We start from the raw sequence: 115,343 nt of genomic DNA on the forward strand, positions 1-115,343 counted from the left end.
AAACAAGGGGGCGTCCCAAATCTTTTTAGACTTTTGGGACACCCCCTTTTACTGCAAGAAAGGGGGAACTTATAAAAAACAGAACGAAAATCGAGCTATATGGTGTATGACACTAATAATCAAAGTTTCCCGTCTAATACTCTTTTTTCTCAATAGATTAGCAACATAATGAATACACTGTTACATACGAATCAAATTATATTTGACAATATTAGTAGATCAATTTGGAATGAAGTGGGATATGGATTTATAATTATGAAGGGGCAATCATGAACAGGATACTGATCTGACGCGGTTGTCACTAATATCTGCCCTGTAGAGTGTGATCTTTCAGGAAGCTGGTTCGAAAAAATGCTTTTGAAGTTTTGACAGGATGAGGTGCGAATATGGAACAGGTCATTATTGATTCATATAACCCTGAATGGATAAGAAGGTATGAAGAAGAACGAGACAAGATTATGGAAGCCGTCGCGGACATAGGTTTGGCGGTTGAGCATATCGGCAGCACGTCGGTGCCAGGGCTCAGTGCCAAGCCAGTCATTGATATGATGCTTGGTGTACGGGAATTAGAAGATATGAAGGCGAAGCACATCGAACGATTGCTGGAGATTGGTTATGAATATGTGAATAAGCCAGATTTCCCTGAACGATTGTTTTTTCGCAGGGGACAGTGGAGAGCGGGCACAGAACATCTGCATGTCTATCTGTATAATGGGGATAATTGGAAGGACAATATTCGATTCCGCAATTATTTACGGATGCACCGGAGCAGTATATGCAGCTTAAGCATGCTTTAGCTGCACAATTTCCGCATGATCGCGTTCAATACACAGCGGGGAAGGCTGATTTCATACAAGGCATCATCAACATGGCGCGTAGGGAAAATGTGAATCTGGATTAAGGTTGGGTAAAGTTTTATTTATATTGTTCTTTCACAAGCAATCTTCCACTTTAAGCGGTATATTGAAGGTATATCGATGGACGGTAAATGGATGTGATTCTATTTGGCTTAACGAAGGAAGAATTTGTGCAGAATGAGCGGGAGTGTAATAGAAAGGAAAAATCAAAAAACAGGAATTGTTGCGTAGGGAAGAAAAGGTTATTCCTTTGTAAAATATCGTATAAAACCAATAGGGAGTAGGATATGTAGTGACCATTCGTTTAGCTGAAAAGTTGGAGTTACCACACATCATGAAGCTCTTCTCACAGTGCACAGCACATATGATTGCTCAAGGAATCGATCAATGGGATGAACATTATCCCAACGTGGAAGTGGTAGAACAAAGTATAGCCAGTGGGTCAATGTATGCCTATTTTAAGGATGATTTGATTTGTGGAGTCATTACCTTGCACAGCAGTCAGCCTACCGAGTATGAGACGATTCAATGGCAGTCTGGTCAGGATGCGGAGTGTCTTGTTGTTTATCGCCTTGGGGTTGATCCGGAATTGCAGGGACTAGGGATAGCAACGAAATTAATGGGCTTTGCAGAGTGGTATGCAGGCAACCATTCTCTATCTAGCATTCGATTAGATTGCTATTCCAAAAATGAAAGGGCTTTATCATTCTATCAACATTTACACTATGAAATAAGAGGCAAGGTTATTTTCCCACATTCGGATGTTCCGTTTTATTGCTTAGAGAAAAGAATTCGTTAACACACCTATCAACTAAAACGAAAAGAGCGAGATACATATGATAGTTGAGCTTGAGCGCGATCAATTTTATACATGTACGGATCTTGTGAATTGCACCACGATGCTGGAGCCGAAGGCAATCGTTGCAGGCAACAACCCCGGCAGAATATTTGTCGATCACCCGGAATCGCCGCGATCCGCTATGGTGTGGCAGGGCAATTTAGACGGTTTTTTATTTGTTGGTGACGCTAGTAATGAGTCCTTCAATAGGGACATAAGAGTCTATATGGATGAAGTGTTACGTGAAGAAGCCTTGGAATTAGGGTTGGAGTGGGCAGAATGCATCGGCACTCATCCAAGTTGGAAGCCAGCGATTGAGCACATATTTGCCGATCGAGAGTTGTCCTCATGGACATCATATGTATATTCGCTAATGTTGCCGGATTACAAGCAAGATGCAATCCAATTGCCTGACGGTGATTATAGGGTGGTTCAAGTTACCGACGAACTGCTGCAAAATAAAAGTATTTGGAATCATTCTTTTCTCGAATCAAGGGTTCAGGACTTCTGGGAATCTACGGAGCAGTTTCTACAAGAAGGCGGTGGTTTTTGTGTGATGCACAATGAGACCGTCGCAAGCTTGTGCATGACCGGCTTCCGATACCGTCATATTCATGCGCTAGGAATTGACACGATAGAACAATATCGTGGACGCAAGCTTGCGCAGATTGCAGTTCGTGCGTATGCGGAGCATTTGTTTTCCCAAGGACAATCGATGTGCTGGGACTGTACAGCATCGAATAAGCCGTCGAGTGCAATTGCAGAGCGAATAGGGTTCCAGAGAGAAATGAGCTACAAGGGATATCAATATAAGCTGTAGTAGGGAACGTACTTTCTATTATGTAAACCAGGAGGCTGATTGATGAATGACGCAATTATCATATCAATTGCAACGTGAGATTACGAAGCAGGTACATATCAATTATCTATTATTTGTGCCTGACCAGTATGGAGAGGATCCTACGGTGAAATGGCCATTGCTGCTCTTTTTGCACGGGGCTGGAGAAAGAGGAAACGACATCGAATTAGTGAAACGGCATGGTCCGCCGAAGTTGGCTGAGAAGGGAGAGAAACTCCCTTTTGTTATCGTCTCTCCACAATGCCCGGAAGAATCATTATGGGAAATCGAACGCGATGCGATTATCGCTTTGCTGGATGACGTATGCGAAACCTATCGTATTGATGAAAGCAAGATCTATGCAACTGGTCTAAGTATGGGAGGCTATGGAACATGGAACTTGGCTGCGGATTACCCAAATAAGTTTGCAGCGATTGCGCCGATCTGTGGCGGGGGGAACCCACAAAAGGCGGCACAGCTCAAACATACAGCCATCTGGGCATTCCATGGCGAGAAAGACGATGTAATACCTGTTAAAAAATCGAACGAAATGGTGGATGCGGCGAACGCAGCAGGCGGCAATGCCAAGCTAACCATCTATCCGAATGCCAATCATGATGCATGGACGGAGACCTATCAAAATCCAGAGCTATATCAATGGCTTCTAAGCCATTCCAAGCCGGCTTCATCAAGCGAAGCGAATGAGTAATAAGTTAAGTCGTTGAACGAGCATCCATGATCTTTACCAGCTGCCTATCCGGTTTATTCCAATAGATTATCTTCATTAGGAGGAACGAAGACATGTCAAAGGAAGTAAATCTGCAAGACCTTGAACAGCGCCTAACGGAGGTAGAGAAGCAGCTTGAGAGAAATCAGAGGTTTATTCGAGGGTTCAAGTATGTAATCATTGCAGTCATCGTTATTTTCCTTGTTACATTCGGAATCGGAGTCATTCAGTTTATTGGTGCAGGCTCTGCATAGAAGAATGAATCATTTATTCACACAGTAGATCGTTAGAACAAGAATGATAGATATAGAAAATTACACGACAGAGAAGGTTGTTGAATCGAACATGGAATCATTATCTACATGGATTATCGAAGCAGATATATCAAGTATGCAGGCGGCAATGAATGCGGGAGAACTGACCGCGGAAGAGCTGGTTAACGTCTATTTGGAACGTATCCGTAAGGTTGATTCGGAGCTTCGTTCCATTTTAGAAGTAAATCCGGATGCGGTTGCAATTGCACGTGAACTTGATAAGGAACGGCAAGAACGGGGATGTCGTGGGATGCTTCATGGCATCCCCATTGTATTGAAGGATAATATCGATACACAGGACAAGCTGCACACAAGTGCAGGTTCGATCGCACTGGCGGAATGGACCGCACCAGAAGATTCTTACGTAGCAGCACGTCTGCGTGAGGCGGGCGCGATCATTCTTGGGAAGGCAAATATGACCGAATGGGCAAATTTTATGTCAAGCACAATGTGGGCGGGCTACAGTTCACGAGGTGGGCTAACGCTTAATCCATACGGGCCAGGCGAATTATTTGTTGGCGGGTCGAGCTCCGGTTCGGCTGTTGCGGTAGCGGCGAATTTAACAGCTGCTGCAATTGGAACGGAGACGTCAGGTTCGATTATTTCTCCATCCAGTCAAAATGGTATCGTGGGAATTAAGCCGACATTAGGGCTCGTCAGCCGCAGCGGAATTATTCCGATTACGATGAGTCAGGATACGGCTGGGCCGATGGGGCGAACCGTAAGAGATGCAGCCATAGTGCTGGGTGCGATAACGGGGGTCGACGAGACAGATGCATGTACGCAGACGAGTAAGTCTCGATCATATCGCGACTATACACCATTTTTAGATGAGAGCTTCATCGGGCAGGCGCGAATAGGGATTCCAAGATTTTATTATCAGGACTTGGATGAAGCGAGGCTTGCGATTATGGAGTCTGCCATCGAGGTGCTGAGAAGCAAGGGTGCAACCATCATTGATCCGGTAGAGCTGTCTTGTGAGCATGTGAAATGGGATTCCAATGTACTTCGATATGAATTCAAAAAAGCGCTGAATGACTATCTAGGTAGATTGGACATTACGATGCCCGTTCATTCTCTAAAAGACGTTATTGCGTACAACGAAGCGCATGCTGACATTGCCTTGAAATACGGTCAAAATGTGCTCCTATGGGCAGAAGAGACAAGTGGAACGCTAACGGAGCCAGAATACCATGCTAGCCTCAATCGCAATCAGGAGATGGCTCGCAAAGGCATCGACGAAGTCTTGAGTAAGCATGAATTGGATGCACTGTTCTTCCTAGGCAATGAGCATGGCGCTGATCTGGCTGCTCGAGCCGGGTATCCATCCATCACCATCCCGGCGGGATATGCCGAGTCTGGGATTATAGCACCTGGGGGCTATACGACGAAAGGGCCGCAAGGAGTTACCTTTGTCGGAAGGGCTTATGCGGAACCGACTTTGCTGAGACTGGCCTATGGTTATGAGCAGGCGACGAAGCATCGGGTTGCTCCTCAGTTAGAAAAATAATGGGGATATCCCTTCTGTAGAGGACAAGGAGCTGTATATTTATTCATCGCGAGTGATACATATTGTATCTACACCATCTATTATGAGCAAAATAGCTGGAATATTGATCCTGCTCTACAGTCTCGAAACTGTATGAATAGTATTACGATACCTACTAGAGTTAGAGGTGGATTGGAAATGGAAAGCGGCATCGCATCCGAAGAGCTAATCAATGAGATCGAACAATCCGAAATCAATTACATGTGGGATCGCATGCTTGCGATTCAGCAGAAACCGGGCAATCCCGAGGCTGTAGAACTGGAGCGAATTGGGGAAGTTGCGTGCTACTTTAGTGCTGGAATGCCTTGGCCGTCCTTCAACACGATAAAAGGATGCAGAGGAGCGGATATAGACCGAATCGAAGATATGATGAAGTTCTTCACGGATCGTGGAGGGAAGCCGCAGTTCGAAATTGTGCCCGGGATGGTGGACGCTCCATTTCTGAAGCGGTTGTCGGAGCGCGGCATGTATCCCTCTGGTCATCATACATCCATGTATTACGGGATAGAGCCGAAGGCGTTTGAAGAAAAGTGGGTGGATGATCAGCGCATTCGCGTAGCTGAGCTGCAAGAAGACGATTTCGAAATGTATGCCACGATTCATTGCAAGGGAACTGGATTACCGGACAGCGGAATCCCGCATGTCGCGATGAATAATCGAATTTTATATCATCGTCCGGGCTGGAAGTTCTATGTCGCTTATGTTGATCAGCAGCCTGCCGCTGCAGGGGTCATGCATATGCACAACAGTATTGCCTCCTTGACATTTGCGGCGACCTTACCGGAATATCGTAGGCTCGGATTGCAGAGCTGGCTGTTGAAACATAGAATCGCAGAAGCAGCAAAGCTTGGCTGCCGGTTGGCCGTTAGCCAGTGCGCATTTCTATCACCAAGCCATCGTAATATGGAGCGGGTAGGAATGAAGATGGGTTACGTACGAACAACATGGACGAGCAGATAGAGAGTAACTCAAATAAGGTGGGATTTGAAATGGAAGTCATGAGCGGGGAACTATTTACGGTTGACACATTAACGAAAGATTTTGAGGCTCTGGGCGTGCAGCCGGGGATGAACCTTATTCTGCACTCCTCTATGAAATCATTAGGAAGCTGGGTAGCGGGCGGCGCATCAGCTGTCATACTGGCGCTCGAAGAACAGCTAAGTGAGCAGGGAACTCTGGTCATGCCAACGCACACAGTGGATTTATCAGATCCATCGACATGGCAATGCCCTCCTTTGCTTCGTGGGGAGCGAACAAGGATTGGATCATTGCGAATCACAGTCTCGATTACAGTCTGGGTGAACAGTCTCCGATAGCGAAACTGTACGAGCTAAACGGTTGGGTCTTGCTGCTGGGCGTTGGGCATGGCAATAATACGTCTATCCATTTGGCTGAGTATCGTGCTGAATACGCGAGCAAGCAGATGATGGTGTTGAAGTCTCCTATGATTGTAGACGGTGTGAAATCATGGGTAGCCTATCAAGATGTGGACTTCGATACCGATGACTTTGAGAAGCTGGGGCTGACTTTGCCCGTGGTACTGGTTATGTGCGCAGCGGGAAAATAGCAAATGCAGACGCATTGCTAATGCCTGTCCGAGAGCTTGTTGATTATGCTGTTCAGTGGATGGAGAGAAATCGACGCTGAACGCACGCAGCACCTCTTTGTACCTATCGATGTTGGTAATGACGCAAGATGAATCTAGCTATAGAACGATATAGAACATTTGCAATTGCGATACCGCAAGCAATACCCGCTGCTCCGAATACAACTTGCACAATTCCGGAGCCTGAGAAGGAGTCGCTGCCGGCAATTAGTCCTCGAAGCGCCTCATAGAATGTAATGCCGGGCACGATCGGCACTATTCCAGGTACGATATATACCGTAACTGGCAAGCGGAACTTGCTGGCTGCAGCCCACGCAGCAAAAGCCAGTAAAAACGCAGACGTGAAGCTGGATAGAAAAACACCGAATCCTCGGGAAATGAGCTGGATATAAGTGATCCAGCCGATCGTGCCTATCAGTCCTCCCGCAATAACCGAACGCTTCGGCACATTGCATAGAACCCCGAACGATACAGCAGCGAGGAAGCTGAATATCATGTGAATGGCGATATCTCTCATCGTCAAGCCCCTTCTTTCTTTGTCTATTTACCGAAGAATAGATAATATGCACTTGCAATGCCGGCGCCGAGCGCGCTAGCGGTAAACAACGCTTCGATTGCCACGATCATGCCAGAAATATAATGTCTGGCCATCATATCGCGAATCGCGTTCGTGATAGCGATGCCCGGTACGAGCGGAGCAACCGCCCCCATCATGATGAGATCAAGATGCACCCCTCTATAAGTAAAAGCTATATAGCCTGCCACACCGCCAAGCAAGGCGGCACCGTATTCAGGCAGGAAGGGCGCATGCAATGCTCGTGTCAGCCATGAATGCATGAAATAGGCAACGAGACCTGCGAATATGGCTGCTGGCACATCCACGAATGATCCTCCAAATAGGAGAATGATGCTTCCACTCAAGCAGGCTGTGCATATGAACTTGTGCCACAGCTTCAGCTTGCACACATCCCTTTCAATTGCGAATAGACGATGCCGCATGTCTTGAAGACTAATGCGGCCAGCAGCAAAATCCCGAGATATCTGATTGATGCCGCATATTTTATTCAAGTCATACTGCCGCTTATCGATTCTCTGAAATTGAGAACCGCCCGAATTCAGCTTCACGAAAATGCCATTGACGGTTACGTAGGTGTAATCGCTAGTTGGACGGGAATCTCCGATGGCGTGGCGAATCATCCGCTCCATCGTATCCTCAACCCGGCTTGTTTCCGCTCCGTTCTCCAGAAGCAACTTTCCTGCAAAGAGCACTGTCTCCAAGAGGTAATCCTTATCACGCGCCAACGAGCCGATATTCATGAATGGGGAGCCACCTTTCTTTATAGACCGCTACTGAATGAAAAGAGCAGTTGCAAAACTATTTGTGGATAATTATAATCTATAATAGATAAAAAAAGTAGATGAATAAATCGAAATTTTTATTACATCATGCGGAAGGGTGGTATCAGGATGTTGAAGCAGGAGTTGGAAACGCGTATTGCCAAATTGAAAGCAAAGATGGAAGTGAAGGGCTATGATGCATATGTCGTATCGTCACAGGAGGATATTTGGTACTACACGAATATTACGTACAGTCCCGAAGAACGGCCATTTTTTATCGTCATTTCACTTGATAGCAAGCCAACCTTGGTCGTGCCTAAATTGGAAGAGGCACATGTCCAAAAAGGGATATTGGACACAGATACTGTGTCTTATTGGGATTATCCATCACCTGCCGGTGAGAATTGGTTTGAACGGCTAAGCAGTGTATTACATAAATTCCAGCACATTGGTGTAGAGGCGAACATTCTGGCTGAGCATTATATCCGCATTCAAGGGGGCCATGTAGAGCTATGTCACTTCGTCGCAGCCGACCGGCAGATCAAGAGCGATTACGAAATGGAGCGCATTCGCTTTTGTGCAAATATAGCGGATCGTACGATGCTCGACATTTTCAAGAAGGCGTCGAGAGAAACGATGGTACTGGAAATGTCCGCCCTGGCACAAATTCCGCAGGTAGAGTTGATTAAAACAAAACAATTGGATCCGCTTAACACGAACCTTTTAGCCGTCGTGTGGCCTGCTCCTGAAAGTGCCATGCCGCATGGGGTGCCGGATATATACAAAAAGGTTGGGGATGGCCCGAATGTGGCGATGACCTATTACCGAATTAATGGGTATGCCTCGGAATGCGAGCGCACCTTCTTCTTAGGAAATCCGACGAAAGAAGAAACCGAGTTGTTCCAACATATGATGAATGCCCGCAAAGCGGCGCTGAGTGTATTGAAGCCGGGCGTAAACGCGAAGGAAGTTGATTTGGCGGCGCGGAATTACTTGGCGCAATATGGACTTATCGGCAATTTGCTGCATCGGACGGGACATGGAATTGGGTTAAGCAATCATGAGGCGCCATTTGTGGCGGAAGGCAGCGATGAGGTGCTTACAGAAAATATGGTGATTTCGATTGAACCGGGGATCTATGTGGAAGGCGTTGGAGGCTTCCGGCATTCTGATACGGTTCTCATAACGAAGGATGGTTATGAATTGCTGACGCGGGCTCCGATCGAATTGGGTGAACTTATATTCTAACATTGATAATTTCGGATAGAGGAATGCGAAGCATGGGTACTTAGCAGGTATCCATGCTCTTTTTTATTTGTGTCGGATTCGAAAATACCTATAATGGAAGTAGGGACGCACATGCTAGTGCAATTATATTGCGGGAACAGCAAGTAGAAGGAGATAAGGATGCAAATTAAGAGTGGGGTAGAGCAGGCGATTTGCATTTTGGTGATGCTGGCTACTCAGCATCATGGAGATGCAGTCACGAGCGATACGATCAGCGATCGATTGGATGTGTCGCCGTCTTTTTTGAAAAAGATTATGAGAATGCTGGTCGTACAAAAATTGATTACATCGACCTCAGGGAAGAACGGTGGCTTTCAACTCGCGAAGGATGCGGACGACATTCGGCTGCTCGATGTGTTTGAGGCGATAGAGGGCACCAAGCCATTTTTAAAAACGACGGATTTGGTTCATCAGATCTTTTCGGATCAGCGTGCTGTCGCGGTCGGTGAGACAATAATGACCCAAGCCTTCACCAATGCGGAACGTCGTTATCGAGAGGAATTAAGCCATTATTCGCTGGGCGTACTGCTTAGAGAAACGTTCCAAGTAGAAGACTTGCAGCAATTCGATTGGAATGCATATCGCAGGGCATAGCGTGGTTATCGGATAATACTCGATTTTGTAACTTCTAATATCGAAATTCGTATGTATAATAATGGAACAGCATTTACTCGTGATAAGCCCGATCCAGGATCATCCGTATCTCAGATCGGGTTGTGTTGTATGTGCAGAAATGATTTCGAACGAGTAACGGCTCGCGAATAGGAGTGATAGTGATGAGCAAGAAGACGACATTATATATTGTCCGCCACGGCCAAACCGAATGGAATGTGGAGCGGCGCATGCAGGGGCATATGGACTCCCCGTTGACGGCGCTTGGGGTTAGGCAGGCACAATGGTTGGGTGAAGCGATGAAGGATACAGCGATTGATTGCATCTATGCCAGCAGCAGCGGCAGAACGGATATGACTGCACGGCTCATTCGCGGGGAGCGTGATATCCCGATTATTAGTACGGATGCGTTGAAGGAAATTCATATGGGAGACTGGGAAGGACAGCTTGCAGATGAATTGCAGCGAGCCTATCCAGATCAGTTCGAGGCATTTTGGTATGAGCCGACCGAATATAAGAGCGTGAACGGAGAGACATTCGAAGAGCTTCGTCATCGAGTGCTGCCGTATTTACAGTCCATGATTGCGGACAACGAAGGCAAGTCGATTCTGATCGTGACACATACGGTTGTCGTGAAGACGCTGATGGCTTACTTTGAGCACAGACTTCCAGATCAACTCTGGGAGCCACCACACATTCAGCCAACTAGTCTCAGTCAGATAGAGATTATTGCTGGTGAACCACAAGCTGTAATTGTTCAGCATGGAGATACAAGTCACTATCAGGCTTCTTTCCAAGAGTAAGGTCGAAATGAAGGCAAATAAGTGAAGCGGAGGACGTGCTGCTTATGACTGTTTTCCTCGCTGTTGTTATTATTATTGCAGGAGCTGTCAGCTTCTTCTTTCCTAAGTTCGGATGGGAGATGAAGCATGGGTGGACCGTAGATGGAGGAACTGGGCCCAGTGATGACTACATCATACTTACCAAGATAAGCGGGTTTATCATCATGGCCGTAGGCCTAGTATTATTTATCTACAGGATGATTGTCTGAGTGGCTTTTGAAGCTGGCAATGGGGGCGGAGATATGGTGGATGATAGACAGTTAGATGAGTTTCTGTTGATATCCAAACATCGACTGGTTTCCCACTATCAAGTAAAGCTGTTGTCATGTCTTCAATGCATTTCACCTGAAATGCTGTGGGATCAGGAGTCAGAGGGTGAAAATTGTATTGGCAGCATTGTGCTGCATATCATCGCGCACGTCGACCGCAATACGATGCGGCTCTCGAACCCTGATCGCCGCTTCGATCAGGGCATCGAAACGCATTTTCCGAATGAGCCTATGAGCAAGCTGGAGTTGATTGCCCGGGTAACCGAATCCTTTGAGGCTTTAGGTGCGGCGATCGATCAATCTCATTCCAAGAATCATTCTATGTATGACCTCTATCATCTCGTTGAACATACAGCCTATCATTCTGGGCAAGTCATAGACCGTGTACAGCGGAGAATAGGCACGCGGTTTCAATTTGTGCAGCAAGGGCTGAATGAAAAGGCGCTGCGGCAAAGGGTCGAAAATGAACTGGAAGTTCGAAAAGCAAAGAACGGCTACATAACTATTTTTCTTTTCCAAATATACTGAAGAGGGTGACGTAAAATGAGCAATTCACGCAAAGGGATAGCAGGAAAAAGAATATACTTACGTCCATTTACTGGTGACGACATAGATTGGTACTATGAGGCATTACTCCAACAGGAGTCTAACCGATTGACGGGTACGAAAAAGTTGTTTTCCAGAGAAGTACTGCGAAACTATTTGGATACAATTGCATCTGACCGTGAACGGGCACAGTTCGTTATCGCGCTGCAGGAGGATGAGCGGCCGATTGGAGAAATTGCGATTATGGATATGGATCCATCGAATCGGAGCGGTCATATTCGTATCGCGATATTCTCTGAAGAGGACTGCGGGCAAGGGTACGGTTCGGAAGCAATGATTCTTATGTTGGATTACGGCTTCGGTATGCTGAACCTCAATCGAATTGAATTGGTTGTATTTTCATACAATGCAAGGGCAGTCCGAGCCTACGAGAAGATTGGGTTTGTACAAGAGGGGATTCAGAGAGAAGCACTTTACTACAATCATGAATACCACGACTCTATTATGATGAGTATACTAGCGCGAGAATTTCGGGAGAGACATGGCGTTTCAGCAGGAGCGTCATCATCTGTCTGAAGTATCGTGATATAATTTACGAGAACAGTTATTTTGGCTATCTTGGGAGATGATAAGTTGGATACGAAGTGGGAATATCGTACGATCAAATATAAGACAGGAGGATTTCTGGGCGGCAAGGTCGATGAAGATGGCTTCGAGCAAATGCTGAATGAAGCCGGCTACGAAGGATGGGAGTTAGTGTCCTGTTTCGACACGAGCACCACCCATGGTCAGTCCAGAGATATCATTGCTGTATTCAAGCGCAAAGTCTATTTGTAAGGTACATATAAGGAATTTGATGAAAGTTGGCCCAGTCCTGGATTCTCATAAAACCGCGACTGGGCTTAGGGGTATCTCGCAACTATATTCTCATCGTACAGAACAATGCGCCTGCCTTGCATCTCTATCAGAAGCTTCAGTACAAAGAGGCATATCGCTATTGGTACCGTTTGCGTGGAACGCACTGATTGCAAGGGGGAGCTCTATGAAATGGTTAGCTAAACGAGAGTTCAACATTCCTCATACTGGCATCAATAAGATTGAGAAGGTTCAGATCGGTGGAATCGAACAATACATATTGGTTCAATCGATAAGAGAAGGTCTTCCTATCCTGCTTATGCTTCATGGTGGTCCTGGTCTGCCGTTGCCAGGTGTATCTTGTCGTGGCAGACATGATGTTCATGTGCATGGGCAGTTTGTAGAAACGTTTTGCGCGAAGTTGGAGGCTCCTGCTGGCAAACGGTTGATCTGGATGGATAAATCCGCTCATATGTTCCATCTTGATGATGCTCGTCGTATTGAACAGGAACTGATCGAAATCGCAATAAGGGCGTAGGTTCGTTATTGTATCCTAATGAAGCATTAAGGGGAGGCAGAGATGATACTAGAAACAGAGCGGCTGCAATTGCGGCAGATGAACCAGGCAGATTATCCAGATTTATGCGAGATTCTGCAGGATAAAGAGGTCATGTATGCCTATGATCGCAAGTTTGAGGATGCTGATGTACAAGCATGGTTGGATCGGCAGAACGCGCACTATCAAGAGTATGGCTTTGGATTATGGGATCTAGGGATGGCTGTTATAAAAGAATTCGTCAAGCCATATCAGATCGGAGATATGCTTCATTATCTGTATGCCGTGAAGAAATAGCGATCTTTATCATAATAAATCTCAGTTGAAGATGAGGTGTTTGGTTGAACAAGTTCTCTAACCGTATACAGTCTGAACGGCTTGTGATTAGACCGCTTGAGGGAGAAGACTACTTCGCATGGCTAGCTGGATATGAAAATAGGCTGCCTGCACAGCACAAATATGATGAAGGCACCGTTGAGATGAGCAGATACACCGAAGAATGGTTTCAACTCGAGATAGACAATCATCAAAAATTGGCTGTCGAAGATAAACTATATTTTTTCGGCATCTTTCGAAAAGAAGACAACGCCCATGTAGGGGCCATCGATTTTTCTACGCTATTGCGGGATGATTTTCAATGGGCCAGATTAGGTTATATGATTCATAATCAATATTGGAGAAGGGGTTATGGAAATGAGGCTGTAGCTGCAGCAATTACTTTTGCGTTTGAAAAACTTAATTATCATCGCATTGAGGCGCATATTAACCTTGATAATACTCCTTCAATCAAATGTGCAGAAGGGGTTGGAATGAAGTTTGAGTGTATTCGAAAAGGATTTATATATGAAAATGACGCGTGGACAGATCATCTCATCTACTACATAAATGCAAAGTAGACCAGAATAGCCAGCTTATCTTAACGAAGGAAGCATGGCTTTTTTTTGTATGTACATCGGTTCCTGTTTTTAGGATAATGATTATGCCTAATTTTGGGATTAATATTCATATTCAGCATTCTGCCTAACAACAAAGCGTTCATTAAGGAGATATGAAAGACATGGGATATATATCGGAATTGCGGAAAGTTGTAGGTACGAAGCCATTGCTTTTAGTAGGTGCCTGTGTACTCGTATTTAATGAAGCAGGCCACTTATTGCTTCAAAAGCGGGCGGATACTCTGGATTGGGGAACGATAGGCGGCGCAATGGAATTAGGGGAATCGATGGAGGAAGCGGCGCATCGCGAGCTTTATGAGGAAACGGGACTTCGTGCAGGAGGAATGAAATTTGTTACACTGTTGTCTGGATCGGATATGTACTTCCAATACCCGCACGGTGATGAAGTCTATAATGTAATGGCTGTGTATGAAGCTTTGGATGTAACGGGAACACCTGTCGTGAATGATCATGAGGGTTTGGAAGTGAAGTATTTCGCTCTTGATGAACCGATTCCAGAGTTGAATCCATTCAATGAGAAGTATTTGCGCAAGGCGGGATATATTCAGAAGTGGTAATTGAAGATGACAATCGGAAGCAAGGAGGTTGAGCATGATGCGTCATTCTAAAGTAGCATGGGGGATAGCGCTTATCTTGCTTATTACAAACTTGATCACGATAGGATGCCTTATGACAGAGAAAAAGAAAGAAAATGGGACAGTTGTGCAGCCTGCGTTGGATGTGTTCGAGTTAAGAGGGCAGTCAGAGCACTGGAAGCTTCGTCATTATCAGGTGATGCGAACATCGAATTCGATACGAAGAGGATCTGCATCATTGACTTACTTGGGTGACACCAAGGATATTAAGGATTCCTCATCGTTTTATATTGAATATTACGAAAAGCATGGGGAACGCGAAGAGGGAGTTCTTACGAGTGGAATGGTAGCTACGAACGGCAGTGTGCAACTATTATCGGAATTGGATCACTTGGGCTCCACTCAAAGCGAGCCTACGGAGTTCGAGCGGGCCATGACGAAGGATGACTTCGCTGGCAGTTATGTCAAATTGCGTTGGTCAGATAGTTATGGTGAGGAGCATGTTGAAATAATTGAGTTGGAAGTGAACAATCATACCACATTCTCATAAGTGAGTGATAGTTGTTGTTTACAATGAGCGGGTGTACGAGTCGGGAGGTGTCGGTGTGAAGGCTGTTATCTTCGATTTGGATGGTACGTTATTGGATCGAGAGAGCTCATTGCTATCTTTTCTTGAGGATCAATTGCATTGAAGCCTATTTTGACTGTATCTTGATTTCCGAGTGGGAAGGGCTACGCAAGCCAGATCCAGCTATCTTCCATCGTGCATTGTATAAACTGTCTGTTCGAGCAGAAGAAGCGATTTACGTCGGCGATCATCCGGACAATGACGTGAGGGCAAGCCGTGCAATTGGAATGACTGCAATCTGGAAGGAAGACAAGTATTATGAGATACCTGCAGAGGCGGATGCGATGATTCGAGATCTGTTGGATCTCAAATTATTTTTATAGAATTGTAGCTGGAAACTGATTTGGAGAAATCATATCATGGTAGACAGTAGATATGATTTGAATGATAGAGGAGACATGAGATTCAAGACAGTACGAAGACAACAAGAATATGTGAAGGAGATCCGCGATGCTATACCATTTTAGTGAAGATTCAACCATTTCCACATTTATACCGCGTCCAGCAAAACAATCGCATATTCCGCCGGCAGTATGGGCGATAAATGAGGAGAATGCGGTTCATTATTATTTGCCCCGAGATTGTCCAAGGGTCATTTATGCAAAATCGGATATGATGAGTACGGAAGATGAAGCGAGATTCTTTGGTCACACAGTGGCAAACAAAATAATAGTGGTTGAGAATGACTGGCTCGAGCAGATAAGCAATACAACGATCTATAAATATACGTTTGAAGATTCCACTTTTCAGTTACTAGATGCGAATGCTGGATACTATATTTCGCAACAAACGGTGAAGCCCATTCAGATCGAGCCGATGACCAATCTCATTAAGCACATCGTGCGAACTGGGGTAGAATTGCGGTTTACACCGAATTTGCATCCCATTTACAATGCAGTGCTTGCGTCTACGGTGGATGCTTTTTCGATTATTCGATTTCAACATGCGAAGCCATTAGCCGCTGAATAACGTACAGGATATGCTCCTGATACATAAGGCTATGTTATGATGGGGGGCGGTCAGATGAAATGGTTGTTGCGCACGCTGCCAGCCTTACTACATGTTGTCGCAAGTCTTCAATACATCAGATTTATGGTTGGAGCTGACGAGAATTCGCTCAGTTCCGTACTTATGTATGGATTTATTATATTAACGGCAATCACAGCGTCAGTTACCATGCTCGTGTCAAAGGGACAATGGAGGCAGTTTCTAATCTCATCAGTTGCTTATATCGTTTGGATTATCGTATGGATGGTTGGACTCCAACCGATTATCAATCTTAACGTTGTGAATGCCCCTGAAGATGATCCGGCAATAGGCATGCTGATACTTTTTGTCGGGTTGCCGCTGTCGCTTATCAGCCTTGTTTTTGGAACGATAACTGGAATCATGCTCGTGCAGCTTCGAACGCAAATCAGGTTGTTTCGACAGTAGATGACAGCCCAAACTATCTTTTCCACTATTACAAAACATCAGGAGAGACATCATATGCTAATCTACAATATCTGTTATATTCAACGCGGGAACGAGGTACTGCTGCTTAATCGGGAGAAACCGAGCTGGATGGGGTGCTGGAATGGCATCGGCGGCAAGCTGGAAGCAGGGGAGTCTCCTCGTGAATCGATGGAACGTGAATTGAAAGAAGAAACGGGAATAACGCCCACGGATTTGACATTCAAGGGCATCGTCAGTTGGAGGGTGGACGGGACGAGGTTTGGCGGCATGTATTTGTACGCAGCAAGTGTGGAGAAGAGCTTTACATACAATACGCCGATTAAGACAGACGAGGGCATCTTGGATTGGAAACGAGTAGATTGGATTATGGATGTTCATAATCAAGGAGTCGCCTCTAATATGTCCCAAGTTCTTCAAGGCATGAGAAGCGATATGTACTGCTACGATTATCACTGCATATTTGAAAAAGGGAAGCTGCTGGACATTACTGCAACACAGATAGATTCCACGTTGGAACGGGATGAGGTACAGCGGGAGGCGTATTTGCAGAAATATGCTGTTATGGTCCATTCCTCATAATCAATAATTGAAATGTGAAACGTTAATACCTAACTGCTAAACACGGGGGCGTTACGAGATTATAAAGCCAAAGGGCACTGCATTTAGGGTGTCATTGGCTATTTTTTTTATCTCAAGAATCGGTCTTACGAACTTGTTCCATGCAGTCGAGTTTTTTTAAAAGATGCCGTTCATGATGCTTGGTATGTGTATGACAGCAGTCGAGAATATTAGTAGAAGGGGATAAATGCTAAAAGGAGATGAACTTGCGTGAACGCATCAAATATCAATCCGTTTCTGATGTTTTTCGGCAATGCTGAAGAGGCAATCAAGCGCTATACTTCCGTATTTCAACCTTCTGAGGTGATAAGCATTGTGCGACATGGAGATGCAATGCCAAAACTGGACGAAGGAGATAAGGATAAGGTGCTGCACGCCGTGTTCTCGTTGAAAGGACAGGTGTTCATGTGCATTGATAACTTGGACAAGCAGCATCGCCATGAGTTTACGCCGGCTATATCCTTGTTCGTGACATGCGATTCGGAAGAAGAAATTGATCGAGTATTTCGGGAGCTGTCTGAGGAAGGACAAGTGCTGATGCCGCTTGAAGCCTCGTCTTGGAGCGCCAAATTTGCTTGGGTACAGGACAAGTTCGGTGTATCGTGGCAATTGAATCTGGCGAATACATAATTTGCATTTGCATGAGAAAGGAAGAGGAGCGGGATCTTTAATGGTCAGTAATTGACCTTAAGGAGAGCCGCTCCTTTTCGCTTCGTAGGGGATCTTGGTTCAGGCTATCCTTTGTTGAACTGAATAGTGCTCACTATCTCTATGAGCTGACGCAGCCCAAGCTCGATGCGATCCTCAGGCACATTCGTCACATTGATTTTCAACAAATTGCTAGCCGGGAACGAAGCTAAGTAATGCTTGTCGATCGATTCGAGATGAATCGATTTCTTTTGTGCATCAGAAATAAGCCGCTGCACAGGCAGTCTGTCATGCAGTTCCAGATGGGTATGCACCGTTAGATGGGATGAAGCGCTTGGGATTGCGAAATGTTCATGCTGCTGAAGGGAGATATCTCGCAATACTGCCTGCATGAGCTGCGACCTTCTGGCATACGAGGTGCGTATTTTCTCGCGATGATGCTCGAACATGCCGCTCTTCAAGTAGATTTCGAGCGCTCCCTGCGATAGCATGGAACTGTCAATATCCTGTGTTCGTTTATACCGATTGAACGTCTGGATTAGTGCATCTGGAATCACAGCCACCCCAATGCGGAGCCCTGGAAAAATAATCTTCGAGTAGCTCTTCAAGTAAATGACATGCCCAGATTGATCGTACGCATATAGTGGATCGGACTTCGGATTGTGTTCCAAATCGGCCAAATAATCATCCTCGACGATATAGACGTCGTATTTGTGTGCGAGGGCAGCGATTCGCTTCCTTTCTTCGGTACGGTAGGAAGAGCCAAGCGGATTATGGAATCTTGGTATCGTATAAAAAAACTTAATGTCCTCCGTACGGAATATTCGTTCTAGCTCGTCCATATCGATGCCTTGCTCCGTTCGGCGAATGCCCATTACAGGAAGTTGATGCGTTTGCAGATGTTCAACCAGCAGATGATAACAAGGCTGTTCAATAAGAATCATCCTATTTTGGTTCGGAAAAGGCATGGTACAAAGTATGGAGAGGGCTTGCTGCACCCCTGATACAATGAAGATGTTGGACAGCTGTGTAAACACCTGATAATTGGCGAGATGCCGCTGCATGAGTGCAAGCAGCGATGGCAGCCCTTGAGAGGTCCCATAGATGAATAGATCATTTTTGTAGGTATCGATCGCTTTGTTGATACAGTGCTGGAAATCCAAGTATGGGAACACGCCAGGGTCAGGCGCGGCGGAGACAAAATCGATAATTTCCTGCTTCTTGAAATCTGCTTGATTTCGTGCCCGAACAACGTAATAGCCGCTCTTCGCCACCGAATAGATGAGATGTCTTTCTTCCAAATCATGCAGTGCCCGAATGATCGTGCTCTTGTTGACCCCATATTGAATGGCAAGCTCGCGAATGGAAGGAAGTTTATCCCCGTCGTTCAAGGTGTGCTTCTCCAGATTGCGCTCTAAATTCTGAATGACCTGCTCGAATTTATACATCGATCTCCATTCACCTCGAATCTGTACCGGTACAGATGCTAATTTTCTTGATTGTAGCATAGTGCTGCAGCAATTAACATGGTTGTAGGGCCTTCAGTAATCAATTGCTTGCAAGCAAGGAAGAGAGGAATCGATCATGAATCATTCAGCTGTAAAAAAAGCGTATATCGCCGCCATCCTAAATACACTGATTATTGGATTTTCCTTTGTTTTTGTAAAAATAGCGCTGCAAAGCGTAAACTCGCTAGACATGCTTGCCTATCGATTTACGGCATCCTTTGCGGCTATCATGATCTTGATTCTGTTCGGAAGAGTAAAGCTGAACCTACGATGGAAGGATGTTGCGACGATTGTCCCGCTGGCGGTTCTCTACCCCGGATTGTTTTTTGCCTTTCAAACATTCGGTCTCGTCACCGTATCTGCTTCGGAGGCTGGGATTATTCAGGCGGCTGTACCGATATTCACGATGATATTCGCATCGTATTGGCTGAAGGAACATTCCACATGGCAGCAAAAAATTGCTCTGCTTCTGTCGGTCTCAGGACTTATTTATATCTTTGCGATGAAAGGCGTTAACGTTGGAAATACAAGTTTATTAGGCATCTTGCTCGTCTTCCTGTCTGTGCTCTCCTTAGCGGGATACAACGTTGCTGCACGCAAGAGAACACGCAAATATGGAGTGATGGATGTAACCTTTATTATGACCTGCTTCGGATTCGTGCTCTTTAATGCGATGGCGATCTTCCAGCATATTGCGGAAGGAACGACATGGAATGTGATGCAGCCGCTATTCGATCCGATGTTCGTAGTCTCCATTCTCTACTTGGGCGTGTTATCTTCTCTGATGACCGCATACTTGACGAACTATGCATTATCGAAGCTGGAGGCTGTGAAGGTAAGCGTATTTACGCAATTAGGGACGGTTGTGACGATGGGAGCAGGTGTCATGATCTTGAACGAAAGCTTGCAGTACTATCATATCGTTGGCGCTGGGCTCATCATAATCGGCGTGTTGGGCGTCAATATCCCGCTTCGTCAACGTCAACGTACAAGCAACATGAAGAAGCAGGCGTGAGATAGTGAATTTGTGAAGTGTGTAAGAAAAGCCAAAAGCACCGAACCTCGGTGCTTTTTTTTACCTGCTATAGATAGTGAAGTTGACTCCGTATATCGGCAAATTAGCTTTTGCGGCGACACGCTGTGAAGAGAAGTTGTCACAGAACGTGCTGTATAACGGGATGGCTCCGATCCTGCGGACCGCTTGAGCCCAGCTTGCAACTACGTGAGCTGCGTACCCTCTACCACGAAAGTCGTGAAGCGTTTCTAGCCCAGCCTCATGGGCATGACAAGAAATACGAACACTCCGGCATAGCGATACAATCTGCTCATGGTGAACGATTGCGACGCAAGGCTGTGCATACTCGATTTCTGAGGCCAGCCACTCGAATCCGCTGTAATCCCATTTTGTTATATTTTCTTGCGTGATCGTTACTGGCTTCTCCGAACTCGCATCCGCCAAGCTGGTATCAGGTACATAGTAACAAGGCCCCATTGTGAATTGTTCAGCATGCAGGAGGCTCATATAGGATTCATAGTGCTTCGGTGTTGCATGAATATCACGAATTGCGGGTTCAACCTTAATTAATGACTTCAGTTGTTCGACTACCGAGCTTGGAACATCATGGCGAAATCTACATATCGTCTTGCCATCCATGGTTCGTCCTAAGAAAAAGCGAGGAGCTGGACGCTCACCAGGCCACGGCTCGTTAATCGATCGAAGCCGCATCTTGTCATCATGCGTAAACAGGGCTTCAGCGTGCATGTTCATAAGCTTATTAGAAGATAGCAGACTTGCTTCTGGATTTTCTTTTTCCGTTTGAATGAGTAGCACCCCCAAGTTGTTTTAGGTTTGCACCGTACCCTAATTCTTCATTTACGTGTACCTCTGGTTCCTGTTGCAGTGATTCTAAGGAAAAGTCTTGCGTTATGCTAATGCAGTATGCAGCCATCGCAGTGTTGCACCCTAGTGTGATGTTTCCAAAGAGTGGATACGGCACTCTGTATACAGGTGGTCGAAGTAAAGAATACCTTGTAATGAAAATTACCTTGATGGATTAGGTCTTGATTGTTATGATAGCAAAAATAAATGGTAGGAAATAGCTAATAATTTTTTCAAGAGAGGACGGTGCAATTGATGCCATATTTACATGGAAACCGCATCACATTACGCGAATATCGCAGAGAAGATTTGGGATGGATTCGGAAATGGGCAAATGATGAGGAGATAACGAATACACTGAGTGATATTTTTTTGTATCCGCATGCGGAACAAGATACGGAAGCCTTTCTAGAAATGATGATTGACAGTTCGTCTAAATCGAAAGGCTTCGTCATCGCTGATCGGCAATCGTTGGATTATATCGGTCAAATTGATTTGCATCAGATTGACTGGAAAAATCGCTCCGCCGTACTTGGCATCGTGATCGGCCGCAAAGATATGCTTGGTGCCGGTTATGGCAGGGAAGCGATTAGACTGATGCAGAAGTTTGTATTCCACTCCTTGAATTTGAACCGGCTGGAGCTGGAGGTGTATGCATTCAATGAGCGGGCGCATCGTTGTTATATCAGCTGTGGCTTCAAGGAGGAAGGGAGACTCCGCCAGAAGATGTTTAAGGACGGAAAGTACTCGGATGTTATCGTGATGAGCGTGTTAAAGGACGAATATGAGCAGATGCAACTTGATGGGAAATGACCTAACAGCTGAAAGGTGATGCATAATGGCAATGATCCCGCGATGGGAGCCTGAACAGCAGCGCTATGCGTTATCGGAACAGGTATACCTGCTGAAGGCGGATAAGATCGAATGGGGAATATACTGCTCTGTGTATTATAGTGCAGAATATAACGGTTTTTTCAAGGATCAAGGATATGAATATGAAGGATGGCGAGATCCCTTCTGGATTTATGAAGGCGAAGCTCGCATCGGCGGGGTAGTGATAGCGCCCAATGTCATGTATACGCTGTTCTTCATCCCGCCATTCAGAGATGAACGGCGCATCGTGCTATTATTGAAGGAAGCGCTAATCAGCTGGTCTGATCTACGCAAGGATATTATTATATTCGAGGTACTGCCAGATCAGGTTGAGCTGCTAGGTAGAGCTGGCTTCTGGCCATCAGCATTCAGATGCCGCTGGATGCAGCGGCCAACCGAAGCTTTTGTAGTCAAGTGGGAAGATCACTTTGTTGTGGAGACGCCAGAAATGATCCAGCAGGATGGCATCAATCAACTGCGGAACGAGAATGACATTGCGAAGCTCTTATATCGAAGTTTTGCCGGTGCAGGTTCGATAGATGCCATTCGCAGACAGCAGACGGATATGCAATTCTATCAAGAGGATATCCGCGAATATGTGTCTTACACGAATGACTTGGTAAGGAACGCCTCGACGATCGTTGTCGATAGTCATACGAATGAAGTGGTAGGCGCATGTCTCGTGTCCATGCAAGGAAGTTACCCAGCTATTTATAATATTGCCGTGCATCCTTCCTATTCGGGGCAGGGGATTGCCACAAGAATGCTTCAAACGGCATTATCTAATTTGAAAGGGCACTATCCTGTTCTAAGACTGTATGTGATGCAGGGGAATACAGCGGAATCGGTATACTACAATCTTGGTTTTATGCCTGGGCCAATAGAGGTTCAGCGCATGTATATTCCAGCACAAACTGATCGATTAGATAGCAATCGTACATAACTGTCAGCAACTCCTAACAGGGTAGGAGAATCGCTAGATTCGCCTCCTGTGCATTTTGCATGATCACACATTTCCGGGATGAACGATGAATACTAACAAAGGTATACCCACATTGCTTTTACCGTAAACGAACATGATATTGATGAGATAAAGACGAAGCTTCAACAATACGGTGCCCGAATACTGCCTGGAAGAGAGCGTGATGAGCGGGACAAGCGGTCGATCTATTTCACAGACCCAGACGGACACCGATTTGAATTCCACTCCGGTCAATTGGCGGATCGCTTGGACTATTACAAGGATACGATGCCACATATGACTTTTTTGGAATGAATGAATCCATATTCAACTAATACTATTTAGAGATAATGTATAAATCATCTTTTTGAACAGCACTTTGCTAGCTTCTGGGGGTAAGTTTGTGTTGCAGGATTTCGACCCTGTTTCGACGAAGCTTATTACATCAGCAGGGACAACTGCAAACATTCGCAAGCGTAAGGTGACAGGAGATTATTTCGATTGCTCGCTAAAAGAGAAGGATGTCGCCATGTCATAAAGGAAATAAGCGCTGCATCAAGACTAGTCAGAAGAGGTAATGATCATTTATCTGATTAGATAGGGAGTGTTTTTCCGATGCGAACGTTGAAGAGCTTTACGAAGATGTTGTTCGAATTGATCTTAGGATTGTACTATGGTATGTTTCGCCGTGGAGAGCACTATGACAAAGAAACACAGCATTTACGTGGTGTCCGCTATGGAGCTTTCGTAGTTGGCCTAATGATTGCACTGGTTATCGTGGCCATGATTTTGTATCCGAGCAGTTTGTAACATACAAGGGAGCGTACAGCATTGGTGAATATACAACCGGAGATTGAGGCTATTCTGAATCGATATATCAAGCTAATTGATGAATATAAGCAGGATTGGCTGGAGGGATTGTATCTCTATGGCTCAATTGCGTTAGGGGATTATTCGTTATCATTAAGCGATATTGACTTCATTGCGATCACTCGTGAACGACTGAATGCAGATGAGATCAGACAAATGGCTATTATTCATGCGAAAGTAAGGCGGTTTGCTCCAAAGCCTAATATGAACGGGATCTACTTGACTTGGGAGGATATAGGCAAGTTGCCTCATGAAATTGCGTCGTTTCCCTATTATTGTGATGGGAAGATGAACCGAGCAGGTTATTTCGAGCTCAATCCTGTGACCTGGTATGAAATGAAGCATCACGGCCTAGCAATCGTTGGGCCGCCTGTGGCTGAATTGGATATTCCCTTAGATATGAACTTGTTCTTGTCTGATATGCATGAGAATTTGAACACCTATTGGGCGAATTGGATGCAGAGATCAACACCGTTCTTGTCTATTCATTCCTTCCTGCTGCTCAATCGTGCTCAAGTTGCATGGGGTGTACTTGGTGTAACCAGACAATGGTATACGTTCCGTGAAAGAGCGATTGTGAGTAAGGCTGGAGCGGGGGAATATGCATTGCGCATAGTTCCTGTGCGGTGGCATAAGATTCTGCAAGAATCGATCAACGAAAGACGAGGCATCGGGGAGTCACTCTATGCTTCGAAGTGGGAGAGGAAGCGGGATGCCTTGGCGTATATGACTTATTTGCTGAATGAGTGCAACCATTTGTTCGATAATGAGCCTAGCAGCGTAAATTGATTGGTAACGCAATTATAATATCGATGTATTTCTGAAGATTCGGGGTCACGGGGAAGTGAACTCGAGTCTTTTTTATTTTTCTCTATGATAATCATTATCAATACTATATAATGACATAGATTGTTGATTATGATTATACTGACATAGAGAAATGAGGGAATCGATTGCTGCGAAGGTTTTTCTCCTATTATCGTCCTTACATGGGGCTGTTCTTCTTAGACTTTACCTGTGCGGTATTCGTCGCATTACTTGAGCTCGGGTTCCCGCTGGCAGTGAACCAGGTTGTGGACAAGCTGCTGCCAACGGGGAACTGGACGTGGATCGTATGGGCTTGCATTGGCCTGCTCGTGATCTATTTGATTAATATGGTGCTGCATTTTGTCGTCACGTACTGGGGGCATATGCTCGGCATTAACATTGAGACAGATATGCGCAAGAAAATGTTCGAGCACCTGCAGAAGCTGTCATTTCGTTTCTTCGATAACAATAAGACAGGGCAGCTGATGTCCCGCATGTCAAATGACCTCCTTGAAATCGGAGAGGTAGCCCACCATGGGCCGGAAGATTTATTCATTGCGGTGATGACACTGCTCGGCGCATTTGGTCTTATGCTAGGGTTGAACTGGAAGCTGGCCGTGTTGACGTTCGTCGTTGTTCCGTTACTATGTTCCATCACGATCTATTTCAATAAGAAGATGATGGGGACATTTCGGAGAATGATGACAGACCTTGCTGATTTCAATGCTCGCGTAGAAGACAGCATTGGCGGCATCCGCGTTGTTCAAGCCTTTGCTAACGAGGCACATGAGAAGGAGTTGTTCGCAGAGAACAACGGCCGCTTCCGCAAGACGAAGCTGTTATCTTATCGCATCATGGCGTGGAATACGTCAATCAGTTATATTTTGATGCGTATTGTAACCGTATTTGTACTGCTGTGCGGTACATGGTTTGTCATTCAGAAGGAATTATCTTACGGAGAGTTTTTGGCGTTTATTTTGCTGACGAACGTATTCCTCGGCCCGATCCAGAAGATTAATACCGTGATCGAGAGTTATCCGAAAGGAATCGCTGGATTCAAGCGCTATGTAGAGATTATCGACACCGAGCCTGACGTGAAGGATAAGCCGGATGCAGTGGATGTGGGCATGCTGCGCGGCAATATTCGGTTCCAAGATGTTACGTTCGGTTACGAACAGGATCGTCCTGTTCTGCGCGGCATTAACGTTGCCATCAACGCCGGCGAGACGGTTGCCTTCGTAGGGCCGTCGGGCTCTGGCAAGACGACGCTCTGCAGTTTACTGCCGAGATTCTACGATGTGCTTGAAGGCAGTATTACGGTAGACGGCATTGATATTCGCGATTTGAAGCTGCAATCGCTGCGCAAGCAGATTGGCATCGTGCAGCAGGACGTCTTCTTGTTCGCTGGAACCATTCGTGAGAATATCTCATATGGGCGTCTTGGAGCCTCCGATAAGGATATTTGGGAAGCAGCACGGCGCGCGCGACTGGATGACTTCATTCGTGATCAGCCGGACGGCATGAACACAGTAATTGGCGAGCGTGGGGTGAAGCTGTCGGGAGGTCAGAAGCAGCGCCTTGCCATTGCGCGTATGTTCTTGAAGAATCCGCCAATCCTTATCTTGGACGAAGCAACATCTGCACTTGATACGGAGACGGAAGCAGCTATCCAGCAGTCTCTAGCGGAATTGTCGGAGGGACGGACAACGCTAGTTATCGCTCATCGCTTGGCAACGATTAAGAATGCCGATCGTATCGTAGTTGTAACCGATAAGGGAATTGTAGAACAGGGTGGTCATGACGAACTGCTTGCAGAAGGCGGCGTGTATAGCCGACTGCACAAGGCGCAATTCAGAGAATAGCATCTAATTTTATGTGCTGACCAGCATTGCTGATCATACTTGTATATTTGTATGATAAAATGAATTAGATTTTGAAGCCTGATTCACGCATGAATGCGTTTCGAATCAGGCTTTTTGTTTTGTTCGATTAGGGTACTTGGACCACTTCCAGCAGGTGGTTGTGTGAGGGTAATTTGCAATGATAATAATAGTACCTTGACTGTCACAGTACTTTGATCTATATTGTTATTGAGGAGGTGATCCTTGCATGAATGCGAAGCTGTCTTCCGATTTGCTGCGCGGCCATACGGATACAATTATTTTGAAGCTGCTGATGAGCGGAGATAAATACGGTTATGAAATATGCAAGCTGGTGCACAGTGGATCAGACGGGCAATACGAGCTGAAGGAAGCCACAATGTATTCCAGTCTGAAGCGGCTGGAGTCAGAAGGAAACATTACTTCCTATTGGGGCGACGAGACGCATGGCGGTAGACGGAAGTATTATCGCATTACGGACAAAGGGCGCGTCACGTATGCAGACAATAAGCAGAATTGGGAATATGCGAAGAAAATATTAGATATTTTGATATAAGAAAGGTGGAATATGCGATGAATGAGCGACTAAGACGATACTTGGACAGCGTCTTTTCCCCATATGAAGATTTGAAGCAGATCCAGGAACTGAAGGAAGAACTGCTGTATGATTTACAGGAGAAGCTGAGCGATTTGAAGAAGGAGGGTTATGATGATGAGGCAGCTTATCTTCTAACGATTGAATCGATTGGTGAGATTTCTGAACTCATTGAGAGTATTAATTCGCAAACGGTTCAGCTGCAGCAGAAGGTGGGGATGGACTTTTCGAAAAGCAATTTGGAAAACTCTGATTTCAAATCGACTTCTGTTCATGATGGACAGTTCAATTACAGCAATTTGAAAGGATCGGATTTCAGCTATTCTGATTTAACGAACAGTTCTTTCAAGTGCAGCAGCTTGGATCAGGTCAACTTTACAGGGGCAAATTTGTCAGGTGCGCAAATTGTGAAGTCAAGCGCGAGAAAAGCGATTTTCACAGATTGTATCTTCGAGAATACCACGTTCAAGTCCTCTGATTTCTCTGGCGTCAGCTTCGACAACTTAACATTCAATGGGGTTGTGTTTGATTATGCTGGATTGCGAAAGACAACATTCCGCAATGCGGTATTCAACAATGTGTCCTTTAAGACAGATGTGAAGAAGACGATTTTCGACGGGGCGACGATGGATAAGCTGACTTATGCGCTGCTGAAGAGCTATAAGGCTGATTTGTCCAATGTAACGGTGCGCTAAGAAGCTTGGTGCGTCTGCATAAAGGATGAAGTATTCATAATGTGAACTTACCTGCGGGCCATTAGGCAGCGGGTAAGTTTTTGTTATATTATGGAGGTTTTAGAGCCGTACACCTTATCGGTACGCTGCCCTCTCCTTCTTCAGCTTGAAGGCGATCCCTATGAACAATTACTTCGAATCGATTGTGATTAACTTCATAGACAATCATGCTGCTGATTGCTAGAAATGATACATATGTAACATTTGGCAAAGATAATAGGGGGGCAAGTCACAGCATGAGTGGAAAATCAGTTGCACCAGTCAGTCAAGATTATATCATCGAGCAGGTCAAAGAGAAGTATAGCTGTACCGTCTTGAAATGCGAAGGACGTCCTGTGCTTGAATTCAAATCCGAACAGGAACTTCATGAAATTACGGATTATGTGCAGCACAACTTCGAAATGGAATTAATGGATGTATTTTTTACGGCCATTGAGAGTTTGCAGCCAGAAGAGTAGGAAGCTCATATGGGGAGGATTATCTACCAACCCTCCCATGTTGTATAAGGCTAAGAAATGCGATTTTGCAGCATGTTACAGTGGAGTGGAAAGACCGCGAAAAGACACCAATTGATGCCAAAATGAATTTTTTTGTGATAAATGACCGGGTAGCAATGTGTTTTGGTGTACAATAAGATATATTACGTCATTACGCAGCTATTGAGGTGTAGAAATATGATTATTTTGAAAAGTCAGCAAGAAATCGATGCAATGCGCGAATCGGGGAGACTGCTTGCGCAGGTGCATCAAGAGCTCGCAGGTATGATTAAGCCTGGCGTGACCACACATGAGATCGATCAGTTCGTGGAGCGCTATTTGCATAAGCATGGTGCAACGCCTGAACAGAAGGGATATCACGGCTTTCCGTTTGCGACATGCGCATCTGTGAATGATGTGATCTGTCACGGGTTCCCGAACAAAGAGCCATTGAAGGATGGCGATATCGTAACCATTGATATGGTCGTAAATTTGAATGGCGCTCTGTCTGATTCAGCGTGGAGCTACCGTGTCGGTGAAGTATCGGAGCAGGCAGACAAATTGCTCACCGTTACGGAGAAATGCTTGTATCTCGGCATCGAGCAGGCGGTTTCAGGCAATCGACTCGGAGATGTCGGACATGCGATTCAATCCTATGCAGAAGCGAATGGATTCTCGGTAGTAAGAGACTTCATCGGCCATGGTATAGGCAAGGATATGCATGAGGAGCCGCAAGTACCGCACTATGGTTCTCCAAATCGCGGCATTCGCTTGAAGGAAGGCATGGTCATTACGATCGAACCGATGCTGAATACGGGCCGCTACCATGTGAAGCTCGACAGCGACGGTTGGACTGCACGTACAGCTGACGGCGGTTTGTCGGCGCAATATGAGCATACGATTGCGATTACGAAGGATGGTCCAGTTATTTTGACAACCTTATAAGTGGAAATAGCTGCGAGCAGTTGTTACACGCGTCATGTATGTGAGTATGTGCAAGCGCCCTCTGGTGGAGATCATCCCATTTAGAGGGCGCTTTCTCTTTTTGTATCCCGTTTAATTTATATGTTGAAGGATTTGTCAGAGTGATTATAGAATGGATATATCTGTCTATCGCGAAAAGGGGGATCAATCATGATACATATACAGACAGTTGCACGAACTCAACTTGATGAGTTGGCAGAGCTATATACGGAGCTCGATGACAGTGAGACGAACATTGAAAGGCTAAGAGAAAGATTTACTGCGCTGCAATCGAACCCAGACTATACATTCATAGGTGCAGTAGATGATTCCGGCAAGCTTGTCGGCTCCGTAATGGGGATTCGCTGCTATGACTTAACAGGTCAATGTCGCCCGTTCATGGTGCTGGAAAATATGATCGTAAGCAAGAGCTATCATCGAAAAGGCATTGGACAACTCCTCGTAGATGCGATTGAGAAAATTGCCATAGAAAGCGACTGTCAGAGTGTCGTTCTTTTATCAAGTGCGTGGAGAACGGATGCGCATCAATTTTATGAGAAGCTTGGATTTACGAAGGATGCGGCATATGGCTTTATTAAGCCATTGAATTAAGCAATGACGCAAGAGAAGGAAGAGATCTTGCAATGACTTCGCAATTAAAGGGGGATGTCGATGAAATCGTATCGGACGAACAGCAGCGATGGCGTAGGCATACATGTTCTGGATACGTTGGATGAAGCAGATCCATCTATTACCCCATTGCTTATTTGCCCGGGATTGTCCGAGACCGCGGAGGAATTTGAAGCACTTATGGAATTCTTGCTTCCGCGAAGATGTGTGGCATTGTCATTCCGTGGACGAGGACATAGTGACACACCGCTCACTGGATATGGCTTGGAGGAGCATGTGGCCGATATCGAGAAGGTTGTACAGACCGCTGGATTGATTCAATATCACATGTACAGCCACTCAAGAGGAGTATCCTATGCGTTGGGGTATGCGAGAGCAGCAAAGCCGTATATACGCAGTCTGCTGCTTGATGATTATCCGCCTGAGCATCGTGCCATGAGCGAAGCGTGGGCCGAAGAATACTTACATGAATACATCATTCCGCACGAACGCTTACCGCACATTCGGCAGGAAGCGATTATCGGAATTCATCGTGATTCTGAATATGCTGCTCTTGAAATCATGCTTCCACAGCCTGTTCTAGTTATGCATGGTATGCTGGATGATTCAATGATTACGGAAGAAGATCTGAATCGTTACAAGTTGATGTGCGCGGATCTGACGGTGCGGCCCTTCGCTCACTCCGGGCATGGAATTAGGATGACGGAAGAACAAGGATTGTATGAGACGATTCGAGACTTTTTGAATCAGTGTGACAAGTAAGCAAGGGCAGGGCTCGGGAACTTTTACAACTTTTATAATCGGATCTGAGGTCGAGCTAAAAAGGTGAAAATTAAAGATGATGCAGGGAGAAGGAGTGCACTGTTCCTTCTCTTTTTCATATTGGGAAGAAGTCTACAATTGTTGGGAAGGTGGCTAATAAAGTTCACCGATTAGGCATAATTGAGGTGTTGATCTGCATAACAAATAAATGGTACAATATGGCATATATTATAAATCTCTGGTGGTGTACGGATGTCAAACTTTTGGAATGCGGTCATCTCCGGCTCCAAGCAGCAGAAGCTTATGCTTGGTGTTTTTGTATGCCTATTCGTCGTCACGCTCCTCGAACTTGAACTCATTGATATGATGACCATTCATTATCATTCAACGGGCAGAACATCAGGCAATGGCAACATAGGATTGATTGCAATCCTCCTATTTCTTCCGTTCTACCTCTTGTTGCTGTCCCTCATTGGTACTGCATCAGGATTCGTTTATATGAATCGGTTGAGTAATAAGAAGTCCAACAGCGGGTTTCTCATTTTCCTCATTGGAATATCGATTGGATTAGGATTGGTACAGCGCTTTGTGTTTATGAGAGAGGGCGTACCTGATGATGTTTCGGACAATTCCTTATTGGATTATTTGCTCACTCCGTATATGAATTCTGCTTTCTTCAATCTATTCACGTATTTATTAGGGATTATTTTCACGATTGTGTTCAGTTACTTCATTGCACTTCTCACTCATTCCCTCCGTAACAAGCAGGAAGTAGCGGAACATGGTTCTCAATAGAAGAATAAACTTGTCTTTGTTGCCCTATGATGCGCTTTACAGGCAAGCAAAGGTGAAGAAGCACACCTCAGACTTCCACAACAAACAACTCGTTCTTTCTTTACACACGAAATGATATTTTGCCCACAACATGTGATTTTTCCATTTTTATATGTGCATGACAGTGCTCCAACTATTCTTGATCTTCCAAGTTCATCGGATGCTTCGATGGATTGATTCATCGTGCAGGTAATAGTTATTCCTCGTTTTGTGAGTTGGAGGTATGAATTTCAGGATGAGGATCATATGGATGACTGTATTGTGTTTCTGTGTCATGTTGTCCACAATCGGCTGCTCGTCAACAGAATGGCAGCAGTATACGAAGTTGGCCGAAGCATTTAAGCAAGCACAATACGATGTACCTGATTATACGCAAATTACAGGACATGTGGATCAGCTCCTCGGGAGATACGAGAGGATTAAGCCTTTCCTGACCCGAGAGACATATAACCAACTGTATCGAAACCGAACTCTGGCCATTGCGTTAGGTACAGCCAAGAAACAGCAATGCAATATCGAAGTGACTTCATTTCAGCTAGAAGAACAATCTGAGACTGAGGCTGAACCTAAGACGGTGAAGTCAATGTCATTTACGTATTCCATGACCATGCAGCTGCGTGATGCACAGGGACAGCTGATTGAAGTGATCGAAGTGCCGGCAGGTCAGATGGATTTTGCAATCCAGGATGGAGGATTGTTCATATTGAGTGATCGAGATGGGGAGCCATTAATGAGCAAGTACAACTAGGAGGTTGATTGTCATGATTATTAAAATGCAAACGGACGTATATCGTTCGATTGCACAAGACTCGCTGGGCTGGAAGATGATTGAGCCTATAATTGAGCGAATCAAGGGCAAGGACCCTATTGAGAAGTCACAGGTGTATGCTAAGTTGACCGAGGGTCAAAAGGCGCTGTTTATGTTTTTTGTGTTTCATAAGCATACTGAATCTATCGATGAGTTTTATTGGTTTTCCTCTTATTTTGTAGGTGATCTACGGGCGTGGCAGGCTTTGAAGAAGGGCATGCGGCAATTTGAGGATGAAGGCATGCTTCGCTTGTATGACCAAGTAGAAGCGTTAGTGGAGTCATACAATCGCAAGCCAGACCGATCTTGGCGCGAAGCGATCGTTGCTGATTTGGAACAAAATGAGGAACTCTACGGCAAGGTATCTCACCTTTATGAAGCGTACAAGAAGCAAGCACCAGCGACGCTTGAACACATCCATCATTATATTCAGCATAACGTAGAAGAATTTGTTGAGCTTGTAACGTAATTATCAAAAATTATTAGCGCATATGCACACTCTCTTACTTTTAAATAGTTATTTTTTACAACATTTCCGTTATAATAATCTATGGAGTATCTAATAGAGAGGGTGCATATGAGATGAAATTTAGTGATTACACATATGTTCGACCTGATGCGAAGTTAATTGAGCAGCAAATTAAACAATTGATTAGTTCCTTTGAAGCTGCGGAAAGCTTCGAACAGCAAGATCGCATCATGTCAGACATCAACAAGCTCCGCAGTGAATTCGATACGCAAGCGCAGTTGGTATCCATTCGCCATTCGATCGATACAAATGACGAATTCTACAAAGCAGAACAAGAGTATATGGATGAAGTAGGTCCCGTTATCCAAGAATACATAACTGACTATTATCGGGCGCTAGTGAATTCGAAGTATAGAGCGGAGCTCGAGGCGAAGTGGGGCGTTCAACTGTTCCAGTTGGCAGAGAAGATGCTCAAGACATTCAGCCCTGAGATCATTGAAGACTTGCAGCTGGAGAACAAGCTGTCGACAGAATATTCCCAATTGATTGCTTCTGCGAAAGTTCTATTCGAAGGGGAAGAGCGCACGCTGGCACAGCTGACACCGTTCGAGTTGTCCACAGATCGCGTTATGCGCAAGCGTGCTTCTGAAGCGAAGTTCGGCTTTATGTCCGAGAACGAAGCGAAGTTCGACCGCATTTATGATGATCTGGTTAAGGTGCGTACGAAGATTGCGAAGAAACTGGGCTACGAGAATTATGTTCAGCTTGGATACGACCGTATGTGCCGTACCGATTACAATGCGGAAATGGTAGCGAACTTCAGAGCGCAGGTGTTGGAACATATCGTGCCAGCAGCTACGAAGCTGAAGGAGCGTCAAGGCAACCGGATCGGCGTTGATCAAATGTACTACTATGATGAGTCGTTTAACTTCAAGACAGGGAATGCGACGCCGAAGGGTGATCCAGATTGGATTGTACAGAACGGTGCTAAAATGTATGAAGAATTGTCGCCAGAGATGAATGAGTTCTTTACGTTTATGCGTGAGAACGAGCTGATGGATCTTGTCAGTAAGAAAGGCAAGCAAAGCGGCGGGTACTGTACATTCTTGAGTGAATATGGCGCACCGTTTATTTTCTCCAACTTCAATGGTACATCCGGCGATATCGATGTTTTGACACATGAAGCGGGCCATGCGTTCCAAGTGTACGAGAGCCGTCACTTCGAAGTGCCAGAATACAACTGGCCAACGTATGAAGCTGCAGAAATTCACTCGATGAGCATGGAGTTCTTCACATGGCCATGGATGGAGCTGTTCTTCCAAGAAGACACGGAGAAGTATAAGTTTGCTCATTTGGCTGACGCGCTGTTGTTCATCCCATACGGAGTAACGGTGGATGAATTCCAGCACTTTGTATACAGCAATCCGGAAGCAACACCTGCGGAGCGCAAGGCTGCTTGGCGCGACATCGAGAAGAAGTACTTGCCACACAGAGACTATGAAGGCAATGATTACTTGGAGCGCGGCGGATTCTGGCAGAAGCAAGGCCATATCTATCAGTCGCCATTCTATTATATCGATTACACATTGGCACAATTGTGTGCATTCCAATTCTGGAAGCGCATGAATGAAGATTGGAAGTCCGCTTGGGCAGACTATCTGAAGCTGTGCCGTGCAGGAGGAAGTCAATCCTTCACAGGCTTGGTACAAGTAGCGGGACTGATCTCACCATTCGAAGATGGCTGTATTGCTTCGGTGATCGGGGACATTGAAAACTGGTTGAATGGTGTCGATGATTCGGCATTGTAAGCAATCAGTATTGAATAGCAACTGATATGAACATTTGGACCACAAGCACGAGTCGTGCTTGTGGTCTTTGCATAAGGTCAAATTTTTGCTGTTCTCCGTTTATTGCAAATTGATGTACTGTTAATATTAGGGGAGAGGAGAGGGGGTGGTAGATAGTTTTTTTACTTCTTCCATGTATGGCAATTAAAAGGCGGGTAGAATAAAGCTAAAGTGTTTCGGAACTTCATGTGGGTGCAGCCGGCTTCTATTTTCTAAAATATTTCCCACCAAAATAATCTATGGATCATCTAATAGAGAGGGTGCATAAGAAGATGAAGTTTAGTGAATACGCATATGTCCGACCGGATGCGAAACAAATTGAACAGCAAATGAAACGACTGATCCGTTCCTTTGAAGCTGCAGAAAGCTTCGAGCAGCAGGATGACATCATGTCCGACATTAACAAGCTTCACAGTGTATTCGATACACAGGCGATATTGGTATCCATTCGCCATTCGATCGACATGAATGATGAATTCTACAAAGCTGAGAAGGAATACATGAACGAGGTAGGTCCAGTGATCCAAGAATACACAACAGACTACTATCGGGCGCTTGTGAATTCGAAGTTCAGAGCGGAACTTGAACAGAAATGTGGCATTCAACTGTTCCAGGTGGCTGAGAAGATGCTCAAGACGTTCAGCCCAGAAATTATTGAAGACTTGCAGCTGGAGAACAAGCTCTCAACCGAATATGCTCAAATAATCGCTTCTGCTAAAATCTCATTTGAAGGGGAAGAGCGTACATTAGCCCAATTGGCACCGTTCCAGCAGTCAACGGATCGTGACATGCGCAAGCGTGCGTCTGACGCGTATTACGGTTTCATGGCAGTGAATGAAGAGAAGTTCGACCGTATTTACGATGATCTGGTCAAAGTACGTACGAAGATTGCGAAGAAGCTGGGCTACGAGAATTATGTTCAGCTTGGCTATGACCGCATGTACCGTACGGATTATGATGCGAACATGGTCGCGAATTTCAGAGCACAGGTGCTGGAACATATCGTGCCAGCCGCTGTGAAGTTGAAGGAGCGCCAGCGCAATCGGATCGGCATTGATCAAATGTACTACTATGACCAAGCATTCGACTTCAAGACAGGCAATGCAGCACCGAAGGGCGATCCAGAATGGATCGTTGAGAACGGGGCGAAGATGTATCAGGAACTGTCTCCGGAGATGAATGAGTTCTTCACTTTCATGCGTGAGAACGAGCTGATGGATCTTGTCAGCAAGAAGGGCAAGCGAAGCGGCGGTTACTGTGCGTACTTGAGTGAGTATGGCGCGCCGTTTATCTTCTCCAACTTCAATGGCACGTCCCATGATATCGACGTATTGACGCACGAAGCGGGCCATGCGTTCCAAAAGTACGAGAGCCGTCATTTGGAAGTACTTGAATATAACTGGCCAACTTATGAAGCAGCAGAAATTCATTCCATGAGCATGGAGTTCTTCACATGGCCTTGGATGGAGCTGTTCTTCAAGGAAGATACAGAGAAGTACAAGTTCGCTCACTTGTCTGGAGCGCTGTTGATCATGCCATACGGTGTATCCGTAGATGAATTCCAACACTTTGTATACAGCAATCCAGAAGCAACGCCTGCAGAGCGTAAGGCAGCATGGCGCGAGATCGAGAAGAAGTACTTGCCGTACTGGAATCATGAGGATAATGATTACTTGGAGCGTGGCGGTCTTTGGCAGAGGCAAGACCATATCTATCGAAGGCCATTCTACTATATCGACTACGCATTGGCACAGTTGTGTGCTCTCCAATTCTGGAAGCGCATGAATGAAGATTTTACATCCGCTTGGGCAGATTATTTGAAGTTGTGCCGTGCAGGCGGAAGTCAATCCTTCACAGGCTTGCTTCAAGTAGCCGGCTTAATTTCACCATTCGAGAATGGCTGTATTGCTTCAGTTATCGGTGATATCGAGAACTGGTTGAATAGTGTCGATGATGCGGCATTGTAAGCAAATCGTACTGATTTGCAATTTGGAACTTCATGTGGGTGCAGCCAGCTTCTATTTTCTACAATATTCCCCACCAAAATAATCTATGGATTATCTAATAGAGAGGATGCATAGGAAGATGAAGTTTAGTGAATACGCATATGTCCGACCGGATGCGAAACAAATTGAACAGCAAATGAAACGACTGATCCGTTCCTTTGAAGCTGCAGAAAGCTTCGAGCAGCAGGATGACATCATGTCTGACATTAACAAGCTTCGCAATGAATTCGATACACAGGTGCAAATGGTATCTATTCGCCATTCGATCGATACGAATGATGAATTCTACAAAGCCGAGCAGGAATACATGGACGAGGTAGTTCCAGTAATCCAAGAATACATAACAGACTACTATCGGGCGCTTGTGAATTCGAAGTTCAGACCAGAACTTGAACAGAAATGGGGCATTCAGCTGTTCCAGTTGGCTGAGAAAATGCTCAAGTCGTTCAGCCCTGAAATAATTAAAGACTTGCAGCTGGAGAACAAGCTGTCAACCGAACATTCTCAATTGATCGCTTCTGCCAAAATCCCATTCGAAGGAGAAGAGCGTACACTGGCACAATTGACACCATTCGAGCTGTCTACAGATCGTGACATGCGTAAGCGTGCATCTGAGGCGAGGTTCGGATTCATGGCGGAAAACGAAGCGAAGTTCGATCGCATTTATGATGATCTGGTGAAAGTACGTACGAAAATTGCAAAGAAGCTTGGCTACGAGAATTTTGTTCAGCTTGGATATGACCGGATGTGCCGTACGGATTATGATGCGAACATGGTCGCGAATTTCAGAGCACAGGTGCTGGAACATATCGTGCCAGCTGCAATGAAGCTGATAGAGCGCCAACGCAAGCGGATCGGCGTTGATCAAATGTACTACTATGACGAATCCTTCAAATTCAAGACAGGCAATGCAGCACCGAAGGGCGATCCAGAATGGATCGTTGAGAACGGAGCGAAGATGTATCAAGAACTGTCTCCGGAGATGAACGAGTTCTTCACTTTAATGTGTGAGAACGAGCTGATGGATCTTGTGAGCAAGAAGGGTAAGCAAATCGGCGGTTATTGCACATTCTTAAGTGAGTTTGGCGTGCCGTTTATCTTCTCCAACTTCAATGGTACGTCTCATGATATCGACGTATTGACACACGAAGCGGGCCATGCGTTCCAAGTGTACGAGAGTCGTCATTTCGAGGTTCCGGAATATAATTGGCCAACTTATGAAGCGGGAGAAATTCATTCGATGAGCATGGAATTCTTCACGTGGCCTTGGATGGAGCTGTTCTTCCAAGAAGATACAGAAAAGTATAAGTTCGCTCATTTGGCGGGCGGATTGCAGTTCATTCCACACGGTGTATCTGGAGATGAGTTCCAGCATTTCGTATACAGCAATCCGGAAGCAACACCTGCGGAGCGCAAGGCTGCTTGGCGCGACATCGAGAAGAAGTACTTGCCGCACAGAGACTATGAAGGCAATGATTACTTGGAGCGCGGCGGATTCTGGCAGAAGCAAGGACATATTTATCAATCGCCATTCTACTATATCGATTACACATTGGCACAATTGTGTGCATTCCAATTCTGGAAGCGCATGAATGAAGATTGGAAGTCCGCTTGGGCAGACTATTTGAAGCTGTGCCGTGCAGGAGGAAGTCAATCCTTCACAGGTTTGGTACAAGTAGCGGGACTGATCTCACCATTCGAAGATGGCTGTATTGCTTCAGTGATCGGGGACATTGAGAACTGGTTGAACAAGGTTGACGATACTGCCTTGTAAGCCTTCAATTGAAGTAGTAATGAAGGCCACAAGCGAAAAGTACTTGTGGTCTTTGCATTCGGAGCAGATGGAGTAACAGTGGAAGAGGATTGGGAATTACAGGGTTCGTAATCGTGTGCGGTCGTGTATAATATAGCTGTGAAAGTTATTGAGCGATAACTGGATTGGTTGAGGAAGGAGGGATAGCATGAAGATGAAGTGGCTAGGCATCGCGTGTGGGAGCTGTCTGCTCCTAACACTTATTTTAATAAGTGTAGCTAGCCTAACCACAGCTGGCAAATGGCTGGGCCTCACAGCTGCAATCCTGATTGGAATAGGCGCCTTATTATTTGGCGTGTTTGCCGATCCGAATCAGGCACGATATATCCACCATACGAGCAGTAAGGACGAGCGGCAGAAACGTGAACGGTGGGGAACCTTGTTTCTAATCATGTCCACCCCATTTATTGTGCTATCTCTGATTTTATTAGCAATTAGCCAATAGCTTGGGTACGAACTTTCGGTATCAGAAATCATGGATTAACTAGTCAACAGGAGATTCATTCATGCACTTTGTATTGTTACTTGTAGCAGGGCTCTTTGCCATTTTTTTAGTGTCTAGCATCATTCGGCATGATTATCGCAATATCGTATTTCAATCTATTGTTCTCTCGGTAATGCTTCTGCTGTATATCGTATTCCGCAAGGATCAGAAGCGGAGTAATGAATTCGTGATTTGGTTGTACTTGAATCGTGAGCAGCTTCGACAAGAAGGAACCAACTATGAACAATGTCTAATTGATCACGAATCCGAATTCGTGCAGTATGAGGTCTGTCTATCCTTCGGGATATTCAGCTATCGAACGAAAACGGGCTATTATGTGAAGGGTTATCATCTGACACCGCTTCTGAATATGGCCTTCAGTCTGTATACCTTCGTATTTGGCTGGTGGGCGCTCCCAGCTGGGCCTATCAATACGGTGCGTGCACTAGGTTTTAATCTGTTAGCCAAGCCGAAGAAGCTGGAAGAGGTACTGACCGAGATTGAGGTAGAAGTGAACGATGCGCTGCGTAAGGAAGAACAGAAGAAGATGAAAAAGCAGTCTCGCATGTCGAAGGAAGAACGTGTGTTTGACAACCAACTATAACGACAACAATTCTGTGCATATTGCTGTGGCATCTGCATGGTAGAAGGAGCGGATTCGAATGATTAAAGCAGTAATTTTTGATTTTGATGGCTTGATTGTCGATACGGAAACAGCATGGTATGAGTCGTATAAACAGGTAAGTGCTGCATACGGAGTAGACTTGAAAATAGAAGTATGGGGACAGTGTGTCGGTGCTTCCTTCGAGCACTTTGATCCTTTGGATTATATCGTAGAACATGCAAATCGTCCGATAGATCGAGATGAATTCAAGCGGGAGGCGGATGCGCAGTTCGCGATTATCATGGAAGGGAAGGGCTTGAGACCTGGAGTTGAGATGTATCTAACCGAAGCGAAGCGTACTGGATTACGTATCGGACTTGCATCTAGCTCGAATCGTGTGTGGGTTGAATCCTATTTGAATAAGTTCAATATTCGATCATACTTTGAAGTTGTGAACACGTCAGATGATGTGGAACGTATCAAGCCTGCTCCAGATTTATATGAGAAGACGCTGCGTGAACTTGATGTTGAAGGCACGGAAGCGGTTGCGTTCGAAGATTCGATGCACGGCATGATCGCAGCCAAAGCAGCGGGAGCTTACTGTGTGGTCGTACCGAACAATGTTACCTCGCATATGGAATTCACAGGCAGTGATGGACGATTAGACTCGATGGCGGAGAAGGAATTGAATGCTGTACTCGCAAGCGTCGCACCGAGCTCCCAAGTTGAATCTGTGTAACAAAAAATGGTGAATTGGAGGATATAGATTTGTCATTTGTATGGGAGAACATAGTTGGAGGAATTCTGTTCCTGCTTGTTCTAGTCGCAGTGATGATCGGAGTGGTTCTTCTAATTGTTCGCTCAAAGCAGCGCACCTCTCAATTGCATGTCAGAATCGAGAAGTTGGAACGTCAGGTGAATGAACTACAAGGTCTTCCCGCCAATAAACAACGATACTAACGATCGGAACTCTAATGATCTGTTCTACATGAAAGTTGGGGGATAGAAATGACTGCATCGAATGAAATTACATATGGTATGTATACAATGTGTATGGTACAGGATGGAGATCAAGTACTCTTGATGAATCGTCCTGACAGTAAGGGTTTTCCTGGATATTTGGCTCCGGGAGGCAAGGTCGAATTTCCAGAAAGTCTGACAGAGGGAGCGATTCGAGAAGTCTATGAGGAGACAGGTTTGCGAGTGAGTGGACTGATCTATAAGGGCTTGGACGAATATGTCGTTCCTTCTACGAATTATCGGTACATGGTATTCAATTATTTGGCTACCTCCTATGAGGGAGAATTGTTGAAGAATCCTCCTGAGGGGGAATTGGGGTGGGTGCCAATTGAGGAAGCGTTGGAATTGCCAATGCAGTCCTGGTTCAAACGAAAGTTTTCTTTGTTTTTCAAGGAAGGGACATTTGAGATATCTGTAGTATGGAATGAAGAGGAGAAGCAAGCGATAGAAGAGAAGATTGTCTTGCTTGTATGAGGAAGAGGACAACCAAACGTGTAGTTGTGAACTCGTATCATGTAGCCTTCGCAGAAAACGCCGAGATTGCCTGGCGTTTTTTTTGTGTGTTTATATCGAAATCATGTCATGCATGCCCTCTGCATGATCCGACATTCTTGTTGAAGAGGGAACGCAGCACTCATTGTATCTTAATGAGAATTATAAAGATTGCACATTAGTAATTGGTGTGGTTAAATATGGTATTAAAGATGGAGTTGCAGGTTATTATCGCATTTTTTAGGAGGATCGATATCGTGTCCTTGCTTATAATTCTTGCGGAACTGGGGCTGCGCATACTTCTTAGAACAACAGCGCCTCTAAGCTGTTCAGAAGAAGAAACGAGGGAATACAAGCGGGCATATCAGGAAGCGCTTGATGGGGATGGCATCGTGCGGATTGCTCCTTCTTATTCAAAAGAACGGTTTGTACGTTACATCGCTGCTGCGGAGAACGTGCTGCTACACGGGTCGAATCATCCAGAAATCGATGAGCTGCTTACGAAGCAGCAAACGTTGTACAACGGGATCATGACCGAGGCGGTTTTTGCGACTAGTGATGGGATCCACCCGTGGAGGAGTGGGACGATTTATTTGCTGTCCAAGGATACGTTCAACGGCCCCGAACAGAAAGCTGCCGCGTTCGATGAATGGACCAGTTGCACTTCAGTAAAGCCGCTCGCTCGCATTCATGTCGAGCCGTCAGACTTTATATTCTTAGATCATGTAGCAGCGCATAAGAGCACAGAATCTGCCGCATGGACCTGGTTGTTATACAAATGGAGATCGCGCGCTCGTAAACGAATGCAATCGACGCCCCAAGTATAAATATAGTGTTTGGAGGAGAAAGAAAATGAACAGGAAAGAAATATTGCTCGATCAATTTCTCGTCTGCACCTTAGAAAAAGGCTGGTTCGCTCCGTTATTCACATCGTTGGAAGGCTTGTCCGCAACACAGGCGCTATGGAAGCCGAATGATCAGGTTCACTCGATATGGGAGATTGTCGAACATTTGATCTTCTGGCAAGAACGCTACTTGCTTCGCTTTCAGCAAAAACTAGTCCCTGATCTGACAATGGAAAATGAAGAAACCTTTAGATTGGGTAAGTCTGATAGAACCGAGGAGGATTGGTCAGAGCTGCTGCAACGGTTCGCTTCTGTTCTTGATCAGTGGAAGCAGGAATTGACTTCGTCCAGCGAGAGCAAGATGGAAGAGCCTGCACGTCCTGGTTCCGATGAACCTTGGGAATCGACGCTCATCAATATGAATGCTCATATTGCCTATCACGCCGGACAGATTGTTTATTTGCGCAAGCTGCAAGGAGTATGGGACTCACAATTAGGGGCTTAATCATACATCATGGTTTGGGATAAAAGGAGGGGTTAAGATGCAGCAAGAAATCGTTGATTATTACACAGGATTTGACGAGTGGGGAAGATTGGAGAGGGAGAGCTTAGAATTTCGCATCAATTGGCATTACATGAAGCGGTATCTTCCATCACAAGGGGAGGTTCTGGATAATGGTGCCGGACCTGGGCGGTACGCGATGGAATTGGCTCGCTCTGGTTATCAGGTCACCTTAACTGATCTAACACCTGCCTCTGTTGATTTTGCAGAGAATAAGGCTGCTGAGCTTGATCTTACTGCACAATTTCGCGGATTCTATGCCGCAGACGCTAGGAAACTGCATATGCTACCGAATGAACAATATGATGCAGCTCTCATGTTAGGGCCATTGTATCATTTGCAGGAGGAAGAGGAGCGGGCAGCCGCCGCAGAAGAATTATACCGTGTAACAAAACCGGGAGGTATCGTCTTTGTTGCATTCCGACCACGCCTTGTACACACCCTTCTCTCTCTTAAGTTTCCACAGAATTGGAAGCCGCTTGATAACGTAGAGGCATTACAAGATTTTTTACATACCGGAATATTCAATCATTCAGATAAAGGCAGATTTACGGGCGCATACTTTTACAAGGTAGAAGAGATTATGCCATTCATGCGTGAACATGGATTTGAAGGGATCCAGTTGATCAGCTCCTCTGGGCTTGGAGGAAATTTAACACCGGAGCAGTGGCAATATTGGTCGAGCCGTGGCGAACAAGAGCTCGAAAGACTCTATCAGTTGCTATATGATACTGCTGCAGATCCTTCGCTGCTAGGAACAGGAACCCATTTGTTATACATCGGTAAGAAAATCAGATAACGAACATCCTACAATTTGATTGACAATTCTAAGACTCAGTATCGAGGTAAACGCCGCGATGCTGGGTCTTTTTTGGTATAGACATGACGAAATGACCACATTTTTCTGAGGATGCAACAATTTACAACATTTTTTGCACTAATACAAAACTATTGTAACAGGGAAACAAATATGATAGATTACAAGATGTCCCAAAAAAGAAGAAGTTGAACCGACATGCTAGATTGAGAGATAACGAGGAGGAACTGATTTTGCAGGTGAAATCATGGTTGAAAAGTTGGATTGCATCATTACTCGTATGTATTCTAGTCCTTACATCGCCGGCGTTTACGTATGCCGCAGTTGGTACATCAGTTGATTCATCCGCGTCTACTGTACTGTCTAATGCATCGATGGCGTACGATGAGAAAGTTATGGATTCGAAGCCATCGGACGGTGGTCACCAAGTTATCGATCCCAAGCTGTTGCAAGCTTTTCAGTCTGACGGGGTTGAGACGTACATCATCAAGTTAAAGGAACAGCCGGATATGAAAGCCATCTCACAGCATGCGCTGCAATGGTCTAAGCAGAAGGGAGAATCATCAGCGAAGCAGACACGCACGGTGCGCAACTTCATTGTGAACTCGCTAATGAGCACGGCAGACCAGTCGCAATCAGGCATTATTCAGCAGCTCCGTCAAATGGAGTCCGCTGGGGATGTGCGTGAATTCCATCCGTATTACATTGTGAATGCGATTGCGGTAACCAGTACGAAGGCGGCCATGGAGAAGCTCGCAGCCCGTGATGAAATCGAGAAGATTCTGCCAAACCATACATATACGCTTCAATCTGAAATCGTGTCGAAGTCGAAGCTAACGGGAGCACAATCTGCTGCTGGCAATCAAGAAGTTCCGTGGAACTTGCGCAATATTAACGCAGCTCAGGCGTGGGAGCTTGGCTTCGATGGAACAGGCGTTGTGGTTGCCAACATGGACTCCGGTGTAGATGGAACCCATCCGGCACTGCAGCATAAATGGAGAGGTCTGAATCAAAATGGTGACATTGTGGACCCAGAGCTAAGCTGGTTCGACGCCACAATCGAGAGGAAGAAGCTGCCTACGGATGGAAGCGGTCATGGTACGCACGTTATGGGCACAATGGTAGGCTCTGAGAAGGATGGCAGCAACAAGATTGGGGTAGCCCCCAATGCGAAGTGGATAGCGGCTCGTGTGTTCGATTCGAATGGACAAACGACAGATGCAGATCTCATTAAGGCGGGGGAGTGGATTCTTGCACCTACGGACAAGCACGGAGTGAAGCATCCCGAACTTGCGCCCGATGTCGTGAATAATTCATGGGGGAACGTACCTGCTGGCAAGAATGAGTTCTTCCAAGATATCGTGAAGGCATGGATCGCAGCCGATATCTTCCCGGCATTCTCAGCAGGAAATACGCATCCTCCGGAGAACAATGGCGGTCCAGGCTCTATTGCAGCACCGGGCAATTACCCTGAATCATTCGCCACGGGTGCGGTTGACATGAACAACAAGCTGGCAGATTTCTCGCTGCAAGGGCCGACGCCATATGGACAAATGAAGCCGGAAGTATCTGCTCCAGGTGTACATATTCGTTCAGCGGTACCAGGCGGACAATATGCGCTCATGAACGGCACCTCGATGGCAAGTCCGCATACAGCAGGCGTGGCTGCACTGATTAAGCAGGCAAATCGCAGCTTAAAGGTGAAGGATATAGCGGAAATAGTAACAACCACTACGGACGCATTAACCGACGATGATTTCCCGCAATCGCCGAATAATGGCTATGGCTCAGGCCTTATTAATGCACTCAATGCCGTGTCAACCCAGAACACAGGGCTGGGAAAGGCTGTTGGTCAGGTGACGATCGATGGGGTGAATGCGGGGACTCCGACGATTGAACATGAGCCTATTGTATTGACGTTCAATATATTGGACAAGGACATATTTGCACGTGTGAAGGACGATGTCAGTGTAACGGATGTGAACCTTTATGTCCGTGAGAAGGGGACTACCGGCTGGAGTAAGCACGCGCTGCTTCGAACTTCCGGAAGTCATATGAATGGTTTATATGAGGGCGCTATCCCTGTTCAAGAGCTGTCGTTGAATGGTATTGAATATTATATAGAAGCAGTAAATTTCGCAGGCAGCTCGTCCAAGACAGACATCTATCCCATAACGGTATCGAAGGGAGTCAAGGTTGGTTATACGCAAGATTTCGAAACCTCAATAGAAGGATTTGGATTCGGAGATGCATCAGGCGTATGGCAATGGGGCGTTCCAACAAGCGGCCCGAAAAAAGCATTCTCTGGCACCAAAGTAATGGCAACCGTTCTGGATGGCAATTACCCGAATGGAACTAACAGCTATGTAGAAATGCCTGTGATTGACTTGACGGATACGAAACACGCTGTTTTATCCTTTGCTCATTGGTATAAGCTTGGCGATTGGTGGAGCGCTTCCTTTGATCGGGCAGAAGTGTTTATCGGCAGCAAGAAATCGAACTTCACGTTCGAACGGGTAAAAACCTTTACGATGCGCAACACCACGTGGACAACCGAATATATCGACTTGTCCCCATATGCAGGGGATCAAATCTACGTTGTATTCAATTTACGAGGAGACTTTGGCAGTGACGAGGGCTGGTACATCGATGATATTAAAATCCAAGCCCCTGATTCGACAATTCCGCTTCCCCCTAAAATTAAGACTAGGAGCAACGCACCAGGCAAAGTCATTCTTGATTTTGATAAGGCGCCTTCGGGGACATTAAAGGAATATGTCATTTATCGTACGAAGGATTTAAGTGGGAATTGGGACGAGATTGGCACAAGCTCTGGCTATAACTTTGCCGATCTGCCTGCCCCTCAGAAGGGGACGTATTATTACAAGGTAAAGGCGCGAACTGTCAGTCATACGATGAGTTCAGACTCGGATATTGTATCTTGGACATTTACGGGCGGCAGTGAAATTTTCAGTGATGATTTCGAAGGCAATAATAAGGGCTGGACTGTTGAAGGGAAAGGAAACGAATGGGAGCATGGTGTTCCGCATCCGACTCGTGGGCCGCAAAAGGCAGTTTCGGGCAAGAATGTATGGGGCACGAACTTGAATGGCCCTTATGGCGGCGATGTGAATGAGAGCCTTGTATCGCCTGAAATCGATTTAACACAGGTGAAGCATGCGACGTTGTATTTCCAACAATGGTACGATATTGATGATGGAGATAAGGCAACAGTTGAGATAAGCAAGGATCAGGGAGCGACATGGAAACCGCTCGCTGAATATCCGAAGCAGGGGTATGATACGAATCATCCACGTAGGTTCTGGTATTTGGAAGAGCTTGGACTTGATACTTACATGGGAGAGAAGATCAAATTACGCTTCCGATTCGAGAGCAAGCAGCCATCGATCCAGTTCGGTTGGTACATTGATGATGTGGAGGTTAGGGAGACCCCTCCGGTGATGACAAGACCGAAGACATCTTCTACTCAGGCGGCTGCCGGACAAGCAGGGAAAGCAAATGATGACACGCAGGGAGCAAGGAATGAACTCTTTACCTTAGAAATGTTGAAATCAGCGAAGCGTGATCATGCCGCGAAGCCGGATGAGCAACTGCAGACCGTGACGCAGCAGTCAAATACGGGCCGGATGCCGATAATGGCGGACATCAGCGTCGTGCAATCGCAGCGGGCAACACGCTCTGATTCAGGAACCGGAGGCTATACACTGAAGCATCCGCCTGGTGCATATACGCTGCAAGTGGAGGCTTATGGTTATAAGACGGAGCAGCGACCGATTGTCATCGAGCAAAATCAAGATACGGTGATGAATGTTCATTTACAGCCATTGGCGAAAGGCAAGGTTACCGGTAAGATAGCGGATCGTGCAACAGGGTTGCCGGTGAAGCATGCGACAATCAGATTATTAAATGATGTTCGTGTTGAACCAGTTGAAACAAATGAAGAGGGACAATTTGAACTCGAAGCCTACGAAGGTGACTATCAACTATCGGTATCCGCATTGAATTACTTATCGGTTCAAGACAACATTAAGATCACAGGTAACGATACGACTCATGTTTCTTATACGCTTCATAGCTTCCAAGGATCAGCTGATGAAATCTATTACGATGATGGCGTGGCTGATAATGCCAAGGCATTCTTTGTAACTGGAAATGGGTTTGCAGTTCGTATGACAACGGACGGACCTGCACAAGTAACCGGTGCAAGATTCTTCTTCTGGGATCAAGGCTGGCCGAATCCTGGCGGGGAGAAATTTAAGTATGCCATCTATGATGCCAGCGGCCCTGATGGCCTTCCAGGCAAGATGGTGGCCGGTCCGTATGAAGGCAAGGCAATGCTGGATGGTTCGTGGACAGATGTAACGATACCGAATCCGATTATTGTCAACGGTGATTTCTATGTAGCCTACATTCAGGACGGTGTCATGCCAAATGTACCAGGATTGTCGATGACGAAGCTTGGCAATTTTTCAGGGCGTTCATGGAAATTGGATCGCGGTTCGTGGAAGAAGATAGGGAACAGCGATGGCAATTACATGATACGGGCTAAGGTTACAAAGATTGTGGAAGAACCGGTGATTACTGAACCAGTGTCAGGCAGCACAGTTACAGATGCTCATATTTTTGTGAAAGGAATATATCCAACCGATGGAACGACGATTCACTTATATCGTCAAGACGTTCGTGTCGGAACTGGAACGGTGCAGCAAGGACAATTTGCGATATCAGCTGAATTGGAGCGTGGAGCGAACAAGTTGTATGCAGTCGCAGAAACGAATGGACAAGCGACAAGCAAGTCGGCCACGATTACGATCAACTATCAGGCACCTGTACAAAATGGGGATATTACATCGATCGCTGTACATCCGCGAGATGTGTCCCTGAAGGCGGGGGAACAGTCGACGCTGACTGTAACAGCGGCCGTATACGAGAATGGCAACCTCCTACCGATGCCAATAACAGAAGGCTTGATATTTACTTCGTCAGACAGTCGAATTGCCGAGGTAGATCAAGCTGGTCGTGTTACAGGCATGAGTGAAGGGGTGTCGGTCGTTCAGGTAACCTACCAACAGTGGAGTGATCAAGCAACGATAACCGTGCATCGCGGGGACGATGGAAGGGAGCCTGAACTCCAAGGCATTACAGTGTACCCTGATAAGCTTGCAATACATGTGAGAGATTCAGCACCACTGTCTGTTGCAGCGATCGTATATGAAGATGGAGAAGTTAAATTATCGCCAATTACAGAGCCGTTGCAGTTCCATTCCTCAGATGAGCAAGTTGCCAAGGTAGATGATAAGGGACGGGTAACAGGTTGGAACGAAGGCACGGCAACAATTACAGTTGGATATAAAGATAAACAAGCAGAAGCAACCGTTACGGTGCGTAAGAAAAATGTTAATCCATATGAGCCTCCTATTTCTTCAGGCGGGGGATCATCCAGTTCGCCCGTAACAATTCCTGAGAAGGATAAGCGGATACCGGTTATTGCTAATAACCGAACGATTGGGTATCTGGTAGAGCAGCCAGCTTCTGCGACAGGTTCTAAATCTGCTAAGGTATCCCTCTTGGAGCAATGGCTGAGTGAGCAGCTTACGCGTAAAGCTAGTACAGCAGTTGAGATGGATCTTACTAGTGTACGATTCGAGGATTATACTCACGTATCGATCACTTTCCATGCAGCGATGATGAAGCAGCTTCTGGCTTCTGGGAAGGAACTGCATATTCGTTCAGCAGCATATGAATTGAAGATACCAACGGCCTCCTTGGCGGATTATGCTGCGGCAGATCAGTTTAAGCTGCTTGTATCCGTCAAGAAGGGTTCGGAGCGTCAGGCAGGAACAGGGGAAGGTGCTAGTGGCGACCAGGGAAATCTCGTATCCAGCCTTGTTGCCATTCATAACGAGAGCGGCAAATTGACTCAGCCAGTTATCCTCTTGCTTCGAGGGGACGCTTCGAAAGTGAGGGATTTGCGCAAGACAGCTATGTATCGGATAAATGCACAGGGGACATGGAGTGTTGCAGGAATGGCAACTCATAATGCGGAAGGACTTGCTTTGACTGTTGAACAGACGGGAACGTATGCGTTGTATGAGAACGCTCCAAGCTTTGCGGATTTGGCAAAACACTGGGGCAAAGATGCAATTGAAGTACTGGCAGCACAGCAAATTGTAAAGGGAACGGGTAAGGGACTCTACACGCCGAATGCAATTATCTCTCGGTCACATTTCCTCATGATGCTCGATCGGTTGCCACATCATGCAGGCACAGAAGCTGCCATGAAGAAGAATGAAAGATTCGTGAATGGTGTTGGTAAGTCGGCAGTTAAGGCAGATAAAGAGCCGTTTACACGTGCTGAAATGGTAGCTTTGCTTGCTCAGAAGACTGCGAAAGTAATGCCAACCATCGCGAAGTCCCATTTTACAGATACGGATCATCTAGACCAGGCGAATCAAGCTGCTATTGCTTTTACAGTAGAGCAGGGCTGGATTCAAGGGATCGGTAACGGACGATTTGGAAGCGATCAGACTCCGACTCGCGCGCAAGCAGCAATGCTCATCTATCGATATTTGAAGTCTATGAACCAATTATAGGTGCACGGCAATACGAAGTGATGTCTAATTACAAGTAAGAATTCCAGCAAATCCGTCCGCAACAATTGGGCGGATTTTGCTCTGTTTATCGAATAAGAAGAACTAGAATTAATTGTAAATGTGTACATGATCATTCGTTACTGTGATATATTGTACATTGACATCGAGATCAGGCTCATGTGACAATAGAAAACAACTTGAAGAATGAAAACTTCAACGAAGAGAACGAGTAAGCTATGAATGCCGATCTACAGAGAGTTGGTGAAGTGCTGCAAGCCAACGTTCGGCGCATAACTGAACATCATCTCTGAGAAGCGTGGCCGAACGAGAGTAAGTAAGCTGCGCCGGAATATCCACCGTTATTCGGATATCGCAGCAAGTGTGGCTGCGAAGAGAGCTGCATGGAGCAGGAGAGATTGATGCATTGGCAATTGCGAATGTCTATCATCAGGCTGCATGAATATGGGTGGTAACGCGGATAGAATCCGTCCCTTTCGAGGGACGGTTTTTTTGTTGTATGGGGATGCTGCTGTAGAAATGTACTAGACGTCTAGGGGGAACAGAAAGATGAAGTCATTGCCGAGAAGCCACGTGTTTTTCGTGGGACTTATGCTATTTTCGCTATTTTTCGGAGCGGGGAATCTAATATTCCCGCCAATTTTAGGACAACAGGCGGGAGACAGCTTCATATATGCCATATCAGGGTTTATCCTGACTGGTGTTGGGCTGCCATTGTTAACGGTAATTGCGATTGCACTATCCGGACGAGATATGCAGCACTTAGCAAGTAGAGTACATCCTAAGTTTGGGATCTTGTTTGCGGTTGTTGTCTACTTGTCCATTGGGCCATCCATGGGAATACCGCGGGTTGCTAACGTTGCATTTGAAATGGGGGTACGCTCTTTTGTACCTGAGTCACTGCAATCAAGCAGTTGGGTTTTGTTCGTGTACACACTCGTCTTTTTCTGTGTTGTTTATTGGTTATGTCTAAATCCATCCAAGCTCGTAGTGCGGGTTGGCAATATCCTAACACCATTGCTGCTGATTTCGATTACGATATTATTCATTGCTGCCATGATGGGACCGCTCGGCGAAGCACAGCCTGCTATCAAGGAATATGCGGTTTCACCAGGATTCAAAGGGTTTATGGAAGGCTACCTAACAATGGATACGATAGCAGCATTGGCCTTCGGCATTATTGTTATTAATGCCATTCGTGATCAAGGAGTCCAAGACAAGCGAACGATTACAAGAGCGGCTATACAAGCAGCCATCATCGCAGGTGTTGGACTGTCCTTGGTTTATGCAGCACTCGGGTTTTTGGGAGTTACAAGTGTGACTGGACTCGGTTATGCGGCCAATGGAGGACAGCTGCTAACGCAAATCGTACAGCAGTTGTTCGGGGAAGCTGGATTAATATTGCTGGCTGCCATTGTCACGCTTGCTTGTCTTACGACCTGCATCGGATTGGTGTCCGCATGCAGTCAGTATTTCTCAACACTACTTGGCCGATTTACTTACAACCAAATTGCATTTATCATTTGCGTGCTGGGGTTATTGGTGGCGAATCTAGGCTTGAATAAGATCATTTCGATTTCAATCCCAATTTTGCTTATCATTTATCCCGTATCCATTGTATTGATCATTTTATCACTGTCACATCGCTTGTTCGGCGGTCGTCAATCGGTATATGTCGGTGCACTGGTCGGTACGTTCATCATCAGTATATTCGACGGATTGAAGCAAGCTGATATTCAGTTCGACACGATTCTGTCGTGGTTGAAGATGCTCCCGCTGTACAATCAGGGAATTGGCTGGTTGGTTCCGGCCATTGTCGGAGGGGTTATTGGTTATTTACTTGGCCTTATCTGGCCGGAAAGCAAACAGTTTTTTTACAAAGTAACAAGAAAATTCAAGACTTATTTCAAAAAGAAGTAAAATGAATGAGAAGCTAAGCGGCTGGGATTACGTGGAAATAGCTTCTTTACAGCAACATCCTTATATGAAATAATTGGTGAAAATATAGATGAATGATATCTAGGAGCTGATACGTTGAACATTCAAGAAGTGATGGATATATTGCCGCATCGTTACCCATTTCTCATGATTGATCGCGTCACTCAGATTGAACCGGGTACGTCCGCGAACGGATATAAACTCATTTCTCACAATGAATGGTTTATGTCGGGTGCGTCAACTTTCATGCCGGATTCGCTTATTATTGAAGCACTTGCCCAGCTAGGAGCTTTTACAGCTGTCCAGAGTCAGCAGGGTAGTCTTGGCTTCTTATCTTCATTGAAAGGTGTGGAATCAATGGGGAGCGCATATGCAGGGGACAAGCTAGAGCTCAGCTATGAAGTACTGCGGAGCAAAAAGGGATTCACAATTGGCAAAGGCGAGGCTTCAGTGGACGGACGTGTCATTCTAAGAGCAGATGAGATCATGATTTATACCGCTTGATGAGATGAAGGATTATTATCTAAATCGCAATCAATAAAGAAGAGTCGTCCGGGGAATTACATGGACGACTCTTCTTGTTATTTGGAAGGGGGAAATATCTTATATCTTGTATCTTATTTAACAGCCCATAATGCTGGAACGTTAGTAGGCTCCCAGCCAGCTAATGATGTGTGCGGCTGGAGGCACTCGTATACCGTGCCATTGTAAGTAACTTTGTCGCCCACTGCATAGGATTTATTTTCTACCCAAGCAGCTACTGCAGGTGCATCAGCAGTTGTAGCGGATACTGCATTGCTGTCTGCAGAGACATTCCCAGCAGCGTCAAATGCACGGACAGTGAATGTGTACGCTGTCTTCGGGCTGAGGCCAGTAACCACATAGTCTGTTGTTGTGCCGGATACAGTTGCAACTAATGTCGTTCCACGATAAACGCGGTAGCCAGCAACGCCAACATTATCAGTGGAAGGGCTCCACATCAGCGATACCGAAGTAGATGTCGGTGTACCCATTACATGCAAGCCAGTTGGTGCAGTTGGAGGGTCATTATCAACAGGTACTGTAGGTGTGGTAACGCTTACTACATTGCTAGCAGCTGATTGGTTGCCAGCAGCATCTACCGCTTTCACACTAAATGTATATGCAGTATTGGATGTGAGACCGCTTACAGTATACGTTAGTGTGGATCCCGGTACGTTGCCAACAAGGGAGTTGCCATTGTACACGTTGTAACCGGTTACACCAACGTTATCACTAGAAGCATCCCATTTCAAGGACACGCTTGTTGCTGTTGTTGCAGTCACTGCCAGGTTAGCAGGTGCAGTAGGAGCTTGGTTGTCGCCAGGGTTCGTTCCGCTAAAGTTCACGTCGAGTACATTGTAGAATGCGTTTGGAGTATCTGCAATTTCCCACACTGCAAGGATAACATGATAGCCAGTGCGAGCTGGTACATTACAAGTATCCGAATACGTCGATGGAGGACGTACGCCACCATAATTAACGGAGCAGAATGGTGTTAGATCGAAGGAGTCGCGTGTCAGCTTTGCATTAGGATTCCAATTTTCTTTTGTAATATAGTATTTCCAGCTTGATGTTGCATGAGCTGCAGTTAGTTTCCAATTGAACGTGTTTTGTCCAGCATTGATGTTGACTTTAGTCCAGCGAGTTGCGGATTGCTCATCCAGTTCAGGGAAGGCTCCGTTAGCGCTTGCAATTTTGCCGTCAGCAGGTCCAGCATTAGGAAACCCCTTCGGTGCTTCCAAGCTTTGTGGTTCATACTGAATCGCTCCGCAGTTTGTATTCTGACCGGATTTACACAATGCAGCTCTGCTGGCAGGGCCTTCGATATAACCATGTCCAAACGCTTTATCAGCAAAGAGCACCATACAGATAACCGTTACGAGCATTGCACCAAGACCGACAAGCAACTTCGTTGTTATTGGGTTGGAAAGACGCAGTTGATTCACACTATCAACCTCCTAAGAATAATGGGATGTCATGAAAACAATTCAAATGAAATGTTAAACCCTTTAAACTTAAAGTCGGCCTCCTTTCCATATGAAGTTGTCAAAATAAAAGAGTGGAGCTCCTAGATGACGCTATGGATACAGCTTCTAGCAACTCTATTATATAAACTCGGAAGAGTTCATATACAAAGCAACATACTTAGTCCCAAAATGAAGGAATCGTGGACATTGTCCAGCAAACGGGTGGATTTCATGAACAGGTATTCGTGGTCGAAATATAGAAGAAAATGCTGTTGAAATATTATTGTTGTTGTTGTTTGTTTCTATCATACTTGAAAGTGTGACCAATGTGTGAACGAAATATTTTAATTAGATTGCGCATGCCATTATAAAAATTAATTAAACCGCATTAACTTTCAGGTTGTACTTTGGAACGGGATGGGAGGTCATTATGGTTCATAAACAAGGAAGAAGGATGCAGCCATCCTTCGTAATCGAAGTGGCGTACATCCTTTTATCATGTAGTGTTTGTTGGTTGTATTTAACTTGAAAAGTCGCCATTATCGTGATTGATTTGCCATTGAATACCGAATTTATCCGTCAAGTTACCGTAGGCTTTGCTCCAAAACGTTTCTTGGAGCTCCATGCCAACTTGTCCACCTTCCTTGAGCTTGTTGAAGATGGATGTCAATTTATCGACATCTGTGTCAACAATAGAAAGAGTGATATTAGTGCCTGCTTGGTATGGCATGCCCGGAAATACATCAGAAAACATCACGATCGTTCCTTGAATGTTCAGTCTTGCATGCATGACCAAATGTTTGGCCTCCTCGGGAAGAGGATGGGATGGATCTGACGGTGTGTCCCCAAATGTCATAATATGAGGCTTGTCTAGCCCGAACACTTCGGCGTAGTACTCGACTACCTCACGGCAGTTGCCGTTGAAGTTGAGATATGGATGGATGGACATGGTTGGCTTCACTCCTTAGCAGTTGTTGGTTCTGAAGTCTAACGGTTCTTTTGCATACTAGCATTATTGTCGTTTCACGATTCATTATACATGGAAGTGAAATTCAATCATATTAAATTTTATCTATATTTTTTACTGTCCATAGAGTTATAGAGTAGGCATGGTAATACAGGAGATTGTTTGCAAGAGAGAAAGAGAAAGGGAAGGGTTCTTTGAGGGATGAAATGGGAAAGATATATGAAGCGGGTATCTAACACGGGAATAAGAAAGGATGGATTCCACAATGACAGAACCGATTGCAATCCCTGATCTTTCATTAAGACCTTATCAGCTCACAGTGGAACGAGAGATGGAGACTCCTCCAGCTGTTCTATACAAAGCATGGACACGCTGGTTCGATCGCTGGTTCGCGGAACCGGGAACCGTAATGATGATGGGTGAGGTGAATACGGTTTTTTATTTTGAAACGGTATACCGCCCTGACACGAAGCACGAGGCCCAGCGGCATCCGCATTACGGTAGATTTCTCCGCCTCGAACATGATCGGTTAGTTGAATTGACATGGGTGACGGGGAATGGGGGGACAAAGGGAGCTGAGACTGTCGTTACCGTAACATTGCTTCCCTCTGCTGACGGAACGAAGCTCCGCCTAACGCATGCTGGATTTCCAGATGAGGCATCCAAGAATCAGCATGAGCAAGCATGGCCAACGGTGCTGGAACAGCTTGATAACCGTATGAAGATTGCTGACTGAGCATTTGCTGTATCAATCGTAAAGGAAGTATGACACGTTTTTTTCGTGTCATACTTGTATGCCTGCAACGGCATACATTCCGTTACGCATAATTTGCGTGAGCTGCTTGGCCATATAATCTACGGAGAACGGCAACTCCTGATCCAGCCATGCCTTGATGACCATCATATAAGCCCCTGCAGAGTAATTGATGAGAAATGCGTCATGAACCTTCAATTTAGAGGGATCAGATTGGAGCAGGGTAAGATCTTTACTCATATTCTCCTTAATCATCTCGATCGTAGTCCACATAAACCCCGGAACGTGCTCCAGCATGACTTTATAAAAATCGCGGTTTCGATCAATATGCTGGAACAACCTAATGAACTTTGGCGTTGGATCATAAGTGGAATGTTCCTGTTTACCTTTGAACTGGTCTGCGGATGCTGGATGCAATTCGACATCCTCCATCGCTTGCTTCATCATTTCTTGAATGCTTCGCTGCAGAAGGTCTTGCTTATCCTGGAAATGATAATAAAAAGTAGAGCGATTCATGTCGGCCCTCGCAATAATGTCCTGTACGGTTAAAGCTTCCAAGCCCTTCTCGGCGATTAGGGTGATGAATGCTTCCTTTATGATGCGTCGTGTTCGCTTTATTCTTCGATCTTCTGTTTTCTGTGAATTGGACATATTCGTCTCCTCTGTAGAAAATATTGAAATCTATCAGACAAGTGATCTGAACCCGTACGTTTTCCGACAAAATCTATCATATTGATGGTGGTAGATTATCGTTTCAATTTTATAATAATCCTTAAGATTCATTTTATCCAACACTATGTCGGAAAATTTTTCTTAGGGAGGAGATGTACCAATGTCTGCGATTTTCTTCAAAGGCGGAACCTTGATTGATGGAAAAGGCAGATATATAGAGGACGCAGGCGTATTGGTTCAACAGGATGTTATCGTTCAAGCAGGAAAAGCCTCAGAAATTACGGTAGCAGCCGAGGCACGTGTGGAGGAGCTTGACGGTAAGATTATTATGCCAGGGCTGATTGATGCTCACCTGCATTTAGTTGGTGCAAGAACACCTAATATGGTTGCGGCCTCGATTACCCCATCAGAAATCCTGATGGGGCGGGCGCTGAATGATACGAAGAAAATGATCAATGCTGGCGTTACGAGTGTTAGAGATGTCGGAAGCCATATTGCGGTGCATGTGCGCAACCTTATCAAAGAGGGTGAATACAACGGGCCGCGAATTAAGACCTCCTATCAAATGCTGAGTCAAACCGGAGGGCATGGCGATTTGCATATGCTGCCTCCCCAATTTAACAAATATGGACATATATGCGACGGCATAGCAGAATGCAGCAAGGCAGCGCGGACGATGTTCCGCCAGGGGGCGGACTTCATCAAGGTTTGTGCATCAGGAGGGGTATTGTCTGAAAAGGATGACCCCCGTTCGCCCCAATTTACGATTGACGAGCTGAAAGCGATCGTGTATGAGGCAGAAGCGGCAGGTTCATACGTCGCAGCACATGCCCAGAGCACGGTAGGCGTTAAGAATGCCCTCATAGCAGGTGTCAAAACAATTGAGCATGGGGTGCTTATTGATGACGAAGGAATCGAGCTCATGTTGAAAGCGAACGCCATATTGGTTCCAACGATGACGATTACGCATTTAATCGTTACTCACGGATCGCGCATGGGATTGTCTGAAGCAACGCTGCAAAAGGCCATATTGTTGAATAATGCGCATAATCAAAATATGCAAAAGGCATATCGGGCCGGGATCAAGATTGCAATGGGCACAGATCTGATGGGCGTAACTCCGATTGAACATGGACAGCATGCTATGGAATTGAGCCTGCTTGTGAGTGAGATTGGACTGAGCCCAATGGAAGCCATCATCGCCGCGACCAGAACGGCCGCGGAGGCATGCGCGATGCAGGATTCCATTGGTACGATTGAGGCAGGCAAGCAGGCGGATCTGTTGATTGTCTCCCATAACCCACTTCACAATATTAAGGTGCTTGAGGATTGCGTGAATATTGAGCAAGTTTATGTGGGGGGCAAGCGATTAAAGTAAGGAAAAACGGAAATAAGCAATCATAATTTCTCGTCCTTTATTGTTGAGGCTGACAATTCGGGGCGAGTTTTTATTGCATTTGGGCATGAAAAAGAAAAAAATGAATTGAACTTCTATGGAATTTATTGTTATACTTCAATTAATTAAATGAACATTTAATTAATTGAAGCGAGGGATATGAATGGGCAAAATCGCAGTTATCGGTGCAGGGATCAGCGGATTAGGTGCAGCATATCATTTGCAAAAAAAAGGGCACTGTGTAACGGTATTCGAACAATCCAACTCAGTTGGCGGAAGAATGCACACAAGTCGCAAGGGCGGATATGTTTGGGATAACGGTGCTCAATTTATGGTTGACTCTTACCGGTATATGAAGGAATTGATGAAAGAGCTTAGTATGAGTGAAGATGTGACTTATGTCAATCCGATTCAAGCGATGGCGATTGGCAATCAGCAGATTTATCGATTTCAATCGGCGAATCCCTTTAGTTTTTTTCGCCATCCGAAGTTGAATGCCCGTGCGAAGATAGCTGCCGTGAAGGTGTTGTACAACGCATATAAATATCGGAATGAAATAGACTTTCACGATTCATCTCGCCTATGCTTGCTGGATGATGGCCGTGATCTGTCGTGGTGGAGAAGCGAGGCAACGGATGCTCTTGTCGACTGGGTGCTTAGTGTCCCAACTTCCACCTTGTTTTTCTGGAACGAACAAGACACATCTTGGCATGCCCCCTTATTATCCTTGCGCGATGCGCGCAGCACTTGGTCGATATATACGCCAAATGGGGGAATGGGGAGAGTTCCCGAAGCGTTGAGCCGGCTTGTTTCGGTTCAACTTGGTGCGTCAGTCACCGCAGTTGAATCTACCGATATTTCAAGCATCCGAGTTTCAATAGAAGGGAAAGAGGCTCACACTTGCGAATATTTCGATAGAGCCATCATCTCCGTCCCTGCACCTGCTGCATTGCGAATGATCGCGAATCCAGAGCTGGAACTGGGAAAGGAACGCACGGATTTTCTAGTAAATACGCGGTATACGACAAATGTAACGACGATTATCGGATACGAGAAAGCGCCAGAACAGCAAGCTTATGGATTTGCCGTGCCGTCTGTGCTGAACTCGGATCTAGCTGCGATCGGGTGGGATCACTTGAAGGGGCCAGACAGGGCTCCATCTGGTCAAGGTATTGCGGTTGCGATGCCGACTCATTCCTATAGTCAAGCGAATTGGTCGAAGGCGGATCAAGAAATCGAAAATGAGGTAAAGAGAATGGTAGGACAATTTTATCCGATACAGGATATTCGTCTTATGTTCACGCATCTCCATCGATGGAGGCATGCGATGCCGATTCAATATCCAGGTTGGGCTCGATCGCGTGACAAAGCGCTGAAGGCCATGCGGCCAGAGAATCCAAAGCTGTTTGTCTGCGGCGATTATTGGGCGGGCCCGACGACAGAACATGCTTTGTATTCTGGATACCAGGCAGCAGAGGGAGTATTGGACAGCTTTTAGAAAGGAGCAAGCAGATGGCGCGTAGAGCCGGAATTACGATATCAAGAGATGATCTATTAGATGCTGCTTTATTGAAGTTTGCGCAATTGGGATTTGAAGGGACGAAGGTAGGCGGCATTGCGGAACAAGCAGGAATTACGCCGGGAGCTTTATACTTTCATTTTAAAAGCAAGGAGGATTTATTTCATTCGTTAGTTGAACGAGAATTTGCCAAAACAGTCATAAATCCTCCCGCAGCTAACCTGTCGCTTAGAGAAATGTTAGTTTACGCCGGAAGGCAGCTCGTTGACATGTTTCGGAGCAATCCTCCTTTTACAAAAATCATTTTCATTGAAGGGATCAAAAACCCGCAGATTGCTGCTCCATTCTATCGTCAATTGCTGCGTCAGACTGGTATATTGGAAGCGGAACTAAGGAGACACTTCCGCATTGCCGAAAATGATGGATCCGCTATTCTACACTATGCCTCCCGTTTTTTTCTAGGTGCGGTGGGATGGGCAGAGATGGCGCTGGATCTATTCGGAGGAAGACAGCAGGAACAGGTGGAAGACAGCCAAATGATTGAGTTGTACGTGGATATTTTCCTGAAAGGCTTGGAAGGGATTGTTCCGCCGAGCAGCCCATAATTTGAAGACAGCAATTCAGAGCATGTTTGGATCGGCATGTATTCTTTTGGCCCACGGCGAGAGATTGCTTCAAGATGCTGGATATATACACAAGCCGTGAGCCATCTGAGGCATTTGCTGTCTTACAATGTAATGCGTATTCTTTGAATTATGAATTGAGGGATGTGTGCATAACGTGTCCAAGCATTTACGTTTGATTTATATAGAAGAGATTCAAGCAGTTCCAAGTTGCTGGAGTAAGTTGACTCAGCCATTCATGAGTCTGAAGTGACAGTACTGGGAAGTAGTATACGACCTAGAAAATTAAGAATGAGGGGATTTACCAAGCTTCCATTTTAAATAAAATTGTGCCACGCTGAATAGTGCATTTTGGGTAATTAGCAGGTAAAAAGCAAAACCGATCACAGATAGTGTATATGTTAAACGTAAACATGTAAAGAGTTTTTTACATTTAGAGGCGACTTGGAGCTGTGCTTGCATCGCAGGCCGCTTTCTTGTGAATGTAAAAGCGCTATAAGATTGACATGATCTGGATTGCATACTAGTATGAAGAAAGACTACTATATTTGTTTAACTTCATTAATACTTCCCTGCATATCTACGACTATCAAACTCAACAAGACATACTCTCCATTTGTTTGAATTTGTTTGCTTTTCTTATCGAACAACACCTATGATGCGACGCAAAAGTTAACAATCAACTATCTGACGCGTGGGAGGAAACAACATGGAAAAAGTAACAATTCCGGATTTCTTAGAAAGCAATCAGCAGCAATGGGACGAGGAATACAAGTCGAACGCATGGGATTATTTGTCGGATATTACGGAATATGCTCGATATTCGGTGGTGTATGGTTACATTCGGAAATTTATTGGAACAGAAGGGATTCTGGATATGGGCTGCGGGACAGGCATCTTGTTCGATATGCTTCTCGACAGCGAGAAACAAGGGTATACAGGGATTGATCTGTCACAAGAAGCCATTAAAGTCGCATCGGCCAAATCCTCATTGAATCAGTTCCACTGTGGTGACATTAATCATTATGTGCCTGCAAAGAAATATGATGTGATCGTATTTAATGAATCGCTGCATTATGTGCCCAATACGCCGCAGAAGCTGCTGGACTACTCGAATTATCTAACCCCACATGGTGTCATTATCTCATCTCTGTATTCACATAAAAACAAAGAAGATCTCGCCTATATGATGATCGAGAATAAAGTAACGGAAATGGATCAATGCAAGGATTTTGAGGTGATGGACAAGGTCAGTGTGTTCAATCATCATGCAGAGTTGAAATGGTATGTCCATTTGTTAAAGCGGAAACATACAGATTTATAAACAAGGAACTAAGGAAAATCGTATACAGATATATATAATGAAGGAACCGTTTTTGGTCCATAATCTGGGCTGCCGCAAACGGTTCTTTTTATTGGGTGATGAAAGAGTGATTTTGTCGTTATTTCTCCTTATTTGTCGGCACCATTTGTCGATGGGGGAATTGTGGATCACCTTTACATAGCACAGCAATTTACGTCTTGACAACAGGCTTGGATAAGGATAAAAATGTTAGTATTAGTTAATGCTGTTACTCGATCGGAAGTAGACAATAGAAGGAGGGTTTTTGGTTAATTTTATATTGCTTGTACAATTTCATAGCAACCAATTGAGGAAAAGGGGTAGAACATGGATACGCTTCAACAGAAACTATTTTCCAAGTTCCTTCTAGTCTGGTTCGGCCAGCTAATATCGAATATTGGCAGCGGTCTGACTGCCTTTACGCTCGGCATCCTAGTATTACAGCAAACACAAAGCCCGACCAGCTATGCCATGGTCATATTTTGTTCGTTTATGCCATCTCTGTTGCTTAAGCCGGTCGGGGGTGTTCTCGCCGATCGCTTCGACCGCAGGTTGATGATGATCTTAGGTGATGCAGGCTCTGCTTTTGGTCTCATATTCATTTTGGCCTTCGTGCTGATGGGCAGCTTGGAGGTATGGCACATATACGTAGGGGCATCCATTAGTTCGATATTCGGTGCCTTGCATAATCCCGCCTACAAAGCTTCTGTTACCGACTTCGTCAGTGAAGAAAAATACACCCAAGCAAGCGGCTTGATGCAGCTTGCCTCCACTTCTCAGTTTCTAGTCTCCCCAGTTCTAGCTGGTATCTTGATTACGATTATGGACATCAAATACATATTAGTCATTGATATTTTGTCATTTATCATCGCGGCGCTATTGGTTGTATGGGTTAGAAGCAATCGGGTAGTTGCTGAGCAAGCTAAGCTCCAGAATCATCATGTTGAAGAGCAGGTCAAGCTAAGTTTTTGGCATGAGCTGAAAGAAGGAATGCGGACAATCAACGCCAATAAAGGGATTGTCGTACTCATTACACTTACTTCTGTATTGTGCTTCTATATTGGATTTTTGCAGACATTGCTTGCTCCGATGATGTTGAACTTTACAGATCCGAAGACGTACGGAATCTCTCTATCCGTGTGTGCGTCGGGCTTGCTAGTCAGCAGTTTGCTGATTAGTATTTTTGGAGGAATTAAGAAGCATGTCGCTACAATGACGGTATGTCTTGTCTTTGTTGGGCTCTTCTATTCGCTTATCGGCGTTTCGACGAATGTATATGTGATTGTCGTATCAGGATTTCTCTTTTTCTTTGCTCTAGCATTTGTGCAGACGAGCTTGGAAGTATTGATTCGGCAAAATATTGACAATACCGTGCAAGGCCGCGTATGGTCCCTCATATCGGTGGCTACGCAGCTCGGATATCCGATTGCCTATGTTCTTTCTGGTGTATTGGCCGAGCATGTATTCAATCCGCTATTAGTGGAGGGCGGTTTGCTCGCTACATCAGTTGGCAGCATTATTGGCATTGGATCAGGTCGTGGCATTGGCTTTATGTTTATTGTGTTTGGAATTCTCATCGCATTCTTATCGTTTGTTACAGGTCGAACCAAAGTGATTAAAGAATTGGAAAGCAATGCAGTGGATGAGAAATAAAAAAGAGATGAATACCATTAATACAATATAATGACAACAAAATATAAGCGCTCTTTCTTTATCCAAACACGGCTGTGATTTATCGTGCTTCGATAGGCAAGAAGGGGTGCTTTTTTTTATGTTCTTCGCAGGGAAATACACGTGTAAATCGCACTATATCAAGGATTTGGGAGATAAGGTCAGCATTAATAGACCGAATAGAGGAACAACTCTGGTTCGTCAAAATGATCAGAATTGGAGAGAAGTCAATAGACAGAAAAGAAACAAAATTTCAGGAATATTGGATTAAATCCATTTGGGACAATTGATGACAGATATTGTTTAGTATAAAAATAATATTATTGACAGAATTAACCTTTCAACTTTATTATCTTTGGTAACAAATCTATCAATTGAGAGGAGCTTGTAACGATGTGGTTTCTGTTGTTATGGGGATTGGGAATTGTCTCAGCGGTAGTACAGCTTTGGATCAACGGTTTTTCAGCAAATACGAGCGAAATTGCGAATGTGCTGTTGCTGCATCAGTTTGTTGTGACATTTGGCTTAGTGGGTGTCATAGGATTTATTTACAACATTGCGATTGCTGACAGAACTGCATCTCAATTGGGCTGGCCAGGCGGGCCATTTCAAGTCAAGTACGGATTTTCCCAAGTTGGTCTTGGGGTGATGGGAATTATGGCAATTTGGTTTCACGGAAACTTCTGGGTAGGCGTACTTGTCACAATGTACATATACGGGTTAAGCGGGTTGTGGTCTCATACATATGTCATGATTAAGAACAAGAAAGCAGATGCAGACAGTATTGGAAATCTGATCATGGATGTCGTGTACCAAACGTTCATTACGGTTCTGTCGATCATGGCCGGCGGAATCTGGGTCTTCAACTAAGGAGGTCTAGCTTATGGTAACGCGCAGACTAGAATTAACAGAAGTCCAGAAGGGAATATTCTTCGATTGCCAAATTGACGACCCGCTCTCTTATAACATCACAGCTTCCATCATGCTCGAGGGAGTGGACGAAGTTCGGTTCGAGCAAGCTCTGAGTCTAGTCATTGAGGAGCAGGAAGCCTTGCGATGCAGTCTTGATGTCAGTGATGAAATGCCTCTCCTCGTTGTCCACGAACGAATCAATATTCAACTAACAAAGTTAGATTTCTCTGCAGAACCTGAACTTCAGGAAGAACGGGTAAAGCTTCAGGTTGAGCAAGAGTTAAACCGAGTATTTGACCTCACAGCAGCTCCGCTATTTCACACAAGCTTGATTAAGCTATCTGACAAGAAGCATATTTTTCTCATCAGCATTCATCACATCATTTCCGACGGATTATCACTCGAAGTGTTGAAGCAAAAGCTCTTGGAATACGATCATAAGCTCGCACGAAAAGAGCCAATTGAAATAAAGCCGAATACGGGATTTACCGACTTCATGAGCCAAGAAAATACAAAACTTGCTCAGGGAGGGTACGACAAAGAAAGAGAGTATTGGGCGAAAAAGATGATAGGTGCAGAGCCTCTTGCCCTGCCGAATGACTTTATTCGACATCAAGTTCATGGCATCGGCAAGGAAAAACGAATCGAGATCTCATCTGATCTATTGCAACAGATTCATAAACAGGCGAGGGAACAGGAAGTTACGACCTTTATGTTTGTATTGGCCGCATTCGGTGTACTGTTGAATCGTTATACGCAGCAAGAGGATGTTGTGTTCTCCTCACCATTTTCATATCGTCCTGATATGGATTTCGAGGAATCGATAGGCTGCTTTGTGTATATGCTGCCCATGCGTCTGCTGCTGAAGGATGAACAGAGCTTCTCCGAAGCACTGCAGCAAGTGTCGAAGGAGTTTATCGAAGTCTACAAGCATATCGGTTATCCGAACAATCTGATTATGCGAGATAATCAATTGCTCCCATTGCCGGGAACTCCATCTATCTTCGATGTTAGCTTCGTATATGATATCGTAGAAGACAGCGATCAGTACGAACTTAAGGCAGAAATCCTCGATCAAGATCGCGTAACATTTCCCGGCAGCCTAATGGTTATCCTGCAACATACCCCTCACAAAGATTTGATTAAACTTCAATACAAGCCAGAACTTTTTGCAGATGAAACGATTGATTTATTAGGTCTTCGCTTCATGAAACTGCTGGAACTGGTAAGCGGACAGGCAGACATCAAGATCGGAGAAGCGGAGTTGCTGTTGGAGCAAGAACGAAGCCTTATCCTGCAACAATTTAATCAAACTTCCTATTTTACATACGAACCTCGTACCATCATTGAACTATTCCACTCCAAGGTCGCTAAGCATCCGGAACGAAAGGCATTGATCGACCAAGACCAAGTTGAGACATATGCTAGTGTTGATGCAAAAGCTAATCGATTGGCCCGCAATATCCTTCAGAAAACGCAAGGAACTCCATCCTGTATCGGCATTCAGCTGGAACGATCAGCTAACTTAGTCATTAGTTTATTAGCGGTTCTTAAGGCGGGATGTGCATACGTGCCTCTAGATCCAACGTATCCGTCAGCTAGAAAACAATTTATTTTCGAAGATGCGAATGTGTCTTATCTTATCACTACGTCAGATCTCCCATTCGAGGAAGAATGGAAAGTAGACATCATCGATGTGGGTGATCCGAACATATACAGTGGGGATGACTCGATTCCCGAAGTACAGCTGGATCCATACAGTTTGGCCTACATTATGTACACTTCGGGTTCGACCGGCAAGCCGAAGGGCGTCATGGTCGAGAATCATAGTGTCGTGAATACATTGCTCGATCTGGAAAGACGTTTTCCGGTGGAAGAACATGATCTGTACCTACTCAAAACACCGCATACGTTCGATGTATCCGGAACGGAATTGTTCGGGTGGTTTATGGGAGAAGGCAGCTTGCTCGTATTGGAGCCAGACGGAGAGAAAAACCCGCAAATCATCTTGGAAGAGATACACAAGCATAAGGTTACTCATATCAATTTCGTACCTACCATGTTCCGAGCCTTCTTGGAACTATTGGATAATGCGGACAATCTGTCAAAGCTAGCCTCCTTGAAGTGGATATGTATTGGAGGGGAGGCTGTAACGCCGGATATTTTGCATAAATTCCATTCGCTGCATACGGATATTAAGCTTGAAAATGTATATGGTCCAACGGAATGCACGATATGGGCTTCCCATTATTCGATTAGGGGCGACGATACAACACGCTCGATTCCAATTGGTGAGCCGCTCAATGAGACGCGCTGGTACATCGTAGGCAAGCAAGATCAATTACAGCCAATTGGGATCGCAGGTGAATTATGTCTTAGCGGTGTAGGCTTGGCCAGGGGATATTTGAATCGGGATGAGCTGACGAAGGAGAAGTTTGTCGCGAATCCGTTCTATCAAGAAGGGATCGATCCGGACTACTTCCGCAATATGTACCGCACGGGGGATTTGGCCCGCTGGCTTCCAAGCGGAACGATTGAGTTTCTCGGACGAATTGACTTTCAGGAAAAGGTGCGCGGCGTCCGGCTCGAGACAGGAGAAATCGAGAATGTGCTGTCGCAGATGGAAGGAATTACGCAGGCTATCGTTGTTGTGAAGAAGGAGACAGGCAAGTCAGGTGCGTTGTGCGCCTATTATCTCTCTGACGATGAGATTTCAGTGGCTCAATTGAAGGAGCACCTATCCAAGGAATTGCCAGCGTACATGATTCCTTCCTTCTTTGTACATAAAAGAGAGCTTCCTCTCAATACGAGCGGGAAGGTGAATCGGAATGCGCTGATCGCGGACAAAGACTATTTAGATGCAGCTTCATCAAGCGACATAGCACCGAATACCGATTTAGAGGTTCTTATTGCCTCTGTGTGGCAAGAGGTACTTGGAATTACCCATGTCGGTGTGGATGATAGTTTTTTTGAAATCGGCGGTCACTCAATAGCCTTGATCCAAATGCACAACAAGCTGAAAAAAGCATTGACGCAGGATTTCCCAATCACGCTGCTGTTCCAATATCCAACTGTACGATTGCTGGCTGATCATTTCAATCAAGCTGAGGAAGAGACGATTACCGATCGGAAATCATTTTTCCAACGGGACAGAAAAGTCGTTCGATCGGATATCGCGATCATCGGCATGTCCATTCACGCGCCCGGTGCTTCCAATATTCATGATTTCTGGAATAACCTAAAAGGCGGCGTAGAGAGCATCCATTTCTATAAGGATGAAGAATTGCTCGAATTAGGGATTCAGCCCAACCTGCTGAAATCACCGAATTATGTGAAGGCAAAAGGACGCATCGATGGCATTGAGGAGTTCGATCCAAACTTCTTCGAATATACACCAGGTGAAGTGCAGATGATGTCGCCACAGCTTCGTCTTCTCTATCAAGGGACATGGGAAGCATTAGAGGATGCCGGATATTATCCCGGATCTGATACCTCGAAGATTGGGTTGTTTCTTGGCGGGTCTGACGATTTTGAATGGTATCAGAAGGTTCTGTTCGGCGAAAGTGGATTTAGTGATAAGTATCAAGCTTTTACACTGAGCACGAATCATTTCTTGGCGACTCGGATCGCTTATAAGCTGGATATTAAAGGGCCAGTTTATTCAGCGCTTACAGGCTGCTCGACAACGCTGGTTACCCCTCACTTATCGTGTCAATCATTAATTCTTGGCGAATGCGATATTGCTGTGGCTGGTGGGATCACGATCGAACTGCCGAATGAGGGGGGCTATTATTACGAGGAAGGCATGATGTTTTCTCCGGATGGACACTGCCGGCCATTTGATGCCAAGGCGAAGGGAACCATGTTCTCGAATGGTATGGGATTAGTCGTGCTGAAGAGATTGGATGAGGCCATAGAGGACGGCGATCACATCTATGCGGTCATTAAAGGTTCTGCGATTAATAATGATGGAAGGCAGAAGATTGGTTTTGTGGCGCCAAGTGTGGAAGGACAAGCTGAGGTTATCCAGGAGGCGTATCGTGTCGCAGGCATTGATCCAGAAACGGTAACCTATGTCGAGGCTCATGGAACAGGCACCGCGCTCGGCGATCCGATCGAGGTGGAATCTTTAACGAAGGCATTCGCATCTGAAAAAAAGCAATTTTGTACGTTAGGCTCGGTGAAAGGCAACGTAGGGCATACCGATACAGCTGCTGGAGTGGTCGGCTTGGCGAAGGTCGCACTTAGCTTGAAGCACAAATATATCCCGCCAACGGTTAATTATAGGGAACCGAATCCCAAAATTGATTTTGCGAGTTCGCCATTTACCGTGCGGGCACAAGGAATGGAGTGGATGACCATCGGTACAGGCAGCAAGCGCCGAGCAGGCATCAACTCGTTCGGGGTTGGCGGTACGAACGCCCATATGGTATTGGAGGAAGCTCCGAGCATGATGGACAGCAGCGATTCGGAGCAGGTGAATTTGCTTGTGTTCTCCTCCAAGAGCAAGGAGGCGCTTGTCAACACCTCGTACAATGTTGTACAGCACTTGATAGACAACCCAAGCATTAACGTTACCGATGCGGCATGGACATTACAGATAGGAAGGAAGCCATTTGCCTACCGTAAGGCGCTCGTCGTGAATAACCGCTACGCCGATGATCCACAGCTTCTGCTGAAACAGCTGCAAGACGCTGCTGTTCATGAGGTGCAGCCAGCCAAGCGGCAGGTATACTTCCTGTTTCCAGGACAAGGGAGCCAGTACCAAGGAATGGGTCGTTCCTTGTACCGTTCCGCTGAACAAAGCGCAGTATCCCGCATATTCAAGCGGCATATGGATCATGTGCTGTCATGCCTGACTGAAGACGAACGGCTGATGTTCGAGGATATGATATACGGCGATGGCGATAGCTCACGAATCAATCAGACGGAGAACAGTCAATTTGCACTGTTTGGCACAAGCTACTCATTGGCGCTTACGATGCTGGAGCTTGGCGTGAAGCCGGCAGGAATGATTGGACACAGCATTGGAGAACTTGCCGCGGCAACGGTCGCAGGTGTATTCGAACTGAAAGATGCGGTGGAAATTGTTCGCTTGCGCGGACGTCTGATGCAGCAGCAGGAGCCAGGAGTAATGCTTGCCGTTATGGCGGCAGCAAGCATGGTAGAGCCGGAACTGATTCCGAATGTGTGGATTGCGCTGGAAAATACGACAAATAGCTGCGTCCTTGGCGGACGGGAAGAAGCGATTGCACATTTCGAGGCGAAGTGCGAGAAACTCGGCTGGAAGGCAGTTCGGGTAAAAACATCCCATGCCTTCCATACGCCGATGATGGAGGAGGCTGCTCGAGAATTTGAGAAACGGCTCTCCGCCTATCGGTTCAACGAGCCTCGTATTCCGATCGTCTCGAATGTGACCGGGGAATGGGTGTCGCCGAGCGAAATGAATCGGGCGTCCTACTGGGCAGCGCATATTTTACGACCAGTGAACTTCGCCAAATGCCTGACACAAATCTTAAAGTCGGAGCACGATGTATTCATCGAAGTCGGGGCGGGTCGTACCTTAAGTACTTTTGCGAGACAACATGAATCCAAGGCTGCCGGTCAACATTTCGTGAACTTAATACGCCATCCGCAAGAGGCGCTGGATGATGTGGAATATATTCATCATAAGCTAGGACTCCTATGGGGAGCGGGTGTCGATCTCGATTGGAAAGCCATGCGAGGCAATACTGTTCGTAAGCGTGTGTCGCTACCAACCTATGTGTTTGACAAAGGACATTTCCCAATTGATATCGCGTTTAGCGCTCCACAAGCATCATTGCCACGATCAAATGCTGCTGTGCATCAATCGTCTTATTCTCAGCATTCGCAGAATCATGTGGATCGTCTCGCAGTGGCAGCGACACTTCGTAACCAGAGTGAACTAGAGCAGGCGGTATTGGATGCGTATAAATCTGTATTCGGTTTCGACACGATTGCAAGTGATCAAGACTTCTTTTCGCTCGGCGGCGACTCCTTGAAGGCGGTTAGCTTGGCTCATGCGATTCAGCAGCATGCAGGTATCAAGGTGGAGATTGTTGATTTATTCACCTATTCATCACCGATCGCATTGGTCGCTCATTTGTATGAGAATTCAGCATACTCTTATCAGCAAGTGCAAATCGCACCTGCGGCACAAAGAGATTACTATCCATTGTCATCTGCTCAAAATCGGATGTATGCACTGCATCTGCTTGATCCAAGCAGCGTTGCTTATAACCTTCCATCTGCTACGAAGATTAGAGGGCTGCTGGACAGAACCCGAGTAGAACAAACACTGGAAAAGCTCATGTTGCGCCACGAATCTTTGCGGACTTCCTTTGACATTATCGGCGATCAAGCCGTTCAAATCATTCATGATTCCGTAGATATTCCTTTTACGTATCGGGAAATAGACCGTTTCAATGACGAGGATATCATGCCATTGATTCGTTCATTCATTAAGCCATTCTCTTTAGGAAGTGCGCCATTGTTCCGAGTCGAACTCATTCGCACAGGCTCGGACGAGCAGCTGTTGTTGTTCGACATGCACCACAGCATTGCGGACGGCACATCCATGGAGATTATTACGAGAGACTTCAACGCGTTGTATTTCGGGGAGTTGACGCAGCCGGTTCTTCAGTACAAAGATTATGCAGTCTGGCAAGCGGAGCAGCAGTCTGCTGGACAAGAAATCCACGATCAGCGGGCATACTGGCTCCAGCAGCTTGGCGGTGAACTGCCTGTACTGGAATTGCCGACAGATTATGAACGACCGCCTGTCAAGGACTTCCATGGCGACCGGATTTATTTCCACATTGAAGAAGATTGCGCGGCGAAGCTCATTCAACTGGCTCAAGAAACGGGAACGACGCTGTATATGATGATGTTGAGTGCATGGTATGTCCTGCTAGCCCGTTATTCTGGTCAGGAGGATATTATCGTCGGTACGCCTGTAGCGGGAAGAACGCAGGAAGAGACGAAAGATACCGTCGGCATGTTTGTGAATATGCTTGCGATACGGAACCGTCCGTTGAGCCAGAAGTCGTTTGCTGAGTTTCTGCATGAAGTGAAGGAGAATGCACTGAAGGCATTTTCGAACCAAGACTGCCAATTTGACGAACTCGTTGACCGTCTGCACTTGCAACGAGAATTCAACCGCAATCCACTGTTTGATGTCTGCTTCGACTTTCAAAATATGGAGTTCCATGATCTTGAAATCGATGGCATCTCGTTTGCATCATATGCCTTCCCGACAACGACGTCCGCTTATGATCTGGTACTAACCTGTCAGGAAAACAAAAAAGAGAAGACGGTAGAAGGTTTCCTAGAATATGCGACGGGATTGTTCCGCAAGGAAACCGTGCAGCGAATGATCGGACACTTTCAGGCCATTTTGCAGCGCATCACAACGGATATTAATACTAGTCTGGGGCAGATCGAATTCTTGACGCCAGAAGAAAAGTTATGGATTGTGACCGAAGTGAATCATACGGCGCTGCCATATGACGAGAACCTAGTAATTGTAGAGCTGTTCGAACAGCATGCACGAACACAACCAGACAAACCGGCGCTTATCGTTGCTGATGGACGACAGCTTACGTACCGCGAAGTGAATGAACAAGCCAATGTGATCGCGCACCACTTGATTGAACAAGGTGTTACAGCGGATACGCTAGTTGGCGTGATGCCAAGACGGGATGAGTACTTAATCGTGTCACTCCTGGCGGTGCTGAAGGCAGGCGGAGCATATGTTCCGATCGATCCAGCATTCCCGAAGGAACGAATCAAGTACATGCTCACAGAGAGCAATGTGAATATTCTATTATGTCCACAAGAGTATCAAGCGGGCATTGAGTTTGCAGGGGAAATGGTAGATTGCAGAGAGATCGTTAGCTCTATCAGAAATCACAATACAGATGACTGCAGCAATCCCGTATCACGAACTCATCAAAACAACTTAGCTTGTGTCATCTTTACGTCAGGTTCAACGGGCAAGCCGAAAGGAGTCATGATCAATCAAGGCTCTATCCTCAATTTCATTCAAGATATTCAACAGAGAGGTGTGTTCCAGCACGAAGAGGATCGTGTCATTTGTGTAACGACGTTGTCCTTTGATATTTTCGCATTCGAGTCGATTGTTCCACTGTGCACGGGCCATTCCGTATATATTGCCAATGAGAATGAGCAGCTGGATCCAATGCTGGCGAATGAGAAAATTGTTCAGCACAAGGTTACGCATTTGTTAAGCACGGTTTCGCGAATTAAGGCGTTTGTTGAGAATCCAGATTTTGCACCTGCACTGAAGCAGCTTGCCTGTATTTTGAGCGGAGGAGAGCATTATCATGACGCCTTGTTGAAAGACTTGCAAACTCGTTCCGAAGCAAGATTATTCAATATGTACGGCCCGACAGAAACAACCATCTGGTCGGTAGCGAAGGAGTTGACGGCTTCCAAGTTGGTTACGATTGGACAGCCGATTGCGAACACACAAGCGTATATCATCAGCGATTCTGGACTGCTGCAGCCGGTAGGGGTATTCGGCGAATTATGCTTGGCTGGACATGGACTTGCACGCGGATATTTGAACAATCCGGAGGAAACGAAGCGCAAATTTTTCGAAACAGAACAGCTTCCGGGCTGCCGCCTCTATCGCACAGGGGATCGCGGACGATTGCTTGCCAATGGCGAAATCGAACTGATGGGACGGCTGGATTCGCAGATCAAAGTACGCGGATATCGGGTGGAGCTTGATGAGATTGAGAAGGTTGTTCAGAAGCATGAACATATTAGACAGGCTGTAGCTGCTGCTTACGACGATAAGCGCGGGAACAAACAGCTTGGATTATATTGCACGGTTAAAAAAGAAGCGGATGTTGACGGAGAAGCGCATATATGGCTCAAGCCGTGGTTGCGAGAGAAGCTGCCTCATTATATGATTCCTGGCTTCGTTCGTCAGCTGGAGGAGATGCCGACGCTTCCAAATGGAAAGATTGACAAGAAAGCACTGCCGCTCCCACAAGAGTCATCGGAAATGACGGGACAAACGAAATTGCCTTCAACAGGATTGGAGAAGGCGATATTGGATATTTGGAAGGATGTGCTCGGAACCGATCGCATTAGCGTGCGGGATAATTTCTTCGACGTTGGCGGGAACTCATTGGGACTAATCCTGATTAATAATCGGATCAATTCTCTGATCGGGCGTTCCATTCCGTTAATGCAGCTGTTCCAATATCCAACGATTGAATCATTAGTCAAGAGTATCGGCATTCCTTCAGAATTGCAGGACATTGGTCTTGCAATGCCAGTTGCTCCAGTTGCTGCTGAAAGTCATGCGACAGCAGATATCGCAGTGATAGGGATGGCGGGACGATTCCCAGGAGCGCCTACGATTGATGCATTTTGGGATAATATCGTATCTGGCGTAGAGTCAGTTGTGGAGTTCTCAAACGAAGAACTGCTGCAAGCTGGTGTGGATGCTGACTTGCTGTCTCATCCGAAATATGTGAAAGCAAAAGGTTACCTTGATGGTATCGAGTATTTTGACTCCGCATTTTTCGATTATCCCTACCAGGAAGCCAACATGATGGATCCGCAAATTCGGCTGCTTCATGAATGCGTATGGGAAGTGCTGGAGAATGGGGGATACAATCCTTCTGCATACAAGGGGTTAATTGGCCTGTTTGCCGGAAGTGGCTCCAATCTTCCTTGGATGATTCAATTCTTAGGTCATCAACAAGATCTGCTTCGTGCATTCGAAGCGATTACCTTGAATGAAAAAGATTTTCTGACGACCCGTGTGTCATACAAGCTCAATTTGAAAGGGCCTAGCTTCAATGTGCAAACCGCTTGCTCAACTTCATTAGTAGCGATTCATCAAGCGGTACAGTCACTGCAGCGTGGAGAGTCGCATATGGCGATTGCCGGTGGAGTGTCCATTTCCTATCCGCGGAAGGAAGGCTACTTATGGCATGAAGGCATGATCTTCTCCCAAGACGGGCACTGTAAGCCATTCGCGGAGGATTCATCGGGAACCGTATCTGGCAATGGATGTGGGGTTGTACTCCTCAAGCCTCTAGCCGCAGCCCTTAGAGATGGCGATCATATCTACGGTGTCATTAAGGGATCGGCAATGAATAATGATGGCCTTGAGAAAATCGGGTACACGGCTCCTAGTGTGAGCGGTCAAGCCCAGGTCATTCAATCTGCCCTTAGACAGGCTGGCGTATCGGCTGAGGATATCCACTATGTTGAGGCACACGGGACAGGAACGAAATTGGGAGATCCGATCGAGATTGAAGCCCTGAAGCAAGCATGGGATACGAAGAAGACGGGCTATTGCGCCATCGGTTCTGTAAAAGCGAATATCGGGCATCTCGATTCTGCGGCAGGGGTGGCAGGCTTCATCAAGACCGTTCTGTCCCTGTATCATCGAACGATTCCGCCTTTACTTCATTTTACGAAGCCGAATCCTGCAATTGATTTTGCGAACAGTCCATTTTATGTGAATACACAGGCTGAATATCGGACGGATCGGAGTCAAATCTTGCGGGCTGGTGTAAGCTCCTTCGGTATCGGTGGAACGAATGTGCACGTCGTGCTGGAGCAGCCGCCTGAAATAAGCCGATTCCGGCCATCGGAACCTGTCAATTTGCTCTTGTTCTCAGCTAGGAGTCAATCGGCATTGACCCATACGAGTGAGGCTGTGTTGGAGTACTTGCACAGCCATCCAGAAGTCCATATCTCGGATGCCGCTTGGACATTGCAAATGGGGCGCAAGCCGTTCGAATACCGCAAGGCGCTCCTCTTAGATGGAGGTTTACCATATGAGACGAAGGAAATGCAGCAATTCCTTCAACAATCCGGATTGCGTATTCAGGACGGCAGACCGACCGCTCACTTTTATATTGCTGCGGAAGCGGGGGTTTATCGCGATTTAGGCCGAGATTGGTATACATCAACGACGCAAAATCTACATCCGCTAGCGGCAACATTCAACCGCCATGTGGAACGGGTGATTGCATGCACGGAACTCGATAAGAGGGATGCCTTCCATCAGTTGCAAGATGACCCTGCATTGGAATGGTTTACTGTAAGTTACGGGATAGCAATGAGTTTGATCGATGTTGGTGTCCTGCCAGATGGACTATTCGGTCAAGGCATTGGTGAGGTATGTGCCTTAACGGTTGCTGGGGTATTGGCCTTGGAGCACGCGGTTGAATGGGTACAAACAAGCGGGAAATGGCTGCAAGGTTTGGAAGAAGGGGCGCTAGAGGCTGTAGTGAATGGTGCCGGGACAGAGGCGGTTAGAAAGCAACTATTCTATTATCCACTCCGTCCATCCCGAATTCCACTCATTGATGTAAGCCATAATAGCAGCACTATTGAAGAAATCAGTGTAAGTGTCGTTGCGATCGGCTGCGAATGTTCGGATTACGCGTCTGCCACATCCCAACATTCACATCGAACGGAGGCGCAGGATTCGCCGTCGGTTCATAGGCTGCAAGCTGGCGGGAATGGAGCATCTAGCTGGATAGAATTCCAACGCTTGCTTGCCCAGCTGTGGTGTGAAGGCTTCGAGATTGATTGGTCGATGCTGCATCCGGAGAGCGGAAGACAGCGTATCCCGCTGCCGACCTATGTGTTCGATGCGACGTATCATGAGCATGATGTGATTCTTAATGCATTTGAGCTGAAGCGTAAGGAAGAAGGTTCATGTGTCCAAACCCTGTCGCAAGCTCAGCAGATCGAGATTGGTCAGTCATCCAGTATTAGGAGTCGGGATACCATCAGTGAGCAATTAGCAGAATTATGGCAGGAGCTTCTCGGCTGCGGCGAGGTAAAGGCTGAGGATGATTTCTTCGTCATAGGCGGTCATTCGTTGAAGGCCATTTCCTTGTCCGCCAACATACAACAAGCATTTAAGCTGGATATGTCATTGACGGAAATATTCGATAATGCCGTATTTAACCAGATGGTGGACTGGATATGGACAAACCGCGCTGACGAGCAGGAATTCATGGCGATTCAGTCTGTTGCGAACAAGCCTTATTATGAAGTCTCATCTGCGCAGAAGCGCATGTATGCCGTACATGAGCTGGTTGGCGATGCGGTTCCTTACAATTTGGCCTCCGTATATGTGGTGGAAGGGCAGCTTGACAAGGCAAGATGCAAGTCAATCATTGATGAAATTGTGCAAAGACATGAATCGCTGCGCACTCGGTTCCAGATCGTAAATGGAGAAGTAGTCCAAATCATTGAGGACGAGGTGCCTTCCGTTGTTGAATTCAACACTACAACTGAGGAAGGCGTGGAAGCTGAAATCAAGTCTTTCATCCGGCCGTTTGATTTGGCGCAGGTGCCGCTGCTCCGCGTAAGATGGACGAGCATACACGAGGAGAAGCACATTCTGCTCATCGATATGCACCATATTATATCGGATCAGTATTCGATAGCGATTTTACTAGAAGAGATGCAAGCACTGTATGCTGGCAAGACACTAACGCCATTGTCCCTGCAATATAAGGATTTTGCTGCTTGGCAAAATGAATTCTTCAAGAGCGAAGCATTTGGTACACAGCTTCAATATTGGAAAGAAGAATTTGCAGGCGAGATTCCGACGCTCAATATGATGACAGATTACGTAAGACCGCCTGTGCTTACCTTCTCGGGCGATGAAGTGGAATTCGAATTTGGTGAAGCACTCAGTGGGCGGCTGGAACAGTTGGGATCTGAGCGAGGATTGACCCCTTATATGATTCTCATGGCTGTTTTGAAGCTGACGCTGTGGAAGATTACGGGCCAACAGGATCTTATTGTGGGTACAGGAATTGCAGGTAGACGCCATGCCAATCTCGAGCCGATCGTCGGAATGTTCGTCAATACATTGGCAATCCGTTCACAAATTGATGAAAGCCTAAGCGTGGGCGAGTACCTGCAATACATGAAAGAGAAGATGCTGAAGGCCTATGAAAATCAAGATTGCCAGTTCGAGATGCTGCTTGAGGAGCTTCATATCGAGAAGAACATCGCAAGAAATCCGCTGTTTGATGTCGTTATCAATTACATTACGATGGGCACGGAGGAATTGGAACTGGACGGATTATCACTAACTCCTAGGCCAATGATGAACAAGGATTCGAAGTTCGACCTCACTTGGACAATCGAGAAACGGAACAATCGCTATGTGGCTTCCTTGGAATACAATACGAGTTTGTTCACCAGACAACGAATCGAATCTTATGGAACGCGATTGCTCCACATGCTTACGCAATTGACTGAAGATACAACACGTAGGCTGAGTGAGCTTACGCTTGTAACACCACAGGAGAGAGAGTGGCTGCTGCACGAGTTGAATCCAGCAGTTACGCTGGAAGCAGACCATCCAACGCTTGCACAGTTGTTTGAAGAACAGGTGGAGCTGCATGGGCAGCGCCCTGCAATTGTGTGGAATGATGAAGAACTGACTTATGCAGAGTTGAATAGCCGAGCGAACAGGCTCGCTACACGCCTTGCAGGCATGCATGTTCAACAGGGAGATCATATAGCGATATTGCTCGATCGTGGGCCGCTGCAGATTGTGAGCATTCTAGCTATTTTGAAGCTGGGCTGCACCTATGTGCCGATCGACCCAGATTATCCGCAGTCTCGGATCGCCTTCATGCTGGAGGATAGCGGTGCTTCTCTCATCCTCACAGATTCAGTGCTGCAATCCACCCTTGACGAGTCACTCCCTCGACTGTTGCTGGATCGTGAGGGAGGTCGGGCAGCAGAAGATGACGATGGATCTCACGACTCAGCATCATGGACAACCAATATCGGTTCCAATATCGGAGATGCAGACGATACAGCATATATCATGTACACGTCAGGTTCGACAGGAACACCGAAGGGAGTACTTGTTAGTCACCGCAATGTAGCCCGTGTTGTGAAGAACGCGAATTACGTGACGATACTGCACAGTGACAGAATGCTTCAATTGTCCAATTACGCATTTGACGGTTCGGTATTCGATATTTTTGGAGCGATTCTGAATGGTGCTTGTTTAGTCATCATCTCGAAGGACTCCGCAATCGAAATTGCGCAGTTGGCCAAGTTCATTGAGCAGGAGCGAATCACGGCCTTCTTCATCACGTCAGCATTGTTCAATATGCTGGTGGATTGGGATGTAACCGCACTGAAGCATGTCCGGAAATTGCTGATTGGCGGGGAAGCCATTTCAATACCGCATGCACGCAAAGCGGTAGAGTACCTAGGGCCGGATACATTGATCAATGGGTACGGGCCAACGGAGACGACGGTATTTGCTGCCTACTATCCAATCGGACATACGAACAAGCACGTGCACAGCATTCCAATCGGATATCCGCTCTCCCAGACCAAGCTGTACATCTTGGATCAGCAAGGGCAATTAGTGCCTCCATATGTACCTGGCGAGCTGTATATCGGCGGAGCGGGCGTAAGCAAAGGATACTTAAACCGGGATGAACTGACCGCACAGCTATTCGTGAACGATCCTTTCGACAAAACGGGCAAGCTGTACCGAACTGGGGACTTGGTATGGAGGCTTCCTACAGGGGAGATTGGCTTCATTGGTCGACTTGATTTCCAAGTCAAAATCAGAGGCTTCCGGATTGAGCTTGGAGAGGTCGAAAATCATATTCAGCTCATCAGCGGCGTGAAGGAGGCAGTTGTATTAGCGAGAACAGATCGAACCGGCAGCATGTACATGGTTGCATACTACACCGTTGAGCAGGCAGACCGTGCGGATGGACAGGGATGGAATCAAGAGCAGATGAAAGCACTGCTGCGCGAAAAGCTTCCAGCCTATATGATTCCTGCTCGTCTGATCAAGCTTGAACGAATGCCTCTCAATATAAATGGAAAGATCGATCGTCAGGCCCTGAAGAACATCAGTGAGAATGAGCAGGGTCAGTCGACATATGCGGCTCCGATAACCGAGGTCGAACGGACGATTCTGCGCTGCATGCAAGAAGTGCTGGATCAGGAGAGACTCGGTATTACAGACGATTTCTTCGAGCATGGGGGGCATTCCATTAAGGCTATCGCACTTGTTCAGGCTCTGCTGCAAGCTGGGCTTCAATTGAAGGTGAATGAGATCTTCATGTATCCGACAGTCGAGCAGTTGGCTGCGCTTCCTGGATTGAGCAGCTCTCGTTCGTCCTCATTTCTCCAAAAGCACGACGACCCATGGAGAGAGGGAGCAGCGGCCGAGCTTTCTGAGCAGCAGATCCTGTTGCTTGTGCAGCATGTACATGCCTCATGCTCTCTCATTTCCACAATGATGGCTTCAGCGGATCGAGTTGGCCGTTTCCCATTGTCGCCTGTCCAACTCGCACACGGAGCATTCGGGGCTCAAGTCAGCGGATTTGTTACTTCTATTCACGATGTGGACGAGAAGTTCCTTCGCAACTTGCTAGTCACAATTATTCAGCGCAATCAGCTGCTTCATAGCGTAATGGAAGGGGAGGATGAGCCTGCTTGGAGTGAGTATGATAGTACCGCTCTCTCTGCATTCATCGCTCAGCACATTCCGTATATCGATCTGCGGACGTATCACGAGACGACAAAACAACGTCTTGTGGATGGCTTGACTGGCGTTATTTTGTCAGAACCCTATATAGCGGGCCATTTGCCTTGGAGATTGTGCTGTCTGCGTGTATCAGATGATACCCATCAGATTCTATGGGGATTCGACCATATTGCCTTTGATGGGATGAGTGCAGAAGTTGTGCGTCGTCAATTTGAACAGGGGATAGCAGGCAGGGACGACGAGCCTATTCAGCCGTATGCAGATTATGTAACACTGCTGTCCAAGGGGCCAGTAGGTATCACGGAACAGGATATCATCGAATACCATGAGCTGCGAGTATGGAAAGAGCAGAACAGCTCCATCATAGACAGTCTGCTCCACGTTCCGAACCGAGAGGTTACGGAGCTTGAGCTGTCCATCCCGATTGCATTGACGAACATAGCAGACCCATGGCAGTATTCGTTTGACTTGGTTGGCGCTTTACTGCGTTCCTATACAGGAATAACCGACGTTCCGCTCGCGATGATCCATTATGGAAGAAGCTATCAAAATCAGGATTTCTACAACAGCGTAGGAGAATTTCTAGATATTATCCCCGTGCTGTTGCACGAAGGACAACCGGCAGCTAGGTTACAAGATGTGATGCAGCATTGCAGACGACATTCGATTAACTTCTTGTCACTGCTGTACCATAAGCAGCTATCAGGGGAATATATCGAACTTGCGAGTCTGCTGGATGCATCTTATCGCAGCGGCGGGCAGCCACAAGCTCTTGTACTCTATAATTTCCAAGGCTATGCATCACAAGAGGAGATTGATGCTTTCCGGAACTCATTCAGTGAACAGGAAGCCAGTGCTCCAGCTCTGCTATCCATTTCCGTCAACTACGATAAAGAACAACTGCGTATTCACTTGGAAAGCCCGCTAGGTCTCAACGCAGACGTTATCCAAGCATTTATTCGTTCATATCTCCATGGTCAATACACCCTCGTGCACTAACTTGGCTTCTGAATTCAATCAACGGCAACTCTTCTTGGTGACGGCTTGCTGAATGCTGTACATCCTGTTCAGCAAGCCACTACTTCTTGCGTCATCCATATAAGGAGGTTCAACATGTCTAAGAAGGCGATTCAACATGGCAAATCTCTTACACTTCCAGCAGAGTATCACACTTTAGCCGAAATGATTCAGTATGTCGCAAATCAATATCCGCAGAAGGGCCTCACCTTCGTAGACGCTTCTGGAAATGAGGAATTTCTAAGTTATCCGGAACTTGTGAAGAATGCCCGGAAAAACTTAAGCATGCTGTACCGAAAAGGGATACGGCCAGGTGAAGTAATCATTTTGGAAATTGATCAGTCTAAAGATTTCTACTGTACATTCTGGGCATGTATATTGGGTGGCATTGTTGCGGCCCCGGTCAGTCAGCCTACCTCGTGGAAGCCGCTATCTGCCGGATTGCTTAAGCTGACGAGAATTTGGGAGGTGCTCCAAAAGCCAATCATTATTATGGAGGAGCACAATCGCAAGTATTATGAATCGCTTCAACAGAGTTCCTACTATGAGGGAATCCGCTTTTTCTCCACGCAGGAGCTGGAAACCGAAGGCGTAGGGGAGCCATATGATGCACAGCCGGATGAGCTAGCGTTCCTCCAATTTTCTTCGGGCAGTACAGGTATTCCGAAGGGAGTGAAGCTGAGCAGCCGCAACATTTTGATTAATGCGCTCGCCATGGCAGAACGATTCGAGACGAAAGAGTCGGATACCGTATTTACGTGGCTGCCACATACGCATGATATGGGTCTGTTCGTTCAGCATATTACTCCTATTGTGAGCGGAAGCAATATTGTCATTTTCTCACCGTATACGTTTGTCCGATCACCCTATCTGTTCTTGCGCAAAATGTCTGAGCATCGGGCAACCTGGTTCGGTTCAACGAACTTCGGATTTGATTGGATGATACAGAAGGTCGCGGACGAGAAGCTGACCACACTTGATTTGTCGTCTTTACGGTTTGCACTGAATGGAGCTGAGCCCATATCAATCCATGTGGTAAACAGCTTTGCTAAGAAATTCGAACCATGCGGGTATAAGCCTGAAATGATGCTGCCTGCCTACGGCATGGCAGAAGCGACAGTTGGCGTCAGCATTTGGCGAATGGATGAAGTTCCGAAGGTAGAATACATATCCCGATCTAAATTGATACATGCACAGCTTGCTGTTCCTGTTCAGGGAACCGATGAACGAGATCGCCTTCCGTTCGTTCATGAGGGCACTCCGTTTCCTGAGATCAGTATCCGAATTGCGGATGAACACGGGTGTACAGTGGACGAGTATGTTGTAGGAGAAATTCAGATTCAAGGTGGTTCCGTCACTTCCGGTTATTACAATCGTGACGACTTAACCGAGAGTTTGTTCGTTGACGGATGGCTGCATACCGGCGATTTAGGCTTCATAGCGGAAGGCTCGCTTGTGGTAAGCGGGAGAATGAAGGACATTATATTTATCCGCGGGCAAAATTACTTCGCTCATGATTTGGAGGAAGTGTTGTATGAGCAAGGTGCGATTCCGCGCGGCAACATCGCGTTCGTAGGTTTGTTTAACGGCGCTACACAGCAGGAAGAACTGCTTGCCTTCGTGAAGCACAAATCGGGTGTAGAGAAGCTGCTCGATCTTCGCCACCAAATCATCACTCATATGCGAGAATCTCTCGGCATTGAGGTTACTCATGTCATTCCGGTTCGCACGATTCCGAAGACAACGAGCGGCAAACTCCAACGCTTCGAGCTGCGCAAGAACTATGAAGCTGGGGAGTATGACGAGGCGCTTCAAGAAATTCATGCGGGGTTAGAACTGCGTCGTATTCAGGAGCGGGTTATTCACTCTCCTCAAAATGAACTTGAATCCTTCCTTCGCCGGAGCTGGGCAGAAGTACTGGGCATCCCGGAAACACGTATATCTACAGATGATTCTTTCCTGGCATTGGGCGGAAGCTCGATTCAACGTTTTCAGTTCTTAGACCGCATGGAGAAGCACTTTGGCAGAGAAATTGGATTTGAACTATTTGTCATCTGTAAGACCATTAAGCAAATGGCAGATTATTTGCAAACGATGCCTCAAGCACGTGAGATTCCTGCATCGGCATGGGATGCTGACAACAAATTAGACTTGCATAATGCTGTTGCCATTACTGGAATTGCGCTGCGTGTGCCGGGCGCAAGTACGCCTCAGCAATACTGGGAGAATCTATGCACGAAGAAAGACAGCATTGCCAAGGTAAGTGAGAAGCGCAGGCAATTGGCGGGAAAACCAGAGTGGGATGACTGGCTTGGTGAAATTGCGAATATCGACTATTTTGACAATGACTTTTTCGAGATTTCCGATGAGGAAGCTGCATTCATGGATCCGCAGCAGCGGCTGATGCTGGAGATTGCCTATGAGGCACTTGAAGATGCCGGTGCGCTGCCGGGGCTGGATGAGAAACGCAACATCGGCGTATATACCGGCATTAACATCAATACGTACTACCAGCTTGTTATGAATTATATGGACAAGCATGGCGTTGATCGTATCCATCCAAATACGATGGTGGGGAATATGCACAATATGGTATCGGCTCTGATTGCACATAAGCTCAACTTTACAGGGCCGGCGCTTGTAATCGATACGGCATGCTCATCCTTCCTAGTAGCGCTTCATCAAGCAGTTGCAGCGATTAGACAGAACAGCATATCAGGAGCGATTGTAGGTGCCGCTAATATATTGGCAACACCAATCGTCCATCAATTGTCGCGAAAGGCGGGAATTGTCTCCTCGACTCGTTGTACGAAGACGTTCGATATTGAAGCTGATGGATCCGTGTTAGGTGAAGGGGTAGTAGTTGTGTACTTGGAGCCTCTTACTCAAGCAGTTCAGAACAACAAGCAGATATATGGCATTATCCGCGGGAGCGCCGTCAATAACGATGGATATTCGCTTGGCATCATGGCGCCAAATCCGGGCGGGCAATATCAAGTTCTGTCCGAAGCGTACATTGATGCGAATCTGTCACCGGGTGAAGTTGGCTATGTGGAAGCACACGGTTCAGGCACGAGAATCGGCGATCCGATTGAAGTGAACGCGCTAACTAAGCTCTTTACTGAAGGAAAGAGACGAACTGATGGCAAGATCGGATTGGGCTCTGTCAAGACCAATATCGGACATTTGCTGCCTGCCGCAGGCGGGGCCGGACTTGTGAAAGTGCTGTTATCTCTCTATCACAAAAAGCTGGTTCCAAGTCTGCATATGGGCACACGCAATCCAGCTCTTGAAATGGAGAAATCACCGTTCTTCATTGTACAGGATGTTGAAGAATGGTCAGTTGATGAGAATAACACCCGTAAGGCAGGGATAAGCTCGTTCGGATTAGGGGGAACGAATGTGCATGTGGTGCTCGAAGAATGGAATGGGGCAGAGGCACCCTCCACTACGAGCGAAACTGCCAAGGCATTCGTGACATCCAAGACATCCGAAACATCCGAAACGTCCTCAGCATCTGAGGTGACTGCAGCATCCGCAGCAACCACAAGAACCGCAGTTCGTCCGCGTAAACATTTGCTCACCCTGTCAGCTAAATCTGAGCATGCGCTGGAGCGGGTTATTCGTCAGACACAGGAATTGCTGGAACTAGACCCTTCTATAAATATCAATCATCTATGCTTTACACGGAATCGTTATCGCAAGCATTACAGCTATCGAGCTGCCTGCATTCTTTCCAATTCTGATTCATTGAAGGCAGAGGTATTACCGACGGCAAATAGAGGTCGTTTCTTGAAAAACCGCGCCGCAAAAGTAGCGTTAGTTATCGGTGATATTGCGAGCCAATCGCTGGCTGATAATCTCTTAACTCGAGATGCTGCCTTTGAACAATTCACAATCGACCATTTGGATGTACTCGAATGTGGTGCGAGCCAATATGGGGTTTCTGAGCCGGAAATGAAGGAGCGCGTACAGTTATCGGTTTTCTTTTATTGGTACTCGCTTGTACAGCGAATTCTGCAAAGCGGAGTTTCAATAACCGAAGTAAGAGGACTTGGTTCTGGCCAGATCCTTGCTGATCTGCTGCAAGAACGAATGGATATCAAAACAGCCTTAGACACATTCATGAGCGAATCGAAGAGCATTCGTGAAGAAGGCGAGGATAAGAAGTGCAGTGCTCATGAAGATGCGGGTCTGCTGCAATCGAGAGCGGATGTCCTACTCGGCGTGTGCATGACTACGGAAGAAGCAGACAAGGTGCTGTCGCATAAGCAGAACAGCAAAGCTGAGCACATTCTGATCGAGTCGAGCGCCTCTGGTTCGCTTGAAGACACAGTGCTTCATACTGTTGGGCAGCTGTACGTATCAGGTGCTGATATAGACTGGTCGTCATTGCATCCCGACGGATCTGGCATGCTCGTTCCTTTGCCAGCATACCCGTTCGAGCAGACTTCCCATTGGATTCGTGAATAGTAGAGAGGAGAAGTGAAGATGAACAAGGAAGAAATCGTGGGCTTTATGAAAGCAGAAATTGCAACGATTCTTAATGAGGAACCAGAAGAGATTGATGAGGATATGAACTTCATGAAGATCGGCGTGTCCTCCGTTCAAGCTCTCAAAATTGTGAACCGACTCCGCAGAAAACTGGAAATCAATATTAATCCGGTGGCATTGTTTGAATTCAAGACAATTTCGGAATTCGCTGGGCATTTGAGTGAATGCGTAGAAGAAAAGGTGTCGCTATGAAGAACATTCAAGAAATGGAACCAACACAGGCGAATTCACAGGCAGCGATTGTGGAGGAGGCTCGTACATTTGTTGATAAAGAAGTGCGTCCACTTGTGCGAAAAATGGAAGATGAGGGTACAATGCCGCGTGAGCTGATTGACAAAATGGCGCAGAAAGGCTATCTGGCGGCATCTTTACCTGTCTCCTATGGCGGGCTTGGCCTCGATGCGATCCATTATGGCTTATTTACAGAAGCGTTCGGTAAGGCTTCTGTAGCAGCGCGCAGCTTGATAACCGTTCATACCTCGCTAGTGTCAGAGACATTGCTTCGCTTCGGGACGAAGGAGCAGAAAGAAACCTGGCTGCCGCGGCTGGCACGAGGAGAACAGATTGCATGCTTCGGATTAACCGAACCGGACGTTGGGTCAGATGCCAAGAATATTAAGACATCATGGCATGAGGAAGACGATTATTACGTGATTAATGGTGTGAAAAAGTGGATTACGTTTGGAGATATCGCGGATGTATTCTTTATTGTTGCAGCGAATCAGGGGAAGAGCTCTGTATTTCTCGTGGAGAGAGCTTATGAGGGTGTTGAAACAAGAGCAATTGAAGGACTAATGGCATCACGTTCAACCCATCTGGCTGAGATTCATCTGCGAGATGTTAAGGTGCCGAAGTCACATGTAATAGGGAGGCTTAACTTCGGCTTCGAATATGTGGTCTCGACGGCACTGGATAACGGCCGATACAGTATCGCGTGGGCTGGTGTTGGCATTGCGCAAGAAGGCGTGGATGCAATGGTGTCCTATTCCCGAACCCGCTCGCAGTTCGATCAGAAGCTGAGCAGCTTCCAACTAATTCGCGGGATGATCGCAGATGCGGTAACGAAGGTACACGCTGCAAGAGCGTTATGTTTGCGAGCAGGAGAAATGCGGCTTGCGAAGGAAGACGAGGCTACGATTGAAACGACAATTGCAAAGTATTTTGCATCCAAGGTAGCGGTGGAGGTCGCAAGCGATGCTCTGCAAGTACATGGGGCCAATGGCTTCAGTAATCAATATCCGGTGGAGAGGTTGTACCGGGAAGCGAAGGTGTTGGAGATTATCGAGGGATCCTCCCAGATGCAGCAAGAAATGATTTCGTATTACGGTCTACGGCATTATTTCAAGCGAGGTTACTCGATATGAAGCTTGCCGCAGCATTTCCTGGACAAGGCAGTCAATACAGCGGAATGTGCCGCTCATTGATGGAGGAGTTCCCGCTCGTGCAGGATGTATTTGACGAGGCGAGTGATGTATTGAACTTGGATTTACAAGACCTTCTGTTGAATGGAAGCTTAGAAGAACTGTCACTTTCCGAAATTGCTCAGCCCACAGTCGTGACCGCAAGTTATGCACTGTATCGAGTGTGGGTGAAACAGATCGGACTTGTACCATTCGGAGCTGTAGGGCATAGTCTTGGCGAGCTTTCGGCGCTCATTGCGGCAGGAGCATTGCCCTTCTCGGACGGTGTCCGTTTGGCCAGAGACAGGGGAAGACTGATGCATCGCGCGCTGCAAGAGAAGAAAGGGAGAGCGGGAATCGTTGTAGATATAGATGTAGACACGCTTACAGATATCATCGAGAGCGTTCGTTCACATGATTATGTCACAATTTCCGGTTACAATTCTCCCAGTCAGTTCATCATTGCGGGGCATCAGACAGCACTTCTGAAGGTAGAGGATGATGTGGTCGAGGCGGGGGGAGAATTTATTCCATTCCGCATGATGCCTATGAAGGCAGATGCGCCTTACCATAGTGCATTAATGGACTATTTGAAGCCTGAGTTCGAAGCTTGCTTGCAGCACGTGACATTCAGCCCTACCAAATTCGATGTATGGTCGACAGTGACAGGTAAAATTATCGAGCCCGCAGACAACTTAGCAGCGATTCTTGCCCATCAGTTGGTTACACCGGTGTATTGGAATCAAGTGCTCGAAGCGATGCATGAAGCAGGAGCTGACTTATTTGTGGATATTGGCCCGAATCAAATCACCCGTAATTTGATTCGGGAAAATACGAGGCTTCCTCAATCTTTATCATTTGATGATCAGGCGGATCGGGAACAACTGTCTCAACTCCTTATTCACGCTTGACCGGATATTGATATCGTATTGCAGCGATCCTATCTGATACAAAATGCCAAGAAGGAATCTACTGAATGATGGGTATTGGTAGCTTCGTTGGATAGTAGAGTCAATAAAGGAGGGATAGCGCAATTGATTACGCGACAGAACACAATGGAGCTTTACAACCGGAGAGTGAAAGAACTGCTGCCCGGAGGCGTGCATTATAATTTCCATCTTCCGTGGGAGGAAACCCCAATTCACTTCGTCAAAGCCGAAGGCAGTCGGGTATGGGATATGAACGGCAACGAGTATCTTGATCTATATGCTAGATTCGGTGCGCTGATCGTTGGCCATGGGAATCGAGAATACAATGAGAGCCTGAAGGAGACAATCGATCGGGTTCTCTCGGTTAGCCACTGTGATATGGATGCAGAAGCGCTTGAGTTGATTGCGAAGTATATCCCTTCGGCTGAGATGATCCGTTTTGGCTTGTCAGGTACGGAAATCGTACAGAATGCATTACGGGTAGCTAGGGCATGGACAGGCAAAAACCGCTTCGTCCGATTTGAAGGCCATTATCATGGCAATGCAGACAACATTATGGGTGGGAGAGCGCCGCGCAGCGGGGAGCCAATTCCATCCGATTTCAGAGGAGACCTCAAAGGAACAGCAGGCCGCGCAGCGAACTCGCTTGAGAGCCAATCCTACTTGCTGCCATGGAATGATGAAGCGGCACTAGAAGAACTGCTGCGGAAGAAAGGCCATGAAATTGCTGCTGTCATCACGGAGCCGGTATGCGTGAATGGGGGAAGCGTTATGCCCGCACCGGGTTATCTGAAGAAAATGCGGGCGTTATGTGATGAGTATGAGGTTGTACTTATTTTCGATGAGATAATAACCGGACTTCGTATGGGATTAGGCGGCGCTCAGGAGCAATTCGATGTACGTCCTGACCTGACAACACTTGGGAAGGCAATTGCGGGAGGCGGCGTACCTGTATCTGCACTAGTTGGCAAGAAGGAGATTATGCAGCTTCTGGTCGACAAAAAAGTAATTCATGCTGGAACTTTCAACGGGTACCCGCTTGGAACGGCGGCTGTCAAAACAACACTGGAAATATTGAGTCGCAATCAAGGGCTGGCAATGACGGAAATGAATGAAAAGATGTGTGAGATGCAGCAGATTATCCAGCAGGAAGCGGATGCCATAGGGCTTCCACTCGTCATTCAAGGTCCGCCAGCATGTTCAGCCTATCATTGCTGCTCTTCGGTACTGACAAGTCCTTCGGACTATGATTTTGAGATTATGTCGATGGACATTATTTTGAACCATAATCTTTCGAAGAATGGCATACTCGTGTCGACGATGTCGAGACTGTATCCGAACATATCCCTGACAGCAGAGGATGTAGAATGGTTCCGAACCAAGGTAGGCAAGGCTTTAGCGGAAACGAAGGAAACATACGAAGAAATCTACTAATCATTTGCTCTTCTTGTATCAGTCTAGCTCCGGCTAGCAGATTGTAAGCGCGGTATTAGTGAGCACATGAAGTGTCTGCATAGCATGATAGAGGAGGGATGGGAAGAGGTCGAACCAAACAGTTGCGATCGTGGGTGCAGGGGTCATGGGCTGTGCAACTGCACTGGATTTAGCAAGATACGGCTATGAGGTACTCTTAAAGGATATTTCATCCTATCAACGAATTATTGACGACTTGCTTGGATTCGTCTCGAATCGCTTATCCCATCTGTTCATGAATGAAGCGGCCTATCTCGTACAGGATGGAATAGCGACGGCGAAGCAAGTGAATCAAATTATGAAGCAAGGCTTCCATCATAAGATGGGGCCGCTGGAAAAGGCTGATTTAATTGGCTTGGATACGGTTGTTCATTCGCTAGAGGTTCTGTATGACAGCTATCAAGATCCCAATTATAGATGCTGCCCATTGTTGAAGAAGATGGTTGATGCAGGCCTGTGGGGACGCAAAAGTGGAAGAGGGTTCTATGACTATTCCGATGGAGGATACGTATGAGCGAAAAAAAAGAGTATAAATGCGTCGTGTGGGATTTGGACAATACACTATGGGATGGGGTGCTGGTGGAGTCATCCAGCGTCCAACTTAAGGAGGGCATTCGGGAGATTATCGAGACACTTGATAGCCGCGGAATTCTTCAATCGATTGCCAGCAAGAACGACTATGACTTGGCCATGTCCAAGCTGAAAGAGTTCGGATTGGATGATTACTTCCTGTATCCTGAAATTCATTGGAACGCCAAATCATATTCACTCGCAGAAATTCAGAAAAATATCAATATCGGTATGGACACGATCCTGTTTGTTGACGATCAACCCTTCGAATTGGAAGAAGTACAGAACGTCCATGAGAGTGTTCACTGCATCAATGCGGATCAATATCTCACCCTGTTATCACATCCATCACTGAATCCTCGTTTCATAACGGTTGATTCTGCACGAAGACGCAAATTGTATCAGGCTGATTATCAGCGGAAGCTGGCAGAAAGTGAATATCAAGGGCCCTCGGAGGCGTTTCTTGCAACGCTGTCTATGAAGTTTACGATCTATCCCGCACAGGAAGAGGATTTGCAGCGAGCTGAGGAACTGACGGTTCGGACGAATCAATTGAATGCTACGGGAAGAACGTTCAGCTATGAAGAATTGGACGAGTTGCGGCAATCTCCGCACCATCGGCTGTTAGTCTGCCAATTAGAAGACAAGTATGGAGATTACGGTAAGATTGGGCTTGCCTTAATCCATACCCAAGAAACTCATTGGAAGCTAGAGATGCTGCTCATGTCCTGTCGAGTCGTATCGCGAGGCGTAGGGACGGTGCTGCTCAGTTACATTTTACAAGAGGCTCGCAAACAGAACACCCCGCTGCTGGCCGATTTTCGCGAAACAGGACGCAACAGGATGATGTATGTCAGTTATCGCTTTGCAGGATTTCGTGAGAAATCATCGGATGGGCAGGGCAACTATGTGTTGGAACATGATTTAGACAATATTCAAGACTTCCCACCTTATATTGAAGTCCAATTGCCAAATGTTGAAGGAGGATACTATGAACTATCAAAATGAAATCAGAAACTTCATTCATCAAAATTTGTCCATTAGCGAAGACAACATTGAATTCTCGGATGACGACAATTTCTTCAAATTGGGTTTCGTCAACTCGCTGTTCGCGATGAAGCTTGTGAATTTTGTCGAGCAGAGGTTCGGAATCGAAGTCGAAAATGAGGATATGGATTTGAAAAATTTCAGCACGGTCAATAACCTACTGGCTTTGATCCATAAGAAAGTGAATGTGTAAGTAAGATCCAGCACCAGACCAATACGATAGGGAGGTTGAAAAGATGAGCAATCATAACAAATATCTGTATTTGTATTTGGCCATCTCGTTTGGCGCTTGTTGGGGGATTGGGCTTGCCTATATGCTGTTTGGGGACATTCTGGTTCCGATTACAGGACCTCTCACGCTTATGCATCCGCTGACCATCATTGCGCTTTACTCACCATCGTTCGCTGGATTGATTGCGTATTATGCAATGGGCGGTTCAAAGGCAGTGAAGGGCGTGTTCTCCAAACTGATTCCTAGAAAACAAGACTTGTTCTGGTTCCCTGTATTGTTAGTAGTCGTCATTTTGTTCGTAGCGACAATGCACTATGGCTCAAAGCTCTTCGGCATTCCTCTTCCGCAAATGACATACAGCATTTCTGACATGTTCCTAATTGGACTGTGGAATCTGATTGAGGAGACAGGGCTTATCGGTGGAATCTTTGGCTGGATTGGCTTTTTGCTTCCTTTTCTTCAAGGCAAATTCAAAAACAATGTTACCAGTTCGCTGCTCACTGGACTCATATTCGGACTTTGGGTGCTGCCAGGCTACGTGATCTCTTCCTATGAAACTAGCACCTCCTATTTTCTCTACGTTATTCAGCTCATGTTCTTCATATGGTTCCAAAGCTACGTGTTCAATGCAACAAGAGGCACTCTGCTGTTCTATCTCTTCACGTTCTGGCTGACAGCAACGGGAAGCCGACTTCAGTTCTATTACTTCAACGCGCAAGTACAGATTTTGCAAGTCAGCTTCTTCTTAATCGCTGCGATCATTATGCACTTCATCTATAACAAGCAGAAAGAAAAGAACAACTATGAATTGCAAATGTCTCCACAATTCATTCAAGCATAACGGTCTATTCATCGTTTCCAGATAATCAAGGATGCTCATTCGTCTTCCAACATGAAGGTATTTACAGCATGTTGACTTATGAGCATCTTTTGCTTTGAGCATGTGCTATTCATGCTCGACTCATGCTCGACGGTAATCTTGTTGGCGAATACCAACTGGGCAAATATAATAGAGACAAGGATGACATAAAAGCGCGGGAAGAGCATCTGGCTAGCTGGTTATTGAAGATGGGCTTCTAAATGTCATTCAATATATCGGTCAAAAGGTGATGAACATAACGAAAATCGCAGCATTTCACTTACCGGAACACATTTCGCCTGCGGAGTATGATGATTTTATGAGCAAGGTTGCACCGCAGCGAAGAGATCGAATTAGAAAATTTAAGTTTGTTGAAGATGCGTACCGCTCTCTGTTTGGAGAATCTTTGGTTAGAGCAGTGTTATGTAAGGATTACGGATATACAAATGCAGACATACATTTTGAACACAATGAGTACGGCAAGCCACGTGTCGCAGGAGACAGCGACTTTTCCTTCAACATTTCTCATTCAGGCTGCTGGGTGATGATGATATGGGGGCAAGGAGTGCTTGGCATTGATGTGGAGCAAATAAAGCCGATTGACTTGTCGATTGCGCGCCGTTTTTTCTCGATGGAAGAAACGGATGCTCTAATGCAAAAAGCCGACGCGGAGAAGTTAGACTACTTCTATACACTTTGGACATTGAAAGAAAGCTATATCAAGGCAGCCGGAAAGGGCTTATCTATTCCGCTGGATTCCTTCTCCATCGTTGACAATGGGGCAGGGACATTCGAATTGAAGCCGGATAAGGAATCGGTACGCTTCCATACGTTCGAGCTGGAACATGGTTATAAAGCGGCAGCCTGTACAGAAGGACATGAGCAGCATGAACGATCGCCATCTATCTCATATGTAACGATGAATGATTTGCAGCAGTGGATTCGATGAATAATTGGAAGATAGGAAGAGTTGAAAAGCCGTCCCCAAGTTCGAAGGAGAACGTGGAGTGACGGCTTTTTGTTATGGTTTATCGTTTATAGATTTGGCGATAGCGAGCAGGTGTAAGTTGTTCAAATTTCTTAAATGACTTAATGAAGTAGCTCGGTTCACTGAAGCCAAGCTCATTGCTAATTTCCGAAATAGACAGATCGGTAGTCTCCAAGATTTGTTTGGCCCACTCGATTTTGAGATGCGGTATGAACACCGAGAAGTTTTCTCCTGTTTCTTTCGTAAAAATACGACTGAAGTAGCTGGGACTGACATGGCAGAGTGCCGCCATATCCGTCAGCTTTACGTTCTCGCTCTTGTGTGTATAAATATAATCGAATGCAGGCTGAAGCATCGAGTTGGAGGCATGCATTTGCTGATTTTTCATCTTGCTAATTTGATTGTCGATCAGCGTGTTATCCAGTTCTGCCTTGAATGTCTGAATGCTGCGATAGCTATGGTCTGCTAAAAACTCGGATGCAGTCTTCTCACTATGAAGCGCCTGCCGATACATTTCAATGGTTGTATTTTTGGAAATGGCTTCCTCTACAATGTAATTGCATAGATGATAGAGCATTTCAGAAATGGTGACAACCTCATCATAGGACAGTTCCGGCAAGGAGCTGTATTCTGGTTCGAGATTCTTGAACTTTCGATTCGCATCCGCATTAGCGGGTCGGTTTACAATTTGTTCGAGCTCCATCGGATTGTCACGCAGCTTGACTTGTCCGGCCATTACTGCCCCCATATATTGATTATTCACGATAATCGGAATGGCAATATCGACAATGTTAAAGTGGCACAAATAGATATACGGCTTATTCAGCCGAACAGCCTCTAGACCGCCGCGTGCATCGCACTTCTGGCAGTATTGCGACAACGATTCATCTTGCCGTATGGCCTGGCAGAAGCTTTGGCAATGACTATGCGCTGTTACTGGGATGCCCTTATAGTCAGTCGTAATCACGGCCATCTTCGTCACTAAGGATAGCGAGTCTTGCAGCTGCTGCCATTTTTCCATATCGATGATGCTCTCTAAGCTAAAACGGGAACTCACGATGACTCATTCTCCTTTTGTTTGCATAGCTAAATTATAGCATATTTTTCTGGTTGAATGACAAGATAATACCATTCGGCGTACAAATGATAAGAAAATCCGATAAGATAGCGCTTTATTTCGCAATAATAGTTCAATGATCTGGTTCATTGACGGTTCTATAATAAACATATAAATAGCACAGAGGAGGCATTTAATCATGAGAAAAGCGTTTATCAGCCCAGCCAAATATGTACAAGGTGAAGATGAACTGTATAACTTGGGTTATTTCATTCGAACATTCGGAGATTCTGCTCTTCTGATCGCTCATCCAGATGATGTGCAGCGTGTAAAGCATAAGCTTGAACATACAATGAATAAATACAAAGTTACGTTAGTTGAGAGCGGTTTCACTGGAGAATGCTCTCGTCAAGAAGTAAAACGATTACAACAGCTTGCTATTGAGCATAATTGCTCATGTACAATTGGACTTGGCGGTGGCAAAGCGATTGATACAGCCAAATGTGTGGCAGAAGGGGAAGCGCTCATTATCGTTCCAACTATTGCAGCAACTGATGCGCCAACTAGCCATTCCGCGGTCATGTACACGCCTGAAGGGGAATTTGACGATTATGCTTATTTCAAGCAAAGTCCTAGTGTGGTCATGATTGATACGACTGTCATTGCGAATGCGCCAACGCGCTTCCTCGTAGCAGGCATGGGAGATGCGCTCTCCACTTACTTCGAAGCACGTGCAACAGCAAGCTCTTATTCGAATGTAAATGCAGGACTGCCTTGTGGTGCAATGGGAGGAGTAGCACCTGCCAAAGGTACGAAAGCAGCACTCGCACTTGCGAAGTTGTGCTACGAAACATTGCTTGAAGACGGTGCGAAGGCGAAGATGGCTTGCGATGCGAACTTGGTAACGTCTGCACTGGAGAACATTGTAGAAACGAATATTCTGTTGTCTGGATTAGGGTTCGAGAGCGGCGGATTGGCGGCAGCTCATGCCATCCACAATGGATTAACTTCACTTGAAGGCACTCACTTTTATATGCATGGCGAGAAGGTAGCCTTTACAACATTGGTGCAGCTTGTCCTTGAGAATGCAAGCGCAGCAGAAATGAACGAGGTATTGGAATTCTGCGTAAGCATTGGTCTTCCGGTATGCTTAGCTGATCTCGGTGTAACAAGTGTTACGAACGAGGAATTACAGGCAGTTGCACAGAAGGCGTGCATCCCTGAAGAATCTATCCACTCCATGCCGTTCCCAGTCACAGAAGAGATGGTCGTATCGGCGATTCGAGTGGCTGATATGATGGGTCAACAATTTAAAGGCCAGAAGGACGTGTAAGGAATGAAAAAAATATTGAATCAACCGGAAACATTGGTTCGGGAAATGTGTAACGGTATGGTGCTTGCACATCCGGAACTGGAGTTCATCAGCAAATACAAGATTGTCAAGAAAAAAATCGTGAATGAGAACAAGGTTACGTTGATCAGTGGCGGAGGAAGCGGTCATGAACCAGCTCACGCTGGATTTGTTGGACAAGGCATGCTCGATGTAGCCGTATGCGGTGATGTATTTGCATCCCCATCACAAATTCAAATTTATCAAGCGTTAAAGGCCTCTGCAAGCAAGAAGGGAACGCTGCTCATTATTAAGAACTACAGTGGCGACATTATGAACTTCAAAAATGCGTCGCATCTAGCCAAAGAAGACGGAATTCAGGTCGATTATGTCAAAGTGGACGACGATATAGCTGTAGAGGACAGTCTATACACGGTTGGCCGCAGAGGTGTTGCAGGGACAGTGCTCGTTCATAAAATTGCAGGTGCGGCCGCTGAAGAGGGCTTGGAGCTTGCAGAAGTGAAGGCGATTGCTCAGCACGCGATCGACAACACAAGAAGTATTGGATTCGCGCTTACCTCATGCACAGTTCCAGCAAAAGGAACACCAACGTTCCAGTTGAATGACGATGAGATCGAGTACGGCGTAGGAATTCATGGGGAGCCTGGCATTCGCCGAGAGAAGATCGCTTCTGCTAACGAACTGGCGAAGAAAATGGTTGCGGATTTGTTCCGTGACATGAAGATTACAGCAGGCTCTAAGCAGGAGTTAGCCGTGCTGATTAACGGATTTGGCGGTTCCCCGCTGCAAGAATTGTACTTGCTGGCGAACGCTGTAGTTCGGGAGATTCATGCGCAACAAATTACTCTTGTTAAAGTATTCGTAGGCAACTACATGACAAGTATCGATATGGCTGGTGCGTCGGTGTCGGTTATCCGCTTGGATGAACAGCTTAAGCATTACCTCGAAGCAAGCTGCAATACGCCAGCGCTGCAGGTGAGTGGTTCATTTGAACCAATCCATCCTGAGGAGATGTCCGAAGCAGGAACTGCGAGCCACGAGGTATCTTTTACAGTAGAGACGGACGAGGCCTTCTCGAAGGTCGAACATAATGTGTTCACGGTTAATAACCTGATCTATCTAACAGACAAGATGAGCGAAATCATTATTGAAAATGAAGTTCCATTCTGCGAGTTGGATTCACATGCAGGTGATGGCGACTTCGGTATGAGTGTGGCGAAGGGCTTCAAGCAATTGAAAAGAGAATGGCATGACATCATTGCACATCATTCAGATAACATGGGCAGCTTCCTCCATGCTTGCTCGTTAGTTATTATGGAGCATTGCGGCGGCGCTTCTGGCCCAATCTGGGGTTCAGCATTCCGTGCAGCCAGCAAGTTCGCGGGCGAACGCGTAGAATTGACCGTTTCTGAATTTGCACAAATGATGCAAGCAGTTGTTAAAGGCATTCAAGACACGGGCGAGCGCTCATTTGGAAGAGGAGCTGTAGTTGGGGATAAGACACTTGTCGATGCGTTGGCTCCATTTGCAGATGCGTGGGTACAGAGTGCGTCTGAGGGCGATGATGTGAAGACTGCTTCTGTGAAAGCGGCAGAGGCTGCTGTTCAAGGTGCAAAGTATACAGAGACAATTGTAGCTCGTATGGGAAGAGCGGGGGCGGTTGGCGAACGGAGTCTTGGCTATCCTGATGCTGGTGCCTATGCGCTTGGTGTGATTTTCACAGCGTTGTCCCAAGTGATCAAGTAAGAAGCGAGCGAATTAGGAATAGAACAATTTCCGACCAAATGGAATACTAGAAAAGTAGAACCGGAGTGCAGTCTAGCATACTCCGGTTCTTTTCGTTTGGAAGATATTATAATTAATTACAATATATTTGAAATGATCTCCTGTATTATCCGTGTTAGGATCGGAAACGTACCACAAAACAAGCCGAAGCTCGTCAGAGCGCGGGGGAACCGATTCATTGGGGTGAAGTCGTGTAGCGACAGGGGAGTCCACTTTAACCCGAACCCGACAGCTAACCTCGCAGGCTGCAAAGGGAGAGATGTACAGGATGAAGAAGACATTTAAGAAAGTTGTAATTACAAGTGCGATTGCATTGGCACCGGTTATGGCGGTGAACTCTGCTATGGCAGCACCCGTTAGCCCAGTGCAACAGCCGAATCCAATGATGAACTCGAATTGTTCAAACCTGGGTATGAATATGGACTTTGATAAAGTATTCCAAGATAACTCGGAATTGAAGCAAATCTTGTCCAAATGGATGGAAGCCATTCAAAAAGAAATTGGGAATAAGCCAATCGTTCCGCCTCCCGTTCAAAAGCCAGAGGTGGACAAGCCGGAAGTAAATAAACCAGAAGTTGAAAAGCCAGAAGCAAACAAACCTGAAGTTGAGAAACCTGAGGTAGAGAAGCCAGAAATCGAGAAACCTGAAGTTGAAAAGCCTGAGGTTAACAAACCAGAAGTAAACAAGCCAGAAGCTGAAAAACCAGCAACACCTGGTGACAATAAACCAACTGCGCCACAAGACAACAACAATGCGAACAGTGACTTCGCTAGCCAAGTTATCGATTTGGTGAACCAAGAACGTGCGAATGCTGGTTTGCAGCCATTGAAATCCGATGCACAATTGAACAAAGTTGCGATGATCAAGGCGAAAGATATGAATGATAACAACTACTTTGACCATCAATCTCCAACACTTGGCTCCCCATTCGATCTGATGAGAGCACAAGGTGTCAATTTCAATACTGCTGGCGAGAACATTGCCAAAGGCCAACGTAATCCGCAAGAAGTAATGAACGCGTGGATGAACAGCGATGGACACCGTAAGAACATCCTGAACTCCAGCTTCACTTCCATCGGTGTTGCATACTACAATGGTGTGTGGGTACAATCATTCACAGGCTAACGAGTTAAGTATGTAGATATCACATCAAGAACCTGCAGGTAAATGCAGGTTCTTTTTTTTGTATTTAATCAGGCGCTCTACAAGAGAATAACGAGGAAATTAACAGAAATGAAGTTGATCTTATATGTCTCTGTTGAAGACCGGATTCAGTTTCTTTTCAATGTTATACCAATTGTGCCATTCTGTTGTTGGAACGATGAATTCTCTCATTGCTGCACGCATCCATACAGATCGAGCAAAATTTTTAACATTTATGCGTCTACAGCGATAAATCACTTTGTCTTCATTGGGCAGCTCAACCTGCATAAGCCACGCGCAATAGGACGTGAACGACAACTTATTAAGCTCAAGCATTGACAAGACGGCTGTCGCCATGCGTTCATCTTCCTCTGTTCGCAAGATATGATTCGCATGAAGAAGCATGTGCTCAATGGCACTGAGAAGCTTCTTGCATTCCTCTGGGCCAATGTGTGGACTGCGTACACAAGCAGCCATGACATCTGCGATGTGAGCTGGAGCATGAGCCCATCCTTTAACTTCTACATAATCGCGATAATCGTTCTCCTGCATGCAATAATCAACAACTCGCTTCGCAATGTGTTCATATAAAGGCTTGCTTATATAAGGCTGTTGTTCATCACGCTTCAGAAGCAGTGCGAGTAAGAGGGCGGAGAATGTACGTTGGAAGACCGAATCGTTCTCAGCAGTCCCAATTCCTTTGAAAAGCATTTGGTCTGATAACGTCTGATGAAGAAGCTCTGTTAGTTGTCCAGCGGTCAGGATTTTTTGTGTAATAAGCCATTCATATAATATCCCGTATGCAAGATCATCCCTCAATTCAGGATCTGTAGAGCCAAGTAGGCTGACTACTTGTTGTACGGCTTCATATTGTTCGATTTCTGTTGGTAGCTCATATTGATGATCCATAATTGAGCGCAGCTGCTGCTTGTCCATGAAATGAATCCCCCCATTAAAGATGTTTAGGTATTTGTATTCGCTAATGAATAATCATAAAAAGAATGAGATGATCATTTTAACATGATAGGAAAGAAATGTATATGTAGACGAATGGTAATAACGAACGAAATCATGGTTTCTAGCAATACGGTATAGTTAGCAAGTAAGGAGGGAATGAATAAGAAACCCCCTGAACATAATCGTTAAGGGGGTGGGCGATAACTTTATACCCAACCGAAGGCTCTAGCGAGCTGAGCCGTGGCGAAGGTGACAGCTATAGCGATTCCAAGCGGAATAACGGCAGATAATATTGTCCATTTTGCACTCTTCGTTTCTTTATAAATGTTGAATAATGTCGTTCCGCAAGGGTAGTGGAGCAAGGAGAACAGCATCATGTTCAATGCAGTCAACCACGTCCACCCATGCTGCAGGAAGATATCCTTGATGTTCTCCATTCCATCTGCATCAACCATTGCCCCAGAGGACAAGTAGCCCATTAGCAAGATAGGTAGGACAACCTCGTTCGCAGGCAAGCCGAGCAGGAATGCCATAACGATGAATCCATCTAAGCCAATAGCATGGGCGAATGGATCGAAGAACGAAGCCATATGATTCAATACGCTGTCGCCACCGACAAATACGTTGCCAAGAATCCAAGTCAGAACGCCGGCCGGTGCCGCAATAACGACAGCGCGAGTCAATACGTTAAGGGATTTGTCACGTGACGACAATAAAATCGTCTTCCAGACTTGCGGTCTGCGGTACGGTGGAAGTTCAAGCGTATAATGTGTGGGCACACCGCGCAGTGCTGTTTTGGACATGACCCAAGATACGGTCAAGGTGACAACAATCCCAATCATAACCATACCCATCACGATAGCTGCCGTTACGATCGTCTGCATCCCGCTTGCTACACCTGCTGCCATGAACAGAGATGACAACAGAATCAGGGTCGGCCATCTGCCGTTGCATGGTACGAAGTTATTCGTTAATATCGCTAGCATGCGTTCTCGTGGCGATTCGATAATCCGTGTAGACAAGATCGCTGCTGCATTGCATCCGAAGCCCATTGACATCGTCAAGGCTTGTTTTCCGTGTCCGCCTGACTTTTTGAATAGACGATCCATGTTGAATGCAACTCGAGGCAGATACCCGAAATTCTCAAGTAACGCGAAAATAGGGAAGAAAATAGCCATTGGCGGCAGCATGACACTGATTACCCATGATGTACCGCGATATAAGCCGAGTACAAGAATGCCATGCAACCAAGCAGGAGCATTCATTGCTTCAAATGCCGTGTTTAAGTACCCTTCAATCACTTCGAAGAAGGAAAATATCATTTCCGACGGAACATTCGCTCCAGCAATCGTCAACCAAAATACAACACCCAAGATGGCGAGCATGATCGGAAAGCCCCAGATCGGAGAGGTTAGAATCTTGTCTAACCGGTATGTGCTTTTTAATTTCTTCTTGTCTTCATAGACAACGGCTGCACTGCATATATCACGCGTCGTACGATAAATATCCGTTACAATTCCGTCCCGAATTGCTTCTCCGCTTGCAAGAGTGCGTGCTCTGGACAATAAGGAGTCCAATGATTCTGAATTAGTGGCAAGCGGTGTGGCCATATGAAACAACTCCCTTCACGGTATCTGCGACCGGCGAGTTCCATCTGGATCTCATCGAATTGATCAAGCTCTCATCACCGTCAAGCAGACGAAGTGCAATCCATCTTGTTGGAAATGATGTGCCAAGCTTCTCCCGAATGATCGGTTCTAGTGCTGCGATTTTCTCTTCTATATCCTCGCTATATTGCACGAGCAGCGGGGCAGGTACAATCTTGCCGGAAGCTACGCCCCTAATTTTCTCCATCATTTGATCAATCCCAGTACGGTGTCGTGCAGAGATCGCCACTGCGGGTACACCAAGCTTCTTCTCAATCGCATCAATGTCGATCTTAACACCGAGCCGCTTCGCCTCGTCCATCAAGTTAATACAGACAACAACGCGGTTGGTCATTTCCATCACTTGCAGTGCCAAGTTCAAATTACGTTCCAGTGATGTCGCGTCCAATACGACGAGTGTCACATCGGGTTTCTCAAAAATAATATAATCCCGAGCGGCTTCCTCGTCGGCGGAATTGGAATAGAGCGAATACGTACCTGGCAGGTCGACCATTTTATAGGTAGTACCTTCATGATTGAAGTGGCCTTCTGCTGTTAGGACGGTTTTTCCCGCCCAGTTTCCCGTATGCTGCCGCATTCCTGTAAGGGAATTGAATAAGGTGCTTTTACCGGTATTTGGATTGCCGGCTAAGGCAACCGTATATTGTTCTGTCATTGATCATCACTCCCAACTATTTCGCCATACATGAGTATGCTTTCTTCCTTGCGAAGCGCTATCGTTGTATTATTGACTCGGAATGCGATCGGATCGCCGAGCGGACTGCGCTGCAGCACTTCGATCACATTGCCTGGAACAAAACCGAGATCAAGCAATCTTCTCCGTAGTACTCCTTGAACTTCGATTCGATTCAACCGTACATGCTGGCCTGTGCCAGCACTGTATAGCGTTACGACATTTGAATGCATTTGATTCACTCTCCTGATTTCACCATGTCCTAAAAAGTTTGCCTAGTGCAAGATTTGTCCCAAAAAAAAGCGGAATTGTTCCGTTCATGCTACTTCATTAGTATAGGTCAACTATGTTTGTTGGGCAACAAAAACTTTCCCCGATGCAAAAATATTTATATTTATCATATGCGTGAAGGGTGGAAACGTTGCCATCTTCTCCGTGAAAATTATCATTCTAGTTGGATTGATCATTATCGCATTCTAAATATCGTGAGTTCGCTTCTCGACAGTGATGATGGTAAACGGATTACGCTTAGCCCACCAGCAATTCTAAACCCTGCATAATGATTCATAGACATTGTACGCACGATGACACTGATGGGAACACATTATGTTCAATGCATCAATTATGTACCGTGTCAGAACAACTAGAAGCGGCTAATATACAGGAAATTCCACCTCATTCGTCGAAGGGTAGAGTGTGGAACGAGGCGATATCGTACATGTACGAAAATAGCATGATCGATTTTCAAATCCTTGGTGCAGAAGGGAAGATTGAATCGTGAGTGATAGATTGAATAAGTCTAATACGATAATCCATCGAATAGGCATCCAATACCCGATTATTCAAGCAGGGATGGCAGGGGGAGCAACCACCCCTGAGCTTGTAGCGGCTGTATCGAGCGCTGGAGGGCTCGGGACGTTGGGAGCGGGATACATGCAGCCTGAACAGATGAGAAAAGCAATTCGGGCAATTAAGCAGCTTACGAGCAAGCCCTTTGCAGTAAATCTATTCATACCAGAACCAGCTGGGATTGATCAGCATATATCGGATGCAGTGATGGAAGATTTACAGAATATCGATAGACAGCTGAATGAGCAAGGTCAAGAAATCAGCGAGGGTAGAAGTAAAGATAGAAGTAAAGATAGAAGCAAAGAGACATACTGCTTTGATGAGTCAGCTTATCGGCTAACTTTTCATAACCAGATTCAAGTCATTCTTGAAGAGAACGTTCCGGTTCTCAGCTTTACATTCGGAATTCTCGATGAGATCTATATTCGTCAATTGAGAGAAGCTGGCATTATCTTAATAGGAACAGCAACACATGTTGCCGAGGCGATTCAGCTTGAAGCTGCAGGTATCGATATGATCGTGGCTCAGGGCAGTGAGGCAGGCGGCCATCGTGGAACATTTGTGGGAGACCCCTATTCATCTCTAATCGGCACATTGGCGTTAGTTCCTCTTATTGTCGATCAGGTATCCGCTCCCGTCATTGCTGCCGGCGGTATAATGGATGGACGCGGGATAGCGGCGGTCATGGCCCTTGGAGCACAAGCAGCACAGTTAGGGAGTGCTTTCCTGCTGTGCAAGGAGAGTGGGGCACATCCCGCTTATCAAGCGGCCATTCGCGCATCTGACGAATGCAGTACGGTCATTACGAGGACAATCTCAGGCAAGCCTGCAAGAGGAATACGGAATGATCTCATTCGCAGGCTGGAGACTTATCACGATTCCATACCTGCTTATCCAATTATGAATGAACTTACTAGAAGCGTTAGACAGTCGGCTGCTCGAACCAATAATCCTCAATACATGTCATTATGGGCAGGGCAAGCAGCACGAATGGGGGAAATTCAAGGAGCGCATGACAAGATGGAGCAGTTGATCAAGCAATGGAGAGATGTAGTGGAGACGTTGCAAAAGTAAAATTGAGAGCGACCGATGGTGATACAATGATGATTAAACGATGATGAAACGATGATGAAACGATGATGAAACGATGTCAAATCAATGATTCATCAACGACTAGACAACGAATAAATCACGATAATTTGATAACGAAATGTTGATGAATCGTTAATGAAAATGATGGAAGAAAATAATCTGAAAAATTTACGAAAATGAGCCAGATTAAGCTATGTAGGCGATAGTTTAAGGAATTGGCAAATAGCTGCACAATGTTTCGTTAATGCAAGTTTTGCAAAAAATCATAATTTGCTTCATAATGTCTTAGGAGAGCTCGACGTTCAGCGTTGGGCTTCCAAGCATGAATCGCGGAGGAGCAAGACATATGAGTGCTTACATTGGGGAACGTTATCAATTATGCAAGGTAATTTTGCATTTGGCAGATGGAGTTTTATATGAAGCCATAGATTTGTCACTTAAGAGAGATGTATTTATATATTTGGTAGAGAATAAGGGACTGGATAAGGCTGAGCAATGCAAGAAAGCGTTTGGTCAAATCTCGCATTTTTCAAATAATCGATTCTTCCATATGCTGAATGCAGGGACGTCCGGCAGTGATTTCTTCGTGGTGTTCACCTCCTATAGCGGAATGCCGCTGGCGAAGTACATACAGCATCACGCGCTGAGTGCCAACAAGACGCTGTCCTTGTTATATGAAGTTGGTAAGGCGATTCAAGATGCGCTGGAATCGAATATTACGAACTTCTCCGTATCTGTCGACAACTTGTGGATTACGGAGGATCATCAAGTTCTTGTGATGAACTATTGGTCAGAGGCACCGACCGAGCGCTGCGGTACATTGGGACTGTGCTACTTGCTGTATCAGCTGAGCACACTGCATTTGAATGTGCCTCAATACTATGAAATGTATGAGTCGCGCTTGGCCGGTGCATTGAAGGAACTGTCTCCAGGTCAGAAGGAAGCGCTGTTGTCTCTCGTACAGAGTGTCTATTTAGGAGAAATCTCGCAGTTTTCCTTCATGCTGACGCTCCGCGAGATTATGGATTCGCCGAACATCCCTGTGAAGACAATTGGGGGCATTTATACGCCGCCCGTTCCGAAAGTGGATCCAGAGCTGCTCATCACTGCTGAGGAAGAGGCGGAGGAAGAAGAAGCCGCACCTTATGAAGCGGATAACGCGGAGAATGTGGGCCGCAAGAAAATGATACTCATTCTTGCATGTGCTGCCGTATTTATTTGCGTATTGGGCGGAGCAGTCATGTTGGCAAACTCCTTGTCGAAGGCAAATGATGCAGCAATATCTACTGATGCTCCAGAGTCTAACGATCAGGTTGCAACAGAGAATCCAGCAACAGAGCTGGGAACGGATTCAGATGCAAGCCAACAGGACTCTGGCTCTTCTACAAACGTAACAGAGCCGCCAGTGACAGATAACAATAATAATTCATCCAATGACAATTCCTCTCAAGAACGCGAGACGGAGAAGAAATCGGATGATGCGGATCGGAAGTCGACAGAGCGCGACCGTGACCATGACCGTAATAGGGATTCCAACTCGAACAATACGAGTGTAACTCCGCCTACGACGCCAGAGAAGAAACCTGACGATCATACAACAGATTCTGGTACGACGAATAACGGTGCTCATGATGGTCAGACAGGGACAACGCCAGACACGACATCGCCACCAGACGGTCAGCAGCCTGATGGCCAGCAGCCGGATCCGAACACGAATACAACGACGGAACCGCCGAAGTCTGGTGAGATTGCTGTTCCTAACTTGGTGGGCTTGTCGAAGGAAGAAGCGGAGAAGCAGATTCTTGCAAGCGGCTTGAAATATGAGTATGTTCTCGAGAACTCGGATGAACAGGAAGCAGGGAAAGTATTTAAGCAAGAAGTTCCTGCTGGTGGAGCTGCGAAGAAGGGTGACAAGATTAAATTCTATGTTAGCCGAGCGAAGAAATAATAAAAGCAATCTAATGCTATAAAACTGAAGGACTGAAGGTAAGTTACATTTCGTCCAATAATGAAATGCCCCTAGTGCCGTAACCGAATTGTCGGTAGGCGCTCGGGGCATTTTGCATGTTGCTGCTTATTACTTATTAATTACAAGCACAGTTCAATACAGGCTTCCGTGCGGCTTGGGTTTCATCCAATCGCTTCACATCCGTATAATGCGGTGCATTCAGCAGCAGTTCAGGCTGTTCCTTCGCTTCCTGTGCGATCTGGATCATCACATCGATGAAGCGATCCAGCGTCTGCTTGCTCTCTGTTTCCGTAGGCTCGATCATCATACATTCCTCGACATTGAGCGGGAAGTAGATGGTTGGCGGATGGAAGCCGAAGTCAAGAAGGCGCTTGGCAACATCCAGCGTCCGCACGCCGTACTGCTTCAACCCTTTGCCTGACATCACAAACTCATGCTTGCATACGCCTGGATATGGAATATCGTAATAAGGCGCCAGACGGTGCATCATGTAGTTGGCATTCAGTACCGCGCATTCAGATACACGGCGCAGCCCTTCTGGACCGTAAGTGCGAATATATACGTAGGCGCGCAAGAGGATACCGAAGTTACCGTTATAGGCCTTGACTCGTCCAATGGACAGCGGAGAGCCTTGATCGAATTCATATGAACCATCCTCATGCTTCATCACCGTAGGGGAAGGGAGGAATGGAATCAGTTTGCTCTTCACGCCAACAGGGCCAGCACCAGGGCCGCCGCCGCCATGAGGCGTACTCATCGTCTTGTGCAAATTCAAATGGACAACATCAAAGCCCATATCCCCAGGACGCGTAATACCCATAATGGCATTGGAGTTAGCGCCATCATAATAGAGCAATCCGCCAGCTTCATGAACAATGCTCGCGATCTCGACAATATGCTCTTCGAACAATCCGAGTGTACTCGGGTTCGTGAGCATCAATGCTGCCGTATCAGATCCAACTGCGGCTCTGAGTGCTTCCAGATCAACGAACCCTTGTTCGTTAGACGGTATTGTAATCGTATCTAAGCCAGCTACAGTTGCACTAGCGGGGTTCGTACCATGCGAGGAATCAGGAACGATTACCTTCGTCCGCTGCTCGCCGCGACTCTCATGGTAAGCGCGGATCATCATCAACCCCGTCCATTCTCCATGCGCGCCTGCCGCAGGCTGAAGGGTGACCTTATCCATACCAGTAAGGGCAGCTAGATCTTCCTGCAGCGTGTACAGCAGCTCTAGAGCCCCTTGCACCGTGCTTGTAGGCTGATAAGGATGGATTGCTGCGAGTCCTGTCAGCCTTGCTGCATCCTCGTTAATTTTCGGATTATATTTCATCGTACAAGAGCCGAGCGGGTAGAAGCCATTGTCTACGCCGAAGTTGCGGCGTGATAAGGCGGTATAATGTCGAATCACATCAACCTCATACACTTCAGGCAGCTCAGCCTCTTGACTGCGTAGCATCGAAGTTGGGATAAGCTCATGAATCTCGATTTCTGGAACATCACATTCCGGTAAGGAATAGGCAATACGGCCAGGATGGCTTAATTCAAATATGAGTGCTTGTTCCGGTTTCATACGCAGCTCACCTCCAGCAGGTCAATAAATTGTTCGATGTCTGATTTGGATTTTTTCTCCGTGACCGCAATGAGCATATGTCCTTCCAGTTCAGGATAGAAGTGGCCAAGATCCAAGCCGCCGATGTATCCGTTGTCCAGGAGCATAGACTGCAATCGATCCATGTCAGTACCTTGCGGGAGACGAAGTACGAATTCATTGAAATAAGGCGCTTGGAATGCTAATCCCAGATTGGGCTTGTTATTGATATAAGCAGCTGCATAATGAGACTTCTGTATATTGAGCTTCGATACCTTTTGCATTCCCATCTTGCCCATGACGGACATATAGACGGAAGCAGCAAGAGCAAGAAGTGCTTGGTTTGAGCAGATGTTGGATGTCGCCTTCTCGCGACGAATATGCTGTTCTCTCGCTTGGAGTGTTAGAACAAATCCACGCTTGCCATCCAGATCCTTGGTCAAGCCGACAATCCTGCCTGGGATGCGGCGCATATAGGGCTCTGCAACGGCAAAGAAACCGCATGTAGGACCGCCGTAAGATGCTGCAATGCCAAGCGGCTGGGCATCTCCAACACATACGTCGACACCTAGTTTGCCAGGACTCTCCAACATAGCAAGACTCAGTGGATTCGTACTCATGATGAGCAGGCCTTTATTTGCATGTGCAATCGGTTCAATGGCGCGCACATCTTCAATGCATCCGAAGAAGTTCGGGGACTGAATCAGTACGGCAGCAGTCTCGTCCGTGACAGCACGCTTCAGCTGATCAAGGTCAGTCACGCCGTCTTCATATCCAATCTCGACCACTTCAACATTAAGTCCTCGAGCCATTGTGCGAACAATCTGTCTCGCTTCTGGATGGACAGTGCTCGAGATGACAAGCTGCTTGCGCTTCGTTGCGCCGACCGCCAGTGCCCCAGCTTCTGCAAGTGCAGTAGCGCCATCATACATGCTGGCATTGGCAACAGCCATACCAGTCAGCTCGCATATATAGGATTGAAATTCAAAGATTGCTTGCAATTCACCCTGACTGATTTCAGGCTGATAGGGTGTATAGGCGGTATAGAACTCTGATCTAGAGACTAGATGCTGAATGACTACAGGGATATGATGATCGTATATGCCAGCACCAAGGAAGCTGGTATGGCTCTCACTGTTAGCATTGCGGGAGGCCAATTCCTTCATATGCTTCATCATGGCTGCTTCATCTAATGGTTCAGACATGGGCAGTACTCCATTGTAACGAATGGAGGCTGGGATATCGCGGAATAGCTCGTCAATGGAAGAGATGCCGATCTGCTGCAGCATGTCAGCCTGATCTTGTTCCGTCACTGGAATGTAACGATGCTTCATGATGGATTCGCTCCTTTGGCAGGGGTCGGGATTCGTTTATAAAATGGAGTCGAGACGACGCGGGCTTTCAACTGCTTGCCGCGAATTTCGACAAGAATTTCTGTATCCAATTCAGAGAATGCGGATTCAATCAAGGCTAGCCCTAGATTGCGCTTTAATGTCGGCGACTGTGTTCCTGTTGTAACTTCTCCGATCACGCGCCCATCTGCAAGCACTGGATAATGGGAGCGAGGAATGCCTTTGTCGATCATCTCGATGCCTACCAGCTTTCGTGCCGGTCCATCGGTCTTCTGCTTCGTTAATGCTACACGGCCGATGAAGTCGCCCTTATCCAGCTTGACGAATCGTGCTAGTCCTGCCTCAAGCGGCGAGATATCGGCAGTAATTTCTTGTCCATAGAGGGGCAGACGTGCCTCGAAGCGCAAGGTGTCTCTAGCACCAAGCCCTGCTGGGAGCAAGCCGAACGGTTCGCCCGCGCGAATCAGCTCATTCCATACGTGCGCTGCATCTTCTGCGGACAAGTAGAGTTCGAAGCCATCTTCACCGGTATAGCCTGAGCGAGACAGCAGTGTTGATACGCCGCAGACTTGAGCATCCGATAGGAAATGGAATGGAGCGAGCGAATCAATAGGTGCCTCAGTTACCGCAGCAAGAATCGCTTGGGCATTCGGCCCTTGAAGGGCAAGCAATGCTGTGCGATTCGAAACATTGGTCAATGTAACGCCATGAATCAGATGCTTCTGCAGCCATGCATAGTCTTTATCAATGTTGGAGGCATTAACGACGAGCATGTAACGGTCGCTCTTCATCTGATAAATGAGAATATCATCGACAACTCCTCCGTCAGGGTAGCACAGCAGCGTATATTGTGCTTTGCCATCCTCGAGCCGCGATACATCATTTGTTGTCATCTGTTGAAGAAACGTCAGGGAGGCAGGGCCGCTTACGATAAATTCACCCATGTGGGAGACATCGAATAGACCTGCATGTGTACGAACTGCTTCATGCTCTCGTTGAATGCCGATAAATTGAACAGGGAGCTCCCAGCCGCCGAAGTCAATGCAGCGTGCACCCGGATAAGCAGAGTATTGATCAAATATTGGCGTTCTCTTCAATTGACTCATGAATTCACCTCGATACGCGTATTTGGACTAATTATCGGTATACGAACATAAAAAGGACAGCCGAAAGAAAAGTGGATGCATCGCATCCTCTCATTCTCTCGCTCTGTCCTTTGTACCTGAGAGTGTCGCCGATTGTCGCAAACAAATTGTTTGTTTCCGTGTCTACCATCGACTTTCCCCTTGGGTGACTGTATTCGTTTTCATGAATAGCAGTGCTCTCCAGAGGTGCGTCCGGTAAAAGTCCTTTTGCCTGAGAGATTCACCCATTCAGGCTTACTCCTTCGGCGCTGCTATGTCTCAGCAGTCTCTCCCTTTACCATCATTCGCCATTTTCAGCTGTCATCTCTACATTAGTTGAGCTTTCCACACTTTGTCAATTGATATTTTCTTCACAACTGATTTCATAGCTTGTCATATTGACAATCATGCATATCTTGCAATAATCTAATGGTGTTATAATTACCCAGTTTAATCGTAATTCGCGAACGAGGAAGGTCGGGAGAGTTTGACAATTGCGATTGTCAACACCGAAGGAGCAAGTTGCCAGCCGCCGATTGGCAATGAATCTCTCAGGTTCCATAACCGCCATTCTGACGCAGCTCTGGAGAGTGCATTTCTATGCCGCCAAAGGGGTAAGTTCAACCGCAGTTGTGGCTGTGGAGGAACGGGAACTCTCAGGTACCGAGGACAGAGAACAAGGCGACAAGGCCGCTTCCTGTCCATTTTTACGATCTCGATTGGATAGACGGCCTGATGAATGACATTATGAATGAAATGGGGCGTTGACATGAGTGAAGTGAAGAATGGATTGCTGTATAGTGAAGAGCATGAATGGGTAATTGCCATAGAAGGCAATACGGTACGAGTTGGCATTACAGATCATGCACAATCCCAGCTGGGAGACATCGTATTCATCGAATTTCCGCCAGTAGGTACCAGCTTGTCCGCAGGGGACAGCATGGGATCAATTGAATCGGTGAAGACTGTATCTGAGTTGTACTGTCCGGTATCCGGAACAATTACGAAGGTCAATGATGGATTGGAAGCGTCGCCAGAGCTTGTGAACAGCAGCCCCTACGAAGATGGATGGATTGCAGAAGTTGAAGTAGAAGGCAGCGTTGAGGAAGCTGTGAAGCACTTGCTGAATGCAGAGCAGTACACGAAGCTGATAGATGAATAGTTGAATAGTTGAAGGAACAATAGGTTGAGAACTAAGAACCTGCTGTACCGGTATCATGCTGGTGCAGCAGGTTTTTTCATTTGCTTTCTGACAAATTTCGATAGGATTCACCGCCGAAAAGGAGTACAATATAAGCATCGACAACTAGATGTTGCAATGCTAATAAGAATGCTAGGTGAATGGAATGACAATCGCTTTTTTTGATTCTGGAATCGGTGGAATAACCGTGTTGGCTGAGGCTATGAAGCATATGCCGCATGAACAATATTTATTTTATGCAGATACGCTGCATGTCCCTTATGGGACGAAATCTCAATCCGAAGTAATGCGCCATGTAGATTCAGCTGTGGAAGACATCATGCAGCACAATGTGAAGGCGCTTGTTATTGCGTGCAATACAGCGACAAGCATCGCAGCGTCAGAACTAAGACGGAAGTACGACATTCCGATCATCGGGATGGAGCCAGCAGTCAAGCCTGCCGTGGAAATGAATCGCGACAATGGCAAGCGTGTGCTTGTATTCGCGACAGCGTTAACCTTAAGTCAGAACAAATACCATACATTAATCAGTCGAATTGACGAAGAACATATTGTGGATTCGATTCCCTTGCCGGAATTGGTAGAGTATTGCGAGCAGTTAAACTTTGATAAGGGAGTGATAGGAGACTACTTCGTGCATAAGCTTGCTGGATTGGATTTGAATCAGTATGGAACGATTGTGTTAGGATGTACGCATTATCCCTATTACAAGCACATATTGAGAGACATTATCCCTGCTCATATCCAGCTTATAGACGGCAGCCATGGCACCGTGCAGCGTCTAGCACAAGTAATGCAGGAAAACCAGCTTAAGCAGTCATCGGATACGTCAGTTCGCCCTTCAATTCAATTTATGTGTTCAAGTCATGAGCAGAAATACATAGACAAGTTACAGACTGCACTCTATACCTATCAGACCTTCGGGGGAATGGATACGAATGAACAATCAATTGTTCGAGCTGACGGGGAGCAGTGCTAAGCTGATCCCGATGCTTCCTGAACATAAGGAAGATTTATACGAAGCAGCATCTCATCCTGATATTTGGCACTACTTGCCGCGCACCATCCGCAGTCTTACGGATGCAGAACGAGTGATTCATGATGCTGTTCTGAACCGCGAGAAGGGGACTGAGTATCCATTCGTTGTCATTGATCAGCTTACAGAGCGAATTATTGGCGCGACGAGAATAATGAATATGTCTGCCTTGCATCGATATGCCGAGATTGGCGGCACATGGTATCACCCTTCTGTATGGCGTACTCGCATCAATACAGAGTGCAAGTATTTGCTGCTGCAATATTGCTTTGAACAGCTGCATACGATTCGTGTTCAGCTGACGGCAGATGTGCGCAATGAGCGCTCGAATCGCGCCATTCAACGGTTAGGAGCCGTATACGAAGGGAAATTGCGCCGACATCGGGTGATGGAGGACGGGTATATTCGCGACTCGAATGTGTACAGCATAGTTGATGAGGAATGGCCACAGGTGAAGGAGAGGCTCGAGCAATATTTGCACCAGGTGTATGTGTAGTTATAGTTATACCGCTATTCAATCGTTCAATTCACAGTTATGTATCAATAAATACAAAGAGAGGATGTGCCCGCCAAGTAGATGGGGCTAACATCCTCTCTTTCTTATATGATGATTAAGCCGCTCGCTTATAGGACAAAAGTAAAGATAATGATGGATGTTATAATACTCGGCAGCCCAATTAAAAACATCGTACCGCTGAATTTAATATTTCTTCGATGGTCTTCTTCTGGAATATGGCCCATATTAAATTTAAGCTTCGTATCATCCCTGAATAGACCCGAGAAAAGGGAACCGACTACCCACAACCCTAAACCTAAATAGCAATTGATGTTGAATAAGGAGCGGAGATCTCCATTTTGCCAAATGTACACATACAATACTGAAAGTACAATGAAAACGAGCCCAATTGCAATACGTCGTAAGATCATATCACACCTCCTCGAATTCCACTATTACCCATCATACACCAAATTCAATCTATGTGAAAGTTAGATCAAATTTAATTCGAATAAAATCAATCAAAAAAACGAGTATTGAATTTATGATGGTGAACAAGGAGACTTATGAAGCCAGCATCCTTACGAAGTTACTTGTACACCCTGAGATGTACACAGAATACGGAATGTATCGCTATCCTTCTTCAAAACTATGGCGTTAAACCCTGATGTTTCATTTGTATCGGTATGGTGAAGTGATAGCCAACCACGATCAAGCAAGAATATCCGATCCAGGCTGCCGGAATCTGTTGCAATGGATGCTTGCATCTGGTAGGCGCTGGAATACACAGATAAATCCTTTTCAATATTCGTTGTTTGAATTTCGACTCCAGTCAATGTATATGAACTAGGCCAGACACGCGATTGCTCGTACTCGATTAACCATGGCATGTGTGGTCCAATGTAGGCCGTCTGAAAAGAGATGCTGGTTCCGTCTTCTAATGGAGCGAGTTGATGGTTAGGTCCTATGTAAGGTATTCCTAGACTTCTTGCAGGTTCAATAAATGAAGGCAACCCTCCTGTTACTTCTAATGCGACTCCGAAAATCCCTGCACGTTGAGAGGCAAATGCAGCGAATGCTGAGCCCAATGGCGTCTTCTGTGCTTCTTCTAAATCCTCTAAGGCGATGAGTTCAATAAATCCCTCTCTTAAATAGGCAACCTGCCCAATTGTTCCTGGGAACGGAATGACTTGCTTCGTAAATATAATGCCAGTAGTTTCTTGAATAAGATGGACTGCTTGAGACAAATTAGGTACTGCAAGTGTAACATGATCCAAAAACAGCATAGGAAATCCCTCGTTTCTTCTCAAATTACAATATTAATTGTCTGTTATATGTTGCTTCCAATGAGTAACTAGTTTTTCTAGTTGCAGCTCTGCTTCTCGTAATAATTGAATCTGTTCTCTTATCTCCTGAAGTCGTTCTTCATAAAATGCTGCAGCGCATTCAGCTTGATGATTGCTGTTATTGCTGTTATTGCTGTTATTGCTGTTACGCCCTGGCAACCCTTCACAGTTCTGAATCAGGCGCGCTATCTCAACAGTGCTAACTCCAAGCTTCAAGAATAACTGGATCAGCTGAACGCGCTGGACATCGATGTCTTCGTATATGCGATACCCATTCTCTGAACGAGCGGGGGACAGCAGATGCTTCTGCTCGTAATAACGCAGGGAACGAAGACTGACTCCTGTAAGCTTAGATAATTCACGAATATGCATTGTTGGTACCAACTCCTTCATAATGCGGCCACAAACATAGTGTAAAGGATGACATGATGTGAAGGTCAATACGTAATAATCAACATTTCTATGAGCGAGCAGGAAATGTAAGAGTAGGAACCAGTGAGGTAGAAAAGAAAGGTTTTTTACATTATCCGATTTGAAAAGTGTATGGTGTGTTGATTTCAAAAGGAAAGAGGAGGGCAGCTAACCACAATAGGATGTTGGTTAGCTGCCCTCTTTATTATGGCTTCGTTATCGACGAATGTGATAGTTGCAGGATCTGATGGTGTATGTTCTGTTCAGACAGACCGCCATGATAACAGATAACTGTGTCAATCGGATATTTGGTCAGCTTGGCGAGAGAGTGAATTGCGCTGTCCATGTCCAGCGTCGCATGCGGGACGGGGCCTTGCAGCATTCCATGAACGCTTATCATCGCGTCGCCGGCTAGCAAGATACGGCTGCGCTCCAAATAGATGCTGACATGCCCAGCTGTATGACCAGGCGTGTGGATAATGCGGATTCCGCCGCAGTAAGGAAGAACTTCATTATCCGTAATCAATCGGGTTACGTTCGCTGATGGATGCATGTTACACATGGCCAGAACTTTAGGACGATGTTCTTCTGGCAGCAGCGGCAGAAGCTTCGCCATAGCTTCGCGGCTAGTCTTAATGAGTGGATATTTGCCTTCTATGTATGGGGCGTCTTCGTGGTGTGCTATCACCTCGAGATGGCCATCCTTGGCTGATACCACATCAGGCAGACTCCCGATATGATCGAGGTCTTGATGGGTAAGCAGGACAGCATGCAATCGATCGAGCGGCACGCCTGTTTCTTGCATCGCATGCTGGATTCGAATCCAATCCCCTGGCATCCCAGTGTCGATTAGTATTGCATCCTCTTCATCCCATATTAGAGTAGGATGAATTGCTACTGGTCCTCCGATGCCTTCAGATTCCAACTCTAACATCATGACTCCTGGTGCAACGATCATAGTATATCCCTCCATCGTGAGTAAGGTTTGCCATTACGTCTTAGCATAATATGTTTTATCACGGATGGTATTCAATATCAATAGATAAATATTATATCTTAACACATAAATAAATTATTGTCAATATGCTCATCGAATCATTTTGTGCATTTGATCATCTTGAATTTACGATATTGAACGAAAAAATCGTATTCAACAGAAGAAAAGCGGTATCCATCCGGATGCCGCTTGTTTCAGTCATCTATATCGCTGTGTCAACGATGATTAAGGCAGCATACGGCCTCTCGTGCTAACGTAGAGGGAATACCATTCTTCACGTGACAATGTAATGGAAGTTGCATCCTTGCAAGCGCGGATCCGCTCTGGATTAACAGTACCAATTACGGGCTGAATATGTGCTGGATGTCTCATTAGCCATGCAAGTACAATCGCTTCGCAAGTTGTATTGTATTGGGAAGCTAGCTTCTGAACAAGCTTCGCGGTAGCTTGAACCGATTCGGGTTCATTGTCAAGATTTCGTCCAGAGTACAAGCCTTGCGCCAGCGGTCCCCAAGATTGAATTTGAATGCCATTCATGCGGCAGTATTCGAGTGTTCCATCTGGGAAGGTATCGTCAGCAGAAGCTGCTTGATTCACGTGCACGCCTGCATCCAGCCAGCCATAGCGGGCTAAGCTCATTTCCAACTGATTTGCAACGAAAGGTTCATTGAAGCATGATTGCAGAAGTCGAATCTGACCAGCACTCATATTGGATACGCCGAAATGACGCAC

101 protein-coding genes, 4 pseudogenes, 4 riboswitches and 1 other annotated feature (1 of these 110 running past the window's edge) are annotated in these 115,343 nt (G+C 46.1%); of the genes and pseudogenes, 85 read left to right on the forward strand and 20 right to left on the reverse strand.

Annotated elements, in window-relative coordinates:
* The first annotated feature begins 386 nt into the window (after positions 1-386).
* From PBN151_RS16275 to PBN151_RS16310, 8 genes and pseudogenes are all read left to right on the forward strand, one after another.
* Positions 387-901 (forward strand): annotated as a pseudogene (locus PBN151_RS16275) (GrpB family protein).
* A 248-nt stretch (positions 902-1,149) separates the two neighbouring features.
* Complete coding sequence (locus PBN151_RS16280) at positions 1,150-1,656, forward strand: GNAT family N-acetyltransferase (RefSeq protein WP_139295362.1); 507 nt, start codon at positions 1,150-1,152, stop codon at positions 1,654-1,656.
* 37 nt (positions 1,657-1,693) lie between these two features.
* Positions 1,694-2,515, forward strand: coding sequence for a GNAT family N-acetyltransferase (locus PBN151_RS16285; RefSeq protein WP_072729840.1), 822 nt, complete (start codon positions 1,694-1,696; stop codon positions 2,513-2,515).
* A gap of 46 nt (positions 2,516-2,561) precedes the next feature.
* Positions 2,562-3,242: a carboxylesterase family protein gene (locus PBN151_RS16290; protein WP_072729841.1), complete on the forward strand. Its 681-nt coding sequence runs from the start codon at positions 2,562-2,564 to the stop codon at positions 3,240-3,242.
* 92 nt (positions 3,243-3,334) lie between these two features.
* Complete coding sequence (locus PBN151_RS16295) at positions 3,335-3,514, forward strand: hypothetical protein (RefSeq protein ID WP_065290549.1); 180 nt, start codon at positions 3,335-3,337, stop codon at positions 3,512-3,514.
* 91 nt (positions 3,515-3,605) lie between these two features.
* Positions 3,606-5,084: an amidase family protein gene (locus PBN151_RS16300; RefSeq protein WP_072729842.1), complete on the forward strand. Its 1,479-nt coding sequence runs from the start codon at positions 3,606-3,608 to the stop codon at positions 5,082-5,084.
* Between the two features lie 132 nt (positions 5,085-5,216).
* Positions 5,217-6,083 (forward strand): GNAT family N-acetyltransferase, encoded by an 867-nt coding sequence (locus PBN151_RS16305; RefSeq protein WP_227774743.1) that lies wholly within the window; start codon positions 5,217-5,219, stop codon positions 6,081-6,083.
* Positions 6,084-6,214: 131 nt separating this feature from the next.
* Positions 6,215-6,770 (forward strand): annotated as a pseudogene (locus PBN151_RS16310) (AAC(3) family N-acetyltransferase).
* 23 nt (positions 6,771-6,793) lie between these two features.
* On the opposite strand, the gene PBN151_RS16315 reads toward PBN151_RS16310, so the two are convergent.
* On the reverse strand, positions 6,794-7,246 hold the full coding sequence (locus PBN151_RS16315; RefSeq protein ID WP_072729844.1) for a threonine/serine exporter family protein: 453 nt from the start codon (positions 7,244-7,246) through the stop codon (positions 6,794-6,796).
* Positions 7,247-7,269: 23 nt separating this feature from the next.
* Positions 7,270-8,046 (reverse strand): threonine/serine exporter family protein, encoded by a 777-nt coding sequence (locus PBN151_RS16320; protein ID WP_072729845.1) that lies wholly within the window; start codon positions 8,044-8,046, stop codon positions 7,270-7,272.
* Between the two features lie 150 nt (positions 8,047-8,196).
* Between PBN151_RS16320 and PBN151_RS16325 the strand changes: the two genes are divergently transcribed.
* From PBN151_RS16325 to PBN151_RS16405, 18 genes are all read left to right on the forward strand, one after another.
* Positions 8,197-9,315, forward strand: coding sequence for a M24 family metallopeptidase (locus tag PBN151_RS16325; RefSeq protein WP_175560734.1), 1,119 nt, complete (start codon positions 8,197-8,199; stop codon positions 9,313-9,315).
* A 159-nt stretch (positions 9,316-9,474) separates the two neighbouring features.
* A complete protein-coding gene (locus PBN151_RS16330; RefSeq protein ID WP_072729846.1) occupies positions 9,475-9,948 on the forward strand; it encodes an Rrf2 family transcriptional regulator in 474 nt (157 codons plus the stop codon).
* A 182-nt stretch (positions 9,949-10,130) separates the two neighbouring features.
* Positions 10,131-10,769, forward strand: a complete 639-nt coding sequence (locus tag PBN151_RS16335; protein WP_072729847.1) for a histidine phosphatase family protein — start codon at positions 10,131-10,133, stop codon at positions 10,767-10,769.
* A 44-nt stretch (positions 10,770-10,813) separates the two neighbouring features.
* Positions 10,814-11,017: a DUF6199 family natural product biosynthesis protein gene (locus tag PBN151_RS32530; protein ID WP_072729848.1), complete on the forward strand. Its 204-nt coding sequence runs from the start codon at positions 10,814-10,816 to the stop codon at positions 11,015-11,017.
* Positions 11,018-11,605 carry a hypothetical protein gene (locus tag PBN151_RS16345; protein WP_083545178.1) on the forward strand — a complete coding sequence of 196 codons (588 nt, stop codon included), beginning with the start codon at positions 11,018-11,020 and terminating at the stop codon, positions 11,603-11,605.
* A gap of 15 nt (positions 11,606-11,620) precedes the next feature.
* On the forward strand, positions 11,621-12,199 hold the full coding sequence (locus tag PBN151_RS16350; protein WP_072729849.1) for a GNAT family N-acetyltransferase: 579 nt from the start codon (positions 11,621-11,623) through the stop codon (positions 12,197-12,199).
* A gap of 57 nt (positions 12,200-12,256) precedes the next feature.
* Positions 12,257-12,460, forward strand: a complete 204-nt coding sequence (locus PBN151_RS16355; RefSeq protein ID WP_028531552.1) for a DUF4177 domain-containing protein — start codon at positions 12,257-12,259, stop codon at positions 12,458-12,460.
* Between the two features lie 205 nt (positions 12,461-12,665).
* Positions 12,666-13,016: a hypothetical protein gene (locus tag PBN151_RS16360; protein ID WP_028531551.1), complete on the forward strand. Its 351-nt coding sequence runs from the start codon at positions 12,666-12,668 to the stop codon at positions 13,014-13,016.
* 42 nt (positions 13,017-13,058) lie between these two features.
* A complete protein-coding gene (locus tag PBN151_RS16365) occupies positions 13,059-13,331 on the forward strand; it encodes a GNAT family N-acetyltransferase (protein ID WP_072729850.1) in 273 nt (90 codons plus the stop codon).
* 44 nt (positions 13,332-13,375) lie between these two features.
* Positions 13,376-13,930, forward strand: a complete 555-nt coding sequence (locus tag PBN151_RS16370; RefSeq protein ID WP_072729851.1) for a GNAT family N-acetyltransferase — start codon at positions 13,376-13,378, stop codon at positions 13,928-13,930.
* A gap of 161 nt (positions 13,931-14,091) precedes the next feature.
* Positions 14,092-14,547: an NUDIX hydrolase gene (locus PBN151_RS16375; RefSeq protein ID WP_072729852.1), complete on the forward strand. Its 456-nt coding sequence runs from the start codon at positions 14,092-14,094 to the stop codon at positions 14,545-14,547.
* 34 nt (positions 14,548-14,581) lie between these two features.
* Positions 14,582-15,115, forward strand: a complete 534-nt coding sequence (locus PBN151_RS16380) for a hypothetical protein (protein WP_072729853.1) — start codon at positions 14,582-14,584, stop codon at positions 15,113-15,115.
* 4 nt (positions 15,116-15,119) lie between these two features.
* Positions 15,120-15,257, forward strand: a complete 138-nt coding sequence (locus PBN151_RS31980; RefSeq protein ID WP_227774796.1) for a hypothetical protein — start codon at positions 15,120-15,122, stop codon at positions 15,255-15,257.
* Positions 15,258-15,276: 19 nt separating this feature from the next.
* Positions 15,277-15,516, forward strand: coding sequence for an HAD family hydrolase (locus PBN151_RS16385; protein WP_265332108.1), 240 nt, complete (start codon positions 15,277-15,279; stop codon positions 15,514-15,516).
* A gap of 127 nt (positions 15,517-15,643) precedes the next feature.
* Positions 15,644-16,162, forward strand: coding sequence for a DUF6886 family protein (locus PBN151_RS16390; protein ID WP_072729855.1), 519 nt, complete (start codon positions 15,644-15,646; stop codon positions 16,160-16,162).
* A gap of 54 nt (positions 16,163-16,216) precedes the next feature.
* Entirely contained in the window at positions 16,217-16,627 is a 411-nt protein-coding gene (locus PBN151_RS16395) for a hypothetical protein (protein ID WP_072729856.1), read from the forward strand.
* Between the two features lie 54 nt (positions 16,628-16,681).
* Complete coding sequence (locus PBN151_RS16400; RefSeq protein ID WP_072729857.1) at positions 16,682-17,227, forward strand: NUDIX hydrolase; 546 nt, start codon at positions 16,682-16,684, stop codon at positions 17,225-17,227.
* Positions 17,228-17,476: 249 nt separating this feature from the next.
* Positions 17,477-17,896 (forward strand): VOC family protein, encoded by a 420-nt coding sequence (locus PBN151_RS16405; RefSeq protein WP_072729858.1) that lies wholly within the window; start codon positions 17,477-17,479, stop codon positions 17,894-17,896.
* 104 nt (positions 17,897-18,000) lie between these two features.
* On the opposite strand, the gene PBN151_RS16410 is transcribed toward PBN151_RS16405, so the two are convergent.
* Positions 18,001-19,362 (reverse strand): aminotransferase-like domain-containing protein, encoded by a 1,362-nt coding sequence (locus tag PBN151_RS16410; protein WP_072729859.1) that lies wholly within the window; start codon positions 19,360-19,362, stop codon positions 18,001-18,003.
* A 136-nt stretch (positions 19,363-19,498) separates the two neighbouring features.
* Here PBN151_RS16410 and PBN151_RS16415 point away from each other — a divergent pair, with 136 nt between their 5' ends.
* On the forward strand, positions 19,499-20,437 hold the full coding sequence (locus PBN151_RS16415; protein WP_072729860.1) for a DMT family transporter: 939 nt from the start codon (positions 19,499-19,501) through the stop codon (positions 20,435-20,437).
* Between the two features lie 60 nt (positions 20,438-20,497).
* On the opposite strand, the gene aac(2')-IIb is transcribed toward PBN151_RS16415, so the two are convergent.
* Complete coding sequence (gene aac(2')-IIb / locus PBN151_RS16420) at positions 20,498-21,253, reverse strand: kasugamycin N-acetyltransferase AAC(2')-IIb (protein WP_315746886.1); 756 nt, start codon at positions 21,251-21,253, stop codon at positions 20,498-20,500.
* A 303-nt stretch (positions 21,254-21,556) separates the two neighbouring features.
* On the opposite strand from aac(2')-IIb, the gene PBN151_RS16425 reads away from it, so the two are divergent.
* The 30 genes and pseudogenes from PBN151_RS16425 (at position 21,557) to PBN151_RS16565 (ending at position 52,527) form a co-directional block, all read left to right on the forward strand.
* The gene (locus PBN151_RS16425; RefSeq protein WP_072729861.1) at positions 21,557-22,114 is read left to right on the forward strand and encodes a GNAT family N-acetyltransferase; all 558 of its coding nucleotides are present in this window, start codon (positions 21,557-21,559) and stop codon (positions 22,112-22,114) included.
* Positions 22,115-22,145: 31 nt separating this feature from the next.
* Positions 22,146-23,117, forward strand: a complete 972-nt coding sequence (locus tag PBN151_RS16430; protein WP_072730005.1) for a GNAT family N-acetyltransferase — start codon at positions 22,146-22,148, stop codon at positions 23,115-23,117.
* Positions 23,118-23,213: 96 nt separating this feature from the next.
* Positions 23,214-23,450, forward strand: a pseudogene (locus PBN151_RS16435) (VOC family protein); the annotation flags it as partial.
* A gap of 88 nt (positions 23,451-23,538) precedes the next feature.
* Positions 23,539-23,673, forward strand: a complete 135-nt coding sequence (locus PBN151_RS32315) for a hypothetical protein (RefSeq protein WP_265332109.1) — start codon at positions 23,539-23,541, stop codon at positions 23,671-23,673.
* 77 nt (positions 23,674-23,750) lie between these two features.
* Complete coding sequence (locus PBN151_RS16440) at positions 23,751-23,945, forward strand: hypothetical protein (RefSeq protein WP_072729862.1); 195 nt, start codon at positions 23,751-23,753, stop codon at positions 23,943-23,945.
* Between the two features lie 24 nt (positions 23,946-23,969).
* Positions 23,970-24,794: a nucleotidyltransferase domain-containing protein gene (locus PBN151_RS16445; RefSeq protein WP_072730006.1), complete on the forward strand. Its 825-nt coding sequence runs from the start codon at positions 23,970-23,972 to the stop codon at positions 24,792-24,794.
* A 164-nt stretch (positions 24,795-24,958) separates the two neighbouring features.
* Complete coding sequence (locus PBN151_RS16450) at positions 24,959-26,674, forward strand: ABC transporter ATP-binding protein (protein ID WP_072729863.1); 1,716 nt, start codon at positions 24,959-24,961, stop codon at positions 26,672-26,674.
* Positions 26,675-26,921: 247 nt separating this feature from the next.
* The gene (locus tag PBN151_RS16455) at positions 26,922-27,248 is read left to right on the forward strand and encodes a PadR family transcriptional regulator (RefSeq protein ID WP_044355744.1); all 327 of its coding nucleotides are present in this window, start codon (positions 26,922-26,924) and stop codon (positions 27,246-27,248) included.
* Between the two features lie 17 nt (positions 27,249-27,265).
* Positions 27,266-27,982: a pentapeptide repeat-containing protein gene (locus PBN151_RS16460; RefSeq protein ID WP_021255091.1), complete on the forward strand. Its 717-nt coding sequence runs from the start codon at positions 27,266-27,268 to the stop codon at positions 27,980-27,982.
* Between the two features lie 275 nt (positions 27,983-28,257).
* Positions 28,258-28,479 carry a hypothetical protein gene (locus tag PBN151_RS16465; protein ID WP_044355742.1) on the forward strand — a complete coding sequence of 74 codons (222 nt, stop codon included), beginning with the start codon at positions 28,258-28,260 and terminating at the stop codon, positions 28,477-28,479.
* Between the two features lie 216 nt (positions 28,480-28,695).
* Positions 28,696-29,442: a type I methionyl aminopeptidase gene (map, locus tag PBN151_RS16470; protein ID WP_072729864.1), complete on the forward strand. Its 747-nt coding sequence runs from the start codon at positions 28,696-28,698 to the stop codon at positions 29,440-29,442.
* 189 nt (positions 29,443-29,631) lie between these two features.
* Positions 29,632-30,072, forward strand: a complete 441-nt coding sequence (locus tag PBN151_RS16475; RefSeq protein ID WP_028531536.1) for a GNAT family N-acetyltransferase — start codon at positions 29,632-29,634, stop codon at positions 30,070-30,072.
* A 60-nt stretch (positions 30,073-30,132) separates the two neighbouring features.
* Positions 30,133-30,852, forward strand: a complete 720-nt coding sequence (locus PBN151_RS16480) for an alpha/beta fold hydrolase (protein WP_072729865.1) — start codon at positions 30,133-30,135, stop codon at positions 30,850-30,852.
* Between the two features lie 252 nt (positions 30,853-31,104).
* Positions 31,105-31,647 carry a hypothetical protein gene (locus PBN151_RS16485; RefSeq protein ID WP_072729866.1) on the forward strand — a complete coding sequence of 181 codons (543 nt, stop codon included), beginning with the start codon at positions 31,105-31,107 and terminating at the stop codon, positions 31,645-31,647.
* Positions 31,648-31,936: 289 nt separating this feature from the next.
* On the forward strand, positions 31,937-32,434 hold the full coding sequence (locus tag PBN151_RS16490) for a Tim44 domain-containing protein (protein WP_072729867.1): 498 nt from the start codon (positions 31,937-31,939) through the stop codon (positions 32,432-32,434).
* 13 nt (positions 32,435-32,447) lie between these two features.
* On the forward strand, positions 32,448-32,963 hold the full coding sequence (locus PBN151_RS16495) for a hypothetical protein (RefSeq protein WP_028531534.1): 516 nt from the start codon (positions 32,448-32,450) through the stop codon (positions 32,961-32,963).
* Between the two features lie 113 nt (positions 32,964-33,076).
* The gene (locus PBN151_RS16500) at positions 33,077-34,771 is read left to right on the forward strand and encodes a M3 family oligoendopeptidase (protein ID WP_072729868.1); all 1,695 of its coding nucleotides are present in this window, start codon (positions 33,077-33,079) and stop codon (positions 34,769-34,771) included.
* A gap of 311 nt (positions 34,772-35,082) precedes the next feature.
* Positions 35,083-36,777 carry a M3 family oligoendopeptidase gene (locus PBN151_RS16505; RefSeq protein ID WP_072729869.1) on the forward strand — a complete coding sequence of 565 codons (1,695 nt, stop codon included), beginning with the start codon at positions 35,083-35,085 and terminating at the stop codon, positions 36,775-36,777.
* 118 nt (positions 36,778-36,895) lie between these two features.
* The gene (locus tag PBN151_RS16510; RefSeq protein ID WP_072729870.1) at positions 36,896-38,590 is read left to right on the forward strand and encodes a M3 family oligoendopeptidase; all 1,695 of its coding nucleotides are present in this window, start codon (positions 36,896-36,898) and stop codon (positions 38,588-38,590) included.
* 187 nt (positions 38,591-38,777) lie between these two features.
* A complete protein-coding gene (locus PBN151_RS16515; protein ID WP_072729871.1) occupies positions 38,778-39,074 on the forward strand; it encodes a DUF5316 family protein in 297 nt (98 codons plus the stop codon).
* Between the two features lie 61 nt (positions 39,075-39,135).
* Positions 39,136-39,717, forward strand: a complete 582-nt coding sequence (locus PBN151_RS16520; RefSeq protein WP_227774748.1) for a hypothetical protein — start codon at positions 39,136-39,138, stop codon at positions 39,715-39,717.
* A 58-nt stretch (positions 39,718-39,775) separates the two neighbouring features.
* Complete coding sequence (locus PBN151_RS16525) at positions 39,776-40,456, forward strand: HAD family hydrolase (protein WP_072729872.1); 681 nt, start codon at positions 39,776-39,778, stop codon at positions 40,454-40,456.
* A 29-nt stretch (positions 40,457-40,485) separates the two neighbouring features.
* Positions 40,486-40,677 (forward strand): hypothetical protein, encoded by a 192-nt coding sequence (locus tag PBN151_RS16530; protein WP_072729873.1) that lies wholly within the window; start codon positions 40,486-40,488, stop codon positions 40,675-40,677.
* A 48-nt stretch (positions 40,678-40,725) separates the two neighbouring features.
* Positions 40,726-41,211, forward strand: a complete 486-nt coding sequence (locus PBN151_RS16535) for an 8-oxo-dGTP diphosphatase (RefSeq protein ID WP_072729874.1) — start codon at positions 40,726-40,728, stop codon at positions 41,209-41,211.
* A gap of 275 nt (positions 41,212-41,486) precedes the next feature.
* Positions 41,487-42,056, forward strand: coding sequence for a hypothetical protein (locus PBN151_RS16540; RefSeq protein WP_072729875.1), 570 nt, complete (start codon positions 41,487-41,489; stop codon positions 42,054-42,056).
* Between the two features lie 25 nt (positions 42,057-42,081).
* Positions 42,082-42,579, forward strand: coding sequence for a DinB family protein (locus PBN151_RS16545; RefSeq protein WP_072729876.1), 498 nt, complete (start codon positions 42,082-42,084; stop codon positions 42,577-42,579).
* Positions 42,580-42,616: 37 nt separating this feature from the next.
* Positions 42,617-43,435 carry a class I SAM-dependent methyltransferase gene (locus PBN151_RS16550; protein ID WP_072729877.1) on the forward strand — a complete coding sequence of 273 codons (819 nt, stop codon included), beginning with the start codon at positions 42,617-42,619 and terminating at the stop codon, positions 43,433-43,435.
* A 257-nt stretch (positions 43,436-43,692) separates the two neighbouring features.
* A complete protein-coding gene (locus PBN151_RS16555; protein ID WP_227774788.1) occupies positions 43,693-50,067 on the forward strand; it encodes a S8 family serine peptidase in 6,375 nt (2,124 codons plus the stop codon).
* 207 nt (positions 50,068-50,274) lie between these two features.
* Positions 50,275-50,563: a binding site (T-box leader), on the forward strand.
* Positions 50,564-50,634: 71 nt separating this feature from the next.
* Positions 50,635-52,005 (forward strand): branched-chain amino acid transport system II carrier protein, encoded by a 1,371-nt coding sequence (brnQ, locus tag PBN151_RS16560; protein WP_072729879.1) that lies wholly within the window; start codon positions 50,635-50,637, stop codon positions 52,003-52,005.
* 114 nt (positions 52,006-52,119) lie between these two features.
* Positions 52,120-52,527, forward strand: coding sequence for a 3-hydroxyacyl-ACP dehydratase FabZ family protein (locus tag PBN151_RS16565; protein ID WP_072729880.1), 408 nt, complete (start codon positions 52,120-52,122; stop codon positions 52,525-52,527).
* A gap of 113 nt (positions 52,528-52,640) precedes the next feature.
* Here the strand turns inward: PBN151_RS16565 and PBN151_RS16570 are convergent, their stop codons facing one another.
* Positions 52,641-53,990, reverse strand: coding sequence for a lytic polysaccharide monooxygenase (locus tag PBN151_RS16570; protein WP_072729881.1), 1,350 nt, complete (start codon positions 53,988-53,990; stop codon positions 52,641-52,643).
* Positions 53,991-54,531: 541 nt separating this feature from the next.
* Positions 54,532-54,960, reverse strand: coding sequence for a VOC family protein (locus PBN151_RS16575; protein WP_021255069.1), 429 nt, complete (start codon positions 54,958-54,960; stop codon positions 54,532-54,534).
* 283 nt (positions 54,961-55,243) lie between these two features.
* On the opposite strand from PBN151_RS16575, the gene PBN151_RS16580 reads away from it, so the two are divergent.
* On the forward strand, positions 55,244-55,714 hold the full coding sequence (locus PBN151_RS16580) for an SRPBCC family protein (protein ID WP_083545180.1): 471 nt from the start codon (positions 55,244-55,246) through the stop codon (positions 55,712-55,714).
* Between the two features lie 48 nt (positions 55,715-55,762).
* Here PBN151_RS16580 and PBN151_RS16585 read toward each other — a convergent pair whose 3' ends face one another.
* Complete coding sequence (locus tag PBN151_RS16585; RefSeq protein WP_072729883.1) at positions 55,763-56,383, reverse strand: TetR/AcrR family transcriptional regulator; 621 nt, start codon at positions 56,381-56,383, stop codon at positions 55,763-55,765.
* 181 nt (positions 56,384-56,564) lie between these two features.
* On the opposite strand from PBN151_RS16585, the gene PBN151_RS16590 reads away from it, so the two are divergent.
* From PBN151_RS16590 to PBN151_RS16670, 18 genes and pseudogenes are all read left to right on the forward strand, one after another.
* Positions 56,565-57,782, forward strand: coding sequence for a metal-dependent hydrolase family protein (locus PBN151_RS16590; protein ID WP_072729884.1), 1,218 nt, complete (start codon positions 56,565-56,567; stop codon positions 57,780-57,782).
* 181 nt (positions 57,783-57,963) lie between these two features.
* Positions 57,964-59,298: a protoporphyrinogen/coproporphyrinogen oxidase gene (locus PBN151_RS16595; protein WP_072729885.1), complete on the forward strand. Its 1,335-nt coding sequence runs from the start codon at positions 57,964-57,966 to the stop codon at positions 59,296-59,298.
* 14 nt (positions 59,299-59,312) lie between these two features.
* Positions 59,313-59,924: a TetR/AcrR family transcriptional regulator gene (locus PBN151_RS16600; RefSeq protein WP_072729886.1), complete on the forward strand. Its 612-nt coding sequence runs from the start codon at positions 59,313-59,315 to the stop codon at positions 59,922-59,924.
* Positions 59,925-59,944: 20 nt separating this feature from the next.
* A pseudogene (locus tag PBN151_RS32660) lies at positions 59,945-60,121 on the forward strand (DUF7002 family protein); the annotation flags it as partial.
* A 530-nt stretch (positions 60,122-60,651) separates the two neighbouring features.
* Positions 60,652-61,266 carry a class I SAM-dependent methyltransferase gene (locus tag PBN151_RS16605; protein ID WP_072729887.1) on the forward strand — a complete coding sequence of 205 codons (615 nt, stop codon included), beginning with the start codon at positions 60,652-60,654 and terminating at the stop codon, positions 61,264-61,266.
* Between the two features lie 345 nt (positions 61,267-61,611).
* On the forward strand, positions 61,612-62,937 hold the full coding sequence (locus PBN151_RS16610; protein WP_072729888.1) for an MFS transporter: 1,326 nt from the start codon (positions 61,612-61,614) through the stop codon (positions 62,935-62,937).
* Between the two features lie 411 nt (positions 62,938-63,348).
* A complete protein-coding gene (locus PBN151_RS16615; protein WP_072729889.1) occupies positions 63,349-63,825 on the forward strand; it encodes a DUF6790 family protein in 477 nt (158 codons plus the stop codon).
* Positions 63,826-63,838: 13 nt separating this feature from the next.
* Positions 63,839-80,443: a hybrid non-ribosomal peptide synthetase/type I polyketide synthase gene (locus tag PBN151_RS16620; RefSeq protein ID WP_072729890.1), complete on the forward strand. Its 16,605-nt coding sequence runs from the start codon at positions 63,839-63,841 to the stop codon at positions 80,441-80,443.
* 114 nt (positions 80,444-80,557) lie between these two features.
* Positions 80,558-84,934: a beta-ketoacyl synthase N-terminal-like domain-containing protein gene (locus tag PBN151_RS16625; RefSeq protein WP_072729891.1), complete on the forward strand. Its 4,377-nt coding sequence runs from the start codon at positions 80,558-80,560 to the stop codon at positions 84,932-84,934.
* Between the two features lie 18 nt (positions 84,935-84,952).
* The gene (locus tag PBN151_RS16630; RefSeq protein ID WP_028531520.1) at positions 84,953-85,207 is read left to right on the forward strand and encodes an acyl carrier protein; all 255 of its coding nucleotides are present in this window, start codon (positions 84,953-84,955) and stop codon (positions 85,205-85,207) included.
* Positions 85,204-86,379, forward strand: a complete 1,176-nt coding sequence (locus PBN151_RS16635) for an acyl-CoA dehydrogenase family protein (protein WP_227774750.1) — start codon at positions 85,204-85,206, stop codon at positions 86,377-86,379. The genes PBN151_RS16630 and PBN151_RS16635 overlap by 4 nt, the downstream gene beginning before the upstream one ends.
* Positions 86,376-87,326, forward strand: a complete 951-nt coding sequence (locus PBN151_RS16640) for an ACP S-malonyltransferase (protein ID WP_072729892.1) — start codon at positions 86,376-86,378, stop codon at positions 87,324-87,326. The genes PBN151_RS16635 and PBN151_RS16640 overlap by 4 nt, the downstream gene beginning before the upstream one ends.
* A gap of 123 nt (positions 87,327-87,449) precedes the next feature.
* The gene (locus PBN151_RS16645; RefSeq protein ID WP_227774753.1) at positions 87,450-88,778 is read left to right on the forward strand and encodes an aspartate aminotransferase family protein; all 1,329 of its coding nucleotides are present in this window, start codon (positions 87,450-87,452) and stop codon (positions 88,776-88,778) included.
* Positions 88,779-88,908: 130 nt separating this feature from the next.
* Complete coding sequence (locus tag PBN151_RS16650) at positions 88,909-89,331, forward strand: 3-hydroxyacyl-CoA dehydrogenase family protein (RefSeq protein ID WP_072729893.1); 423 nt, start codon at positions 88,909-88,911, stop codon at positions 89,329-89,331.
* Positions 89,328-90,395: an HAD-IIIC family phosphatase gene (locus PBN151_RS16655; RefSeq protein WP_072729894.1), complete on the forward strand. Its 1,068-nt coding sequence runs from the start codon at positions 89,328-89,330 to the stop codon at positions 90,393-90,395. The genes PBN151_RS16650 and PBN151_RS16655 overlap by 4 nt, the downstream gene beginning before the upstream one ends.
* On the forward strand, positions 90,379-90,627 hold the full coding sequence (locus PBN151_RS16660; protein ID WP_021255057.1) for an acyl carrier protein: 249 nt from the start codon (positions 90,379-90,381) through the stop codon (positions 90,625-90,627). Before PBN151_RS16655 ends, PBN151_RS16660 begins: the two co-directional genes overlap by 17 nt.
* A 43-nt stretch (positions 90,628-90,670) precedes the next feature.
* Positions 90,671-91,507 carry a hypothetical protein gene (locus PBN151_RS31985; protein WP_217492499.1) on the forward strand — a complete coding sequence of 279 codons (837 nt, stop codon included), beginning with the start codon at positions 90,671-90,673 and terminating at the stop codon, positions 91,505-91,507.
* Between the two features lie 268 nt (positions 91,508-91,775).
* Entirely contained in the window at positions 91,776-92,474 is a 699-nt protein-coding gene (locus PBN151_RS16670) for a 4'-phosphopantetheinyl transferase family protein (protein WP_072729895.1), read from the forward strand.
* A 79-nt stretch (positions 92,475-92,553) separates the two neighbouring features.
* Here the strand turns inward: PBN151_RS16670 and PBN151_RS16675 are convergent, their stop codons facing one another.
* Positions 92,554-93,570 carry a PocR ligand-binding domain-containing protein gene (locus PBN151_RS16675; RefSeq protein ID WP_083545181.1) on the reverse strand — a complete coding sequence of 339 codons (1,017 nt, stop codon included), beginning with the start codon at positions 93,568-93,570 and terminating at the stop codon, positions 92,554-92,556.
* 199 nt (positions 93,571-93,769) lie between these two features.
* Between PBN151_RS16675 and PBN151_RS16680 the strand changes: the two genes are divergently transcribed.
* From PBN151_RS16680 to PBN151_RS16690, 3 genes are all read left to right on the forward strand, one after another.
* A complete protein-coding gene (locus PBN151_RS16680) occupies positions 93,770-94,903 on the forward strand; it encodes a glycerol dehydrogenase (RefSeq protein ID WP_072729896.1) in 1,134 nt (377 codons plus the stop codon).
* Positions 94,904-94,906: 3 nt separating this feature from the next.
* A complete protein-coding gene (gene dhaK / locus PBN151_RS16685; RefSeq protein ID WP_072729897.1) occupies positions 94,907-96,667 on the forward strand; it encodes a dihydroxyacetone kinase subunit DhaK in 1,761 nt (586 codons plus the stop codon).
* A gap of 171 nt (positions 96,668-96,838) precedes the next feature.
* Positions 96,839-96,968: riboswitch (cyclic di-AMP (ydaO/yuaA leader) on the forward strand.
* A 6-nt stretch (positions 96,969-96,974) separates the two neighbouring features.
* The gene (locus PBN151_RS16690) at positions 96,975-97,832 is read left to right on the forward strand and encodes a CAP domain-containing protein (RefSeq protein WP_072729898.1); all 858 of its coding nucleotides are present in this window, start codon (positions 96,975-96,977) and stop codon (positions 97,830-97,832) included.
* Positions 97,833-97,952: 120 nt separating this feature from the next.
* Here PBN151_RS16690 and PBN151_RS16695 read toward each other — a convergent pair whose 3' ends face one another.
* The 4 genes from PBN151_RS16695 to PBN151_RS16710 all read right to left on the reverse strand — a co-directional run bounded on the left by PBN151_RS16695 (position 97,953) and on the right by PBN151_RS16710 (position 101,380).
* Complete coding sequence (locus tag PBN151_RS16695; protein WP_072729899.1) at positions 97,953-98,786, reverse strand: DUF2785 domain-containing protein; 834 nt, start codon at positions 98,784-98,786, stop codon at positions 97,953-97,955.
* Between the two features lie 227 nt (positions 98,787-99,013).
* Positions 99,014-100,417, reverse strand: a complete 1,404-nt coding sequence (locus PBN151_RS16700) for a nucleoside recognition domain-containing protein (protein WP_072729900.1) — start codon at positions 100,415-100,417, stop codon at positions 99,014-99,016.
* The gene (locus tag PBN151_RS16705; RefSeq protein ID WP_072729901.1) at positions 100,395-101,129 is read right to left on the reverse strand and encodes a FeoB small GTPase domain-containing protein; all 735 of its coding nucleotides are present in this window, start codon (positions 101,127-101,129) and stop codon (positions 100,395-100,397) included. Before PBN151_RS16705 ends, PBN151_RS16700 begins: the two co-directional genes overlap by 23 nt.
* A complete protein-coding gene (locus PBN151_RS16710; protein ID WP_072729902.1) occupies positions 101,126-101,380 on the reverse strand; it encodes a FeoA family protein in 255 nt (84 codons plus the stop codon). The genes PBN151_RS16705 and PBN151_RS16710 overlap by 4 nt, the downstream gene beginning before the upstream one ends.
* A gap of 544 nt (positions 101,381-101,924) precedes the next feature.
* Between PBN151_RS16710 and PBN151_RS16715 the strand changes: the two genes are divergently transcribed.
* Together PBN151_RS16715 and PBN151_RS16720 are read left to right on the forward strand one after the other, a co-directional pair.
* Positions 101,925-103,070 (forward strand): NAD(P)H-dependent flavin oxidoreductase, encoded by a 1,146-nt coding sequence (locus PBN151_RS16715; RefSeq protein WP_265332110.1) that lies wholly within the window; start codon positions 101,925-101,927, stop codon positions 103,068-103,070.
* Between the two features lie 364 nt (positions 103,071-103,434).
* On the forward strand, positions 103,435-105,036 hold the full coding sequence (locus tag PBN151_RS16720; RefSeq protein ID WP_072729903.1) for a PASTA domain-containing protein: 1,602 nt from the start codon (positions 103,435-103,437) through the stop codon (positions 105,034-105,036).
* Positions 105,037-105,172: 136 nt separating this feature from the next.
* Here PBN151_RS16720 and gcvPB read toward each other — a convergent pair whose 3' ends face one another.
* The 3 genes from gcvPB to gcvT are packed head-to-tail and all read right to left on the reverse strand — an operon-like array spanning position 105,173 to position 109,106.
* On the reverse strand, positions 105,173-106,630 hold the full coding sequence (gene gcvPB / locus PBN151_RS16725; RefSeq protein WP_072729904.1) for an aminomethyl-transferring glycine dehydrogenase subunit GcvPB: 1,458 nt from the start codon (positions 106,628-106,630) through the stop codon (positions 105,173-105,175).
* Positions 106,627-107,982, reverse strand: a complete 1,356-nt coding sequence (gcvPA, locus tag PBN151_RS16730) for an aminomethyl-transferring glycine dehydrogenase subunit GcvPA (protein WP_072729905.1) — start codon at positions 107,980-107,982, stop codon at positions 106,627-106,629. The genes gcvPB and gcvPA overlap by 4 nt, the downstream gene beginning before the upstream one ends.
* Positions 107,979-109,106, reverse strand: a complete 1,128-nt coding sequence (gcvT, locus tag PBN151_RS16735; RefSeq protein ID WP_072729906.1) for a glycine cleavage system aminomethyltransferase GcvT — start codon at positions 109,104-109,106, stop codon at positions 107,979-107,981. The genes gcvPA and gcvT overlap by 4 nt, the downstream gene beginning before the upstream one ends.
* 101 nt (positions 109,107-109,207) lie before the next feature.
* A riboswitch (glycine riboswitch) is annotated at positions 109,208-109,331 on the reverse strand.
* 3 nt (positions 109,332-109,334) lie between these two features.
* Positions 109,335-109,429, reverse strand: a riboswitch (glycine riboswitch).
* A 163-nt stretch (positions 109,430-109,592) separates the two neighbouring features.
* Positions 109,593-109,701: riboswitch (glycine riboswitch) on the forward strand.
* On the opposite strand from gcvT, the gene PBN151_RS31360 reads away from it, so the two are divergent.
* From PBN151_RS31360 to PBN151_RS16750, 4 genes are all read left to right on the forward strand, one after another.
* Entirely contained in the window at positions 109,661-109,867 is a 207-nt protein-coding gene (locus PBN151_RS31360) for a hypothetical protein (RefSeq protein ID WP_175560736.1), read from the forward strand. (Overlaps the previous riboswitch by 41 nt.)
* Before the next feature lie 26 nt (positions 109,868-109,893).
* Positions 109,894-110,286 carry a glycine cleavage system protein GcvH gene (gcvH, locus tag PBN151_RS16740; RefSeq protein WP_072729907.1) on the forward strand — a complete coding sequence of 131 codons (393 nt, stop codon included), beginning with the start codon at positions 109,894-109,896 and terminating at the stop codon, positions 110,284-110,286.
* Between the two features lie 184 nt (positions 110,287-110,470).
* Positions 110,471-111,304 carry a glutamate racemase gene (gene murI / locus PBN151_RS16745; protein WP_072729908.1) on the forward strand — a complete coding sequence of 278 codons (834 nt, stop codon included), beginning with the start codon at positions 110,471-110,473 and terminating at the stop codon, positions 111,302-111,304.
* Positions 111,264-111,857: a GNAT family N-acetyltransferase gene (locus tag PBN151_RS16750; RefSeq protein ID WP_065291195.1), complete on the forward strand. Its 594-nt coding sequence runs from the start codon at positions 111,264-111,266 to the stop codon at positions 111,855-111,857. Before murI ends, PBN151_RS16750 begins: the two co-directional genes overlap by 41 nt.
* 128 nt (positions 111,858-111,985) lie before the next feature.
* On the opposite strand, the gene PBN151_RS32535 is transcribed toward PBN151_RS16750, so the two are convergent.
* The 5 genes from PBN151_RS32535 to PBN151_RS16775 all read right to left on the reverse strand — a co-directional run.
* Complete coding sequence (locus tag PBN151_RS32535; protein ID WP_072729909.1) at positions 111,986-112,288, reverse strand: DUF5316 family protein; 303 nt, start codon at positions 112,286-112,288, stop codon at positions 111,986-111,988.
* A 150-nt stretch (positions 112,289-112,438) separates the two neighbouring features.
* Complete coding sequence (locus tag PBN151_RS16760) at positions 112,439-113,143, reverse strand: VOC family protein (protein ID WP_072729910.1); 705 nt, start codon at positions 113,141-113,143, stop codon at positions 112,439-112,441.
* 33 nt (positions 113,144-113,176) lie between these two features.
* Positions 113,177-113,575 carry a MerR family transcriptional regulator gene (locus PBN151_RS16765; protein WP_072729911.1) on the reverse strand — a complete coding sequence of 133 codons (399 nt, stop codon included), beginning with the start codon at positions 113,573-113,575 and terminating at the stop codon, positions 113,177-113,179.
* Positions 113,576-113,819: 244 nt separating this feature from the next.
* Positions 113,820-114,572 (reverse strand): MBL fold metallo-hydrolase, encoded by a 753-nt coding sequence (locus PBN151_RS16770; protein ID WP_072729912.1) that lies wholly within the window; start codon positions 114,570-114,572, stop codon positions 113,820-113,822.
* Between the two features lie 264 nt (positions 114,573-114,836).
* Positions 114,837-115,343: the 3' portion of an aldo/keto reductase gene (locus tag PBN151_RS16775; RefSeq protein WP_072729913.1), read on the reverse strand. The gene runs 465 nt beyond the window's last position; only the last 507 of its 972 coding nucleotides appear in the window; the start codon falls outside the window, past its right edge — the gene reads right to left on this strand; its stop codon occupies positions 114,837-114,839.

It is taken from the genome of Paenibacillus sp. NAIST15-1 (assembly GCF_001894745.1).
GTDB lineage: Bacteria > Bacillota > Bacilli > Paenibacillales > Paenibacillaceae > Paenibacillus_B > Paenibacillus_B suaedae.

Coding starts and splice junctions, on each gene's coding strand:
- PBN151_RS16285 (WP_072729840.1), top strand. CDS start 1,694: ATGATAGTTGAGCTTGAGCGCGATCAATTTTATACATGTACGGATCTT.
- PBN151_RS16290 (WP_072729841.1), top strand. CDS start 2,562: ATGACGCAATTATCATATCAATTGCAACGTGAGATTACGAAGCAGGTA.
- PBN151_RS16295 (WP_065290549.1), top strand. CDS start 3,335: ATGTCAAAGGAAGTAAATCTGCAAGACCTTGAACAGCGCCTAACGGAG.
- PBN151_RS16300 (WP_072729842.1), top strand. CDS start 3,606: ATGGAATCATTATCTACATGGATTATCGAAGCAGATATATCAAGTATG.
- PBN151_RS16305 (WP_227774743.1), top strand. CDS start 5,217: ATGAATAGTATTACGATACCTACTAGAGTTAGAGGTGGATTGGAAATG.
- PBN151_RS16315 (WP_072729844.1), bottom strand. CDS start 7,246: ATGAGAGATATCGCCATTCACATGATATTCAGCTTCCTCGCTGCTGTA.
- PBN151_RS16320 (WP_072729845.1), bottom strand. CDS start 8,046: ATGAATATCGGCTCGTTGGCGCGTGATAAGGATTACCTCTTGGAGACA.
- PBN151_RS16325 (WP_175560734.1), top strand. CDS start 8,197: ATGTTGAAGCAGGAGTTGGAAACGCGTATTGCCAAATTGAAAGCAAAG.
- PBN151_RS16330 (WP_072729846.1), top strand. CDS start 9,475: ATGCAAATTAAGAGTGGGGTAGAGCAGGCGATTTGCATTTTGGTGATG.
- PBN151_RS16335 (WP_072729847.1), top strand. CDS start 10,131: ATGAGCAAGAAGACGACATTATATATTGTCCGCCACGGCCAAACCGAA.
- PBN151_RS32530 (WP_072729848.1), top strand. CDS start 10,814: ATGACTGTTTTCCTCGCTGTTGTTATTATTATTGCAGGAGCTGTCAGC.
- PBN151_RS16350 (WP_072729849.1), top strand. CDS start 11,621: ATGAGCAATTCACGCAAAGGGATAGCAGGAAAAAGAATATACTTACGT.
- PBN151_RS16360 (WP_028531551.1), top strand. CDS start 12,666: ATGAAATGGTTAGCTAAACGAGAGTTCAACATTCCTCATACTGGCATC.
- PBN151_RS16365 (WP_072729850.1), top strand. CDS start 13,059: ATGATACTAGAAACAGAGCGGCTGCAATTGCGGCAGATGAACCAGGCA.
- PBN151_RS16375 (WP_072729852.1), top strand. CDS start 14,092: ATGGGATATATATCGGAATTGCGGAAAGTTGTAGGTACGAAGCCATTG.
- PBN151_RS16380 (WP_072729853.1), top strand. CDS start 14,582: ATGATGCGTCATTCTAAAGTAGCATGGGGGATAGCGCTTATCTTGCTT.
- PBN151_RS16390 (WP_072729855.1), top strand. CDS start 15,644: ATGCTATACCATTTTAGTGAAGATTCAACCATTTCCACATTTATACCG.
- PBN151_RS16395 (WP_072729856.1), top strand. CDS start 16,217: ATGAAATGGTTGTTGCGCACGCTGCCAGCCTTACTACATGTTGTCGCA.
- PBN151_RS16400 (WP_072729857.1), top strand. CDS start 16,682: ATGCTAATCTACAATATCTGTTATATTCAACGCGGGAACGAGGTACTG.
- PBN151_RS16410 (WP_072729859.1), bottom strand. CDS start 19,362: ATGTATAAATTCGAGCAGGTCATTCAGAATTTAGAGCGCAATCTGGAG.
- PBN151_RS16415 (WP_072729860.1), top strand. CDS start 19,499: ATGAATCATTCAGCTGTAAAAAAAGCGTATATCGCCGCCATCCTAAAT.
- PBN151_RS16425 (WP_072729861.1), top strand. CDS start 21,557: ATGCCATATTTACATGGAAACCGCATCACATTACGCGAATATCGCAGA.
- PBN151_RS16430 (WP_072730005.1), top strand. CDS start 22,146: ATGATCCCGCGATGGGAGCCTGAACAGCAGCGCTATGCGTTATCGGAA.
- PBN151_RS16440 (WP_072729862.1), top strand. CDS start 23,751: ATGCGAACGTTGAAGAGCTTTACGAAGATGTTGTTCGAATTGATCTTA.
- PBN151_RS16455 (WP_044355744.1), top strand. CDS start 26,922: ATGAATGCGAAGCTGTCTTCCGATTTGCTGCGCGGCCATACGGATACA.
- PBN151_RS16460 (WP_021255091.1), top strand. CDS start 27,266: ATGAATGAGCGACTAAGACGATACTTGGACAGCGTCTTTTCCCCATAT.
- PBN151_RS16465 (WP_044355742.1), top strand. CDS start 28,258: ATGAGTGGAAAATCAGTTGCACCAGTCAGTCAAGATTATATCATCGAG.
- map (WP_072729864.1), top strand. CDS start 28,696: ATGATTATTTTGAAAAGTCAGCAAGAAATCGATGCAATGCGCGAATCG.
- PBN151_RS16475 (WP_028531536.1), top strand. CDS start 29,632: ATGATACATATACAGACAGTTGCACGAACTCAACTTGATGAGTTGGCA.
- PBN151_RS16480 (WP_072729865.1), top strand. CDS start 30,133: ATGAAATCGTATCGGACGAACAGCAGCGATGGCGTAGGCATACATGTT.
- PBN151_RS16485 (WP_072729866.1), top strand. CDS start 31,105: ATGTCAAACTTTTGGAATGCGGTCATCTCCGGCTCCAAGCAGCAGAAG.
- PBN151_RS16490 (WP_072729867.1), top strand. CDS start 31,937: ATGACTGTATTGTGTTTCTGTGTCATGTTGTCCACAATCGGCTGCTCG.
- PBN151_RS16495 (WP_028531534.1), top strand. CDS start 32,448: ATGATTATTAAAATGCAAACGGACGTATATCGTTCGATTGCACAAGAC.
- PBN151_RS16500 (WP_072729868.1), top strand. CDS start 33,077: ATGAAATTTAGTGATTACACATATGTTCGACCTGATGCGAAGTTAATT.
- PBN151_RS16505 (WP_072729869.1), top strand. CDS start 35,083: ATGAAGTTTAGTGAATACGCATATGTCCGACCGGATGCGAAACAAATT.
- PBN151_RS16510 (WP_072729870.1), top strand. CDS start 36,896: ATGAAGTTTAGTGAATACGCATATGTCCGACCGGATGCGAAACAAATT.
- PBN151_RS16515 (WP_072729871.1), top strand. CDS start 38,778: ATGAAGATGAAGTGGCTAGGCATCGCGTGTGGGAGCTGTCTGCTCCTA.
- PBN151_RS16520 (WP_227774748.1), top strand. CDS start 39,136: ATGCACTTTGTATTGTTACTTGTAGCAGGGCTCTTTGCCATTTTTTTA.
- PBN151_RS16525 (WP_072729872.1), top strand. CDS start 39,776: ATGATTAAAGCAGTAATTTTTGATTTTGATGGCTTGATTGTCGATACG.
- PBN151_RS16535 (WP_072729874.1), top strand. CDS start 40,726: ATGACTGCATCGAATGAAATTACATATGGTATGTATACAATGTGTATG.
- PBN151_RS16545 (WP_072729876.1), top strand. CDS start 42,082: ATGAACAGGAAAGAAATATTGCTCGATCAATTTCTCGTCTGCACCTTA.
- PBN151_RS16550 (WP_072729877.1), top strand. CDS start 42,617: ATGCAGCAAGAAATCGTTGATTATTACACAGGATTTGACGAGTGGGGA.
- brnQ (WP_072729879.1), top strand. CDS start 50,635: ATGAAGTCATTGCCGAGAAGCCACGTGTTTTTCGTGGGACTTATGCTA.
- PBN151_RS16575 (WP_021255069.1), bottom strand. CDS start 54,960: ATGTCCATCCATCCATATCTCAACTTCAACGGCAACTGCCGTGAGGTA.
- PBN151_RS16580 (WP_083545180.1), top strand. CDS start 55,244: ATGACAGAACCGATTGCAATCCCTGATCTTTCATTAAGACCTTATCAG.
- PBN151_RS16585 (WP_072729883.1), bottom strand. CDS start 56,383: ATGTCCAATTCACAGAAAACAGAAGATCGAAGAATAAAGCGAACACGA.
- PBN151_RS16590 (WP_072729884.1), top strand. CDS start 56,565: ATGTCTGCGATTTTCTTCAAAGGCGGAACCTTGATTGATGGAAAAGGC.
- PBN151_RS16595 (WP_072729885.1), top strand. CDS start 57,964: ATGGGCAAAATCGCAGTTATCGGTGCAGGGATCAGCGGATTAGGTGCA.
- PBN151_RS16600 (WP_072729886.1), top strand. CDS start 59,313: ATGGCGCGTAGAGCCGGAATTACGATATCAAGAGATGATCTATTAGAT.
- PBN151_RS16605 (WP_072729887.1), top strand. CDS start 60,652: ATGGAAAAAGTAACAATTCCGGATTTCTTAGAAAGCAATCAGCAGCAA.
- PBN151_RS16610 (WP_072729888.1), top strand. CDS start 61,612: ATGGATACGCTTCAACAGAAACTATTTTCCAAGTTCCTTCTAGTCTGG.
- PBN151_RS16615 (WP_072729889.1), top strand. CDS start 63,349: ATGTGGTTTCTGTTGTTATGGGGATTGGGAATTGTCTCAGCGGTAGTA.
- PBN151_RS16620 (WP_072729890.1), top strand. CDS start 63,839: ATGGTAACGCGCAGACTAGAATTAACAGAAGTCCAGAAGGGAATATTC.
- PBN151_RS16625 (WP_072729891.1), top strand. CDS start 80,558: ATGTCTAAGAAGGCGATTCAACATGGCAAATCTCTTACACTTCCAGCA.
- PBN151_RS16630 (WP_028531520.1), top strand. CDS start 84,953: ATGAACAAGGAAGAAATCGTGGGCTTTATGAAAGCAGAAATTGCAACG.
- PBN151_RS16635 (WP_227774750.1), top strand. CDS start 85,204: ATGAAGAACATTCAAGAAATGGAACCAACACAGGCGAATTCACAGGCA.
- PBN151_RS16640 (WP_072729892.1), top strand. CDS start 86,376: ATGAAGCTTGCCGCAGCATTTCCTGGACAAGGCAGTCAATACAGCGGA.
- PBN151_RS16655 (WP_072729894.1), top strand. CDS start 89,328: ATGAGCGAAAAAAAAGAGTATAAATGCGTCGTGTGGGATTTGGACAAT.
- PBN151_RS16660 (WP_021255057.1), top strand. CDS start 90,379: ATGAACTATCAAAATGAAATCAGAAACTTCATTCATCAAAATTTGTCC.
- PBN151_RS31985 (WP_217492499.1), top strand. CDS start 90,671: ATGAGCAATCATAACAAATATCTGTATTTGTATTTGGCCATCTCGTTT.
- PBN151_RS16670 (WP_072729895.1), top strand. CDS start 91,776: ATGAACATAACGAAAATCGCAGCATTTCACTTACCGGAACACATTTCG.
- PBN151_RS16680 (WP_072729896.1), top strand. CDS start 93,770: ATGAGAAAAGCGTTTATCAGCCCAGCCAAATATGTACAAGGTGAAGAT.
- dhaK (WP_072729897.1), top strand. CDS start 94,907: ATGAAAAAAATATTGAATCAACCGGAAACATTGGTTCGGGAAATGTGT.
- PBN151_RS16690 (WP_072729898.1), top strand. CDS start 96,975: ATGAAGAAGACATTTAAGAAAGTTGTAATTACAAGTGCGATTGCATTG.
- PBN151_RS16695 (WP_072729899.1), bottom strand. CDS start 98,786: ATGGACAAGCAGCAGCTGCGCTCAATTATGGATCATCAATATGAGCTA.
- PBN151_RS16700 (WP_072729900.1), bottom strand. CDS start 100,417: ATGGCCACACCGCTTGCCACTAATTCAGAATCATTGGACTCCTTATTG.
- PBN151_RS16705 (WP_072729901.1), bottom strand. CDS start 101,129: ATGACAGAACAATATACGGTTGCCTTAGCCGGCAATCCAAATACCGGT.
- PBN151_RS16710 (WP_072729902.1), bottom strand. CDS start 101,380: ATGCATTCAAATGTCGTAACGCTATACAGTGCTGGCACAGGCCAGCAT.
- PBN151_RS16720 (WP_072729903.1), top strand. CDS start 103,435: ATGAGTGCTTACATTGGGGAACGTTATCAATTATGCAAGGTAATTTTG.
- gcvPB (WP_072729904.1), bottom strand. CDS start 106,630: ATGAAACCGGAACAAGCACTCATATTTGAATTAAGCCATCCTGGCCGT.
- gcvPA (WP_072729905.1), bottom strand. CDS start 107,982: ATGAAGCATCGTTACATTCCAGTGACGGAACAAGATCAGGCTGACATG.
- gcvT (WP_072729906.1), bottom strand. CDS start 109,106: ATGAGTCAATTGAAGAGAACGCCAATATTTGATCAATACTCTGCTTAT.
- gcvH (WP_072729907.1), top strand. CDS start 109,894: ATGAGTGAAGTGAAGAATGGATTGCTGTATAGTGAAGAGCATGAATGG.
- murI (WP_072729908.1), top strand. CDS start 110,471: ATGACAATCGCTTTTTTTGATTCTGGAATCGGTGGAATAACCGTGTTG.
- PBN151_RS16750 (WP_065291195.1), top strand. CDS start 111,264: ATGAACAATCAATTGTTCGAGCTGACGGGGAGCAGTGCTAAGCTGATC.
- PBN151_RS32535 (WP_072729909.1), bottom strand. CDS start 112,288: ATGATCTTACGACGTATTGCAATTGGGCTCGTTTTCATTGTACTTTCA.
- PBN151_RS16760 (WP_072729910.1), bottom strand. CDS start 113,143: ATGCTGTTTTTGGATCATGTTACACTTGCAGTACCTAATTTGTCTCAA.
- PBN151_RS16765 (WP_072729911.1), bottom strand. CDS start 113,575: ATGCATATTCGTGAATTATCTAAGCTTACAGGAGTCAGTCTTCGTTCC.
- PBN151_RS16770 (WP_072729912.1), bottom strand. CDS start 114,572: ATGATCGTTGCACCAGGAGTCATGATGTTAGAGTTGGAATCTGAAGGC.